Annotated in this window: 105 protein-coding genes, 1 tRNA gene, 5 pseudogenes and 1 riboswitch (2 of these 112 cut by a window edge); of the genes and pseudogenes, 26 read left to right on the top strand and 85 right to left on the bottom strand. The window is 41.2% G+C overall.

Annotated features, from left to right (window positions below):
* From AC1D69_RS07205 to AC1D69_RS07135, 15 genes and pseudogenes are all read right to left on the bottom strand, one after another.
* Positions 1–646, bottom strand: the 5' portion of a protein-coding gene (locus AC1D69_RS07205) for an O-antigen ligase family protein (RefSeq protein ID WP_495455457.1). The gene continues 749 nt to the left of window position 1, outside the view; only the first 646 of its 1,395 coding nucleotides appear in the window; its start codon is at positions 644–646; the stop codon falls past the left edge of the window.
* An 18-nt stretch (positions 647–664) separates the two neighbouring features.
* Positions 665–1,780 carry a glycosyltransferase gene (locus AC1D69_RS07200; protein ID WP_495455456.1) on the bottom strand — a complete coding sequence of 372 codons (1,116 nt, stop codon included), beginning with the start codon at positions 1,778–1,780 and terminating at the stop codon, positions 665–667.
* Positions 1,781–1,801: 21 nt separating this feature from the next.
* Positions 1,802–2,452, bottom strand: coding sequence for a sugar transferase (locus tag AC1D69_RS07195; protein WP_495455681.1), 651 nt, complete (start codon positions 2,450–2,452; stop codon positions 1,802–1,804).
* Between the two features lie 40 nt (positions 2,453–2,492).
* On the bottom strand, positions 2,493–3,395 hold the full coding sequence (gene galU / locus AC1D69_RS07190) for a UTP--glucose-1-phosphate uridylyltransferase GalU (RefSeq protein ID WP_495455455.1): 903 nt from the start codon (positions 3,393–3,395) through the stop codon (positions 2,493–2,495).
* Between the two features lie 284 nt (positions 3,396–3,679).
* Positions 3,680–4,369, bottom strand: coding sequence for a CpsD/CapB family tyrosine-protein kinase (locus AC1D69_RS07185; RefSeq protein ID WP_495455454.1), 690 nt, complete (start codon positions 4,367–4,369; stop codon positions 3,680–3,682).
* A complete protein-coding gene (locus tag AC1D69_RS07180; RefSeq protein WP_495455453.1) occupies positions 4,350–5,105 on the bottom strand; it encodes a YveK family protein in 756 nt (251 codons plus the stop codon). The genes AC1D69_RS07185 and AC1D69_RS07180 overlap by 20 nt, the downstream gene beginning before the upstream one ends.
* Before the next feature lie 264 nt (positions 5,106–5,369).
* Positions 5,370–5,666: a hypothetical protein gene (locus AC1D69_RS07175; protein ID WP_495455452.1), complete on the bottom strand. Its 297-nt coding sequence runs from the start codon at positions 5,664–5,666 to the stop codon at positions 5,370–5,372.
* Positions 5,667–6,388: 722 nt separating this feature from the next.
* Positions 6,389–7,171: a tyrosine-protein phosphatase gene (locus AC1D69_RS07170; RefSeq protein ID WP_495455451.1), complete on the bottom strand. Its 783-nt coding sequence runs from the start codon at positions 7,169–7,171 to the stop codon at positions 6,389–6,391.
* Between the two features lie 167 nt (positions 7,172–7,338).
* On the bottom strand, positions 7,339–9,078 hold the full coding sequence (locus AC1D69_RS07165) for a methyl-accepting chemotaxis protein (RefSeq protein WP_495455450.1): 1,740 nt from the start codon (positions 9,076–9,078) through the stop codon (positions 7,339–7,341).
* Between the two features lie 389 nt (positions 9,079–9,467).
* Positions 9,468–10,997 carry a prenyltransferase gene (locus tag AC1D69_RS07160; RefSeq protein ID WP_495455449.1) on the bottom strand — a complete coding sequence of 510 codons (1,530 nt, stop codon included), beginning with the start codon at positions 10,995–10,997 and terminating at the stop codon, positions 9,468–9,470.
* A gap of 275 nt (positions 10,998–11,272) precedes the next feature.
* A pseudogene (locus tag AC1D69_RS07155) lies at positions 11,273–12,832 on the bottom strand (glycoside hydrolase family 43 protein).
* Between the two features lie 12 nt (positions 12,833–12,844).
* Positions 12,845–12,973, bottom strand: coding sequence for a hypothetical protein (locus tag AC1D69_RS07150; RefSeq protein WP_495455448.1), 129 nt, complete (start codon positions 12,971–12,973; stop codon positions 12,845–12,847).
* Positions 12,974–13,013: 40 nt separating this feature from the next.
* A complete protein-coding gene (locus tag AC1D69_RS07145) occupies positions 13,014–13,910 on the bottom strand; it encodes a dienelactone hydrolase family protein (protein ID WP_495455447.1) in 897 nt (298 codons plus the stop codon).
* Positions 13,911–13,918: 8 nt separating this feature from the next.
* Entirely contained in the window at positions 13,919–15,280 is a 1,362-nt protein-coding gene (locus AC1D69_RS07140) for a glycoside hydrolase family 28 protein (protein ID WP_495455446.1), read from the bottom strand.
* A 26-nt stretch (positions 15,281–15,306) separates the two neighbouring features.
* Positions 15,307–15,765, bottom strand: coding sequence for a glycoside hydrolase family 88 protein (locus AC1D69_RS07135; RefSeq protein WP_495455445.1), 459 nt, complete (start codon positions 15,763–15,765; stop codon positions 15,307–15,309).
* Between AC1D69_RS07135 and AC1D69_RS07130 the strand changes: the two are divergent.
* The 3 genes and pseudogenes from AC1D69_RS07130 to AC1D69_RS07120 form a co-directional block, all read left to right on the top strand.
* Positions 15,725–15,811, top strand: a pseudogene (locus AC1D69_RS07130) (glycoside hydrolase family 88 protein); the annotation flags it as partial. The gene AC1D69_RS07135 and the pseudogene AC1D69_RS07130 overlap by 41 nt on opposite strands.
* Positions 15,812–15,977: 166 nt before the next feature.
* Positions 15,978–16,100 (top strand): hypothetical protein, encoded by a 123-nt coding sequence (locus AC1D69_RS07125; protein ID WP_495455702.1) that lies wholly within the window; start codon positions 15,978–15,980, stop codon positions 16,098–16,100.
* Positions 16,081–16,356, top strand: a pseudogene (locus tag AC1D69_RS07120) (AraC family transcriptional regulator); the annotation flags it as partial. The gene AC1D69_RS07125 and the pseudogene AC1D69_RS07120, both read left to right, overlap by 20 nt.
* Here AC1D69_RS07120 and AC1D69_RS07115 read toward each other — a convergent pair.
* The gene (locus tag AC1D69_RS07115; protein WP_495455701.1) at positions 16,281–16,454 is read right to left on the bottom strand and encodes a hypothetical protein; all 174 of its coding nucleotides are present in this window, start codon (positions 16,452–16,454) and stop codon (positions 16,281–16,283) included. The pseudogene AC1D69_RS07120 and the gene AC1D69_RS07115 sit on opposite strands and share 76 nt — an antisense overlap.
* Before the next feature lie 381 nt (positions 16,455–16,835).
* Between AC1D69_RS07115 and AC1D69_RS07110 the strand changes: the two genes are divergently transcribed.
* Together AC1D69_RS07110 and AC1D69_RS07105 are read left to right on the top strand one after the other, a co-directional pair.
* Entirely contained in the window at positions 16,836–17,522 is a 687-nt protein-coding gene (locus AC1D69_RS07110) for a rhamnogalacturonan acetylesterase (RefSeq protein ID WP_495455444.1), read from the top strand.
* A complete protein-coding gene (locus AC1D69_RS07105; RefSeq protein ID WP_495455443.1) occupies positions 17,519–18,361 on the top strand; it encodes a sugar phosphate isomerase/epimerase family protein in 843 nt (280 codons plus the stop codon). Before AC1D69_RS07110 ends, AC1D69_RS07105 begins: the two co-directional genes overlap by 4 nt.
* Positions 18,362–18,472: 111 nt before the next feature.
* Here the strand turns inward: AC1D69_RS07105 and AC1D69_RS07100 are convergent, their stop codons facing one another.
* From AC1D69_RS07100 to pruA, 12 genes are all read right to left on the bottom strand, one after another.
* Entirely contained in the window at positions 18,473–19,201 is a 729-nt protein-coding gene (locus AC1D69_RS07100) for an ECF transporter S component (RefSeq protein WP_495455442.1), read from the bottom strand.
* Complete coding sequence (locus AC1D69_RS07095; RefSeq protein ID WP_495455441.1) at positions 19,183–20,853, bottom strand: ABC transporter ATP-binding protein; 1,671 nt, start codon at positions 20,851–20,853, stop codon at positions 19,183–19,185. Before AC1D69_RS07095 ends, AC1D69_RS07100 begins: the two co-directional genes overlap by 19 nt.
* A complete protein-coding gene (locus AC1D69_RS07090) occupies positions 20,826–21,722 on the bottom strand; it encodes an energy-coupling factor transporter transmembrane component T (RefSeq protein ID WP_495455440.1) in 897 nt (298 codons plus the stop codon). Before AC1D69_RS07090 ends, AC1D69_RS07095 begins: the two co-directional genes overlap by 28 nt.
* On the bottom strand, positions 21,722–22,777 hold the full coding sequence (locus AC1D69_RS07085) for a DUF4430 domain-containing protein (RefSeq protein ID WP_495455439.1): 1,056 nt from the start codon (positions 22,775–22,777) through the stop codon (positions 21,722–21,724). Before AC1D69_RS07085 ends, AC1D69_RS07090 begins: the two co-directional genes overlap by 1 nt.
* Positions 22,778–22,850: 73 nt before the next feature.
* Positions 22,851–26,774 carry an S-layer homology domain-containing protein gene (locus AC1D69_RS07080; RefSeq protein WP_495455438.1) on the bottom strand — a complete coding sequence of 1,308 codons (3,924 nt, stop codon included), beginning with the start codon at positions 26,772–26,774 and terminating at the stop codon, positions 22,851–22,853.
* A gap of 158 nt (positions 26,775–26,932) precedes the next feature.
* Positions 26,933–27,131, bottom strand: a riboswitch (cobalamin riboswitch).
* A gap of 117 nt (positions 27,132–27,248) precedes the next feature.
* Positions 27,249–28,067 (bottom strand): alpha/beta hydrolase, encoded by an 819-nt coding sequence (locus AC1D69_RS07075; RefSeq protein ID WP_495455437.1) that lies wholly within the window; start codon positions 28,065–28,067, stop codon positions 27,249–27,251.
* The gene (locus AC1D69_RS07070) at positions 28,057–28,815 is read right to left on the bottom strand and encodes an alpha/beta hydrolase (RefSeq protein ID WP_495455436.1); all 759 of its coding nucleotides are present in this window, start codon (positions 28,813–28,815) and stop codon (positions 28,057–28,059) included. Before AC1D69_RS07070 ends, AC1D69_RS07075 begins: the two co-directional genes overlap by 11 nt.
* Positions 28,816–28,869: 54 nt before the next feature.
* Complete coding sequence (locus tag AC1D69_RS07065; RefSeq protein ID WP_495455435.1) at positions 28,870–29,898, bottom strand: FecCD family ABC transporter permease; 1,029 nt, start codon at positions 29,896–29,898, stop codon at positions 28,870–28,872.
* Positions 29,891–30,907, bottom strand: coding sequence for a FecCD family ABC transporter permease (locus AC1D69_RS07060; protein ID WP_495455434.1), 1,017 nt, complete (start codon positions 30,905–30,907; stop codon positions 29,891–29,893). Before AC1D69_RS07060 ends, AC1D69_RS07065 begins: the two co-directional genes overlap by 8 nt.
* Entirely contained in the window at positions 30,904–31,899 is a 996-nt protein-coding gene (locus tag AC1D69_RS07055) for an ABC transporter substrate-binding protein (RefSeq protein WP_495455433.1), read from the bottom strand. Before AC1D69_RS07055 ends, AC1D69_RS07060 begins: the two co-directional genes overlap by 4 nt.
* Before the next feature lie 83 nt (positions 31,900–31,982).
* Entirely contained in the window at positions 31,983–33,686 is a 1,704-nt protein-coding gene (locus tag AC1D69_RS07050) for a helix-turn-helix domain-containing protein (protein ID WP_495455432.1), read from the bottom strand.
* Positions 33,687–33,986: 300 nt separating this feature from the next.
* Positions 33,987–35,534, bottom strand: coding sequence for an L-glutamate gamma-semialdehyde dehydrogenase (gene pruA / locus AC1D69_RS07045; protein WP_495455431.1), 1,548 nt, complete (start codon positions 35,532–35,534; stop codon positions 33,987–33,989).
* Between the two features lie 213 nt (positions 35,535–35,747).
* Here pruA and AC1D69_RS07040 point away from each other — a divergent pair, with 213 nt between their 5' ends.
* Entirely contained in the window at positions 35,748–36,671 is a 924-nt protein-coding gene (locus tag AC1D69_RS07040; RefSeq protein WP_495455430.1) for a proline dehydrogenase family protein, read from the top strand.
* A 742-nt stretch (positions 36,672–37,413) separates the two neighbouring features.
* Here the strand turns inward: AC1D69_RS07040 and AC1D69_RS07035 are convergent.
* Positions 37,414–39,117 (bottom strand): DUF4127 family protein, encoded by a 1,704-nt coding sequence (locus tag AC1D69_RS07035; protein ID WP_495455429.1) that lies wholly within the window; start codon positions 39,115–39,117, stop codon positions 37,414–37,416.
* 135 nt (positions 39,118–39,252) lie between these two features.
* Entirely contained in the window at positions 39,253–39,438 is a 186-nt protein-coding gene (locus tag AC1D69_RS07030; protein WP_495455428.1) for a hypothetical protein, read from the bottom strand.
* Positions 39,439–39,619: 181 nt separating this feature from the next.
* Between AC1D69_RS07030 and AC1D69_RS07025 the strand changes: the two genes are divergently transcribed.
* The 4 genes and pseudogenes from AC1D69_RS07025 (at position 39,620) to AC1D69_RS07010 (ending at position 42,538) form a co-directional block, all read left to right on the top strand.
* Positions 39,620–39,961 (top strand): sigma-70 family RNA polymerase sigma factor, encoded by a 342-nt coding sequence (locus tag AC1D69_RS07025; protein WP_495455427.1) that lies wholly within the window; start codon positions 39,620–39,622, stop codon positions 39,959–39,961.
* On the top strand, positions 39,913–40,131 hold the full coding sequence (locus tag AC1D69_RS07020) for a hypothetical protein (protein WP_495455426.1): 219 nt from the start codon (positions 39,913–39,915) through the stop codon (positions 40,129–40,131). Before AC1D69_RS07025 ends, AC1D69_RS07020 begins: the two co-directional genes overlap by 49 nt.
* A 436-nt stretch (positions 40,132–40,567) precedes the next feature.
* Positions 40,568–41,845, top strand: a pseudogene (locus AC1D69_RS07015) (family 8 glycosyl hydrolase); the annotation flags it as partial.
* On the top strand, positions 41,822–42,538 hold the full coding sequence (locus tag AC1D69_RS07010; protein ID WP_495455680.1) for a galactose-binding domain-containing protein: 717 nt from the start codon (positions 41,822–41,824) through the stop codon (positions 42,536–42,538). The pseudogene AC1D69_RS07015 and the gene AC1D69_RS07010, both read left to right, overlap by 24 nt.
* A gap of 96 nt (positions 42,539–42,634) precedes the next feature.
* Here AC1D69_RS07010 and AC1D69_RS07005 read toward each other — a convergent pair whose 3' ends face one another.
* Positions 42,635–43,372 carry an SDR family oxidoreductase gene (locus tag AC1D69_RS07005; RefSeq protein WP_495455425.1) on the bottom strand — a complete coding sequence of 246 codons (738 nt, stop codon included), beginning with the start codon at positions 43,370–43,372 and terminating at the stop codon, positions 42,635–42,637.
* 56 nt (positions 43,373–43,428) lie between these two features.
* Positions 43,429–43,686 carry an Atu4866 domain-containing protein gene (locus AC1D69_RS07000; RefSeq protein ID WP_495455679.1) on the bottom strand — a complete coding sequence of 86 codons (258 nt, stop codon included), beginning with the start codon at positions 43,684–43,686 and terminating at the stop codon, positions 43,429–43,431.
* A gap of 204 nt (positions 43,687–43,890) precedes the next feature.
* On the opposite strand from AC1D69_RS07000, the gene AC1D69_RS06995 reads away from it, so the two are divergent.
* Entirely contained in the window at positions 43,891–44,820 is a 930-nt protein-coding gene (locus AC1D69_RS06995; RefSeq protein ID WP_495455424.1) for an AraC family transcriptional regulator, read from the top strand.
* Positions 44,821–45,123: 303 nt separating this feature from the next.
* Here the strand turns inward: AC1D69_RS06995 and AC1D69_RS06990 are convergent, their stop codons facing one another.
* From AC1D69_RS06990 to AC1D69_RS06965, 6 genes are all read right to left on the bottom strand, one after another.
* Positions 45,124–45,825, bottom strand: coding sequence for a hypothetical protein (locus AC1D69_RS06990; RefSeq protein WP_495455423.1), 702 nt, complete (start codon positions 45,823–45,825; stop codon positions 45,124–45,126).
* Between the two features lie 297 nt (positions 45,826–46,122).
* Positions 46,123–47,052, bottom strand: a complete 930-nt coding sequence (locus AC1D69_RS06985) for an NAD(P)-dependent alcohol dehydrogenase (protein ID WP_495455422.1) — start codon at positions 47,050–47,052, stop codon at positions 46,123–46,125.
* Between the two features lie 101 nt (positions 47,053–47,153).
* Positions 47,154–49,835: a winged helix-turn-helix domain-containing protein gene (locus tag AC1D69_RS06980; protein WP_495455421.1), complete on the bottom strand. Its 2,682-nt coding sequence runs from the start codon at positions 49,833–49,835 to the stop codon at positions 47,154–47,156.
* Between the two features lie 160 nt (positions 49,836–49,995).
* The gene (locus AC1D69_RS06975) at positions 49,996–50,724 is read right to left on the bottom strand and encodes a hypothetical protein (RefSeq protein ID WP_495455420.1); all 729 of its coding nucleotides are present in this window, start codon (positions 50,722–50,724) and stop codon (positions 49,996–49,998) included.
* Positions 50,725–50,858: 134 nt separating this feature from the next.
* Positions 50,859–52,262, bottom strand: a complete 1,404-nt coding sequence (locus AC1D69_RS06970) for a helix-turn-helix transcriptional regulator (protein ID WP_495455419.1) — start codon at positions 52,260–52,262, stop codon at positions 50,859–50,861.
* Positions 52,223–52,798, bottom strand: a complete 576-nt coding sequence (locus AC1D69_RS06965) for an ATP-binding protein (RefSeq protein ID WP_495455418.1) — start codon at positions 52,796–52,798, stop codon at positions 52,223–52,225. The genes AC1D69_RS06970 and AC1D69_RS06965 overlap by 40 nt, the downstream gene beginning before the upstream one ends.
* Before the next feature lie 129 nt (positions 52,799–52,927).
* On the opposite strand from AC1D69_RS06965, the gene AC1D69_RS06960 reads away from it, so the two are divergent.
* Positions 52,928–56,701 carry an NHL domain-containing protein gene (locus AC1D69_RS06960; protein ID WP_495455417.1) on the top strand — a complete coding sequence of 1,258 codons (3,774 nt, stop codon included), beginning with the start codon at positions 52,928–52,930 and terminating at the stop codon, positions 56,699–56,701.
* A 353-nt stretch (positions 56,702–57,054) separates the two neighbouring features.
* Here the strand turns inward: AC1D69_RS06960 and AC1D69_RS06955 are convergent, their stop codons facing one another.
* From AC1D69_RS06955 to nrdR, 5 genes are all read right to left on the bottom strand, one after another.
* A complete protein-coding gene (locus AC1D69_RS06955) occupies positions 57,055–57,222 on the bottom strand; it encodes a zinc-binding dehydrogenase (RefSeq protein WP_495455416.1) in 168 nt (55 codons plus the stop codon).
* Complete coding sequence (locus tag AC1D69_RS06950) at positions 57,219–57,404, bottom strand: zinc-binding dehydrogenase (RefSeq protein WP_495455415.1); 186 nt, start codon at positions 57,402–57,404, stop codon at positions 57,219–57,221. Before AC1D69_RS06950 ends, AC1D69_RS06955 begins: the two co-directional genes overlap by 4 nt.
* Positions 57,382–57,675, bottom strand: coding sequence for an alcohol dehydrogenase catalytic domain-containing protein (locus tag AC1D69_RS06945; protein WP_495455414.1), 294 nt, complete (start codon positions 57,673–57,675; stop codon positions 57,382–57,384). Before AC1D69_RS06945 ends, AC1D69_RS06950 begins: the two co-directional genes overlap by 23 nt.
* A gap of 218 nt (positions 57,676–57,893) precedes the next feature.
* Positions 57,894–57,966 (bottom strand) — tRNA-Ala (locus tag AC1D69_RS06940).
* 60 nt (positions 57,967–58,026) lie between these two features.
* A complete protein-coding gene (gene nrdR / locus AC1D69_RS06935; protein WP_495455413.1) occupies positions 58,027–58,494 on the bottom strand; it encodes a transcriptional regulator NrdR in 468 nt (155 codons plus the stop codon).
* A gap of 135 nt (positions 58,495–58,629) precedes the next feature.
* On the opposite strand from nrdR, the gene AC1D69_RS06930 reads away from it, so the two are divergent.
* Positions 58,630–58,848 carry an alpha/beta-type small acid-soluble spore protein gene (locus AC1D69_RS06930; protein WP_495455412.1) on the top strand — a complete coding sequence of 73 codons (219 nt, stop codon included), beginning with the start codon at positions 58,630–58,632 and terminating at the stop codon, positions 58,846–58,848.
* A gap of 64 nt (positions 58,849–58,912) precedes the next feature.
* Here AC1D69_RS06930 and AC1D69_RS06925 read toward each other — a convergent pair whose 3' ends face one another.
* From AC1D69_RS06925 to AC1D69_RS06825, 21 genes are all read right to left on the bottom strand, one after another.
* A complete protein-coding gene (locus AC1D69_RS06925) occupies positions 58,913–59,476 on the bottom strand; it encodes a lytic transglycosylase domain-containing protein (protein WP_495455411.1) in 564 nt (187 codons plus the stop codon).
* Entirely contained in the window at positions 59,473–60,069 is a 597-nt protein-coding gene (gene coaE / locus AC1D69_RS06920) for a dephospho-CoA kinase (RefSeq protein ID WP_495455410.1), read from the bottom strand. Before coaE ends, AC1D69_RS06925 begins: the two co-directional genes overlap by 4 nt.
* A 9-nt stretch (positions 60,070–60,078) precedes the next feature.
* On the bottom strand, positions 60,079–60,762 hold the full coding sequence (gene ytaF / locus AC1D69_RS06915; RefSeq protein ID WP_495455409.1) for a sporulation membrane protein YtaF: 684 nt from the start codon (positions 60,760–60,762) through the stop codon (positions 60,079–60,081).
* 115 nt (positions 60,763–60,877) lie between these two features.
* On the bottom strand, positions 60,878–61,720 hold the full coding sequence (mutM, locus tag AC1D69_RS06910) for a DNA-formamidopyrimidine glycosylase (RefSeq protein ID WP_495455408.1): 843 nt from the start codon (positions 61,718–61,720) through the stop codon (positions 60,878–60,880).
* Between the two features lie 50 nt (positions 61,721–61,770).
* Positions 61,771–64,431, bottom strand: coding sequence for a DNA polymerase I (gene polA, locus AC1D69_RS06905; RefSeq protein WP_495455407.1), 2,661 nt, complete (start codon positions 64,429–64,431; stop codon positions 61,771–61,773).
* A 128-nt stretch (positions 64,432–64,559) separates the two neighbouring features.
* The gene (gene phoU / locus AC1D69_RS06900) at positions 64,560–65,219 is read right to left on the bottom strand and encodes a phosphate signaling complex protein PhoU (RefSeq protein WP_495455406.1); all 660 of its coding nucleotides are present in this window, start codon (positions 65,217–65,219) and stop codon (positions 64,560–64,562) included.
* 68 nt (positions 65,220–65,287) lie between these two features.
* Positions 65,288–66,043, bottom strand: coding sequence for a phosphate ABC transporter ATP-binding protein PstB (gene pstB, locus AC1D69_RS06895; RefSeq protein ID WP_495455405.1), 756 nt, complete (start codon positions 66,041–66,043; stop codon positions 65,288–65,290).
* Positions 66,044–66,243: 200 nt separating this feature from the next.
* The gene (locus tag AC1D69_RS06890; protein ID WP_495455404.1) at positions 66,244–66,978 is read right to left on the bottom strand and encodes a response regulator transcription factor; all 735 of its coding nucleotides are present in this window, start codon (positions 66,976–66,978) and stop codon (positions 66,244–66,246) included.
* A gap of 127 nt (positions 66,979–67,105) precedes the next feature.
* Positions 67,106–68,902 (bottom strand): two-component system histidine kinase PnpS, encoded by a 1,797-nt coding sequence (pnpS, locus tag AC1D69_RS06885; RefSeq protein WP_495455403.1) that lies wholly within the window; start codon positions 68,900–68,902, stop codon positions 67,106–67,108.
* 165 nt (positions 68,903–69,067) lie between these two features.
* Positions 69,068–69,934, bottom strand: a complete 867-nt coding sequence (locus AC1D69_RS06880; RefSeq protein ID WP_495455402.1) for an SDR family oxidoreductase — start codon at positions 69,932–69,934, stop codon at positions 69,068–69,070.
* 274 nt (positions 69,935–70,208) lie between these two features.
* On the bottom strand, positions 70,209–70,634 hold the full coding sequence (locus AC1D69_RS06875; protein WP_495455401.1) for a hypothetical protein: 426 nt from the start codon (positions 70,632–70,634) through the stop codon (positions 70,209–70,211).
* Between the two features lie 171 nt (positions 70,635–70,805).
* The gene (gene mdh, locus AC1D69_RS06870) at positions 70,806–71,747 is read right to left on the bottom strand and encodes a malate dehydrogenase (RefSeq protein WP_495455400.1); all 942 of its coding nucleotides are present in this window, start codon (positions 71,745–71,747) and stop codon (positions 70,806–70,808) included.
* Positions 71,748–71,770: 23 nt separating this feature from the next.
* Positions 71,771–73,066: an NADP-dependent isocitrate dehydrogenase gene (icd, locus tag AC1D69_RS06865; RefSeq protein WP_495455399.1), complete on the bottom strand. Its 1,296-nt coding sequence runs from the start codon at positions 73,064–73,066 to the stop codon at positions 71,771–71,773.
* A 275-nt stretch (positions 73,067–73,341) separates the two neighbouring features.
* Complete coding sequence (locus AC1D69_RS06860) at positions 73,342–74,451, bottom strand: citrate/2-methylcitrate synthase (RefSeq protein ID WP_495455398.1); 1,110 nt, start codon at positions 74,449–74,451, stop codon at positions 73,342–73,344.
* A gap of 265 nt (positions 74,452–74,716) precedes the next feature.
* Positions 74,717–75,109 (bottom strand): FxsA family protein, encoded by a 393-nt coding sequence (locus AC1D69_RS06855; protein WP_495455397.1) that lies wholly within the window; start codon positions 75,107–75,109, stop codon positions 74,717–74,719.
* Between the two features lie 175 nt (positions 75,110–75,284).
* Entirely contained in the window at positions 75,285–76,706 is a 1,422-nt protein-coding gene (gene pyk, locus AC1D69_RS06850) for a pyruvate kinase (RefSeq protein WP_495455396.1), read from the bottom strand.
* A gap of 97 nt (positions 76,707–76,803) precedes the next feature.
* Positions 76,804–77,808: an acetyl-CoA carboxylase carboxyltransferase subunit alpha gene (locus tag AC1D69_RS06845; RefSeq protein WP_495455395.1), complete on the bottom strand. Its 1,005-nt coding sequence runs from the start codon at positions 77,806–77,808 to the stop codon at positions 76,804–76,806.
* Positions 77,809–78,699 (bottom strand): acetyl-CoA carboxylase, carboxyltransferase subunit beta, encoded by an 891-nt coding sequence (gene accD, locus AC1D69_RS06840; protein ID WP_495455394.1) that lies wholly within the window; start codon positions 78,697–78,699, stop codon positions 77,809–77,811. It lies immediately after the preceding gene.
* Positions 78,700–78,787: 88 nt separating this feature from the next.
* Positions 78,788–78,976, bottom strand: coding sequence for a glutamate decarboxylase (locus AC1D69_RS06835; protein WP_495455393.1), 189 nt, complete (start codon positions 78,974–78,976; stop codon positions 78,788–78,790).
* A gap of 102 nt (positions 78,977–79,078) precedes the next feature.
* Positions 79,079–79,585, bottom strand: a complete 507-nt coding sequence (locus AC1D69_RS06830; protein WP_495455678.1) for a phosphatidylglycerophosphatase A family protein — start codon at positions 79,583–79,585, stop codon at positions 79,079–79,081.
* A 135-nt stretch (positions 79,586–79,720) separates the two neighbouring features.
* A complete protein-coding gene (locus tag AC1D69_RS06825) occupies positions 79,721–83,308 on the bottom strand; it encodes a DNA polymerase III subunit alpha (protein ID WP_495455392.1) in 3,588 nt (1,195 codons plus the stop codon).
* A 168-nt stretch (positions 83,309–83,476) separates the two neighbouring features.
* Here AC1D69_RS06825 and AC1D69_RS06820 point away from each other — a divergent pair, with 168 nt between their 5' ends.
* The 3 genes from AC1D69_RS06820 to AC1D69_RS06810 are packed head-to-tail and all read left to right on the top strand — an operon-like array spanning position 83,477 to position 84,647.
* Positions 83,477–83,803 carry a YtrH family sporulation protein gene (locus AC1D69_RS06820; RefSeq protein ID WP_495455391.1) on the top strand — a complete coding sequence of 109 codons (327 nt, stop codon included), beginning with the start codon at positions 83,477–83,479 and terminating at the stop codon, positions 83,801–83,803.
* Between the two features lie 2 nt (positions 83,804–83,805).
* Positions 83,806–84,291: a sporulation membrane protein YtrI gene (locus tag AC1D69_RS06815; protein WP_495455390.1), complete on the top strand. Its 486-nt coding sequence runs from the start codon at positions 83,806–83,808 to the stop codon at positions 84,289–84,291.
* Positions 84,292–84,350: 59 nt separating this feature from the next.
* The gene (locus AC1D69_RS06810) at positions 84,351–84,647 is read left to right on the top strand and encodes a YtpI family protein (RefSeq protein WP_495455389.1); all 297 of its coding nucleotides are present in this window, start codon (positions 84,351–84,353) and stop codon (positions 84,645–84,647) included.
* Between the two features lie 39 nt (positions 84,648–84,686).
* On the opposite strand, the gene AC1D69_RS06805 is transcribed toward AC1D69_RS06810, so the two are convergent.
* From AC1D69_RS06805 to AC1D69_RS06795, 3 genes are all read right to left on the bottom strand, one after another.
* Entirely contained in the window at positions 84,687–86,021 is a 1,335-nt protein-coding gene (locus AC1D69_RS06805) for a DRTGG domain-containing protein (RefSeq protein WP_495455388.1), read from the bottom strand.
* 197 nt (positions 86,022–86,218) lie between these two features.
* Positions 86,219–86,503 carry a hypothetical protein gene (locus AC1D69_RS06800; protein WP_495455387.1) on the bottom strand — a complete coding sequence of 95 codons (285 nt, stop codon included), beginning with the start codon at positions 86,501–86,503 and terminating at the stop codon, positions 86,219–86,221.
* A gap of 99 nt (positions 86,504–86,602) precedes the next feature.
* A complete protein-coding gene (locus AC1D69_RS06795; protein WP_495455386.1) occupies positions 86,603–86,950 on the bottom strand; it encodes a YlbF family regulator in 348 nt (115 codons plus the stop codon).
* A gap of 147 nt (positions 86,951–87,097) precedes the next feature.
* Between AC1D69_RS06795 and AC1D69_RS06790 the strand changes: the two genes are divergently transcribed.
* From AC1D69_RS06790 to AC1D69_RS06765, 6 genes are read left to right on the top strand one after another with little or no spacing between them, the layout of a single operon-like run.
* The gene (locus tag AC1D69_RS06790) at positions 87,098–88,465 is read left to right on the top strand and encodes a YheC/YheD family endospore coat-associated protein (RefSeq protein WP_495455385.1); all 1,368 of its coding nucleotides are present in this window, start codon (positions 87,098–87,100) and stop codon (positions 88,463–88,465) included.
* Positions 88,466–88,478: 13 nt separating this feature from the next.
* A complete protein-coding gene (locus tag AC1D69_RS06785; protein ID WP_495455384.1) occupies positions 88,479–89,603 on the top strand; it encodes a YheC/YheD family endospore coat-associated protein in 1,125 nt (374 codons plus the stop codon).
* Positions 89,600–90,976 carry a YheC/YheD family endospore coat-associated protein gene (locus AC1D69_RS06780; protein ID WP_495455383.1) on the top strand — a complete coding sequence of 459 codons (1,377 nt, stop codon included), beginning with the start codon at positions 89,600–89,602 and terminating at the stop codon, positions 90,974–90,976. The genes AC1D69_RS06785 and AC1D69_RS06780 overlap by 4 nt, the downstream gene beginning before the upstream one ends.
* Positions 90,973–92,091 carry a YheC/YheD family endospore coat-associated protein gene (locus AC1D69_RS06775; protein WP_495455382.1) on the top strand — a complete coding sequence of 373 codons (1,119 nt, stop codon included), beginning with the start codon at positions 90,973–90,975 and terminating at the stop codon, positions 92,089–92,091. The genes AC1D69_RS06780 and AC1D69_RS06775 overlap by 4 nt, the downstream gene beginning before the upstream one ends.
* Positions 92,092–92,107: 16 nt before the next feature.
* Positions 92,108–92,632 carry a GNAT family protein gene (locus AC1D69_RS06770; protein ID WP_495455381.1) on the top strand — a complete coding sequence of 175 codons (525 nt, stop codon included), beginning with the start codon at positions 92,108–92,110 and terminating at the stop codon, positions 92,630–92,632.
* A complete protein-coding gene (locus tag AC1D69_RS06765; protein ID WP_495455380.1) occupies positions 92,614–93,747 on the top strand; it encodes a YheC/YheD family endospore coat-associated protein in 1,134 nt (377 codons plus the stop codon). Before AC1D69_RS06770 ends, AC1D69_RS06765 begins: the two co-directional genes overlap by 19 nt.
* A gap of 212 nt (positions 93,748–93,959) precedes the next feature.
* On the opposite strand, the gene AC1D69_RS06760 is transcribed toward AC1D69_RS06765, so the two are convergent.
* Positions 93,960–94,325, bottom strand: a complete 366-nt coding sequence (locus AC1D69_RS06760; protein ID WP_495455379.1) for a MerR family transcriptional regulator — start codon at positions 94,323–94,325, stop codon at positions 93,960–93,962.
* 116 nt (positions 94,326–94,441) lie between these two features.
* Here AC1D69_RS06760 and AC1D69_RS06755 point away from each other — a divergent pair, with 116 nt between their 5' ends.
* On the top strand, positions 94,442–95,092 hold the full coding sequence (locus AC1D69_RS06755) for a nitroreductase family protein (RefSeq protein WP_495455378.1): 651 nt from the start codon (positions 94,442–94,444) through the stop codon (positions 95,090–95,092).
* Between the two features lie 336 nt (positions 95,093–95,428).
* Here AC1D69_RS06755 and AC1D69_RS06750 read toward each other — a convergent pair whose 3' ends face one another.
* Positions 95,429–96,073: a phosphatase PAP2 family protein gene (locus AC1D69_RS06750; protein WP_495455377.1), complete on the bottom strand. Its 645-nt coding sequence runs from the start codon at positions 96,071–96,073 to the stop codon at positions 95,429–95,431.
* Positions 96,074–96,189: 116 nt separating this feature from the next.
* Between AC1D69_RS06750 and AC1D69_RS06745 the strand changes: the two genes are divergently transcribed.
* Positions 96,190–97,581 carry an aldehyde dehydrogenase gene (locus AC1D69_RS06745; RefSeq protein ID WP_495455376.1) on the top strand — a complete coding sequence of 464 codons (1,392 nt, stop codon included), beginning with the start codon at positions 96,190–96,192 and terminating at the stop codon, positions 97,579–97,581.
* A 199-nt stretch (positions 97,582–97,780) separates the two neighbouring features.
* Here AC1D69_RS06745 and AC1D69_RS06740 read toward each other — a convergent pair whose 3' ends face one another.
* The 9 genes from AC1D69_RS06740 to AC1D69_RS06700 all read right to left on the bottom strand — a co-directional run bounded on the left by AC1D69_RS06740 (position 97,781) and on the right by AC1D69_RS06700 (position 106,421).
* A complete protein-coding gene (locus AC1D69_RS06740) occupies positions 97,781–98,350 on the bottom strand; it encodes a manganese catalase family protein (RefSeq protein WP_495455677.1) in 570 nt (189 codons plus the stop codon).
* 25 nt (positions 98,351–98,375) lie between these two features.
* Positions 98,376–98,642 (bottom strand): spore coat protein CotJB, encoded by a 267-nt coding sequence (locus tag AC1D69_RS06735; protein ID WP_495455375.1) that lies wholly within the window; start codon positions 98,640–98,642, stop codon positions 98,376–98,378.
* Entirely contained in the window at positions 98,642–98,863 is a 222-nt protein-coding gene (locus AC1D69_RS06730; RefSeq protein WP_495455374.1) for a spore coat associated protein CotJA, read from the bottom strand. The genes AC1D69_RS06735 and AC1D69_RS06730 overlap by 1 nt, the downstream gene beginning before the upstream one ends.
* 179 nt (positions 98,864–99,042) lie before the next feature.
* Positions 99,043–100,074 carry a sporulation integral membrane protein YtvI gene (gene ytvI, locus AC1D69_RS06725; RefSeq protein ID WP_495455373.1) on the bottom strand — a complete coding sequence of 344 codons (1,032 nt, stop codon included), beginning with the start codon at positions 100,072–100,074 and terminating at the stop codon, positions 99,043–99,045.
* Positions 100,075–100,086: 12 nt separating this feature from the next.
* Entirely contained in the window at positions 100,087–101,445 is a 1,359-nt protein-coding gene (locus tag AC1D69_RS06720; protein WP_495455372.1) for a hemolysin family protein, read from the bottom strand.
* A gap of 17 nt (positions 101,446–101,462) precedes the next feature.
* The gene (gene yfkAB / locus AC1D69_RS06715) at positions 101,463–102,599 is read right to left on the bottom strand and encodes a radical SAM/CxCxxxxC motif protein YfkAB (RefSeq protein WP_495455371.1); all 1,137 of its coding nucleotides are present in this window, start codon (positions 102,597–102,599) and stop codon (positions 101,463–101,465) included.
* A gap of 284 nt (positions 102,600–102,883) precedes the next feature.
* Positions 102,884–104,026, bottom strand: coding sequence for an HD-GYP domain-containing protein (locus AC1D69_RS06710; RefSeq protein ID WP_495455676.1), 1,143 nt, complete (start codon positions 104,024–104,026; stop codon positions 102,884–102,886).
* Between the two features lie 67 nt (positions 104,027–104,093).
* Entirely contained in the window at positions 104,094–104,924 is an 831-nt protein-coding gene (locus tag AC1D69_RS06705) for an undecaprenyl-diphosphate phosphatase (RefSeq protein ID WP_495455370.1), read from the bottom strand.
* A 60-nt stretch (positions 104,925–104,984) separates the two neighbouring features.
* On the bottom strand, positions 104,985–106,421 hold the full coding sequence (locus AC1D69_RS06700) for a bifunctional metallophosphatase/5'-nucleotidase (protein WP_495455369.1): 1,437 nt from the start codon (positions 106,419–106,421) through the stop codon (positions 104,985–104,987).
* A 151-nt stretch (positions 106,422–106,572) separates the two neighbouring features.
* Between AC1D69_RS06700 and AC1D69_RS06695 the strand changes: the two genes are divergently transcribed.
* Entirely contained in the window at positions 106,573–107,295 is a 723-nt protein-coding gene (locus AC1D69_RS06695; protein ID WP_495455368.1) for a molybdenum cofactor biosynthesis protein, read from the top strand.
* 47 nt (positions 107,296–107,342) lie between these two features.
* Positions 107,343–108,210, top strand: a pseudogene (locus AC1D69_RS06690) (HD-GYP domain-containing protein).
* A gap of 183 nt (positions 108,211–108,393) precedes the next feature.
* Here AC1D69_RS06690 and AC1D69_RS06685 read toward each other — a convergent pair.
* The 7 genes from AC1D69_RS06685 to AC1D69_RS06655 all read right to left on the bottom strand — a co-directional run.
* A complete protein-coding gene (locus AC1D69_RS06685) occupies positions 108,394–109,419 on the bottom strand; it encodes an NAD(P)H-dependent flavin oxidoreductase (protein ID WP_495455367.1) in 1,026 nt (341 codons plus the stop codon).
* Between the two features lie 156 nt (positions 109,420–109,575).
* On the bottom strand, positions 109,576–110,973 hold the full coding sequence (gene sufB, locus AC1D69_RS06680; RefSeq protein WP_495455366.1) for a Fe-S cluster assembly protein SufB: 1,398 nt from the start codon (positions 110,971–110,973) through the stop codon (positions 109,576–109,578).
* Between the two features lie 17 nt (positions 110,974–110,990).
* On the bottom strand, positions 110,991–111,425 hold the full coding sequence (gene sufU, locus AC1D69_RS06675; RefSeq protein ID WP_495455365.1) for a Fe-S cluster assembly sulfur transfer protein SufU: 435 nt from the start codon (positions 111,423–111,425) through the stop codon (positions 110,991–110,993).
* Positions 111,415–112,635: a cysteine desulfurase gene (locus AC1D69_RS06670; protein ID WP_495455364.1), complete on the bottom strand. Its 1,221-nt coding sequence runs from the start codon at positions 112,633–112,635 to the stop codon at positions 111,415–111,417. The genes sufU and AC1D69_RS06670 overlap by 11 nt, the downstream gene beginning before the upstream one ends.
* Positions 112,632–113,939, bottom strand: a complete 1,308-nt coding sequence (gene sufD / locus AC1D69_RS06665; protein WP_495455363.1) for a Fe-S cluster assembly protein SufD — start codon at positions 113,937–113,939, stop codon at positions 112,632–112,634. Before sufD ends, AC1D69_RS06670 begins: the two co-directional genes overlap by 4 nt.
* 24 nt (positions 113,940–113,963) lie before the next feature.
* Complete coding sequence (gene sufC, locus AC1D69_RS06660; protein WP_495455362.1) at positions 113,964–114,743, bottom strand: Fe-S cluster assembly ATPase SufC; 780 nt, start codon at positions 114,741–114,743, stop codon at positions 113,964–113,966.
* A gap of 279 nt (positions 114,744–115,022) precedes the next feature.
* On the bottom strand, positions 115,023–115,343 hold the 3' portion of the coding sequence (locus tag AC1D69_RS06655) for a Dps family protein (protein ID WP_495455361.1). 141 nt of this gene lie beyond the right edge of the window; only the last 321 of its 462 coding nucleotides appear in the window; its start codon lies off the right edge, out of view; the stop codon is at positions 115,023–115,025.

Raw genomic sequence — 115,343 nt, 5'->3', positions numbered from 1 at the left:
AGACGAGAATTGCCGAAAACGCAACAACAATTGTTCCCGTAGTACTACTTTCTGACGTAAGAAGCCGCACCCTCCAATAAGAGTGACTTCCTGAATGCATGAAAGTGAGCGCATTAGGCATCGTAACTAATTCCACAATCATAATGACAAGTAAGAAAGTTAGGACAAAAAAGAAACAACCATACAATAGCTTAAAGCTTCTGATTTTTGAGAAAATCAATTGGATATGCCTGAGATACAGTAAGATCAATACGAAATAAATTAATACCTTTATCCCCTTACCGAGCAGGCTCTCCGACCAGAAACTATAACTACCCTGCATGAATTGAATGAGAATATATCCCAAGGTGACAAAACTTAAATACACAATGAATGCGAATAGGTATTTCTGTAACTTTGACACAACCATTAATCTCTTATATTTTGAAAGCATCGCAATCTCGCAAAAAACAAACAGTGGAAGCAACATAATAATAGGCGATCTTCCAATTTCACCGATCATGTTCACAAGAGGGAAGTCCTGATAGACGGTCACTACCAGCAAGAAACTGAGATAAATGGCCAAAAAGAACTGTCTCTTGCCTAGCTGCTTCTCGGCTATTTTTCCACTTTTCGTAAAATGGCTTTGTAAGCTTACGTTCATCATCTATTCAACCCCGTAAATCTAGACATATTTTTTGACAGTTACGGAATATCGTCCACCTTGTTTCTTCAAGGCATCCTCGTATAGTCGCTCGATCTGTTTGTTCATCTTATCTGAATGGAATTTCTCATAAAAGATTTGTTCACCAGTCTCGCCCATCCATTCGAGCTTGTCCTTCGTTAGCGCCTGAATGATGTGAACCAACTCTTCCTTCTTGTCAAAGTCAAAGATATATCCGTTGACTCCATGTTGTATAATCTCCGGAAGTGCTCCACGATTACTTGCGATAACAGGCTTCTTATTCCGTAACGCCTCAATCGCCACGATTCCGAATCCTTCCCAACGTGAAGGAACGATCACAGTGTCGCATGCTTTCATATAACGGTCGATCTCCGTGTTGTCTACCCATCCTATTTTCACTGCATTGTTGGGATATGTGTAATCACAATCCTTCAATACTGTATCGCCGACGAGATAGAGATTCACGTTTGCGAAAGGATTCTCGTTAAACACTTCGAGCAACAAATCAAAACCCTTTTGGCGGTCGAAACGACCTACATAAAGAATATTTATCTTGTTCTTCTCTACCTCGAAAGGTAATGCATTCGAAGGGGGAGCATCCGATACACCGTTATATACGACTACCGATTTCTTAGCTGGTAAACCATAGTTCATCGACATCTGATGTTCATGCTTCGAAATATTTATAATGAAATCAGTTCGTAGCGCTAATAGTTTCTCCACAACCGCAAATATTCTTTTCTTCCAAGACTGTGTGTCCATAAGAAAGGCCCAGCCATGTGCACAATAAATGACTACAGGGCGTTTCTTCTTGAAAAAAAGTAATGTTCGCAAGAAAAACCCTGCGAACGTTCCATGGACATGCACGATATCCGGATTGATCTCACTCATCTTTGTCTGTATCGATTGCATCGCTTTAAGGAAATAGATTGGACTCCTCTTATAAGGATACAGATGCAATCGATCAGGACTAATCTGTAACGTGCTGCTGTTTGAATTCTGTTCGGATGCCATGAGATAAATATCATGGTTATCCATTTGGTACTTCAATACTTCATTCAAATGGGTTTCAATTCCACCCTTAGTAAACTCCGAAATATGAAGGACTCTTGCCATGATCTTCCCTCCATCTCTTAGTTAAAACGCATCCTTGGATCCGACCATCGCCTTCACCGTTCGCAGAATAATTCTGATATCGAACATGATGCGTTTCTGCTCAATATACGTTAAATCGAGTTCAACCATTTGTTTGAAATCTAGATTACTTCTACCGCTTACCTGCCATAACCCTGTGCATCCTGGTGTGACTGACAAGCGTCTCTTATCATAATTCGTATATTCCGCCACTTCTCTAGTAAGAGGTGGTCTAGGACCTACCAAGGACATTTCGCCTTTAAGCACATTGAATAATTGTGGAAGTTCGTCAATACTTGTTTTTCGAATAAACTTTCCAACCTTCGTCACACGTGGATCGTCTTTCATCTTAAACATTGCACCGCTTACTTCGTTTTGATCGAGTAATTCCTTCAGTTTGTCTTCTGCATTCGTGTACATAGAACGAAGCTTGTACATCCGAAACAGCCTTTCGTTCTTCCCTACCCTAGTTTGATTGAAAATAACAGAACCTGATGGATCCTCTAATTTGATAAGGAGAGCTACTAAAGCTAGCAAAGGACTTAATAGAATTAAACCAACTATAGAACCGAAGATATCTAACGTACGCTTAGACACTAAATATAGGGTGAACCCTTCTTCTTTCGTGCGGGTATGTGAGTAATAATCCGTCATACCTACAACAGCTTCTTCCCTATATTGTGAATATCTCATGTTAAACCATCCTTCCTCCAATTAATTCTTTACCCTTCTCTCGCTTCATAATTTCTTCAAGTCCTACCAAAAGATCGTGTCTAAGTTCGTTATTGCGTAGTGCGAAATCGAGAGTTGTCATAATAAACCCTAGTTTCTCTCCCACATCATAACGAGTACCTTGGAAATCATAGGCATATACACCTTGATCCACATTTAACATTTGAATCGCATCGGTAAGTTGAATCTCTCCACCTGCACCAAGCTCGTGTCTGTTCAAATATTCAAATATATCTGGTGTCAGAACATATCTCCCCATAATAGCGAGGTTAGAAGGTGCTTGTCCGATGGGTGGCTTCTCTACGAAACGATTAACTTGGTATAGATTATCTATTCTATCGCCCGGATCAACGATTCCGTAACGATGCGTCTGATCCTCAGCTACGGTCTGAACACCAATAACCGAACGTCCCGTACGTTCATATTGTTCAATGAGTTGCCTTGTACATGGAACCTCAGCTTCGACGATATCATCACCAAGCAACACAGCGAATGGCTCATTCCCGATGAAATTTCGTGCACACCATACAGCGTGTCCAAGCCCTTTCGCCTCTTTTTGCCTAATATAATGAAGGTTCACATTTGAAGATTTCCTTACTTTTTCCAAAATATCGAGTTTGCCTTTTTCCTCTAGAATGTGTTCTAGTTCAAACGCGATATCAAAATGGTCTTCAATTGCACGTTTACCTTTACCGGTCACTACGATGATGTCTTCCACTCCAGATTCAATAGCTTCTTCCACGATATATTGGATAGTTGGCTTATCGACGATGGGAAGCATCTCTTTAGGCATTGCTTTCGTTGCTGGTAGAAAACGAGTGCCTAACCCTGCTGCGGGGATAATGGCTTTTGTCACCTTTTTCATTTGAATTCACCCTATCCTAATTTTATAGTTCGCATTATACCGAGATGCTAAAAATGCGAGCTATGCCATCCTTGTTAGAGAAAGCATAGCTCGGATTTTTAGCTTACAAATCCGAGGTATTCTTACTGCAATACAAGGGCATTTAACCCAACCTCACGACACACCCTTGACGACGAACGTCTAAGGTCGATTGACCGACCCACAGCATGACCGAGTGCCTCCGGTGATAGAGATGCAGGAGGCATTACCTTCCTATTCATCACTTCTTATAGAGAGAGTGAAGACTAATCGTCTGTTTTTTCTCCGTAATAATAGGTGTAGGAATCTGAATCATTTCGATTGATGTTATTAAGAACCACACCGATAAGCTTGGCATTCACATGTTCAAGATAAGCTTTGGCTTTGAGTGCTACTTCTTTTTTCACTTTTCCCGAATCCACGACGAGTACAACTCCATCACTTAAAGTGGCTACAATTTGTGCATCTGTAACGGACAATATCGGTGGTGTATCGATAATGATCACATCGTACAGTCCTCTTGCTTTGGAGAGCAGCGATGCCATTTGCATAGATGACAGCAACTCCGACGGATTCGGTGGAGTAGGACCTGCATGAATAATGGATAAATTGTCCGTGTCCGTACTTTGGATCACTTCTTCCAGTAACTTTTGCTTGAACAGGACGTTAGTTAACCCGACACGATTGGATTTACCAAAAATATGGTGTTGCGAGGGTTTCCTTAGATCCGCATCGATCAGCAGAACACGTTTATTCGACTGTGCGAAGGCGACAGACACATTAGCAGTAGTTGTACTTTTTCCTTCATTAGGCTTAGAAGACGTGACCATGATGACTTGTAATTTATGATCTATGAACGAAAATTCAATATTTGTCCGCAACATCCGATACTTTTCAGAGATTGGGGACTTCGGATTACTTTCGGTAATTAATTTATTAGGCATCAAGCGAGACATTGGTATCCCTCCCAGCTGTTGTTGTTAGCGGAACTTTGTTGCCTCGGTCCGTGATATCACTTTCCTTATATCTAGGAATTGCAGACAATACTGGAACACCTAATATCATCTCAATATCTTCTTCCGTCTTAAGCGTGTCATCTAAGTAATCTAGTAGAAAGGCAAGACCTACACCAAACATCAACGCTAGCATGAAAGAAACAGCGATGTTTAATTTCGGATTCGGCGCTATCGGACCTCGTATCTCCAATGGATCTGCTTTATCCAAGACAGAGACATTATCCACCTTCATGAGATCCGGAATGGTTTTTTGAAAAACAACAGCTACTGCATTTGCAATATTGGCAGCTTTCTTATATGAATTATCTCGAACGGAAATGGACATGACTTGCGTCTCATTTACTGAACTCACGCTAACCTTCCCTATGAGTTCCCCATAAGTCATATTCAAATCAGGGTATTCCTTAACGACCAGCTTCATCATCCGTGGTGTTTTGATAATTTCCTTATATGTTTTGATCAGACCAATCGTTGAATTGATAGAACCAAGATCAATACTCGGTAACATTGAACTACTATCCTTGTACTGATTAACAATCAACTTCGCTGAAGCTTCATATTGTGGTGTAATGAAATAGTAAGAGTAGATTCCGATGGATAGACAACTTATTGAAATAATTAATCCAATCAATAACATCCTTCCTTTTACAATTAACCAATATTGTTTAAGTTCCAAATTGTTACCTCCATTACAATTTAAGTCTTGTACCATTTCATCTTTGATAGAATTATGATTCAAACTGAATCACGAAGTATATTATGTTATTCAAATCGCGACCTTGGAAAGATAATTAACCCATAGTAGCATTAAGCTCTACAGATAATCATTCCTTATGAATTAAAGTTCCCTTAAGTTATTCAAATTGCGAACTTATTGGCATGGTTTAACCCTTCATATTTCCGAATGCAACCCATTTTAATTAGGACAACGTGTCGTTATTTACCGTTTATGTAATGCGTCTGTCTTCATGAACTCGTCTATCGTTCCACCATCCATCACATAATCCATCATATCTTCTGAACTAGACTCATATCCCATCTTTCTCAATAGCTGCGATAACAATATAGCCATATCCACGGGTTCCTTCCATGGCCGATAGCCTAACATAACAAGCATCTCAGATAAGGATCTCCATTCGTTTAGTTCATCTTGATTTAATAGAGAAGCATCTTCGGATAGTATTTTTAAAAATTGCTTTAGCCTTACTTGCTTCTGCTCTTGACCCGAAACAGTCATTTTGACTTCCTCCATTCATCAAGTTATATGTTTCTTTACGTTGAATAATGGAGATTCACTATTCTGTTACGTCTTCCTTGTCGATTTCGATCTCCTATGTATTACAACTTTGTAATAACTTTTATTAGGATGACGCCAATTTGTATAACTCTTGATTAATATTATGCCACAAATATTAATTTTTCTTGAGGGAATAAAGACATGGTTATCCGCTCCTAATTTAAGATGAAATCTAACATCGTTTGCTACTTTTCTTCTTTAAAAAATGCTTTTTATGTAAAATTAAAGCGCTTTATATTTGTCTTCTCCGTTTCCTTTCTTGGTTTCCTTCATATATGACGAAAAACTGCTGACTGCCCTTCTGTTATACGGTTTTTGTCTCCGAATGCGTTATGGTAATGAACCAATCTGCTCTAATAAACCCTTCAATTTCCCCAACAAATTAGGGACTATTGGCCACCGTCCTATAAAAACAGGACTAAAATAACTTTCGACATTATTTGCGTGCGTTTATTTATTAAATAAACGTTTATGTAAACGCTTTAACCACTTTTTAAAAGAAAAAACCCACAGTTTTCCGCTCAATCACGGATATACTTGGGTCATAAACTAACAATTGTAGGCATTATTTTGATCTATTTTCATATTTATGAACAGAACTCGTTACTCTATTCCCACTTTATTGGTATACATAGGTGAACAAGGTCCTATGAATCCAACCGTTATTTCTGAAAATAGGAACGTAACCGATGTAGTACCCCTTCCGACAAAGGTTCTTTGTCAGGTATACTCTCAAAAGGTCTATTCTCTAATATATTTTGTGCATTACTCAGATAATAGTTTTCCCATTCCTCGCCCATACGTTTACGAATCTCACTATAGGCTTCACGCATCCGAAATCCTCTATGCTCTACGTGATGTGCATCCGATGATACAATATGAATAAGTCCGCTTTTGCATAACGTCCATGCCAATTTCTCAACTCGTCTGCCAAACCCACCAAGTAATGAATGAGTTGTAACCTGTGCGAATGCTCCTAGATCGATCAACTCAGCAAGTCGCTCTGGATACTTCATCACTTCAGCATTACGTTCAGGATGCGCAATAATAGACTTAATCTTCAAAATGTTTAATTCATGTATCAATTCATATATTTCCTCTGGTATACGGGTAGAAGGTAACTCTATTAGCACATAACTTGAATCCGCTAATGAAAGCAATTCTTCTCTAAACCAAGCATCTAACCAATCTTTATGCCACCGTATCTCTTGTCCTGAGCGGATAGAAATAGGTATACCCTCTTCTGTTAACTGCTCATTAATATGACGAGTAAGCTCTAATACTTCACCTGCAGTATTCGTATATCTCCCGTTCGCATGATGTGGCGTAGCAATAATCGTTGTAATGCCCTCTGCAACAGCCGCCTTAGCCATATTTAAGGTAGCACTCCAATTCGCAGCACCATCATCTATTCCGGGTAATATATGTGTATGAATATCAATCATCTCGGCTTCACTTCCTAAAACGATAGATTCAACTCACCGCGAGGCAAGCTTGCGCTTATTCTAACATATGGTACATGGATAGTCACAAAAGAAAAACAGTAGACCATGAATATTTCCTTAGCCTACTGTTGTTATTCTAACAAGGAACCTTTAATAAAAGATTCTCATTATTCTAATTTAAAGTTTCCTATCTCTTTCTCAAGATCATGAGCCATCTCCCGAAGGGTTGTAGCAGAACTTGAGATCTCTTGCATCATAGCCAGTTGTTCCTCTGAAGAAGCAGCGACGTTCTGTGAATTCTGGGATGCATATCTACCGATTTCAGCAAGTTCAACAAGTGAAGTAGTTATCTCTTCACTCCCAGCAGACATCTCTTCCGAAGCTACCGATACTTCATGTATTTGTTCATTAACGGTCTTCAATGATCCAACAATTCCTTGGAATGTCTCTCCCGCTATAAATACCGCCTGGATACCATGGATAACTTGAGTCATACTTGTATTCATAGCTACTGAAGCACGATCTACATTCGACGAAATATTATTTAATAGAATTGAAATTTGCTCCGAGGATTCTTTAGACGATTCTGCTAAATTCCGAACTTCATTCGCCACGACAGCAAATCCTTTTCCGTGTTCTCCCACTCTAGCAGCTTCTATTGAAGCATTAAGCGCCAGCAGATTCGTCTGTTTTGCAATGTTCGTTATAATAGCGAGCACCTTCTCGATTTCTTGAGAATGCTCTTGTAATTCATTTAATATGACTACAGTATCTGAAACCGATGAATAAATGGCTTCCATATCATGCACCGATTGATGAATGATTTGATTACCGTGCTCCGCGGTTCCTGTGACCTCACTTGCATGTTCAGACAATCTTGAAGAAGACTCCGCAATTCGTTGTATTCCAATAGCTATTTCTTCCATAGCCATTTGGCTTTCCATAGCCGATTGCATTTGTGTGTCCGATCCGGATGCCACCTCTTGGATTGAACTTGTGATTTCTTCAGATGCTTTTGAAGTCTGATTTGCGCTCATCATCAATGCATTGGAGGAAGTTGTTACATCTACAGAAGTTTTCTGTACATTGTGAACTAACTGACGAATATTAGTGATCATGGCATTAAAGTTGGCCGATAGTATCCCTACTTCGTCATGATTCTTAATAGGTATCTTTACAGAAAGATCTCCTTCAGCTGCCTTCTTACTTAATTCAGACAACCTGATGATAGGAAGCAACGTAAATCGAACGAGTATAACAGCTAGCGCTACAAAAATAATAATTAGAACTCCACCGATAATAATCGTTACATTGATCTGAGAATTCTGCTTAGTTTGTAATATATTGTAATCGTAGTCAACTCCAAATATAGCAATCCTATTCCCGTGATCGTCATTGATTGAGCTTACAACACTTATCCATTTACCATACTCATCACTGTACACATCCGATATTGCATAATCATCTGTTTCTAACTTAGTTAAGGTGTCTGCGAAAGTACCCTTTGTTTCATAGATAGCACCTGGTGGCATACCCGTATCATACAGATTTTGATCTGCAAGTAATAGCTTGATTTCTTTAGTATCTCCATTCGTCTTAACTTCTGGCATATATATATAACTATTTGATATCAATTTGTTACTCTTCAAGCTATTCAACTGCAACTGTAATTGTTGAATCCCCGAATCTATCATGAGCTTATCCGAGCCAATTAATGTTTTTGCATTCTCGATTGTCGGAATGGCTTGTACAATGATACTATGGATTGTTTGTTCCATCGCAACCAGTTCATTAGATTGTTCCACTTGTAACCGTTCATATGAGATATAAGCTAATGTCCCTCCAAGTAACAAAAATAGCAATGATAACACAGTCGTTGATTTAAAAAGGATACCTTTTGTATTCATTACATGCCTCCCCTAATTCCATGATGTATTGGATTGCATCTCCTAAAAAGAAAACAGAACTTATATTTTCATATTTACTTTCTAGCTTTACATCGAGCACATCATAATATTTAAACAATAAGTGATTACGTTCATATATCGGCATTATCTCCCCAAAATTGTATGGGTAATTCAAAAAAAGACCCATTCTACGGTAACCGGCTTCAAACCCATTTGCAATCAAGCATAAACGGCTTCGCCGTCCTTTAGCGGCGATGAAACGTTTAGCGTTGAAATATAATTCTATTTATAAGCAGAAATACTTATAAATTCTTATATTTTAAAAAAATCCAAAGCCTTGATAAACAAGGGCTTTGGATTTTCTTATTGAGAAAACTATGCATCTAAGCTTACTTCCTAAATGCGAATCTAAATTCATTCATCGCTTTTCTATGTCCTTCGATATAATTCCACACCCAGAAAACCAACATTAGAGATGCTATTAAATACAGAATAGGTATGGCTAAAGTGATGACACTGTTTAACAGGTAGGCGAACACGAGAAGTAATCCACTAAATAAGTGATTCATCGCTGTGTGAGCGTTACTCGGGATGAGATCCACCGCATTTTCATTATAATACTGATGTGCGTAACGAATCGCTTGTACTGCAAATGGAACGGACAAGAATGAAAAATATAACGTATACGGCCCGTACCCCAGAACCGGAAGCAACGCAATGATGACATAACCTAGGATAAAACAGAAGATTAGCATATTTTTAACCTTCTTCTTACCTAGTCGAACAACCAATGTTTTCTTGTCAGAAGTAGTATCTGATTCTACATCAGGGAACTGATTAATGATCAAGACGTTATTGATAAACAAAGCCACAGGTAATGATATCAGGAATGCTTGCAACGAATAATGTCCAGTCTGTACATAGTAAGCACCCATCGTCATAAATACACCATACGTCGTAGCAACTAAGAATTCAGCTACACCCGTTGCCATATTAATGAAGGAGAGTTTTCCTTTTCCACCTGTATAAAAAACACCCGCTATAAGTCCATACAAGATCAGTGGAATTAGACCAAGTCCACTAGCGAACAACAGGAATATCCCAATTAGCACGGCACAGACCGATAATGCAATACCGAAAAACCCCATGTCTGCTCTAGAGATTAAACCGAGCTGAATCACCCGCGATCCACCGGTGAATGGACGTATTCCCGTTTGGTTCTCACTGTCACGTTCAGCGTCCTTCCAATCATTGATCATATTCGTCCCTACTTGAATCATAAGTCCACCAAGTAACGTTAATAAAAAGGTAAGCACGTTGAGCTCACCACTCTGCGATAGTGCTAGAGCTGCTCCCAACAGAATGGGAACTAATGAAGCTGTCAACGATAACGCACGAACTGCTTCTTTCCATGCCCGTGCCTTTGCTTTAATATCATCCCAGACGTTGACGCTCTCGCGATTGTGTTCGAAATCGAACACCGTTGGAGGTTCCCCTTGAAGGATCTCCGGCACATAACGATACTTAACTGTAAATGGCTTCACGCGAATGAACTCCAACCGATCAAGAGCACCAATACTATGAAATTGTCCGACAATGGGAGACCGATTTACCAACAGATCAATCGCCTTTTGTCGCTCCTTCTCATCCTTGATGACCTCTGCCCTTCCGATAACCTCGCATTCTTCCATTTCCATAAAGGTAGGGCCTTGATGAATTAACAAAGCTGTCTCGGGAATATTGATCCATTGAATCACCTTGGGATCACCCTTCGTACTCGTTAAGTAGAAGTTAAACTCTTCATCTACTGCAAAATGCATCATTCTTTGCCTAGGCGACCCCATATTAGAAGTACCCACAGCTCCGACCTCAGCCCGTTCTAAATACTCAAACACTTCTTGTTTACTTCGCTGTGCCATACAATATATCTCCTCCGAATCTTATTTATGAAGATTAAAACGCACTATTCATTAAATTTACCGTGCACGTATTTTTTTCACGTTTTTCTATTTTACTATAAAAAAGAGAGCATATATACCTAAATCTTCAAACCCCTCTTCTGGTAGTATACCCCTATTATGAATAAATGAGTGGACATGCAACATTAATAGGATCTACGTTACAAAAAAATGAGTGTCATCCCCTTCTAGGAATGACACTCAGTATCTTATTTATTGATTACCCCGACACTTGTTCAATCTTTTCCTATATATCGGAAATGACTGAAGTCAGCATAACTCCCTTGGAACTGTTGCATATCATGGGCTGCAATCCCTACAAAAATACCCGTGAATCCACCGGATAAGAAACTGATATTCTCCGAACCAAAGAGGGATTTCTATCCTGATTCATGTCCACTTTGATAATAGAATTGTGCTTGTGTTTCCTTTACCTCAACGGCTAAATGAATGGGACGATCCTCTGGAATCCCAATGAAAACAGGTACCAAAGTAAACGTGTCTGCCACACATCTCATCAGACGTAATACCTTTCCTTGACCCTCTTCGTGACTTACATATGCATACAGGTAATTATCCTCGTTGAGATACAACAACAATCCTGCCATTTGTAAATAAGAATCTGGATAATACTCAAGGGCTGTTTCTGCTCGAAAACACTTATCCCTTTGTCTAATAGCTAGAATATGGTGCTGGAACAGACTCTGTATCGATTCCCCAGCTACCAATCGAAGATATCCGGGACGTTTCGTTAGTGAACACCAACGATCTTCCACCATTATTCGTAATGAATTCCATGTTTCCTTAATCTCCGTGCCCTCGAATGAATCTTCAAAGACAGGGTTATATTCATGCTCTTTCATGACAATTCCTTTGGGAGCTGGAACTTCTAATTGAGGTGTATTACCACCCGATGTTAATCGCAACCAGCCTTCCTCATCCCAGAACACTTGTTGCAAGGCCGTTTCTCTTCCTAAAATGGCATATTCACCGTCGATCGGACGTGTACAAAGATGCGCCATATACCATTCACCGGCAGCCGTCTCTACAAGACTACCATGTCCTGCACATTGTAACGGTAACTCTGGATTATTTCTCGAAGAAAGCATCGGGTTCATCGGATCCACTTCATAGGGCCCTAACAACGCTTTAGACCGTGCGACAGTTACTGCATGTCCTGTTCCTGTCCCGCCTTCTGCTGTAATCAGATAGTAATAACCATTACGCTTATATATATGAGGCGCTTCTGTCTTCTTCAATGGTGTACAATCGAATAGTTTAATAGGTTCTCCAACCAAACACTGTTGCTTACTATCGTATTCTTGCATCACAATACCACTAGATTTGTTACCTTCCACAATGCGGTAATCCCATAATGCATTTAGTAACCATTTGCGTCCATCGTCGTCGTGAAATAAAGAGGGATCGAATCCACTACTGTTAAGATAGACAGGGTCCGACCATGGGCCTTCCATGGTTGGCGCAGTAATAAGAAAATTATGATCGTCCTTAAACGGACGTTTCGTACTTTTCACATCCGTATATAAAAGATAAAAAAGATTATCGTGGTAACTCAATTGGGGCGCCCAAATGCTACAGTTTTTCGGATTACCTCTCAAATCTACTTGATTCGTTAATATATCTGTACAATACTCCCAATGCGCCAAGTCCTGTGATTGATACACCCGTACTCCTGGCAGCCATTCAAACGAAGATACCGCTATATAATAAGTGTCCTCAAACCGTAGCATACACGGATCGGGATTAAAGCCTCTTAATATTGGATTCTGTATCATAGTCATTACATTCTACTTCCTTTCCATCTTCCAGAAATTGCACCCGGCAAACACATCCTCTTGGTTCAGATCCATTGCCTCCGTTGCATAACATCCTGCCCATGGAACACGTTGCGCACTTACTATATCAGCATCCTTCACACCGAATTCTCGATATTGAACGGTCTTCTCATTCGCAGCGCTATTCCAAGTGTTGAGCTAGAAATTGTTGCCACCTGATTCGCATATCTAATGTCTCCATATGACCCCCACTGCTAATGACTGATTGCCAATGCTCTGGCTGTTCTGCAGCATGATAAGCTTCGGATAAGCCCTGAGCTAAATACTCTACACCTTCTATGGGACACATTCGGTCATTTCTACCCACTAGACTCATTCGCGGACGAGGGACAATCCGTTTCTGAATATCAAGTGTTGTGTAATGCTTCAATAACCCAGGAACATAGGAGTAGAAGCCATGATGATCTAATCCTCTTTTGGCAATTAAGGTATGAGCGTCTACCTGCCCACAGATATCTACAATCACTCCAACCCGTTCATCTAATGCACCCAGCCACCATGCCATCAGTCCACCCATGGACATGCCAATCGTAGCTATGCGAGATGCATCAATATCTTCACGTTGACACATGTAATCGATCATTCGTTGATTATCGTACAGCATCATGCCCCACATCACTTGACCTTGCCACAACATTTCTTTCACAAGTTCACTCTCAGTTTTCCCACTACGCTCATTGAATCCCCACATGTCGATGCAACAAGCAGCATACCCCATATCTGTCAGGGTCTTAGCGAAGGATGGCTGTTGTAGATAAGGACTGCTATGGACAAATTCATTACGCCCATTCGCATAATTCCCGCCATGGGAATGGTTAAAGATGACCAAAGGAAATGGACCATCCCCTTGTAAAGGTGTCGCAACATAAGCGGGTACCTGTTCGATACCATTTAAATCTAGCAAAAGTGACTCAAGACGATAGCCATCTCGTTCCTCTAGTTTCATCACTGTTACCGATATCGGATTCCATGTTGGAAGATCACCTAATAACTGTTGCAGTTTATCGGATTCCATCATGATCTCCCTCACTTCACCATATTCTGTTCTGAAAGTGCTACTGTTACTTGTTCTACCAATTTCTCTGGCTTGTTCGTGTTCCTCGATTGACAATGGATGATCTCAACCGCTTCACCATTCTCAATATAGAACGCAGGACCCTCATGATTCTCAATGGTCACCTGATGAAAGTGAACATCCCTCACATTACCTAGATAAAAGCCGCGATTGTTCATGTTCTCAATCCCTGTCATCATGTCTGGATGACCCGGTACGGCATTCTTAGCCATAGATATGTCAACGTTAGTAAAGGTAATCTCCGAAGCGTATTGCTCTGCAAGTCCATAAATGAACCCCGCAGCAGCATGAACGTGACGTGCCGTAATATTGGCGAAATGAATACGTCTAAAATGAGGTGTTTCTTCTGTAATCGGGTAAGGATTCTTGTCCCATACATATTTCTCTTTCCCACGAGGTCCACAGAAATAATATAGGTTAAGGGTAAATGGACAAATCACATCTTCCATGACAATATTACTAATCCGAATGTCTTCTATGATGCCTCCACGTCCACGTCTCGATTTCATTCGAATGCCCCGATCCGTTTGTTTAAAGATACAATTGCTAATCGTGACATTACGAATATCTCCACTCATCTCACTCCCGAGAACGACCCCGCCATGTCCATGAACCATCGTACAATTCGTAATCGTAATATTCTCGCAAGGAATCCGTTCTTTCGTGTCTTCCGTTCCTGCTTTTATAGCAATGCAATCATCACCTACATCGATATTACAATTGCTAATTCGGACATTAGAGCAAGACTCGGGATTAATACCATCTGTATTGGGAGAATCTGCGGGGTTTAGAATGGAAATATTGTCAATCGTGACATTGTAACAACAGATAGGATTAACGGTCCAACTAGGAGAATTCAAGAGTGTCAGATCTTTCAGAATGACTCGCTGGCAGCTGTTAAAACCGATTAAATTTGGTCTTGGATACTCTAACTCCTCCCGATGATTCCGATGCTTATCCCACCAAGGTGCACCATTTCCATCTAAGGACCCGCTTCCGGTAATCGATACGTTGACTAAATCCTTACCAAAAACACAAGGAGAATGAACCAGTTGCTTTTCCCCTTCCCATCTAGATTCCACCACAGGATAATCTTCCGGGTTCGTGCTAAATGAAAGGGTAGCGCCTGGGCTTAAATGCAATTCAATGTTGCTTTTCAAATGAATAGCACCGCTCAGGAATGTACCGGCCGGAACATACACCGTTCCTCCACCGGCTTCACTTGCCGCTTCAATTGCACGCGAAATTGCTTCAGTTGCTAACTCTCCACTGTCCTTATTCGCACCATAATCCACGATGTTATACACGTTCATCCACCTCTCAACAGAATGTATCAACTTTATCGTATTGATTGTTCGTATTCACCACAAGCTTGTAAGAATGCCCCTATTCCTTTTTGATCGTTCGTAATAATAGATTCACTTATATAATATGCAAAGGAGCCATCGCGCTTTTCACCTACACCTAAGCCAGCAACTTCACAGTTTTTATTTAGATTAACCCATCCTTCTTTGGTCTCGAGTATAAACTCTGTGATCAGTCCATTAAATGCTACGTCCAACGTCTCATTCCAGCTCATGTCCAATACACCTAATCGAATTCCTTTGGCTGTAGCATAAGTGATCATACTTGAAGCAGATGCTTCCAAATAATTTCCTTTGCGTTCACCCAGATTAACCACTTGATACCAGACTCCTGAGTCCGCATCATTCCACCTGCTCAGACGGTTAAGATGGCGGTTATCGTCGTTGCAACCATCCCCAAATTTCTGGGGGCGTTCTCTAGGGTGGTATGTCATGGCTTTAGTGGATGTATTAGAAATTCTACCAAGCGACCATGGCGATTATTGTGACGGCCTAATCTTAGTTATGGGTTCTAATAAACTAGCTAAGAAATTAGGAGAAGACGGTGTTTACTAAGGAATTCTTACTTTTACTAGGCAGCATCTTATCTAGGTAAAAGTGGAAGATATAGCTGTAGCTTACCAATTATAGAAATGGGGTAGTCAATATGAGACATAAGACTCGAAAATTAGCAGCTTTGATGATTTGTACCGCACTATTAATAACGGCATGTGGAAATGGAGCAGAACAAGGTAGCGCTAGTGACAGTAATGGGAATTATGTTTTATAAAATTTTCATTCCGATTTTAATCTTGGGAGTAGGTCTTGTAATTAGTTTTGGTAGTTATATCTACTTTAGTACGACGAGTTCAGTCATCGAGAGGGTTGCTAGTACAAAACAAAGTTTCATTGCACAAACCAAAAATAATGTGGAACATAAAATCCAAAGTATTGAATATGCCTTCAACACTTACAGCACCACCAGTTCTTTTAGCGAGGTAGTGAAGAAGAAAATCACCTTAAAGGACTTTGAGTTATATAAGTCTTCCCGTTCCATTTCGGTCAAATAAGATAAGGTTCCATTCATAATTCGCCAATTCTGCTCCAGACTGATGAGTGAGTACCCTGTTTCATCCATTCCCATAGTGGCAATATAGTTAAGTTGCGAATTGACATCACGGTAACTGGTGCGTATTCTGAATGATACATTAAGTGCATTGAAGACCTATCAGATCATTGCCTATCCATTTGTACAAAAACACTTTACAAAAGGCGCGTTGTTAGGCGCTGTTAAAGGATCTCCTTTAATTCTTGTCATCAACATTATTATAGCGCTTTCATAACATATACGCATACTATTTAATCATTGACTTTAAAAAAAGTAGTACCTACAATGAAATCGTTAACATTTCCAATTAAAGAAATATATAAATATATTATACCCGAATTGTGGACAGTTTTAGTATTCGATATATTCAGAATTGTTAACGTGTGCAGATTGATTTATTAACAAGGAGGAGATCACATGACACATACTCTATTTATCGCGGGAGATTCCACTGCCGCACTCAAAGGGGCAAGCGAGAAGCCAATGACAGGCTGGGGTGAGTACCTGCAAGGTTATTTTGGAACAGCTATTCGTGTAGATAATCGTGCGATCAATGGGCGAAGTACCAAGTCGTATATAGCTGATGGGCGATTGGATGCTATTAAAAGAGACTTTCAATCCGGTGACTTCCTATTTATTCAATTTGGACACAACGATGAAAAAAAAGAAGACTCTTCTCGGTATACGGATCCCGAAACAGACTATCGCTTAAATCTAATTCAATTTATTGAATCCGCTCGACAGCTCGGTGGAACTCCGGTTCTGTTGACCTCTGTAAGTCGCCGCCGCTTCAACCCAGATGGACAACCCGATCCACTTGCTGTAGGTCCTTATCCTTCCATCATGAGACAAGTAGCTGAAGAAACGCAGACAGCGTTACTTGATATTTTCGCAGCATCTCAACAACTCTACCTGTCATTAGGAGCAGAGAAATCCAAGACATTGTTTATGCATTTGCCTAAACAAGAACATCCTAATTATCCAAATGGTCTCGTGGACGACACACATTTCTCAGAAGAAGGAGCACGGCAAATAGCCAATCTTGTGGCACAAGCCATTACACATGCTACTTCATTACCTATACTAAAAGGAGCACTCCTATGACAATTCCCCTTCATCTAGGAATCCGAGCGCATGACTTTGGACAAATCCCATTGAACGACTTAATTAAAAAGATACAACATTATAATCTCTCACATATTCAATTTGCAGTGAAGAAATCTTTTCCTGAAAGTGTTCCGAGTCTATCTGCTATAAGTCCTGGTACGGCCAGTTACTTTGGTAATGCATTTAGGCAAGCAGGGATCCATATGGCAGTTCTAGGTTGTTACGTCAATATAGTGGACAGAGATCCACAGAAACGAACACAAGCCTTAGCTGCGTTTAGTACCCACCTTCGTTTGGCTAGAGATTTCGGTGCCAGTCTAGTAGGTACGGAGACAGGTAGCGTTGGACAAGGATATACAACGGACAATTTTACAGAAGAAGCTTTTCAACAAGTAATCACTTCGGTAAGCGAAATGGTGGAAGAAGCTGAACGTTTCGGTGTAACCGTTGGGATTGAGGCAGGACTACATCACCCACTTTACACTGCTCCATTAACACGGCGACTATTAGATGCTGTTCCATCTAACAATCTTCAAATTATTTTGGATTGCGCCAATCTGATGTCGCCTACCAATTACTTGCAACAGGAAACTATCATTGCTGAGGCGTTGGAACTCTTAGGAAATCGGATTGCGGTCATTCATTTAAAAGACTTTGTAGTTAAGGATGGAGCTATCCATATCGTCCCTGTTGGACAGGGATGGCTTCAGTTTGAACCTATTCTTCGCTATATGAAATACCAACGCCCTCATATCCATGGGATATTGGAGAGCACAACGGAAGAACATCTGGAGGAAAGTATATTTTTTTTAGAGAGGATTTATCAGGAAGTGTAGATTGTGGCTAATCACTATAACTCATTTTTGACAAATTTATCCTACAAAAAAACAAATGGGTGCCCAAGTCATTTTCATGGCTTTGTGCACCCCAATTTGAGGATCAACAATCTACGGTTCAATCAACCCATACTTGATCTTTATCCGATCCAATTTCTCTATCATCGGCTGGGAAATGAAGAAGAGGAACACAACCGTAGCAATCGCATGCACCATATCGAACCAGAATCCTGAGATATACGTGGCAAGTAGAGCCTTCCATGAGAACTGTGACGTAAACATCAAAAGTGACCCTATATTAATGATACCCCCATAAATTAAAAAAGTGGCAAATCCTCCAAACACACATAGGGAAAGTCTTGTCTTTTTCAGCATCCCTTTTTTAAATAAGATCCCTGCGCCAAAACCTATAATGCCAAAACAGAACATTTGCCACGGTGTCCATGGTCCTTGACCGAAGAAAAAGTTAGATACAAACCCGGTCACGGCACCTACGAGAAACCCTGCCTCTGCACCCAAACACACCCCTGCTATAATCACAATAGCCACCACAGGCTTGAACTGTGGCAACATGAAAAAGGCCCCTCGTCCTGCCACAGCAATAGCTGTTAATACGGCGATTACGATTAATTCTCGTGCCTGCGGCTTTCGATTCTCAAAACCCATGGCAAAGGGAATCATCGTATATAATACAATCAATAAACTTATAAAATAATACTTACGATCATCCAAGGCAAAAACGCCAAGCACAATCGTAGCTGGAATGACCATGAGAATAAGCAACACTGCTAATAGGGTTCTACGACTCAACCGATTGATCTTTAATGGCTTGTCTGACATCGTTCAATCACATCCTCTATAGTTACGGCCTCAGGCCATATATGGCGAACCATACGATTAGCGGCTGTTGTATAAAAGCTATTTCCTGAGAAGAATTCATGGGTTGGTTTCGATGTAATAATCTGGCCATCAAAGAACATTGCACACACATCTGCATACTTGGCACAAAATTCAATATCGTGCGACACCATCACAATCGTAACACCCTTGGCTTGTAAGTTCTTCAGAAATACAGCAAGCTTTTCTTTAAAAAAACCATCCAGTCCTTTCGTTGGTTCATCGAGCAATAAGACCCTCGGCTCTAATAAGAGCACCTTAGCCAATCCCACTCGCTGCTGCTCTCCTCCACTCAAGTCATAAGGATGCATGGCTAGTAAAGGTTCAAGCTCTGCAAACTTAATTATGGTATCTACTTTAGATACCTTTTCTTCCTTCGTTAGAGCCTTATCGGATAACATTTCATATAAGTCCAGTTCAACGGTTTTCTTCACAAATAACGTCTGTGGACTTTGAGGCAATATACCAAGATTCTGAGAGAATAGCTCTTTCGCATTCATCTTGGCAGGATTCTTTCCCCCTAAGAGAACTTTCCCACGATGTGGCTGAAGGATTCCACTAATGAGCGATAGTGTTGATGTTTTACCGGTCCCATTACCACCAACGATACAATAAAATTGACCCTCTTGTACTTCAAAAGATAAATCCTTGATAATATCCGATCCGTTCTTCTCGTATTTAAACCACACATCTTTGAATGTAATGGCGCTTCTATTAGATATCTCCGAAATACCTTTCGTATCATCGATTGTCACCGCTGTTTTATCACGAAGTAAAGCATTTACCCATTGGCGTCCATCCTTCACCGTAATCGGACAGGCCAAGTCATTGTCCACTCCTGCATAAATCTGCATCGGCGAAGGCATCGAACGGAACATCGGGTGATTCAACCCACTTAACATTTCGCCAACCTTATGAGGTGAATCATCAGCAATGATCACTCCTGCATCCATAACAATAAGACGATCTGAGATCGGAAGAATATCTTCCAGACGATGTTCTGTCATAACAATTGTAGTCCCAAGATCTCGATTTATTTTCTTTATCGTATCCAAAAAGTCAGCCGCCGCAATCGGATCTAATTGCGAGGTAGGCTCATCGAGAATTAATACCGAAGGGTGCATCGCCATAATGGAAGCCAAGTTTAGGAGCTGTTTCTGACCTCCAGAAAGCTCTGCCACATGCTTGTGAAACCAAGTCTGGATGCCAAAAAAACTCGCCATTTCAGCTACACGTAAACGAATCGTACTACTGTCATATCCTAAACTTTCTAGCCCAAAGGCAAGCTCGTGCCATACTTTATCCGTCACAATCTGATTGTCAGGATTCTGAAGTACAAATCCGATCTCAGATGCCTGTGTCCGATGATCCATTTCTTCTATCGATTGTCCTTTGAAGTAAATAGATCCATCACGCTTGCCATGTGGTGTAAGTATCGTTTTCAGTTGCCTTAATAATGTGCTCTTTCCGCAACCTGACTTCCCACATATCGTAATAAATTCTCCACTTTCTATAGACAGATTAATATGAGAAAGAGCCTCCTTCTCTTGTTCTGGAAAAGTAAAACTTATATCTTGGATTGTATAGATTTCCATTTCATTCCCTCCAGCACATTGATAATCACGGGTATCATACATAGAACCCCATAAGCGATATACACAACCACACTGAACGGCGAAATGGCTTGTGCTTTAACAGATGGAAAGAATCGGATCGTGTTCTCACCCATAACTGCCCCTATTAGAATAACAACAGTTAATCCCAACATACTCGTCATCGCAAGTTGATCCCGACGATCGAACCGAAAGATCGAGAAGCTCGTGCGATGCGGCAATCCGTATCCTCTAGACTTCATCGAATCAGCCGTTTCTATCGCATTTTCTAATGCCCAAGTCGTCATAATCGATAATATAGTAATTCCATTACGAGCCCTTGTCAGCATATTCCCCTGTGTAACATCTCTTCCTATACACTTCTGAGCATTCGATATCACCTTGATTTGTGTGATATACCTAGGAACAAAACGAAGCACCATAGAGAAGATCAACGATAACGAAGGCAATATTTTGCCAAAAATATAAATGAATTTATCTGATGTCATGACAACGTTATAACAAGAGAACCACACGATCACCGTCACAAACATACACGCTGCTGCCACACCAAATAGAATCGATTCCAGTGTAATCGGATTGCCATTGTCTAGATAAAAAAGAATCGTAACACCCGCATGATTAAACGCAGGATTCATTACAGCCATGAACAATAATAAGGGGAGCATATAGAGTACATTAAATGTAATAGCGCTTTTCCCTTTTAACATAATGGAATACACAATGGCACTGATGAGTGCTATCACTTGAAAGATCGGATGCATGAAGAACATACTAAATAGCAATATCACGACAAAATAAACAAAATTAACCATCGGATGGAAGGTAGCGAAGGAATCCTTCATTGTCATTACTTGCCTTCCCCCGTTACGGCCATATATCCACCAACATCTCGGCCTAAATCACATGTATATACCCAGTCAACGACATCCCCGTCATGAAGTACATATCGACTTGCACCATAGTTCGGAAACCACCCATTAACCTTGTACATCCATCCGCTCAGTTCTCCGCAGTCAAATTCATAAAGATTGTTAATGCCCTCGATATAGTTACTGTTGTAGATCGGGGTCATGGTAAATTCCATATGAATTTTATTCTTCTTCATCTCTCGTAGTAACACATCGAATATAGACTCTCCTTCATAAAAGGTTACCTTTTGCTGCTTATATATGACGCCATCGGCTGGCAACACTTCAAGTTTATCCTTATTTAATTTATCCATATTATTTAAAATCGTTGTTGCTGTAACTGACAGCGTAACCGTTAGTTCTTCCTTCTTGTTTATCGTTACATCCTGCCACTCCACAGGTTCTGGCTTCCCAGCCGGCACAGGATCTGTCAGATATTTGTCCTTCTTACTCTCTTTAGGGGTTTCTGATTTACTAGTTGGGGATTTGTTTGTTGTTGACTTCGTTAGTTCCTTATCATCTAATTTTGTAACTGGAGCCATTACAGGCTGCTTCGATCCAGCCTTCTCTGCTTCTCCCACTTTAACTACGGGTTTCTCTGTCTCTTTTACTGGCTTATCTGTCCCTACCACGGTGTCTGATTTCGTCCCCGCTCCTATTTCTACTGCTTTTTCAACTTCCGTATCTTTTTCCTTTTCATCCGTTTCTTGTTCTATTTGCGCTGTATGATCTTCTGACTTATTCGCATCATCCGATTTCAGATCGGTTGCCTTCTTATCCGATGCTGAGGTTGCCTCCGCTACACGATCAGCATCTTCGTCTTGCGGAGACGCACTATTGTGAGAGGCATCTACGTCACTTATAACCCCCATCTCTGTGTTATCTTCAGCGAGCTTATTCGTACTCTTCTGATAGTCCCCACCCCAAAAGAATGCAATAGCTAGTACACCTATGATCAATATTGCCGCTAACCATCTTTTCTTGTTGTTTAACATATCTATGTCCCACCTTAAAATAACGAAGCAAGGGCACACGCTTCTACCCTTGCTTCGTTATTCAGATTATTTACTATTTAACGTCCGTCATGTCATACAGACGTGTCTGTCCATTCATAAACCGTTCATAAGCTACAAGGGCATACAATGCCTGATCTGTAGCCATAAGATCGACTTCACCTGGATTCGCACCTCCATTACCTTTGTCACCTGAATGAATATGGTAGAACCCACCACTTGGTGCAGCAAAGCTTAGTAACGCGTCAATTGGAGACTTTCCATTCTTTATAAATCTGGAGTCACTGTCAGGATCTATACCAAGACTAGTTAAAGCTACAATGACCTGAGCAATACTCTCAGAGTTCACAGAGCCCCAGCTGGTGTAACCCCCATCCGTCGTCTGAGCTTTGGACAACCAGGCAACGCCGCGATCCACAGCAGCTTTTACATCTGAACGTGTTGCATAATACGGCGTAAGCCCTTGAATGGCCATGGCAGTGATATCCGCATCGGATACATCAGGGCTATCACCTAATGCCCATCCACCTCCATTAATCTCTCTTTTCAATATAAAATCAATGAGCATGTCTCTTGTTGTCTGCATCTTAACACCTGTAACCGTTGGTATTTCATAATGATTACTATCCAGGGCAATAAGCGCAAAGATAGGTCCATTAATCCCCTGTTTAATTAAGGTGTCGAAATCTGCGAGAGGTTTTCTTAAGTTATATCCCGCTACATCGTCAATATCTCTACCGACAGAAGTTAACGCTAGAATTACTCTGTCATACTCCGTATATTTTACATTGTGCAGTTTTCCTGATTTTTCATTTAGTATTTTTACCACATTGGCATAGTATTTCGCGTAATAGGCATCCGGAACTGACACACCCGAACGTGCTAATCCGAATACCGTCCAATCCCCACCAACACTAGCTATAACAGGATCAGTAACTGCCTTTTGCAAAAAAGCTGCTGTGTCTTGAATCGTTTCCTTAACTTTTTGATGTTCTACCTTACCTACGACTACATCCGATCCCTTATTTCCATTCTTATAGTCATAAGCCCTAGTAGCAACTACCGCTGCCATCTCTCTTGTTACGAAATCTTTGGGTCTGAATTGACTATCACTACCCACCATTAATTCTAGTGCATTAATAGTCTCCACATCTGTTCTAGCCCAAGCGGATACACTATTGAAATCTTTGAGTTGCGTTGTTAACTTCGTAGGGTTAATTCCCAGCGCTCTTACAATTGTTGCTGCCATTTGCTCCCGGGTAATCTTATCGGTGGGATTAAATTCATGATTAAAGCCTGTAATGAATCCTGCTTTATAAGCCGCATTAACATAAGGATAGAACCAATCATCTGTAGCAACATCCTTGAAGCTAATACTTTTGTCTACTGTTAGATCAAGTCCGAGAACTGTCGCTATTATTTTGGTAAACTCTGCTCTTGTAATGTTAGATTTCGGATTAAACTTCCCATTATTCCCTTGAATAAACCCGTTCTGCGTTGCCACACCAATAGCTTCATACGCCCATAAGGAGATGACATTGGCATCTGTATATATTTTTTTCAAATCTATTGGGTTTACCACATCAACAGGATTCACCACATTAAATTTGCTAACGGTATACGACACAAAGGTTGTCATCACATTTGTTTTTAAATAGAGATCGTTGCCCTTAATAAAGGAATAAGTTTGCTTCACATTCCCTTTTGTCGCTTGGATCCCGTTCTCTTCCGTGTTATACATCGTAATTGGTGTAAATGTATTGCCTTCTATGAACCCTGGAAGTTGCTCTTTGCCACCTTTGAAGATAAAGGTAACAGGTTTATCAAATAGCGCTTGATTAGAACCATTTCCCATCACGAAGACTTGATTCAATTTTTCTAACTTTTCATTTTCTTTCAGTGTTCCTTTAATAAGATTTGGTATGGTTGTAGTGTTCGTGTCAGCTGATGTCATAAGTTCAATCTTAGGATCTCCCGTTTTCAGTTGAGTTCCTTTCTCGATAACAACCGATGTATCCCCTTTTACTACCGTAATCATTGGAATATCGTCTTTGACATCTGCTACATTAAGCAACACTTTCGATTGAACATTTGGAATGTTAATCGTGATATTCGTGGTATTTTTAAGTTCCTTTAATATGTTCAGCGTATAGTCCATGGAGATATCCTTAGGCACATTGATAACTGGTGTTTTGTCATCAGATTGAATAACGATTCCTTGAACTACCGATAGTTGACCTTCGGAAGTCTGATCCCATTGGCTAAGGTCTTCACCTAAATCTGTACCTAGATCAGTCGTATAACGCCATTGTACATAATCCCCATCATTCAAAATATATTGACTCGCTCCATAGTTGGGATACCAGCCGTTGACATTATACATCCAGCCACTGCCGCTACCATGGTCAAATTCTCCATCACCCGCAATGGATTCCATATAGATACTTCCATATTTTTCAGTCCAAGAAAAATTGTAACCTATATTACGTTTATCAAGCACTCTTTTTAATACGGTCCAAGCCGTGTCACCCGGTTGTAATTCAACTCTTATAGCTGCAACAACATCGCCCTTGTTTATCGTAAGCTTATCTACAGATAGAGTTACATAAGATTTCAGTTCAGGAGTTGGTGTTACCGGTGGTACTTCTGGTGTTACTGGCGGTACCTCTGGTGTTACCGGTGGTACTTCTGGTGTTACTGGCGGTACCTCTGGTGTTACAGGCGGCACTTCTGGTGTCACTGGCGGCACTTCTGGTGTCACTGGTGGCACTTCTGGTGTTGCCGGTGGCACCTCTGGTGTTGCCGGTGGCAATTCCGGTTGTTTCCCTTGTACATCTGTCATATCATAGAGACCTTGTTGACCATTCACAAATCGATCATAGGCCACTAGAGCAAAAGTACCTTGGTCCGTAGCCATACCGTCTACTTTACCCGCTACAGCCCCACCATTACCTGATGCTCCCGGTTTAACGTGCATAAACCCGCCTTCAGGAACAGCAAATGATAGCAAGGCATCTATAGTAGAATAGCCATTTTTAATAAACCTTGAATCCGTATGTGGATCGATACCTAGACCCGTTAAAGCTACAACAACCTGTGCAATACTTTCGCTATTAATACTTCCCCAACTTGCATAGCCACCCTCATCTTTTTGCGCTTGGGATAACCATACAATCGCTCGATCCACTGCCTCTTTTACATCTTGACGCGTCTCATAATATGGCGTAAGTCCTTGTATTGCCATTCCGGTGACATCAGGATCTGGAACTTTACCGCTTAATGCCCATCCTCCACCACTAATCTCTTTTGCCAAAATATAATCGATCAGCATATCTCGCGTAGTCTGTGTTTTTACACCTGCAACGATCGGTATATCATAATGATTACTGTCTAGTGCTATAAGAGCAAAAATGGGTCCATTAATACCTTGTTTAATAACTGTGCTGTAATCAGCTAGCTTTTCAAGTTGATTGTAACCACCCACATCGATAACACCTTTACCAATAGAGGTTAATCCCAATATTACCCTTGAATGCTCTGTATATTTCACTTTATGTAGTACGCCATTCGCATTCTGCAATACTTTAACAACATTGTTGTAGTAGTTCTCGTAATAGTCATCAGGAACGGTATAATTAGCTCTTGCTAAAGAAAGGATAGACCATTCTCCGCCGCCTGTTCCAAGGGTAGGGTTAGTTACAGTTTTAAGAATATAAGCTAGATTGTTATCTAACTGTTCTTTTGCTGATAGAGTAGCGTTTAAAGTGCTTTGTACACTTAACCTATTCATCTTGGGTATGAAATCTGTGTATACATCACTTGTTACAGCTGTTTGATCGCTGAAATAATCTCCATTTGTTAATGAATTACTAGATTCTGCACCCCCCGTATCCGCATAAGACACGGTCATACTGGTTGCAACCGTAGATATAAATATACCTACGATTAGTAACCAAGCTATGAATTTATTATTTCTCATTTGTATCATCTCCCTTTCATTTCACTCAAATTAGCAACCTTCTGTAGAACTAACACAACAAAAAAACCTCTCAACTAGAAAAGTTAAGAGGTTTATATATAGTAAACAGCTAAAAATTAGCATGCACTAATAAACACCTTCTATCCATCGTAGAGTTAATGGTGTAACAAAAACAGGCAGGTATTCTGGCTTAAGTATCAACACCCTTACACCCTTCCCAGTTTCCCAGTGGTTTCTTGTAAGGACTCCTCTATTACAGCGGCGGGACCGCGTGGGATTTACACCCACTTCCCTTTTAACCAATTCATGTTCAGTTCGACGAACTGCATAATTGGCACCTGTTTCTAATATTCAATTCTTGAACATCATATCTAATATAGGCTCTTTTGTCATGTTAATATTTTCATTCTTAAATTAAAACAGAGCTGACTTCTGGTAAGTACAGGAATCAGCTCTCTTCTTAGATGCTATATATTATCGATGATTCCTATTTTCTGCAAAACGTATCGCCCTACCAATCAGAGGAGCCATAATTGAAAGGTGCCCTTCATCTTCGAAGCAGCGATGCTCAACGTGGAAGCCAGGAATGTCTGCCTGACTCAAGCGTTCATACATGAGCCTTGCATCCTGAATCATATGAGGTTTCTCTTGGCTCCCTACACCGATATAGAGTGACGATTTCAAAGGAGTAAGCTGTGCACTCTCGCTCAGATTATCCACATAAGGGACGATATATCCATTCTTCCACCAGATCGACGGACTACCCGCAACATAATTTTGAAAAGCTTCGCCCTTCATAAACAATGTATACAAGACAAAAAATCCACCGAGCGAATGTCCAAACAACGTTTGTTGATCTCGATTAATTGCATATATTTGTTCAATGAAAGGTTTAAGTTCTTGTTCTATGAACAATAAGAAACGTTCTGCACCTCCCGTTACTGGCCAAGGTGAATCGTCCTTACGCGGAGGTAATTCATCATCACTCGCATAGATGGTATAATCATTAAATCTTCGTGGTGTATCGAGTGGTTGATCCGTATCATAACCGATGCCAACCACTATAGATGGCTCTATCCGATAAGGTCCCATACTGAGCAGGCGAACTGTCTCGGTCATCGTACCAAAGGCTGCATTACCATCTAACATATAAATAACGGGAAATCCATTCTCCGGAGCTATCGTTGGTGGTACCCAGATCATCACTCGGTAATGTTCACCTGCATCACTGGTCAGATTCCATTGCTCTGCTCCTGGGATCGTGAAGGTTGAGCGTATAGGATTATCGTTCATCTATGATCTCTCCTTCACTAAATAACCTCATCATTCCTCTAATAAAATAAGGTGTGAAGAAGAAATCGTCATGAGTACCTCTCGGATCGGTTTCAAATGTCAGTTGATCTGGTGGAAAACCCTTATCGAGCAATAGGGCATGTGCTTCCTTCGTATGCATGACCATGCCGCGTTGTATATTCGTCTTGTAGATCCCTTCCAGCTCCCCGACATACATATATATGCGATGATTTGTCGCTGAAATGGTCTCCTTATCCATAAATGACAGAACATTTTCATACCAGAAGGAAGCCGAGATGAGTGCAATTTTTCCAAACACTTGAGGGTATTGGTAGTAAGCATACATGGAGACAAGACCGCCCAAGGAACAACCTGCAATCCCTGTATGCTCAGGTCCTGACATCGTTCGATAATTAGCATCTATATACGGTATAATTTCATGGACAAGAACCTTTAAATATTCCTGTGCTCCCCCACCGAAATCTTGCAAGCCCGGTACAAGTGATGGCGCTTCCCATGGTGTATAATCCATACTGCGATTATGCGGCTTTATCCCTACAAAGATTATTTCGGGTAGTTGCTTGGTCATTACTAAATGGTCAATATAATTGAATCCTCCGAGTACAACTTCCCCCTCATCCTGTACATAGACAACGGGATAATGCTTCTTACCTTTACCATAGGATAGAGGTAGATAAATGATAAGCTCATATCCTGCTGAAAGCTCCGTTCTGTGTCTTCCATTCATGATTGACACCCTCCCTATCTAAAGATCTGTGTGAGATTTGACGTGATCGAAAGGTTATTTTCTTCTTCCCCGATAGAGCTGAAATAGAAAATAAGGAACGCCAATAATAGAAACAACAATACCTACCGGAAGTTGTGCAGGTGCAAATATGGTCTTTCCAATGAAATCTCCGACGATGACCATCAACATTCCAATTACACCACATGCGGGTACGATATATTTGTAATGAATTCCAACCAAGCGCCTAGCAATATGTGGGGCAATTAAACCAACAAAACTAATACTTCCAGAGACAGCAACACACGCACTAATTAATCCAACACAGCACAACAACAGAATTTGTCTTTCCCTTTGCGCGTGAACGCCTAATCCCTTCACACTCATTTCACCTAATTGCATGAGATCAAGAATATGCGCTTTTTTCCATATTACCGGTACCAAAATCAGAATCCAGGGTAGTGTCGTAACAACATGCTTCCAATTCGCACTATAAATACTACCCGATAGCCATACGGTAGCCATTTCGAAATCCTGTGGACTCATTTTTAATGAAATATACATTGTAAGTGAACCAAAACCCGAACCAAGTGCAATGCCGACCAAAATTAATCGCTGTGGATCTAATTCACCGTTATGCTTAGCAAACATATACAACAGGATAACAGCCGCGATTCCCCCGATCCAACCGAACATCGGCATGGTCATTACCGTCAACCAGCTAGGACCCTTAATCGTACCATGGAACAAGAACATGCCCAGTACAACCGAAGTTCCAGCCGCTGCATGAATGCCTAGAATACCTGGATCAGCGAGCGGATTTTTGGTTATTCCCTGAAGCACGGCACCCGATATCCCCAAGCCGAAGCCTACCAACGCACCAATAAGTATACGTGGAAGTCGAAAATCAAAAATGACAAGATCATGTTCCCGCGTTGAATCGATTCGTAGCAGAGTACGAATAACATCTGTAGCAGATAGATCGAAGGCTCCATTCGTGAGACTCACATATATGCCACAGACGATCAAAATACAAGTTACAAGAATAACGCTCCAGAAACGTCTTACCTGTGAGGTTTTATTCACGTTGCTTCCCTCCTCCTTTTGTCTTAATTAAGTAGAGGAAATAGGGCACACCGAATAGTGCTGTTACAACACCCACTGGCGTTTCGAACGGATAATTCACGAAACGACTGATGAGATCACACCATGCAAGAAATAGCGCACCGATTAAAGCACTATATGGGATAATCCGCCGATAATTTTGTCCGATGATAAAACGTGTAATATGCGGAATAATTAACCCGATAAAAGCTATCTTTCCTGCGATCGCTACAGAGATACCCGTCAATAGGATAACACTCACCATCGTTAATGCTTTGATCATAAAAATATTTACACCTAGTCCGGTCGCCATCTCATCACCAAAAGACAACGCTGTGATCCAACGAGCCACTACAAATGCGATCGCAAGACCCACAATTGCAAATGGAATAGCCAGCTTGATGATTGTTGGATCCATCTGATGTAGACGTGCATTGTACCAGAAACTAATATTCTGAGACACTTGAAAATAGGTAGACAACGCTTGTGAGACTGCGCTTAAAAAAGTACCAATAATTGTACCCAACACCGCCAGTGTAATGGGAGACATGCCACCCGGTAACAGTCGGGCCATACCAAACACAAGAAAGGCTCCAAATGCTGAGCCTATCAAGGAATACAGAATCATAGATATAGAGGAACTACCTGGCACGAAGATCATGCATAGCGTAATCACGAATGCAGAACCATCTGATACCCCCATAATTTCAGGGGATGCAAGGTAATTCCTTGTCATCCCTTGCATCAATGCACCGGATACAGCTAAAAATGCACCTATGAGCAATGCTCCAACTACACGTGGAATTCTGGAAGTACGGATAATCAGATGATCGATATTTTCAGCATCATAATGGAAGATCGCATTGGTTACCGTCTCAGTATCAATAGATTTCGTTCCATAAAGTATCGATGCAATCATCGTAAAGATAATGAGAACAATCCCTAATCCTATAAACGTAGCAGATCTGATTCTTGTGTCCGGACGTATCATTCAACAAGCTTATCCAACATTGCATTTAAGAATTGCTTCCGGCTCCAGGCAGGACCACCCTCAGAAAGTGGATCAATCAAGTTTACGTATACATGTTCTTCTTTAACCGCAGTTATCTTTTGGATAATAGGGTTATCAAGAACATCGTCTAGCGTATTCAATGCATCCGGATTCTCATCTGTAGAGAATTGAATCAATACGTAGTCTGGATTCATCATGGCCAGTTGTTCAACAGATACCGCCTCCTGAGACTTAGAAGCTGCTACCATTTCTGGCACACTCAGACCAAGATCTCCATACAAGATCGGATTTACAAATATAGTCGGTGAATACATGAATATTTGACCCGCACGAACACGAAGTGCTACGACTTGCTTATCACTCAACTTGTTCGACAACGTCGATTTAGCCGACTCAACATCCTTTTTATATTTAGCGATTTCTTGTTCAGCCTGCTCACGCTTCCCTGACAAGTCTCCCATTAGGAGTAGATTATCCTCCCAGTCTGTTGCAATGTTCGATACCCGAATCGTAGGTGCAATTTTCTTCAATTGTTCAACAATGTCATCCGGGAATTTCGTCGTTCCTAGAATGACATCCGGTTTAAGCTTCAGAATGGTCTCAAAATTAGGCTCCATCTTCTCACCGATTGATTCTGCTTGATCGGTAATTGCCGCAAACCGTTCAGGAAACTTGCCCGAATATGTTACGGCTCCGACAGGATGCACATCGAGGACAAGTGCATCTTCATGTGCTTCCAACGAACCCGTAATGACGATCCGCTCAACATTAGTTGGAAGTGTATAGGTTTCTCCTAAATATTCAATTGTTCGTTCGCTTGATTCCCCGTTGGTCGAAGTTGCCTGCTCACTACTAACTGCACCCTCAGTCGCTACCGCTGACGACTCGTTCGTTGTGTTATTTCCTCCGCATGCCGTAAGCATAACCATACATACTGCCAACAAACTTATAACGTTAAGTAACTTTTTCATCTCTCTATTAAATCCCTTCTCATTAAATTAGGTTACAATGAACTACTAGACATTCACCAGTAATTGATAATAATTATCACTGTCTAAGTATAGATGGAGGACTTGGACTCATCCATGGACAAAATCCTGAAATGTGATGGATTATCTACTTCTAAAAGTTGAACAATCTGCTCCAGCATCCTTAGTTGCGCATGTGCAGAATATTCACGCCATGGATCAGATGAAATAAGATGAACTCGCTTGCGATGTACAGCCGTAATCACTTGCCAGTGTGGATCATTCTGCAACTGTATCCAATGCTCCAAAGTCTCTCGATCTTGTCGAACCAGCATTAAAATATGGTCCGGATTCAAGCGCTCAATCTCTTCAAGCGTGATCGGCTTGTCGTAGGTCAACGTATCGCAATGGAAAGCCGGAGTTAATCCCAAGTCCTGGTATAGGAGACTAGCCATTCCTTGATTACAATACACACAGAGCTGATGATTGATCATACGAAGACATAAGAATGTATCTTGATGAGTAGACTGTTGCAACCGTATCTTCGCTTCCTGAATTTGATGCTCATACTTTTTAATCCACTTCTCCGCCTGCCAAGATTCACCAAACTCTTCAGCAAGTACGCGCAATTGTTCACGCCAATTCATCGTCGTTGGAATAAGACAAATTTTCGTAGCTATATTCTGAAGTGCATTACGTTCTAACTCCTCAAGATCATCCATAGCAATAATGATATCTGCCGAGAGCGATTGTAGCTGATCTATATTCCAATTCCAGTCCTGATTATAACGATAGGCGCTCAGATGAATCGGGATCTCACCACGATAGTCTCGATAATAGTGTTCCGTCCATTTCGGATGAAGGGGTGCTGCATAAGGCATGATATTAAGTGCAACCATGTAGCCAATAACACCCGATTGGTAGGCGACTAACCTACGACGACGAGCATTCATATAGATGGTTGGTGATACACCAATATCCTTCTTAAATTTACGGCTGAAGTAGAATTCATCTGCATAGCCAACCCTGTGCGCAATTTCACGTAACTTGGCGTTAGGTTGCGCCATTAACCGCTTCGCTTCCTGTAATCGTAGCTCTGATACATATTCCTTCGCACTTTTGCCATACTTCTTTTTGAACAAATCCACAAAATACTTAGGACTTAGCTTACTCACCTGCGCCAATTGCTCAATCAATAACGATTCCGTATAATGAACCTCAATGTACTCCTTTGCCGCTTCTAATGCTGAAGACGAAGTTGTTGCCTCTCGTAACCGATATGTATGGATATAGAATAAGATTTCTTGAAAATCAATTTGACAGCGAAATAGCTCCCGCTTCTCTTTACGGCTCCATTTCCGATAGAGCTCCTCACACATATTCGCAAGCCCATTCAGCGGATTCACCATAATCTTGCCCTTAGGTCCAATCAACTGTGCGTTCTTAATCGGATTTAAAGAGCGGATATCCCCTTCATCATCGTCATCGCAATGCTCGAACACGTCAAAATAAAATATATACATCTCTACCCCCTCACTAGAGACGACAGCCCCATAAGTACTATCAGGCATACTGATATATATAGAATGCCGATCCAACTCCGCATGCTGGTGATCCAGAATCAGTTGCAATACGCCACTCGTAACAACGATAAGTGAATAAGATAATACCAGTTGTTGCTTCAGTTGTTCGCTACTGAAACCTTGCGAATAATCAACTGAACGTAATCTGTACATATAGCCATCCAGCGTGCAAGAATCCAAGTATTTGTTAGTTATGACATCATCCAATCGGATTCACCACCAATTATCAATATAATAAAACATAGATTTCTTCATTATATTGATAATGATAATTATTCGCAATAGAAGCCAAGTCTAGTAATCTTTCAGCTTTAATGTTCTTTGATTCCAACAAGAAGGCAAAGAAAAAAGCATTCATGGCTTCAGGCCATGGAATGCTTCGTATGGATTACGCTATGCTAATCAAGTAGAAACGGCAATGCTGTCCTTTTTTAAAGACGGCACACGTTTCAGTGGAAGCACAAGGAATAGAGTATCAAGTTAACCTCACCTCATGAACGTTCTTATTTAATATCGCTCAGACACCATTTTGGCTTGTGTGAACAATAACAGGTAGTCGCGTCCCCCGGCTTTTGAATCGGTTCCTGACATATTGAACCCGCCAAATGGATGTGTTCCCACCAATGCCCCTGTGCACTTGCGGTTAAAATAAAGATTACCTACGAAAAATTCACGACGTGCCTTCTCTAAATTAGCACGATTATTCGTTATTACAGCACCTGTTAAACCATATTCGGTATTGTTCGCGAAGGCTAAAGCTTCTTCAAATGATGTAGCCTTAGTAAATGCTACAACGGGTCCAAAGATCTCTTCCTGTGACACACGAGCCGTCGAATCGACGTCAGCAAAAATGGTGGGCTCAATAAAGTAGCCTTTGGAGTCTCCTGTGTTGCCGCCTATAACTAGGCGGCCTTCTTGTTTACCGATTTCGATATATGCCTGAATTTTGCGATATGCCTTCTCGTCAACAACCGGACCAATGTTAGTCGCAAGATCTGCTGGGTTGCCCATGAATAGCTTCTCTGTACGCTCAATGACTTTATTTAATACCGCATCATAAACATCCTCATGAATAATGGCTCGGGAACACGCGGAACATTTCTGTCCCGAGAAGCCAAATGCCGACGCCGTAATAGCGTCCGCTGCTAATTCTAAATCGGCATCATCATCTACAACGATGGTATCCTTCCCTCCCATCTCCGCGATGACGCGTTTAATCCACTTTTGACCTGGATTAGTTCGAGCAGCACGTTCGTTAATACGTAAGCCTACGTCTCGTGATCCGGTGAAGCTTATGAAACGCGTTAAGTGGTGATCCACAAGATAGTCACCCACTTCTTCACCAGGACTTGGGAGGAAGTTCACGACACCAGCTGGCAATCCTGCTTCTTCTAGCAATGCAATGAATTTCGCTGCGATAACAGGGGTCGTACTAGCTGGTTTCAACACAACTGTATTACCAGCCACAATCGAGGCTGTTGTCATACCAACCATAATCGCAAGCGGAAAGTTCCATGGCGGAATGACGATACCTACACCAAGCGGAACATAATACAGCTCATTTTCTTCTTCTTCCATGATCGTTAACGGTTGCGGTTGGTTAAGGCGCTGCATCTCACGGGCGTAGAATTCCATGAAGTCGATCGCCTCTGCTGTGTCTGCATCTGCTTCTGCACGCGTTTTGCCCGCTTCAAACGTCATCCATGCAGAGAATTCATGCTTGCGACGTCGCAACATCGCAGCCGCTCTATACAAATAACGGGCTCTTTCATTCGGATCGACCTGTTTCCATGTTTCGAATGTGCTTGCCGCTGTTTGAATCGCTTGTTCAGCCAAATCACGATCACCTTGTGAGACGGTACCGATGACCTGCGAGTGTAATGCTGGATTCACTGAAGCAACTTCACGCTCCGTCTTGATCTTTTGTCCACCGATGACTAGAGGATAGGATTTCCCGAGTTCCTTCTCCACCTTTTTAAGTGCTGCATCGTATTCTTTATTGTTCTGCTCATCCTTGAAGTTTGTAAATATCTCATTCTTGAATTCTACTCTCATCTGTTATGCCTCCCTCTTATTATTCGAATATCCACGAGTTCATGCCTGGACCAAATGATAGCTAAGCACCATTCGCCCCCTAAAGGTCAATTGTACGAAACAGTCCTATCCACTATTCCCCTATCATAAAGATGATAAAGCGCTCACCATCAATGGGTATTATTCATGCTCAAATAATAGAACAACCATAAGAACTTGGAAGGGGCACTAGTCATGGATATCGGCTCAGAGCTTTATCGAAAAGTTGTACTAACCATTGCCGGCAATTCAGTCTTTGAGAAACTATCTATTAAGTATGGTAAAAAATTAGCGATGAAATTTATTGCAAGTGATCACTTGCAAGGAGCTTTGAAGGAGATCCAAGCGTTGAATGATAAAGGAATTATGGCTACATTGGATGCGCTCGGCGAAGGAATCAAACATCTGAGCGAAGCTGAGGGATATAGAGATGAGTACCTAAGACTTATTGAAGGAATTAATCACGCGGGTGTGAATTCTAATATTTCATTAAAACCTACGCAAATGGGGCTCTCTCTTAACCCTGAAACATGCTATGAGAATATACGTGCAGTCGTTAGTAAAGCACATGAGAATAACAATTTTGTTCGGATCGATATGGAAGACTCTTCTTTTACACAAGCGACGATTGATATTGTGCTGCGTCTTCATAAGGAAGGTTTGACGAATGTAGGCACTGTCATACAAGCATACTTATTCCGAACTGAGCAGGACGTCAAGGATTTAATCACTCAGAATGTTCGCCTGCGCCTAGTTAAAGGTGCTTACAAGGAACCTAGTACGATCGCTATCCAAAACAAAAATGAGGTCATTGACAATCTCAAGAAAATGATCCGCATGCACCTCGCCCAGGGTATTTATACAGCGATAGCTTCTCACGACGATACAGTCATAGATTGGGTAAAGGAATATGTGAAGAAACATACTATTTCAAAAGACAACTTCGAGTTCCAAATGTTATATGGCTTACGCACACAATACCAAGAACAATTGGCGAGTGAAGGCTACCGCGTTCGTTGTTATGTACCTTATGGCACGATGTGGTACCCCTACTATACACGCCGTTTGGCTGAGAAACCTGCGAACTTGATGATGGTTTTGAAGAACATGAACAGCTGAAGGAGAGCGGCTGTTTAGGAGCAGATGATCAAAGAGTAACCGGACAGGATCAAATGATTAAGAGCAACGGCAATGGCGTCCCTTTTAGGTGGAGCCTTTTTATGTGGAAATATAAGGGGATTGGGCATCAAGAATCGATTTAGATGCATCGACGATTATGAAATGGATTCAAATGAAACTTATACTATGCAAAAAGGGACAATGAGGCGGTTATGACCGCTCATTGCCACTTCTTTATATGATTCTTTCCGATAGTTAGTTGATTTAACAGGAAAATTTCCTGCGATTATCGGGAGAGTAACTTATGGCAGTTGAGTTCATTTAACGGGAGAACCTCCCGTTAAATAGTTGGTAGAGCACCTTGTATCGCTATATAACCATTAGACACTGGTTACTATTCACCTGCCATCAATAGTTACTGATCTCTTATCATCAATTCTCTCGACAGAGTTACCGGCCCCAAGTAACGATTCCCGCCATGGATCATCAGTTCTCTATCACCGATTCCCTCCATGGAGTTACAAAAGCCCAAGTATCGATCCCCCATCGAGCACCGATCACCTATCGTCGGCAACTACCTATCATCGCTCACCTTCCATCGCTTATCACTCATTGCTCACCGCCCCCCTAACTACTCCTTCGCGATTAACCTCAATCTACAATTTCCGTTCACACAATGTTCTATCGTTACGAACATTCAGTAGTTACAGCTGGTTTATGTTCTAGTGCCGAACCATGAGCCTCATTTCATCGTAACGCTGGGACTTAAGGTAATTTCAAATACGCGTCCCCAAAGGTAATTAGGATTTATGTTCGGAAGTGATACGTTATGATACATCGCATATATCCATGTTGAGCCGCTAATTTGACGTACATTGGTTGCTGCCGTTGAAGAGCCAATTCGGAAGGCATTCTTCCCAGCAAGCGTGTTGGTGTGTGTCTGCATTCGATCTCGCAAGAGAGTCGTCATAACGTTGTAGTCACTCGCCGAGTTGAAGAGAATCATGTTCTGATCGGGATACAGAACATTCGTATATAATGTGTGTGCTCTCGCATACGTCCGAATTTCGGCAATCGCAATAGCTTTATAATAGTAGTCTTTCAAGAAACGTTTGAACAATAGTGATCCGTGTGCGTTCACTGCATTCTGAAGGGATTTAGCATGTTTTTCCGTAACTAAATATGTGTGTCGTGCTTGCCCCATTCCGAGCGCAATCCCAATTTTATTCCCCGCCGTATTCCAAGCACTGTACCCTAGAATGCCTCCAGTATAAGGACTCTCTAGTAAAGCCTCAGTTACCGTTCCATTCGCAGCACCATTTGCTACAAAATCTATAACAACTGTAGGGATACGATCGTTACTATTTGACTGAATACGTGATACGGCACTTGAGACTTGATTAGCATCCGTAATCGCAATGATTTCTAAGTCATAGGGACCACTTGTGACAAATTGCCCCCCAATAATATCAATGTGACGCTGAATATTCTCATGTACCGTCATGTACTCGTATGAGTTAATGATCGTTGATCCATGGGGACCATAATATTGCACCATATACTTTGGTTTGACTTCACTAGGATAGAAATGCTTCGCCATACGAGCTATAAGCGAATGACCCAACCCATCTGCATCAGGAAGAATTATAGCACGATCAGGGTTCTGACCCTCCGTACCGCCAAGCCATTCATTAATACGTCCTTCAATAAAGCTAATCTCGTTGGCCTGCACACCTTGGGTAGAGGAATCATCGACACCAATTGCAAGGAAGTCAATATAACCTAACCGGGCAAGTTGATCCAGAATATAATAGTTCGTTTTAAATTTGTGTCTTCGTGCGTTATAATATTGCTCCTTATCGAAATAGACCGCATCTTCAACATTGGTGTCATCTGGTTTTACATTGTAACCGTTCAAGATATCGTTAAAATCGGAATAACTTTTTCGCGCTTGTTGGTTGAAAGCACGTGACTCTGTATAAGCATCATAATTTTGCCCCTCAACATAAGCTGACGTTGCTAATCGCATAATGGTATCCATCACATAAATAGGCTTACTAGGATAACATTGTTTGATTTCACGAATCACGTCTAATAACTTTGTCGTAACATCATCATAATGTGGAAAAGCCCTTCCACCACTTGCCCGAAGCCTTCTGCTTCCAATGAGCCCCCCGTAAGCAAGCATATCCGTTGAGATAATAAATCCATCTACATTCGATGCGTTATTAAGAATAAATTTTCGAATGTTCAAAGTTTGACCAAATCTAGGAGAACTTGTGCCTAGAAGCGTGGATTCCGAGATTGTCTTTTGCGTGTCCAAGCGGTTCTGAATATCGTGAATATTGGGTGTAATGACTTCAATGCCAGCTGATCTTCCCTGTACAATAACATCATCCAGATTTACCGGGCGATCATCTAGTGGTACATATAGAATCTTTTTCATATTAACATCTCCATATATTCATGATAGACACAGGGTTCACTTGTTAAATCACTTTCTTCGTATCTGTGTCTTCAATTATAAAGGTAATTTATGATTCAATAAAACAACCACATGGGTTGTTCCTTTAAGAGTGACTTATTCATCATCCCTTCTCTCATTATGTTCAACAGATTGAATTGTCTCCGTAAGTTGGTTTAATGAAATGTCTAACTTATCCAATTTCTCACCTATGGTCTGCAAAATATAGCGAATCAGAATAAAACATAATGTCACCGGAAATCCAACATTCGTTACTAATGAAATCATGTCCGTGATCTCCATAATCCTCAACTCCCTTCTTATCTTTATACTTGATAGGCAATCTTAATTTTAAAATCACAACCAAATCTCTTAAAAAGGTGCTATAATAAATAAGAACACACGTTCTTGTTTTGGTTGTGAAACTACGTCTCTATTTTCCCTATAGATAAATAGAAAACACAAATAGAAGGGAGATGTTATTTTGGATACACAACAGAGCATTTTTGAAAGGTACAAGACAGAAGTCTATCGGATTGGATGGAGATTGCAATATCGTGCCAAAATCATTAGAAAACAAGAATGTTCCTTCTATGGAATAGAAGCTGCTACACCCAACAACTTTACAACATCCTCTGATAACAAAGTGTTAGTTCAGCAACTAATCGAACCTTTGCCTCCCTTTGGAAAGATCATACTCTATAAACTGTACATACAAGATCAGACAGAATCGGAAGTCGCTCGTCAACTACAAATGAGTCAACAGGCGGTGAACAAATGGAAACGAAAAATGATACAGAAATTATCCCAGACAGTGAATTCCTAGACTTACTTCAGTTGGCCAAACAAAATGATCCCGATTCTATCCTGCAGCTCATTGAACTGTTTAAAGGGGATATTCTCCGTCTAAGCAAATTCATTCATATGCCGCAAGAAGATGCGGTATCTCAAATCATTGTTGAGTTTATTGAATTCATTAAGAACAGTGATCATTAATCTATTTCTGTAGGAGAAACGAAGACTTTTTATCCCAATGTGGTTGTAAGATACATCTTCGTTTCTCCCTATATATGTAATCCAATAAACTATCCATCTTCATGATACATAAAATTTAAATATGTTGTAGACAATTACAAATTTTATGTGTTAAATTCTTTATCGAAGAGAACTCATATTCATCTTCATCACTAAGAAATAAGAAATAAGAAATAAGAAATAAGGGCTATATGTAATTTAGATGTACTGGTGACAATTCATAAACCTCTAGTATCTTCTAGGTTACCTTTTACATAACCCTAACATTAAAGTGCTCATACTTCGCTGCTTCATTCTCAAAAGTTAAAGCGCTTTAACTTATTGTCACTACGCAGGAAGGAGGCCGTTATACAGTCGAGAACAAGTTGTAGCAATATAAATTTAAAGGAGGCAATTTATGTACACACTGAAATCAAACAAAAGGCTATTGAGATGTATTGGACTCGCTTCACTATGTCTAACTATGGTTGTGACCATACTCGGTACACCTGCTCCATTACAAACCAAAGCCTATGCTGCCGGAGAATTGAAACCGTTCCCTCAGCAAGTTAGCTATCCAGGCATCATTAAGCCTAACCATGTAACCCAAGCAGCTATGAATAGCGCAGTATCAAGTTATTATGACTATTGGAAGTCAAAGTACTTGAAGAATAATTTATCTTCATTACCTGGCGGTTATTATGTAAGAGGCGATATTACCGGTGACGCTGAAGGTTACACACCACTCGGCACTTCAGAAGGCCAAGGTTATGGAATGGTTATTACTGCTCTAATGGCAGGTCACGATTCCAACGCAAGAACCATTTATGATGGTCTGTTCAAAACTGCTAGAGCCTTCAAAAGCTCGGGAAATGCTAATCTAATGGGCTGGGTTGTAGCAGATAGTAGCAGTGCCCAAGGGCATTTCGGCTCAGCGACGGACGGAGATTTGGACATCGCTTACTCTTTGATTCTTGCTGACCGTCAATGGGGATCAACGGGTACTATTAATTATTTAGCAGAAGCCAAAAAAATGATCACTAATGGGATCAAGGCTAGCAACGTGACCACCAACAATAGATTGAATCTTGGAGATTGGGATGAGAAAAGTGCACTGAACACTCGCCCTTCTGATTGGATGCTCTCGCATTTAAGAGCTTTCCATGAAGTTACAGGAGATCAAACATGGTTGGATGTCATCAATAATTTATATTCTGTGTATAGTCAATTCTCAACAACTTACTCAGCTACTACAGGTCTCATCTCTGACTTTGTTGTTAACAATCCTCCTAAACCGGCTCCAACAAATTATTTGGATGAGTTCCCAGAAACTAATGAATACAATTACAATGCAAGTCGCGTTCCATTAAGAATGGTAATGGACTATGCCTTTTACGGTGATACCAGAGGTCGTGATATTGCTGACAAGATGGCGGTATGGATTAAAGGTAAAACAAATGGAAATCCAAGTAGTATCAAAGATGGATATAAATTAAATGGTACAGTAAGTGGAAATGCCTCCTATGCTACAGCCGTATTCGTATCACCGTTCATATCCGCAGCTACGACTAATAGTGCCCACCAAGCATGGGTAAATTCAGGTTGGGATTGGATGAAGAACAAGAAAGAATCCTACTTCAGCGATTCTTACAACATGCTTAACATGCTTTACATTTCAGGTAACTGGTGGAAACCATCGTTCAGCGGTGCGACAGACACACAATCACCTACAGCTCCTACTAACCTAAGTACCACCGTTGTATCCAGCAATCAGATCAACCTAAGCTGGTCAGCTTCAACAGATAATGTTGGAGTCGTTGGATACCAAGTGTTCCGAGGAGGTACTCAAGTCGGTACATCGACGGCTACCAATTTTAATGACACTGGTCTTACTGCTTCTACGGCTTATAGTTACACGGTTAAAGCCATTGATGCTGCGGGTAACCTCTCGGCAAACAGTAACACAGTGACAGCTACAACAAGTGCAAATTCTTCATCAACCAACCTTGCACTGAACAAGACGACTACAGCGAGTTCAATAGAAGCCTCAGGATTTGAAGCTTCCAAAGCAACGGACGGTAATCCATCGACAAGATGGGCAAGTATAGAAGGAAATAATAATGAGTGGATTTATGTGGATCTGGGTACAACCACAAGCGTCAACCGCGTGAAACTAAATTGGGAAGATGCTTACGCTAAAGGTTACAAAATCCAAGTATCCACTGATAGCACCACATGGACAGATGCCTACACAACAACAACCGGCAATGGTGCAATCGATGACATCACATTTACAGCTAAGACCGGAAGATATGTAAGAGTACTTGGCATAACAAGAGGCACTACTTACGGATATTCACTTTATGATTTCGAGGTGTATGGTTCTTAATCAGTAAAGTTAACAAAACCTGACGGATCAATTCCGTCAGGTTTTGTTTTATTGAAATCCAGTCATTTGATTCACTCATATTCGGCATACCCTGTATTAAGCTAAACTTGCAGTTGGACGTACAATCATCTCACTTACATCCACATCAGATGGCTGATCGATGGCATATAATATTACGCGGGCGATAGCCGTCGCTGGAATAGAAATTCGTCGATACTCCTTCATAACCTCTCTTGCTTCGTCATCCGAGATACTTTCAGCAAGTTCCGATTCCGTAACACCTGGAGATACCATCGTTACGCGAATGTCACCTCCAACTTCTTGGCGCAGACCTTCTGTGATTGCTCGAACCGCATACTTCGTAGCACAATATACGGCTGCTGTTGGTGTGACGGAGTAAGAACCGATAGAGTCTATGTTAATAAACTGACCGAATCCTTGTTTCTTCATCATTGGAAGTCCAGCAGCGATCCCATGGAGAACACCACGAATATTTACATCGATCATGTGATTCCATTCGTCCATTTTAAGTGCATCTAATTGTGAAAGAGGCATAACACCTGCGTTATTCAGAAGAACATCTACTCGACCAAATCGTTCTTGCGCAAAGTTGACGAACTCCTCCATTTGTTCATGTTTAGTCACATCCAATGTACGATATTCAACAGAACCTCCTTCTAAACGAATGGAGGACGCAATAGCTTCCAATTTTTCTATCCGTCTTGAACCAATGACAACATGTGCTCCATGTTGAGCTAATAAACGTGCTGTCGCTTCACCAATCCCACTACTTCCACCCGTAATGACTACAACTTTCCCTTTAACGTTAGACATTATCATTTGCTCCTTTGAATATCATATTTTCTTCCATTATCGATAGCCAGCCTCTTTTATTGTTCACGATATAGAATCATTCCTGCGTGATAAAGAATTCCCTCACGAAAGTCACCATCAGCCGTGAATCCGGTGTCATCCAAATACGCAATATGATCCCCTTCAACCGTATAACTCCCTTGATAGGCACTTTCCTTGTTCCCACGCGCTTCATCGTAACGCCCATTTGACAGAAGTTCATGACGAATGTATCCATCTTGCGTAACCCACATGCCGACATAAGCATGTATTGCTACATTGTGACTATTCTTCACGTGCTCATCTCCCTCGCCATTAATTTTTTTACTTATTTCGCCGATGCTACTATCTCTTTTCTTCTTGCCTCCTATGGTTGAGCTCATATTCATTATGAAATAATTTGAACTTTAGGAGGTAGCCTGTTAACAGATGATTATTGCCTAATCCTCCAAAAAGAAATAATATGTAGCTATTAAAAGGTGGAAAATGGAGATGCTCTTATGACTAGTGAAGTTATACTCGAAGATCATATGGTCCTGAAGCAAGAGGAATTAGCACAGCACATAGAACATTTCACTCACACAGATGGCACTCATGCTACAGCCATCCCTTCTCTACATTTCATTCGATCTTCCAGATCAGAGACCGTACATTTAATCCATCAACCAGCATTGTGTATAGTCGTAAAAGGAACCAAGCTGGTTATGCTTGCACAGGAGTGCTATCATTATGACCCAGCTCATTATTTAGTTGTCTCCGTACACTTACCCCTTTCTGGGCAAGTCATTGAAGCCACCTCAGATTCTCCTTACTTGTGCCTCAGGTTGGACTTTGATCCGAATCAAATTTTAGACATCATTAAAGATTTCAATCAAATACCGAGTAAACAAGGTGACTCTGGTCGCGGCTTGTTTGTAAGTAAAACGAGCTCCTCTCTTCTGGATGCCGTTTTGCGGTTGGTTCGCCTTTTAGATACGCCGCAGGATATTCCCATCTTTGCACCTCTAGTGATTCGGGAAATATATTATCGGATATTACAAGATGAACAAGGCGATTCCCTTAAACAGTTCGCTATAATGGGTAGCCACGCTCAACGTATCGCAAAAGTCATTGATCTTATCAAGAATGATTTTGCCAAACCACTGCGTATTGATCAATTAGCAATGACAGCCAACATGAGTCCTTCCTCCTTACATCAACATTTCAAAGACATCACCGCAATGAGCCCTTTGCAATATCAGAAACAGATCAGATTACAGGAAGCGCGCCGTCTACTACTTTCAGAGACATCAGAAGCTGCCGATGCTGGATTCCAGGTTGGTTATGAAAGTCCAACTCAATTTAATCGTGAATATGCTCGTATGTTCGGTCTTCCTCCTATAAGTGATATCAAACGTCTTCGCGACTCATTAAGTACAATTCCCGTTTAATTATTTTGTTCGAGATTCTATTCTTACACCTAGGCGGTTTCAATCAAAATCTCTGCACAATAAAAAAACCGCTTACCTATGGGCAAGCGGTTAATTTCTCTGATTATGCGATTAGATTGGTTTAGCATTAGTTATATGAAACACCAGCACCCCCATGTTCAAGGTATTAGAACGAACATATAAAGAGGTATAATCCATTACCGATGTATTAACAGCATAAAAAAGCCGCGGAACACATTAGAATCCTAGTGTTACGCGGCTTGTTACGTTATGAAGATCGGGAGAGCAATCCTAGCGATAGCTTCAAAAAATAAACATGAGCCAAACAAACAGCAGACTTGGCCACCAATGCTTACCCGCCTTCACAAACAACCAACCGAACACCAAAGCAAAAGCAGTTATATATAAACCATCTGCCAGACCATGCATCAAGTGACTAAGTCCCCAAGTCACCATCAAACCCACACCTCCGTAAGGAAGATTAGGCTTTTTAAACCACATTTCTCCGGCACGTTGCATCAAGGCAACTAAGAGCACAACCAGAACGGATTCTACGATATAATATATATTTTGAGTCAAACCAACGAATAATCCCATTGAGCCATAATTACGTGCGAAACTTTGGTATTCATTGTATATCTGTGGTAAGTTCCCATCCATCAACACTGACTCAATCACTGCGAATAAAAAGCTCATTACAACAGCCATGATCAGTAAAGGGACCCCTTTAGAGCTCCATCGTACAGATATCACGCTTTTTAGTTCCCCTTTCTTCCTTAACCATGCAAAAAAAAGTCCGGCTCCAACAGCCCATAATAAGATAACAATACTCCAATGTGTAATAATTACATACCATGGGCTGGCAAAAAAGTCGTCTATCTTCAATAAATTTCCCCACAACCACTGATCCAAAACCATGACTAACATATCCATACCCAATACTAAAAATACAAGTAAACCTAACAAAAAAAATTGTAAAGCAGATATGTCCTCTTGTTCACGCATGGATCACTTTCACCCCTTCTTTTTTACAATCCATATATGACTATAATTCCCAGGTGTCTGATTTCATAATTATGGCACTATTCTATTTCTATTGTCTGTATCAAATTACATAATACATTGCGATTCCCTGTGGCTTTCTCTCTAAGGATTACCACACTTAAAATATGTTCTTCACATGGAGTTACGGTTTCTATCTATATATTGGCATATTAAAAACCATTTACTCATAATGAGTAAGCAGTCTGAATCCACGAAGTTCGCCCTTTATCAAGAGGAGCCAATCAATGCAGTACTATATTAGATTGGTTTAGCATGTTCGATCACCCTGATCACTACGCTTCCCTTTTTCCTACCTTTTTCTACATATTGATTAGCCTCAGGGATTTGTTCCAGCGGATAGTATCTATCAATAACCGATTTCAACTTCCCCGTCTCCATCATCTCTTTGAGGAACTGGATATCTTCAATGCGTATTTTAGCCATCCCCTGCCCGTCAACGGTCACGTACGACCCGTTCGGAGTAAGTGCTCTCTTATAATTTGTTTTCGAGATTTTCCCCACGGCATCAAAAATGATATCATAACGTTCACTTCTATTGGTGAAATCCTCTTTCGTATAATCCAAGACCTTATCTGCTCCCAGAGATTTTACCAACTCAAGGTTTGTGGAGCTACATACTGCGGTTACTTCCGCCCCAAAATACTTGGCAAGCTGTATCGCAGAAGTGCCTACAGTTCCAGAAGCACCGTAGATAAGAATTTTGTGTCCGTTCTGGATATTCGCTTTCCTCAAAAAATACAACGCGGAAGTCCCTCCATACAGAACCGAAGCTGCATCCTCATAGGTTACATTTGTCGGTATGAGTGCCATCAATCCGTCTTCAGGTAAACAGGTATACTCGGCATGAGCCCCGAAATTCATCCCAGTTAATGCAAAGACCTGGTCACCTTTCTTAAATCGTTTAACGTCTTTGCCTATGGCTTCTATCTCTCCAGCTAACTCCACACCAAGGATAGACTTCCTTGGTCTTGTAAGACCTAGAACTAATCGCATAGGAATCCAGAGCGAGAGCGGACTTCTGAAAGTTCGAACTCTAATGTCTCCTGCTTGCACGGTTGTCGCATGAACCTTTACGAGTACCTCATTGCCCTTTGGCGTACATTTTTCTACTTCTTTAAGCTCAAGAACATCGGGTGATCCGTATTTTGTGCATACCATTGCTTTCATGGGCTTCCTCCTAGATCTCAATATGCAAATAGTATAGCTTCCACAACGTATTTCCATATAGATACTAAAGTATGGTTTTTGATATGTTTATGAAGGAAGACTTACAATAAACCTAACGTTCGTGCAAGTGCAACAGCTTCGGTGCGCCTTGCGACTTGTAGTTTGTCAAAAATATTCCGGTTATGTCCTTTAACTGTAGTCAACGTAATGAATAGTTGCTCGCTAATCTCTCGATTCGATAGTCCTTGGGCAATGAGACGCAGAACTTCTAACTCCCGCCCGCTTAGTGGCTCGATCAGGGACTTGTTAGATCGGACTAGTCGATGAACTTTATTGAGTTCACTTTTCATTTCCAGTTCTTCAGCTTCAAATGCAGCCAGCAACTTACCTAGATAGATCTTTGGCATTTTTTCATGATTAACGACTTCGGATAACAATCTATACATCAAAATACCTTCATCGACAAAGATCCGAATAAACCCGCCAGGTTCGGCCATCGTCAGAGCGTCTACTATTGTTTGCGAAGCCTTTAGCTTCTCGCCCTGTGCATGCAGAGCAATAGCCTGTATAACCATTATCTTAAGCCGTTCATCCTTTAATTCCTTTGCTTCCGCCTGTCTTCGTAATGGCTCGAGGACCGACAGGGCTGAGGACGTGTTATCCTGTGCTAGATATACCCGTGCCTGGCTGATCTGCAGATCATACTTCTGCACTAGATGAGCGGCATCCTCTAGATTTCCCAAATGAAGTAATGCAAGTACATGTGCGGCAGCAATATGGGGCATCTGATTCACGAAACTCTCCTGTCGAGCGGATTGATCAGCCTTAGCTAATATCGCGATTGCGCCGCTTATCTCTCCGCGCGCAAGCTGTAGTCTGGCGAGAATCACCTCACCCGCAACGACTCGATCTGTATGTTCAAAATGCTTCGCCAATTGTACGGTCTGTTGACCGTGCTGCATAGCTGCATCCAACTCGTTCCATTCATACAATATACGAGCTAAGCCTAGGTGCGCTTCACAAGCAATCGGCAGCGATGGATTACCAGCCAGATGTAGAACACGACGATAAGATTCTGCCGCCACATCAAGCTGGTTATCAGCTTCCTGTATGTTTCCTAGGCCGAGTGTAGCCATCATGGTGATTGTCATATGCCCCATCATCTGACTGATCGATAATGCTTCGGTATATGCCTTACTGGCCAAGGTGCGATTCCCCTGGAGCTGATAGGCATATCCCAGCGTCCATGTTGTAGCTGTCCGGACAGGTAGGTTGTCTGGATGTAAATTTTCCAGCGCACGACGCGACTCTGTCATAATGGTTTCCGTATCGTGCTTACTGACAGCGAGTGTAGCGCGTATCGAAGCAATATGCCCGATTAGATCTTGTGTCTTATCGTCTTGCTTGGTCCTTTGCAGGGCTTTTTCAGCGGCATGCAACTTGTGTTCAACGCCTGTCATTTGACCCACCATTAGTAAGGCAGAGGCATACATTATCCACAATGATGGCATTGCATCTAGTTCCCCATCAGGCAATGAATTCAACCAATTCATGACAGGGGCGATCACTCCACGAAATAACAACGGCATCCCCCCTCCCTCCATCAGTCGTGCAGCACGCTCAGTATCATTAGCGTTAGCAGCATGATGAAAAGCCTCAATCTCCAATCCATTCTCTTCATACCATTTACTCGCAAGTATATGAAATTCAGCCATTCCCCTCTCATCATCTCCTAAATTTGAGGTGATGCTCTGGATCAGACGTTTCCGTAACAAGTCAGCAAAGAGATGATGATATCGGTACCATTTTCTCTCGTTGTCCATAGGAACGATGAACAAGTTAACGTGGTCAAGATATTCCAAGATTTCTTGCCCTGAAGTGGGGGGGAAGTGTTCCCCAACTCCATTGCTAAGAACTGCATCACATAAAGGACCGCATAATCGATTGAGAATGGATGTACGCAATAAAAAATTCTGTATGTATGCGGGTTGCTGTTGCAGCACTTCTTCAACTAAATAGTCTAGAACAAAATGATGGCTTCCGCTGAAAGATTGGATGATGCTTGCAGGGTCTTCATGCCCCTGCAGGGAAAGGGCCGCTAGTTGCAGGCCAGCAATCCAGCCTTCTGTACGAGATTCAAGCAAGTCAATTTCCTCCAGTGCAAGGTTTAATCCCATGACCTGGCCCAGAAATTCTGCTGCTTCAGAAGCGGTAAACCGTAACTCTGTGGCGCGTATCTCCGTCAATTGGTCCCGGACTCGTAACCGGGCTATAGGTAGATTTGGATCTTCACGAGTAATGATGACTAGATGCATCTGTGGCGGCATCCGCTCAATTAGTAAGGCAATAGCTTGGTCAATTAGGCTGGTCTTAATCACGTGGTAATCATCAAGAACTAGTATAAATGGGTATGGAATAGCGTCAATCTCATTGAGTAGGGTTGTTAGAATCGATTCGATGGGTAGTTGCTGAGAGGATTGGAGCAAACTCAATACACCCTCACCCATATCTGTAGCAATTCTCTGCAAAGATGCGAAGAGGTATGTTAGAAAACTTGTAGGGTCGTTATCACCTTCATCGATCGATAGCCAGGCGACAGGTCGATCACAACTAGCAAGCCATTCGCTCACTAATGTCGTTTTACCAAAACCAGCGGAAGCAGAGATGACGGTCAGTCTGCGGTGTAGCCCATCGTTCAGACGCTCGAATAGTCTTCGGCGGATAACAATCTTTGGCCGAGGCGGGGGGATATATAACTTAGTGGATATAATTGGAATATTCATATATGAATTATAATGATCACAGTCCTTTATCGTCAACAAATAGAAGTCGAGATCATAACGATCAACCCTTTTTAGGCTAAAAATGAACAGCGCGTGCCGATAGATTATCAGCACGCGCAGACTTCGTAGCCATAGCTTTTTTCAACTATTGATACATCTTTTATTCCATACCATGTTCTTTACGAATTTTGTATAAACCTTGGACTAGCAACTCTGATGGGTCCCTGTTCAATTGTAAATGTGTAAACAATAGATGTAATGGGAAAGCGCACACGTTATTTCCTTCAACTATTGAAGGGAATCCAACTTCGAAGACCGGACCAATCTCCTCGTTCCAGGCAAGACCTGCATGTACTTCCTCCGGAGCGAATTCCTCACGTACTTCTTCTATACATTTGGGAACTAATACATTGTCTATGATAGCTTTGGCTTCCTCTTCGCTTGATGCCGGTGTTGGAAGAGTTTTACCTCCCTTTGTCTTCATCAATTCATAGAAGAAAGAAGCCATCCAAATAGCCGGATCATCACCTGACTGGAACTTTGCAACCAATTCACGTAGGAAGAACCCACAGGAATACACATCATTCGATTGATCTTGCACATGATACACAAACACCGGACCATAAGCATCTAGATTTAACACTTGCCCTTGGACTTCCTGAAAATGCTTTTTCAAAGATAAGGTGCCGTCAGTGTGAACAGCCTTTAGAAGCTCAATCCTTTTCTCATCCAATACAGGTTCTTGATTATTGTTTACTTCCTCATTTGTTGTCTCATTACTCATATTCATATTCACCTCACTTTCTATCATACCATTCAGTAGCTTGAACGGAAATGATAGAAATAGACAATATTCTATAAATTTGCTATCACCTGCATAGTTAATCATGAGATTCACTCATTTCACTAAAAAATAACACTCTATAAGGGAATAAGAAATCCCATATAGGACTCCTCTTCAGTTATCTCTCACAACTGATTAATCAATAGAGGAGATAAAAACAAACTAAAGAAGCGTATCAGTTAGAGCTCCATCAGCTTCTTTAGTAATTGCGTTTTCCTCGCGACACCGGCTTTCTTATAGATTCTGCCGAGGTGCTTCTTGACTGCGGCTTGGGTGACGTTCAACTTACTCGCAATTTCCCCAATAGAATCAGTAGACAATACAAGCTGAGCAACCTCCCGCTCTTTAGCTGTGAAGTTGATTAGATTGTTGGGTAGCTCTGGAGTCAGAGATATGCCAGCGCTCTGGACCCAACGGTCGAAGTATGCTCTTTGTCTCTCTCCTTGAATGTCCAGCATGAAAGTGGGTGAAGGGATATTCTCGCCGAAATCATAATGAGTAGCGCCCTCAACCTGATTGAAGCCCATCCGTTTGGTGATTTCTTGGTGATAAGGTAGCGGGCTGGAGAACATCAATGTGCCTTGTTTCAAAAGTAGAGAAATGAGAAGGCGCATTAACGCGGCGCGTGCAGCTATACTATCGTCCTTTCTCAGGTCAATGTGGTAAATGAACCTTCCTGAAGGTTGATCTGGGGGACTCTCGTACTCTTCCAACTGCCCAGGGTCTAGTGTGTTAAAATAATGTCGGGAAACGGGTTGATTCCGTAAATACGGTAAAGAATCACGATGAATAGGAATGAAGATCGCTAGTCCGATCGTTGCTCCTTGGCGGTTCTTGATCATTCTAACCGTATCCGGACCGAACGTAATCAACTTGGCAGGCTCAAGGTTACCAAATGCGATTCGATCGTGCTGTGCTGGAATGTCCATTTGATGCAATTGACCCGTTTGAGGATTGAAATAGCTTCGTTCGTAGTCAGCTTCGGCCTGCATCACGTCTTGAATATGCTGCTCAGCTTGATATAGGTTATCTTCATCAACTGTCTCATATTCGTATTCCCCGTAAGGTGTATCCTCTAAGAAGGTCGAGAGAAGGACCGAATCCTCAAGTCCAAAGATTAAATTCGCTATCGTATCCGTCATATTCAATTTTGAGGACGGAGTGATGATTTCCCTGTAATAGTAGGCAATACTACGATGTCGAAGTTGTTTGAATCGTCTGGGTGTTCGGACGCGGATTTCTTTAGATAGAGTTGTTCTTAGCAAAGCATGAATGCGATAACCACCCTTGCCCGGACGGACGAAAGAAAGCTCGATTAGCCTACGGAAATTTGCACCGGAAACCGACTCGCCAATCATCCACTCCAACAACTCTTGATTGAAGTTACTAACGAGTGAGGCCGCTTCTACCAGATCTCGAAGCGATTCGTCCGGAACCTCGCGCAGCCAACGATAAGTTAATTCTCGAAATAAGTCATCCCTCTGATCTTCATTATTCTCTGCGAATAGCTCCTTTAGCGCTAGATCGACCGTAAGCGACAAGGTTAGCGGATGTCCCATTGTGAATGCATATAGTCTACGCAATATCGCTTCGTCAACAATACCGAACCTCTCCGCATAGGTTGTACGGGCGAAGCGATCCAGCTACCTCTCAGCGCATGGCGTCCAGAAATAATAAACAGAACATTGTCGTTGGTTCGGGTGATAAAGCTTTCCCTTAGCCACCAATCTAGCTCGCTGAGTTCTTCGTAAGTATCGATCACTACAACGAGATGAATATTTCCCGCCATCTTATTTAACCCGTCCAGACATTCCTCGATCGGACGTTGCCTGTTCTTGCCTGCAGGTATCTGAAGCAACGCGATAATCTTTTCACATATTCCTTGAGGCGTATGGGTGAAGTCATTGCTATCGAGCAGTAGGAACGGAACGTGATGGAATTCGGCTAATCTACGATATTCGTCCAATAGAAAGCTTTTTCCGATGCCACCCGTTCCGTATACATTAAGGATCTTGTCATGAGGATACTCCTGTGTCAGAAAGTTGATGAACAGGTCCTTCTCTCGTTCACGGCCGACAAAAAGGCGACTTTCCATCCGCTTGATCCGATTCTCGTTCATCTCTCAACCTACCTTTCGTTTGGGGAAATGTATACCTAAGTATACTATAAATTCCATTTAGACATTGATAGTATTGGAAATATAACGAATGCTGTGACTTACAAAATCGATAATGGGAGAAGTGTGAGAATGAAAGAGTTAAAAAGAGGTATGGTGGTGTTCCTTTCAATATTATTACTCGTAAGCAGTTTGGCTCCGATAGGAAATAGAGTTCATGCCGCAACGACGAAGGGATTCATTGATACGGTGGTCGGAGTAGGTACAAAAGGATATTCAGGAGATGGCGGGCAGGCTTTAAATGCAAAGTTAAATCAACCCATGGGGATAGCGATCGATAACCTAGGAAACCTCTATCTCGCAGACTCAGCTAATAGCGTTATCAGGAGGGTTGACTTAGCGGGGAATATTAGCACCGTTGCGGGGATAGGTTCTTCTTTTGCATACTCCGGGGACGGAGGGTTAGCTACGTATGCAAAACTTAGCAGTCCTAGAGGAATAACGTTCGACAATAACGGCAATTTGTATATTGCAGATAGAGATAACCATCGGATCCGAAAGGTTGATCTAAACGGAATTATCACTACCGTAGCAGGTACGGGTACAGCCAGATATTCAGGAGATGGTGGGTTAGCCACATCTGCTTCATTAAATACCCCCGTGGCAGTCACATTCGACGGTAAGGGGAACTTATTAATCGCAGATAGAGGCAATCATTGTATCCGGGTGGTTGATCCAGTGACGGGAATAATCACTACCATAGCAGGTACGGGTAAAGCTGGATTATCGGGAGACGGAGGACTAGCTACTTCCGCACGACTACATAGTCCAATAGGAATTACCGTAGATAGCGCCGGATTTTTGTATATAGCGGACAATGGGAATGGACGTATCCGGACAATTGACCCATTGACGGGAAACATTATTACCATGATATCAAAATTAAAATCACCTAGTGAAATAGCTGTAGATAGTGCAGGGAATTTGTATTTCGAAGATTTGGATGACCATACAATCCGTAAAGTAGAGAAGGAGACAGGGAACCTCAGCATCATAGCGGGAATGGAAACCAACGGATATTCGGGGGATGGTGGCTTAGCTACGTCTGCGCTATTGGATGACCCCATGGGGTTATCCATCGACAACGTCGGTAATCTATATTTTCCGGAACGCAGGAATCATCTAATTCGGAAGGTGACATTCGCAGCAGCACCTTCAGCACCCACCCATCTAACCGCAACGGCAGGAACCGCCAAAGTGACGCTGAACTGGGACCCTGTAAACGGAGTCGATGAATATAAAATATTCAGAAGCACTGACGGAACTACCCGTTCGGAAATGGCTTCCGTAACCGGATCTGTAAATAGCTATGAGGCGGCCGGATTATCACATGGAACGACGTACTACTTTACAGTTAAGGCGTCGGCTCCCGGTGGCGATAGCGGAGTCTCCAACGAAGCGAGCGCAACGACAATTGCGCAAGCGGCAACACCTTTGCCCATTCCGTTCGGAGGTTCCGTAGCCTATGGGACCCTAGTGACGCTTAACGCAACCGATCCAGGAACGAGTATCTATTACACGATAGATGGCAGTGTGCCAAGCGTTAGCAGTACACCCTATCGTTCGCCGATTGACGTGACTAGCGATATGACGATTAAAGCCATTGCGGTGAAATCCGGTGTGGTTGATAGCGAAATCATGAGTGAAAGCTATACGATCCTAGTTCCGCAACTTAGCCCGGCTGCCGTTAATTTTGATAAGAAAACTTCCTCCCAAGGGGACGTTGCTACGAACTTAACTTGGAACGGCTATACGCTCGATAGTATATCTCTTAAAGGAACGGAACTCGTTGAAGACACCGATTACAGTGTGAATGGTAACGAGGTAACGATTAGGAAATCGTTCTTAGCCGGTCAAACGATTGGAACGAAGCCCCTCCTCTTCACATTCGTCGGAGGAAAGACGCTAACACTTATGATCGACGTCAGCGACACGACGCCTGTGCCGGGAGCCCCATTCTTGATGCCTGCCATTCCCGGGGACACGCAGGCAAGCTTAGAATGGAGCCCCGTGGACGGTTCGTCGGAGTATATTATCTATCAATCTGAAAATTCCACAACGATTGGAGCTGAAATCGCTTCAGTCAGCGGGTCGGTCTATGGCTATATGGCGAACGGATTAACAAACGGAATGACTTATTACTTTACGGTTAAGGGAACGAATTACAAAGGAGACAGTCCTCTCTCCAATACCGTGAGCGCTACACCGTTTACGGTGCCAGATTCACCAATAATCGTTACGGCAACAGCGGGCAACGGAGAGGCATCCGTCCATTTCACACCTCCTTCGTATGACGGGGGTCGTCCGATTACGAACTATGAGGCGACTGCTTGGCCTGGCGGTAAAACTGTAGCAGGGAGCTCCAGCCCGCTCAAAGTCACGGGGTTAACGAACGGTACGTCCTATTCGTTCACCGTAAAGGCGGTTAATCTCGCAGGGAGTGGCGCGGCTTCAGAGGCTTCGAGTTACGTGACACCAAGTGCACCACCAATTACACTGCCGACTGGGCCTCCGACAGTGTCACCAAGTATATCCCCAAGCGTTACGTCATCGGTTCAGACCGAATCGGCGATGCCGACGACTGGTGTGGTAGTATTCATCAACAACATCGAGGCGAAAGCTGGAACAGCAACCGTGAATAAGACGAACAGAAATGACCAGGACAATACATCTATCGTGCTGGTTCAATCCAAGCTGGAAGAGCAAATTACGGGAGCTAAACGTGGGTCGGTTATCACTATTAAAGTTGATTCCCCTTCCGATGTTACTACCGTAGAACTAAGTGGGCCAACACTTCAATACCTGGCACAACATCATGTTATTGTGGATATTCGGACCAAGGATGCTACCTATCGATTGCCTGTCGAACAGCTCGACATTCAGTCGCTGATTGGATCATCTGGAGAATCATCCAGTTTACAAGGGCTTAGAGTTCAGCTTGAAATCGCCAAACCAACAGTGGACACGATGAGGATCGTCAATAACGCTGCGGATCAAGGCGGGTTTGCCCTTATCGTTCCTCCGGTAAACTTTGCCGTGAGGGCGATCTACGACAGTACCGAGAAGGAAGTAACCAAGTTCGGCACGTATATGGAGCGAACGATCGCGCTTCCGGATGGCACAGATTCAAACCAAGTTACGACTGCAATCGTCGTAGAACCTGATGGAACGATCCGTCATGTGCCCACCACGTTTATAACGCTTGATGGCAAGGTCTACGCAAATATATACAGCCTAACGAACAGCACCTATGCCGTCGTTCGGCATTCGATCACCTTCAACGACGTAACCGCTCACTGGGCTAAGGATGCCGTGAACGACCTAGGCTCACGCATGGTTGTTAGCGGTGATGCTAATGGTCTGTTCCACCCTGAACGAAACATTACCCGTGCGGAGTTCGCCGCAATACTTGTTCGAGCCTTGGGAATGAACGAGGATAACGGCGTTACATCGCCTTTCTCGGATATGAATTCGGGGGCATGGTTCAGTGGAGCCGTTCATTCAGCACACACCTATCATCTGATCAACGGCTTTGAGGATGGGACCTTCCACCCTAAGGACAACATTACGCGGGAGCAAGCGATGATGATCATCGCGAACGCGATGAAACTGACCGGCCTGAATGAACAGCATCCTTCTTCTCAAGCGGAGAATGAACTACTCGAGTCTTTCGCGGATGAGGATAGCATAGGCGTCTGGGCAAGAAGTGGCATCGCAACTGGCATACAAGCCGGAATCATCTCTGGTCGCGCTGATAAGAAACTCGCACCGAAATCTTTCATAACGAGAGCGGAAGCCGCCGTGATTGTACAGAAGCTACTTCAGAGATCTGAGCTAATTGAATAATTATCTGGAGTAGTATTCCAAACGTATGCTACTGGATCGGCCTTGGGCACTTGGTCTTATACCCAGGGGGAATGGAAGCTAACCTCTCTCATTGGAACTATCTTTCCGCTTTTAGCTTTGGTTTATTTCTTCACCGAGAAAAGAACAATTAAGGCAGATACGAATTTAAGAACGCTAGGACAATAAGTTCATTCCCTGAGATTAGGCTAAACAACACAAAACCACGTCCTATGGGCGTGGTTGATTTTTATGAATGAATATAGCTTTTAGGGCAGTATAACCAACCACTCCGTGCTCCCTGCCGAGCTAAGCTAAGCCCAGTAATAAATCTTAATTCACTTTGTAGCAAGGTTTCACCTAGATTGTAAAGTCTTGTTCGTATGTTCCCAGGTTATAATGACTTTTCCTTGAGTATATCCTTCTTCTAAGTATTGGATAGCTTCCTTTACTTCACTCGATTTGTAATATCTGTCCATGACCGGTGTTACTTCTCCAGCTTCTAGAAACTTTTGCATCGTCATAAGATCCCCCTTGCTCTGCAATCCGACAATAACGAGGGCCCCCTGGGGCTCAGTACACGTCTGCAGTTTAAGGGCGACCGGTTTCCTACCGTATCGATGATTAGATCATAATGACTTTCACTTTGAGTAAATTCCTCTTGAGTATAATCGATGACATGATCAGCGGCGTATGATTGAACCATCTTTAACATTCCTCGTGCTACACACGCCGGTCACGTTCGCTCCTAAGGATTTGGCTATCTGCACGGCGAAGGTGCACACACCGAATACGTCATCTCCCGGTTGAAACTCCTTCACATTCTTGCCCACCGCTTCAATCCGACCCGCTACATCTGTTCCTATAGCACTGCTCTTTGGTCTGCGCAGCCCTAACTGCGTACGTATGATATAGGGCTTGCCTCTCATGAAATGCCAGTCTAATGGGTTTACGGATACCGCATGAACTTTGACCAATACTTCATTGTCCTTGGGAATAGGTTTTGCTACTTACTCAATATGCAAGTAGTATATCTACTGCACGGTTTTGAATTACAACTACTAAAGTATTGTTTTTGCACAGTGTTATCGTATTAGGGCGGACATCCATTCATCATTTTGAGAATAGGAGGACATATTGATTAAGTTGACATAACAAAAAAACGGCACATCTGCCGTTTCTGATTTAAAATATATGGAGCCTAGGGGGATCGAACCCCTGACCTCATCGCTGCCAGCGATGCGCTCTCCCAGCTGAGCTAAGGCCCCGTATGACTAACAACATTCACTAATTTATCAAATAATGAATGTCGTGTCAATGGTTATTTCCTATTCCCTAGATGTACTCTTGGAGAGGAGATTCTTCAATTCCTTCATAAACATATTAATGTCCTTGAACTGGCGATATACCGAAGCAAACCTTACGTACGCTACTTCGTCAACCCGATATAATTCTTCCATCACTATCTCACCAATCTGCTGACTGTCTACTTCTGTTATAGCCGTATCCCTTAGAGCTTTTTCAACCTCTGAGACGATCATATCGAATTGTTCCACAGACACAGGACGTTTCTCGCATGCTCTAATCAATCCACGCATGACCTTATCACGACTGAATTCTTCACGATTACCATTCTTCTTAATCACAATCAAAGGTGCTTCCTCTACCATTTCAAACGTTGTGAATCTCCGGCTACATTGTTCACATTCACGCCTGCGGCGTATCGATTTATTCTCATTAGCTGGGCGTGAATCCAGTACCTTAGTTCCCGCATAGCTACAATATGGGCATTTCATTATGTTAGCACTTCCCTTTTCACATGAGATTTCTTGAGTAAAATTATCTCCATAAAAATTTCCATATAAATTTAGTTATGAAGATTGCTATTATGACACATAATACTTTTACCAACAGACAGGAGGTGAACGACAATGGCAAACAACAACAGTTCAAATAACTTAGTTGTAACTAAAGCAATAGGTGCCCTAGAACAAATGAAATATGAAATCGCTCAGGAACTTGGAATCAGCATTCCTCAAGATGGATACCAAGGTAACATGACTTCTTACGAGAACGGTTCAATCGGGGGATATATCACTAAACGATTGGTTACTCTTGCAGAACAGCAATTAGCTGGTCAGTTCAGCTAAATTGATTGAATAATGGAGTGTTGGACCGGCGAGAGCTGGACCAGCACTCTTTTTATTCATGACCTTAGAATTCATCGTAAATATCTGTGTACTGATTGTAATAATACACAACGCGCTGAACATAATGTCTAGTTTCGCCGAAAGGAATACTTTTTACCGTGTCATATTGCCCGTCCCAGACCTCTTTGTCGATCCAACTCTTCACTTTGCCAGGTCCAGCATTATAAGCAGCTATCGCAGCGATGTTATTCCCATCGAACTGTTCTAATAACCAAGATACATACCACGTTCCAATACCAATATTCTCATTTGTCTCATGCTTGATATGATACATCGTCACTTCAGGTATTTTCGCCTTCTCCATTGCCCATTTAGCGGTATCCGGCATTAATTGCATAATCCCCAGCGCACCTTTTTTCGATTCCTTACCCGGCTTGAAATTAGTCTCTACTCGGATAATTGAGGCAATAAGAAAAGGATCGACATCGTATTCCTCTGCTTGTGATTGAATCTCTTCTTTGTAATGAATAGGATAAAACCATGACATCCAATTACTATTGAAAAATAACACCACTACGAATGTTAAAAACAGAAGTAAGAGCACTCTTTTCTTACGAAAAAATGTCATAACGACCTCAACTGCAGCCAATATTTATCCAACTGTTGTTCGGTTACAGCCAATGTCTGACTGTTATCAATAACTTGATCTGCTAAAGATCTCTTTACCTCGATATCCATCTGTGACTGAAGCCTCGCCTCTGCTTGTCCATCCGATAATAAATCTCTACTCATCAGACGTTCCTTCTGTATATGACGTGGTGCATAGACTACCCATACTTGTTCGAATATGGATTCAAGTCCTGACTCATACAATAGTGGAATATCTGCCACCACAAGACGTTCAGGATAAGTTGTCTCAAGCTCCAACATTTGTTTTCTAATCTCTTTGCGAATTTCTGGGTGACTGATACTATTTAAAGTTTCAAGGGCTTTTTTATCGCCAAAAACAATACTGCCAAGCTTCTTACGGTCTAACGTACCGTCCTCATGCAATATACCTTGTCCAAAAGACGTAGTAACGGCAGCAAGAACAGGGTTGCCTGGGAGCATAACATCCCGAGCAATAGCATCCGCATCAACAAGCAAAGCTCCCTTCTTGACTAGAAGGGAGGATACTGTACTCTTACCTGTTGCGATACCCCCGGTTAATCCTATATTCATGATTTCACCTCATAACAGCTTCATTATTCCCATTATTATTAACATTAACGCGGGTAGTGCCGTCATATGTCGCGTCCATGATTTTGTAGCAAAACGAAATCCTGCATTCATACCCATAACCAGAAAACTTCCGCTAAATAAAGCGATTACTAATGAAGTTGATAATGGTGAGAACCCCAACAGAGCGGCCCCTAGACCAGCACCAAATGCATCTAAAGATAATGCAATACCTAACCACATAGCCTCATACCCAGAGATGCTTCCCGATTTATCCACATCAGCCGACGAAGGGGTACGCAATATTTGAATAACAAGACCAAACTTACGAATCTCTAAAGAGAATACTTGTCGTTCCATCGGAGGATGGGGTGACTTTTCTATTTTTTTTGCTTTAACAGGTTCCAGTACTTGATCCTTTTCTTTCTGAACAAGCATTTGAATCAATGACCACATTCCCATAACGATCAGAATAATAGCACCAACTACTGAAGCAATAACAGGAGATACAAAATGCGCAAGCAGCACCCCCACCTGCATTGAAATCCCAATGACAACACCCGAAAGTGCTGAAATAATCGCAATGGATAGTAAAGGGATTTTCACTTGCCTTAACCCATATGTAATCCCTACTCCAAAACTATCCAAACTCACAGCAAAAGCCAGCAACGTCAGTGCAAGAATGTGACTGAGCACCCTGTTCCCTCCTATCTGACAGCGGAAATGATCAAGAGTCTAATCAGAAACGATCCGCTTACAGTCGATACGTTCTCCTTATTATATGGAGGGAAAATCAAGGGGTGCACATTCTTTATTCGTTTACGTTATTCATGGGTTGGCATCTTGGACAGTAATGAGTTCCTCTTCCGCCCACAACTGTTTTCTCAACCATCGTACCGCAGTTTAAACAAGGCTTGTTCTGACGGCCATACACAAGAAGCTGTTGTTGGAACATTCCCATTTCACCTTGTCCATTTACATAAGACTTGATAGATGACCCACCTGCTTCAATGGATTCTAACAAAATACTCACAATGGACTTGTGTAACCGTTCAAGTTGTTCATCTTGCAATGAATCTACTGGGGTCTCGGGGTGAATTCCTGCTTTAAATAATGATTCATCCACATAAATATTCCCGATTCCCACGACATATGCCTGATTTAGTAAGACAGGCTTAATCTTTGTTTTCTTACCCATTAGAGTCTTCTTGAATTGTTCGAGCGTAAAAGCCTCATCTAATGGTTCTAAACCTAGCTTGGACAACGGTAGTGACACCATTTCCTCACCTGTAGCAAAAAGATGCATCGTACCAAATTGACGCACATCCTTATAGCGTAATTCCGTACCATCCGTGAAATGAAACACGACATGCGTGTGTTTCTCCATCGGTTCTTCACTCGAATAAAGCCCATATCTGCCTTCCATACGCAAATGAGATACGATGACAAGCCCATCTAATAGAATACGTAGAAATTTACCTCTACGTTCTACACCTAGAATGGTATGCCCTTTAAGCAAAAATGCAAATTCCTCTATATCATCAGGGCGCTGTATAATTCGCGCCAAATGGACACTTACATGATCAATGGTTTTATCTTTTACCAATACGTTTAAGGTTCTTCTTATGGTTTCTACTTCCGGTAGTTCCGGCATGATGTACTCACCTCTATCCCATTATAACGGAATTCCATGACCTTGGGGTACTATTTCGCTTCGTACCAATTGCTACCATAACTAACTTCGGCTTTCAATGGGACAATAAGTGGTAGCGCTTTTCCCATAATTTCCGGTACTAGTACCTTCATAATCTCAAGTTCATCTTCTGGGACCTCAAATACCAATTCATCATGAACCTGAAGCAACATTCTACTCTTCAACTTCTTATCTGAAAGTGCTTGATCCATATGGATCATCGCCAACTTAATGATATCTGCAGCCGTACCTTGAATCGGAGTATTCATAGCAGTCCGTTCAGCGAATGATCGAAGATTGAAGTTACTAGCGTTAATCTCAGGAAGGTATCGTCTTCTCTCCAAAAGAGTCGTGACATATCCGTTCTCTTTCGCTTCTTTGACGATATCCACCATATATTGTTGTACACCTTTGAACACGTCGAAGTATTGCTCTATAAATTTCGCAGCTTCTTTCCGTGTAATGTTGAGGTTCTGAGATAGTCCATAATCGCTGATTCCATACACAATACCGAAGTTTACAGCTTTAGCTGCACGACGCATATTCGAATCAACATCATCAGCACTTACACCGAATACATCCATGGCTGTCTTCGTATGAATATCCATATCGTGTGTGAACGCATCTATCAATCCCTGATCTTTGGAGATGTGCGCCAGAACACGTAACTCGACTTGAGAATAATCGGCTGCTAAGATCGTCCAACCCGGCTCTGAAGGAACGAATACTTTACGGATCTTGCGTCCCTCTTCAAGTCGAATAGGGATATTCTGAAGATTCGGGAATTGACTACTCAAGCGACCTGTCGCAGCAATCGTCTGACGATAATACGTATGAACCTTGCCCGTCTTCGGTGATATTTCCTTCAGTAGACCTTCAACATACGTCGATTGAATTTTCGCAATTGTACGATATTGCAGAATAAGCTGGACAATATCATGATATGGAGCCAATTTCTCAAGAACTTCAGCATCTGTAGAAAATCCTGTTTTTGTCTTTTTAACTACAGGTAGTCCTAGCTTCACAAATAGAATTTCCCCTAACTGTTTAGGAGAATTCAGATTGAATTTCGTATCTGCAATACGGTAAATTTCTTCTTCAAGACGATGAATTTGTTCTTCGAATTCCTTACCAAGCTCTTGTAAGTCGCTCGTGTGCACTTCAATCCCCTGCTTCTCCATATCCGCCAATATCCGGGAAAGAGGCATCTCAAGGTCATGGAACAGCGATTTCATTTTCTTCTCTTCTAATTCCGCTTCTTGTATCGGAATAATGCTAAGAACGGTAGCTGCTTTCCTTGCCAAGTGGTTACTGAGTATATCTACTTCAGGCACCTTGTATTTCGCACCTTTGCCAAAGACATCTTCTTCTATCACGATTGAATCTAAACCATATTTAGAAGCTAAGGCACTTACCGTTTGACTAGATTCTGTTGGATCGAGCAGGTATGCTGCAAGCTGCACATCAAAAGAAACTCCAGCAAAAGGAACCCCATGCCAATGCAATGCGAGATCCATCCGGTGTAAGTCGTATCCACGCTTCGGAATAGTAGGATCTTGTAACCAACTCCGAATGGGTGCTGCTTGTTCTGTGTTCAGCAGTTCAAAAGGGATATAGTCATGCCGTTCTTCCGATGAGAACACTACCCCAATAATCTCTGCTCGATGTGGGTTCTCGCCATAAGTCTCTACATGTAAGACTTTGACATCCGTCAAATGTCCAATAAACTCGTCCATATTGTCCTTATCAATCACCGTCACATCGACATTTAGCTCAGGTTTAGCTTCTTGGCCAGCCACTAATCCCCCTTCACCTGAGAAAGATAACCGTTCAAGAAGTGATTTGAACTCGAGTTTAGCTAGCGCGGGTCCTGCTGTTTCCTGAACTAGACCATGGAATATCATTTCATCCAATGATTTATCTAATTGAACTTCACGATAGATCGTCGCTAATTTCTTACTCATGATCGCATCGTCTGCATGCGTCTCAATCTTTTCTTTCATCTTGCCTTTTAACTCATGCGTATTCGCTAATACCTCTTCTACAGAGCCATATTGATGCAAAAGTTTAAGAGCTGTCTTCTCACCTACTCCTGGAATGCCAGGAATATTATCAGAAGTATCGCCCATTAGTCCTTTTAGATCAATAATCTGGTGAGGTTCTAAGCCGTATCTTTCTTGAATCTGCTCAGGTGCATACACTTCGATCTCGGTTACACCTTTACGTGTCAATCCAATCTGAACATGCTCGGAAGCCAATTGGAACATATCCTTATCTCCTGATACGACCAACACTTGACGCCCTGCTTGATCTGCTTCTTTAGCAATCGTTCCAATAATATCATCAGCTTCATATCCACTTAGCTCATATTGGGCAATTCCCAATCCTTGTAATAACTCCTTTAGCAAAGGAAATTGTTCAGATAGCTCACGAGGTGTCTTTTCTCGCCCGCCCTTATATTCCTGATAACCTTCATGTCTGAATGTGATCTTACCCGCATCAAAAGCAACCATCATATGCGTTGGTTTATGATCCTCAATCAATCTCAGAAGCATTGTCGTAAATCCATAAACTGCATTTGTGTGAAGACCTTTTGTATTAGTAAGTGGTGGCATTGCAAAAAACGCTCGGTAAATAATACTATTGCCATCAATTAGAATTAACTTATCCATAAAACACCTTCCTTTTTACAGCATTCTCTTTTCATGATAACATATGACCCCTTCAAATGAGAAAAATGTACTCGAATATACAAAAAAAGCACCAACCATGGTCGGTGCTTAAATATAAACCATTCCAATTATTGATTCAGATCGGGACGTTTGCCTGTAACAAGGTAGACAACACTTTCTCCAATATTTGTCGCATGGTCTGCAATACGCTCAATATAACGTCCAACTAATGTAAGTAACATGACTTGCGAGGATGACTCAGGATTTGATGATAGATAGGAATATAGCTCAGTAATCATTTGTCCGTATAAATGATCGACTTCATCGTCATCCTGTGCCATTTTGTAGGCAAGATCCGTATTCTCATCAAGATATGCTGTGATAGCCTCCGTGATCATGACCTTAACGATTGCTGCCATATTAGGAATGTCAACAAGTGGCTTAATCAACTGTTGTCCTTGAAGACGCATGGTGACTTTGGCCACATCAAGAGCGAGATCGCCCATTCTCTCCAAATCACTAGAGATTTTGAATGCAACAATGATCCGTCTTAAATCCTTGGCAACAGGCTGTTGTGTCACAATGAGCCGTGATCCTATATCCATAATCTGATCTTCCATTGCATTGAGCAGTATATCATCTTTCACGATCTGTTGAGCTTTAACCGTATCCAACGTATGCAGTGCCGTTATCGCACCTTCTAATGCTTCGATAACATGCTCTCCCATACGTAGCAATAGTGACCGCAACTCATCCAAGTCTTGATCTAACCCGATTCTTCGAATCATATGTTCTGTCATCCTCCTATCAATGGTCTTATTTTAGTATCAATCCAATATATCGGTGTTTATCCGATTTATCCGAATCTGCCTGATATATAATCTTCTGTACGTGAATCCTGTGGGTTGGTAAATAATTGATCTGTTTCATCAGCTTCAACGACTTCTCCATTAAGGAAGAATACAGTTCTTCCCGATACACGTGCAGCTTGGTGCATATTATGTGTAACCATTACAATCGTGTAGGTATCTTTTAATTCCTGTACCAACTCTTCAATTTTGAGCGTAGAGATTGGATCCAGTGCAGAAGTTGCTTCATCCATTAACAGAATATCAGGTTGTACTGCTAGTGCGCGTGCAATACACAAACGTTGTTGTTGTCCACCTGATAGACTAAGTGCAGACCGTTTCAAGTAATCCTTTACTTCTTCCCAGAGCGAAGCCTGACGCAGACTCTGTTCTACAAGTTTATCTAATTCTGCTTTATGATTTATTCCATGTAAGCGAGGACCATAAGCAACGTTATCATATATTGATTTGGGAAAAGGGTTCGGTTGCTGAAACACCATACCAACCTGTTTACGAAGTACTTCAACATGCACATCTTCTTCATATATTTCTTTGCCATTAATTTGGATTGAACCAACAATCTTTGTTCCAGGGATCATATCATTCATTCGATTCAATGTACGTAATAGTGTAGATTTACCACAGCCTGACGGACCTATAAAAGATGTAATTGTTTTTTCAGGTATCGTGAGGTCTACATCCTTGAGCGCATGGTAATTTCCATAAAATAGATTCAGTTTCTTAATATGGATAATATCTTCCATTTAATGATCAGGTCTCCTTATCTTTACGTGGTGTTCTTACTAATATTACTATCGTTATGTAAATGCAGTATCCTAAGATTGTAAACGCTATGTAAAATCTATATACGAATCACTCCTGTAAATATGTGACGATTTGTCAAACCAAGACCTGTCGCTTAGCTTGACGAATCGTCAAATAGCTAAAGGAAATACTCATCTAATTACATGGATTGATGAGCATTTCTTTTTTTATTAACCACTAATTTATATCCCACACCTCGAATAGAATCGATATGTACAGAATCGGGATCAAGCTCGAGCTTTTTGCGGAGTGAGCTGACATGTACGTCCACTGTTCTCTGTCCCCCGATATAGTCAAATCCCCATACCTCATTCATTAAGTCATCCCTTGTAAGAACTACCCCAGGTTTACGGGCTAGGTACAGTAAGACTTCGAATTCTTTAGGACGTAAGTTAATGCTCTGGCCACCTAATGTGACTTCATATTTATCAGGGAATATTTCCAATTGACCTAATGAGAGCATAGACGCTGAAGTCTGTGTTGTAATCCTCACTTCTTCTGATTTGCCAGACACACGTCTCATGACAGCACTCACTCTTGCAAGGAGTTCTGAGACACCAAAAGGCTTCGTAATATAGTCATCCGCTCCTGATTTAAGCCCTTGAACGACTTCTTCTTCCCCTGTTCTTGCTGTCAAAATAATAATAGGTGTCACAATACCTTGTGTACGTAATTTATTCAAAATATCAATTCCATTCATACCTGGTAACATCAGATCTAATAGAATTAAATCAAAGGATTCCCGAACAGCTCTTTCATAACCTGAAGTCCCGTGATCCTCCATCGTTACATCATAGCCTTCTTGCGACAAATTATAAGATAATAGTCTGGCCAATGTCGGCTCATCTTCAATAACCAACAATCGTTGCGACATATGGAACCTCCATTCTTTTATCATCTCGAAATAGAGATGCTAGTTCAACATGATTCATCATACCACCATAATGTTAAGGGAGTGTAAACTCGAAACAATCTAATCCATTTATTTCGTAAGAAGAGAGCTATCGATCATCATCTTGTAAAAAAGGTAATTCCACGATAAAGGAACTCCCAATATTAAGCTCACTCTCCACGGATAAACGCCCCTTATGCATATCAACTAAATGCTTAACAATGGATAGTCCCAGACCTGTTCCACCTGAACCCCGTGAACGAGCCTTGTCCACGCGATAGAAACGTTCAAATATTCGTGGCAAATCTTTTTTGGGAATACCTAACCCAGTGTCCATTACTGTAAATTGAACACGATCTTCATCGTTATCCTGCTCTATGTGACAAACAGTCAGCTTGACTCGCCCTCCTTCCTGCGTGTAATTAATTGCATTGGAGAGAAGATTAATAAAAATCTGCCGTAGTTTATCTTCATCTGCTTCAATAAATAATTCGTCAGGAATATCTCTTTCCAAGCTAATTCCCTTTTTATCTGCCATCGTATTCATCGTTTCTATTACCGACGCAAAGAACGAGGATAAATGAACAGGAGAATAATCCATTGGGATACGTTTAGATTCAATCTTAGACAAATCCAGAATGTCACTAATGAGTCTATTCAAGCGTTCGCTCTCATCATATATGATTTGTAGAAATGACCGCACAGTCTTCTTATCAGTCACACCCCCGCCAAGTAGTGTTTCTGCAAATCCTTTAACTGCAGCAATGGGTGTCTTTAACTCATGAGATACATTTGCAACAAATTCACTTCTCATATTCTCCAACCTACGAATCGCTGATATATCCTGAAGTAAGAACAATATTCCCTTGTAGGAACCCTCTTCATCTAACATGGGAACACCATCAATCCGCATCATTCTTTCCTCAGGATAATATAAACTGCGTTCCTCGTGGATTGGAATCCGGAGAGATATCCCTTCTTTAAAGACCTTCGACAATTCGTAATGTTGCTTCATTTCTGTAAATGATCTACCTAAGACATGATCACTCTTCATTTTTAGCATCTCTTCAGCAGCTGGATTAATGACGGCTATATTATCATTCACATCAATCATCAGTATGCCACTGGTCATATTGTCCAATACACTCTGTATTAAATCCTCATTATCCCGAATTCTCTTCACTTGATTCTGCAAACTATCTGCCATTGCATTAATGGCATATCCCAACTGCCCGACTTCATCATGACGCTCTAATTGTACTCGAGCGTCATAATCAATTTGCGAAATTCTCCTAGCTACCTTTATTATCTTCTCTAAGGGTAAAGTTAAACTCGTAGCCATTCGGATACTGATCAGTGCTGCAACAACAAATAGAATGAGTAGCCACACTGCCATAAGTGTCCAAGCATGCTGAAGCCCTTTATCAATAGATTCAAGACTAACGGATAACCGGATATATCCATCAAATGTATTGCCCACTTTGACCGGTGTAGCAACATATAGCATATTTCGTCCAAGGGAACTACTGTATCTTATAACATGTCCAACGCCCTCTTTTGCCGCCGCTGCAATCTCTTCTCGATTGATGTGGTTATCCATCAGCAGTGGATCTCTCTCTGAATCTCCAATGACAGTCCCGTCGCGCTCAATAAAAGTGACACGAGAGTCAATTAACTTTCCGATTTCTTGGGCTTCTTTTGTATAATACTGATTAACTTCCTTATTCTCCGTTAAGGGAAAATCAAGAGTTTTACTTAATAGTTTTATTTCCCGGGTCATATTCTCCTCAAGCACAATAATGTGAGAATTCTTAAATACTTTAGCCATAGTCAGTCCAGCGCCGACCATCGTCAATCCAATCATGATCATTAAAATAAGGGTTAATCTAGTACGATATGACTTCATATTTCTAATTCTCCCATGAGTTTAATATATTATGTATTTAGCTAGTCGAATAACCACCACGAGTATAACAGAAGTAATCCATCTAATCTATCTATGTAGAATTACAAAAGAATAAAAGACCCATACCTCAATTTAAATATCAGGTACGGGTCTTACTGTTCGTTATTAACCGTTCACAATTTCTCCGCCATTAACATGGATAACTTGTCCACTAACATATGATGAATCATCCGATGCAAGGTAGACATAGGCTGGGGACAGTTCTTCCGGCTGACCGGGACGCTTCATTGGTTGTGTCCCCCCGAACTCACTTACTTTCTTTGCATCAAAAGTGGATGGTATAAGTGGCGTCCAGATTGGCCCTGGCGCTACTGCATTCACTCGGATTCCCTTTTCGATGACATTCATTGACAGTGAACGTGTAAAGCTTACAATGGCTCCTTTTGTCGAAGAGTAATCAATGAGGGTAGCATTACCTTTGTATGCCGTAATGGAAGCCGTATTAATGATTTTACTACCACTCTTCAGATGCGGCATAACTGCTTTGGTCATATAAAACATACTGAATATATTCGTTCGAAACGTACGCTCCAATTGTTCACTCGTAATATCTTCAATTTTCTGTTGGGGATGCTGTTCAGCCGCGTTATTCACAAGAATGTCCACTTTCCCGAACTGATCAATCGTTTGCTTCACCGACGTTTTGCAGAATTCTTCATCTCCAATATCTCCGGGAACTAATAGGCATTTACGCCCTTCTTGTTCTATTTGTCGTTGGGTTTCCTTTGCATCATCATGTTCATTCAAATAGAAAATAGCCAAATCTGCTCCTTCTTTAGCAAAAGCAACAGCTGTCGCTCTTCCAATCCCACTATCTCCGCCGGTGATGATCGCAACTTTGTCTTGTAATTTCCCTGCAGCCTTGTACGTTGGTGACTCAAATACAGGTAGCGGATTCATCTTACTTTCGACACCTGGCTGTTGATCCTGATGTTGTGGTGGTAAGGTTTTGTTAGGTTGTTGGTTTGACATATGATTCATTCTCCCTTCTAAACTATCTTATTAGGATGGCATAAATCGTTATTAACTATTCTTTTTTGCCAATTTATTACCACAATATCTAACGTAATAATCAGTAAATATATATTAACTTCATTTTCGTATTCAATGCTAGATAAAGAACGAAAAAGACAGCAGCACAAGGAATCCTCGTAACTGCTGTCTTTTATAATCATTTCGTTATGACCAAGTAAATCTCCAATGTACATCCATTGAATCTACTTCAGTCTTACTCTCTTATAAAGCACTAAATGATGTCCGTATATACCATGAAGAATACCATTACTAGCAAACAAACCGCCAATAGTGCACTCATTGTACGTAACTTTCCAAGATGTGCTGAAATATCTTTCTTTTCCTTGATGTTGGCAATTGCAAGCTTCAAAGGTTTGCTCATCATTCCACTAATTGCGAATAAAGCGACTAATAGTACAACAACTACTGTCATCCATACTGCTGAATAGTCACCCTTAGTCATAAGATATCCGCCTGTTAGAAACTGAACTAACAAACCGATTTGAGCAAACACATTGAAACTACGAATAGATGCAGCGCTTCCTTCTTGTGCAGGCAAGGATAACGATGACATTTTACTAACGATAAACGGCAATAACAGGTAGAACCCCACGGATAATGCTCCTAAAATATGTACAAAACTCATAATCATCCACATTGAAAATATCCTCCTAAAAACTATTTTTTTGTGATAAATATCACACTAATTATACCTCAGCTATAAATGAAAAGAAAGAAGCCCCTTTGCTTTTGACAGACAAAGAGGCTTCTCTCTTCATAATTTTGACACTTTTACAATTCCTTATACATCAGTATGAAATATTCTATCCTAGACACTTACCACGGATGTGACATTTCGAACGGAAACAGCTGACTTATCTAGCGCTGATTTCTCATCAGCAGTCAACTCTAGTTCAAATATCTTCTCTATCCCATCGCCACCAAGAATCGTAGGAACGCCCAAAAATAGGTTATCGTATCCATACTCACCTTCAAGTAGAGCAATAACTGGAATAATTCGCTTCTTATCTTTTAGAATTGCTTCGGTCATTTGTACTAAAGATGCTGCTGGAGCGTAATAAGCGCTACCGTTACCCAGTAGGTTTACAATTTCACCGCCACCAACCCGTGTGCGTTGGACAATCTCTTGAATGCGTTCAGCACTGATCAAGGTATCAATAGGTATTCCCCCAACGCTTGAATAACGAACTAGAGGAACCATATCATCACCATGTCCACCTAATACAAACCCACGAACATCTTCAACGGATACATTTAACTCTTGTGCAATAAAAGTACAGTAGCGAGCTGTATCCAGGACGCCCGATTGTCCAATGACACGGTTCTTTGGAAATCCAAGCGTGTTATACGCCACATATGTCATAGCATCCACAGGATTACTTAGAATAATGACGATAGAGTTTGGAGCATACTTCTTAACGTTCTCACATACCGACTTCACAATCCCTGCATTTGTATTCACAAGGTCATCACGGCTCATTCCAGGCTTGCGGGCAATACCTGCTGTAATAATTACAACATCGGAGTCAGCAGCATCTTCATAGTTAGACGTACCGATAATTTGGCTATCAAATCCTTGGACAGGACTAGCTTCCATCATATCAAGTGCCTTACCTTTAGTTGGATTCTCTAACTGAGGAATATCAATCAATACGACATCCCCAAGCTCCTTTTGTGCTAACATAAATGCAGTTGTGGCACCAGTAAAACCGGCTCCAACAACCGATATTTTATTTCGCTTTAAGCCCATAATCGAATGATCCTCCTTACTGATTACATATTTTTAATGACTTGATCTGCGAACTCTGAACATTTAACTTCTGTAGCTCCATCCATTTGACGAGCGAAATCGTAAGTTACAATTTTTTCGTTAATCGATGTTTCCATACCTTTATAAATAAGGTCCGCTGCTTCTTTCCATCCCAAATGCTCTAGTAACATAACACCAGATAGAATAACAGAACCTGGATTCACAAGATCTTTATCTGCATATTTCGGAGCTGTACCATGTGTAGCTTCAAAAATAGCGTGTCCTGTCACATAGTTAATATTAGCTCCTGGAGCTATACCAATCCCACCAATCTGTGCTGCTAGAGCATCAGATAAATAGTCTCCGTTAAGGTTAAGTGTAGCAATAACGTCGAAGTCTGTTGGACGAGTTAGAACCTGTTGCAACGCGATATCCGCTATAGCATCTTTAATAATAATCTTGCCAGCTGCTTCGGCTTCCTTCTGTGCTGCGTTCGCTGCGTCTTCTCCCTCTTTTTCTTTAATAACATCGTATTGAGCCCATGTGAATACTTTATCTCCGAACTCTTGTTCAGCGACTTCATATCCCCAGTTCTTAAATGCACCTTCTGTAAATTTCATGATGTTACCTTTGTGTACTAAAGTTACACTCTTACGACCATGCTCGATTGCATATTCCACCGCAGCGCGAACAAGTCGCTTAGATCCTTCTTCGGATACGGGTTTGATACCGATTCCTGAAGTTTCTGGGAAGCGAATCTTGTTAACGCCCATTTCCTCTTTAAGGAATGTGATCAATTTCTTAACTGCCTCAGAACCCTCTTGATACTCAATTCCTGCGTAGATATCTTCTGTGTTCTCACGGAAAATGACCATATCTACTAATTCAGGACGTTTCACTGGAGAAGGTACACCTTTGAAATAACGAACGGGACGTAAACATACATATAGATCTAATTCTTGACGTAATGCCACGTTCAAAGAACGAATTCCTCCACCAATTGGTGTAGTCAAAGGCCCTTTAATAGCTACGATATATTCACGGATCGCTTCTAGCGTATCGTTCGGTAACCACTCACCATATTCATTAAAAGCTTTTTCCCCTGCAAATACTTCATACCAAGCAATTTTCTTAGATCCACCGTAAGCTTTATCTACCGCTGCATCAAGTACGCGTTTGGAAGCCTTCCAGATATCTCGTCCAGTTCCATCCCCTTCAATGAACGGAATGATTGGGAAATTGGGAACGTTTAGTACGCCATCTTGAATCTCGATCTTGTCACCTTCGGTTGGTAATTCGTACTTTTCTAATTTGAACATGTATTTTAGTCCTCCTAAAAGTTTTTTTGTAGCATCGCATCTGAGAGTAATCATCGTAAAAAAACTTGCTTCGTAAGCATAATGTTTTTTTTAGCGGTACATTCTTGAGTTTACTTCGTAAAAAAATCACTCCGAAAGCATACACTTAGTTTTTTTTGTAGCATCGCTTCGTAAGCATAATCCTTTTTTAGTGTTACACTCTTGAGTATACCGTAAAAAATCACTTTGGAAGTAGAACTCTCAATTTCTCAATGGACTACTTCCAAAAATGAAGTTTAGCGCATTGCAATAGATGTATATTTCTGATCATGCAATCCGACGTATTCTGCACGTGGACGAATGATTCGATTGTCTACCAATTGTTCAAGAATATGTGCTGTCCATCCGGATACACGACTAATAGCAAAGATCGGTGTAAACAATTCACGTTCTATACCAAGCTGTGTATATACAGAAGCGGAATAGAAATCAACGTTAGGTTTTAGACCCTTTTGCCCAGTAACCATTTCTTCTATCTTAACAGACATTTCATAGAGCTCAGACTTACTGTTTTCACTAAGTTCACGTGACATCGTCTGTAGATATTTCGCCCGTGGATCTCCATTCTTGTAAACCCGGTGACCGAATCCCATAATAATTTCACGTTTATTCAACTTATCTTGGATATAACCCTCAACTTGATCTATCGAGCCAATTTCCTCTAACATTTTCATTACAGCTTCATTTGCTCCACCATGTAAAGGTCCTTTTAGAGCTCCAATCGCAGAAGTAACTCCCGAATATATATCAGAAAGCGTCGCTACCGTTACTCGACCTGCAAACGTGGATGCGTTTAACTCGTGATCAGCATGAAGTACAAGAGCTTGATCTAGAGCTTTTATAGAAGTCTCATCCGGTTGTTCGCCTCTTAGCATAAATAGAAAGTTTTCTGCAATCGATAGTCCTTTTTGTGGAGGGATCGGTTCTTGCCCATTACGAATACGCGAAAGTGCAGCTACGATCGTAGGTAATTGTGCCTGTAATTTAACTGCTTTCTTCTCATTCGCGGTGCGACTCATATCATCCGCGGCTTCATCATACAAAGCAAGGCCAGATATGGCAGTACGAAGCGCAGCCATCGTATTCGTATCTTTAGGATACAACTTCATCTGTTCAACCAATTCATTGGGGATCGGTGCATAAGTATCGAAATCTTGCTTCAGGTCATGTAATTCTTGAGCTGTAGGTAACTTACCGAACCACAACAAATAGGCAACTTCTTCAAAATTAGCATGTTGTGCCAATTCATTGATATCATATCCGCGATATGTAAGTACACCATCCACGATTGAACTAATGGATGAAGTCGCAGCTACGACACCTTCTAATCCTTTGGTTGCTGTCATCGTACATCTCTCCTTTTTTTTGATAACGTATTTTTAAGAGGGCTATCAGCAAGAATGAAAACATTTACATTTTTAAATATTCAAAATATAACATCCAGATTAAACCTTCTAATATCATAATGGATTTTGTCTGATATGTGAACAATTTGAACGCCATTTAACGCATCAAATTGTTTTATCGGTTCCATAAAGAAATTTTTGGAAGCCTTTTCAATTCATCAAATATAAAAGGCGAACCTCACAGAATTCGCCTCATCGGTGTCAATCATCGTCTATACACGGTCATATTGCCGTTTTTCATTTTTTTCTTCAACCATTTCAGAATAAACAGACGATAAATAGGTCGGCTCAATGGAAAGATCATCGTGAATCCAATGGCATCTGTAAAAAATCCTGGCAAGACTAGTAATAATCCCCCGACAAAAATACTGATACCATCTACTAGGGTTCTACCAGGAATCTGCCCCGTCTTCATTTGTGAACGCGCGTCTTCGAGCACTTTTCGACCTTCAAATCGCATCATAACGAGACCGATTGCCGAAGTGAATAGCGTTAGTAGAAACGTATTCATTCCTCCGAATTTTCCGATTACAAAATCAAATACGTATATCTCAATCATTGCGATAATGATGATTAATCCCATAATCCACTTCCACATATCTAATCTCCTCCCCTAAAGATGTTTACATGTCTAAATCATAATCTACTCACGTGCAATTATCCAGTTTCGTTATAAGGGCGCTCTGCATTAACAATTAGAGTAGAAAAAATAACGACCTATTTAAAATAGGCCGTTATGATATCTTATATTCAATTTGATCGTTTCAGATCAATTATTTATTAATTACGCTCACTTTTATAAGGTTAGTAGAACCTGAACGTCCCAAAGGTACACCTGCTGTAATCACAACAAGATCTCCTTCACTAACAAGTCCTGAATCAACTCCACCTTGGATAGCATAATCAAACATTTCATCTGTTGTAGAAGCTTGTTTGCCCTTCACAGGAGTTACTCCCCATGTAAGAGTTAGACGACGCATTGTACGATCTTCAGTCGTTACAGCGACAATAGGAGCTTCTGGACGGTATTTAGAAACAACACGAGCCGTGTGACCTGATTCAGTTGAAGAAATGATTGCTTTTGCATTCAAATCTAATGCTGAAATCGTAACTGCTTGGCTGATAGCTTCAGTAACGCTTGTTTCTTGAATAGTGCTTTGTTTCAAGAAAAGTTCACGATAATTAAGAGCAGATTCTGCCTTCTCAGCGATACGGGACATCGTTAATACAGACTCAACAGGATATTTCCCTGCTGCTGTTTCACCAGATAACATGATAGCATCTGTACCATCAAAAATGGCATTTGCTACGTCACTTGCTTCAGCGCGAGTTGGACGTGGGTTACGTTGCATAGAATCAAGCATTTGTGTAGCTGTGATTACCGGTTTACCTGCACAGTTTGCTTTTTCAATCATCATTTTTTGTACCAATGGTACGTCTTCTGCTGGAATTTCTGTACCTAGATCTCCACGTGCAACCATTAATCCATCAGAAACCTCAAGAATTTCATCAAGGTTATCGACGCCTTCTTGGTTTTCAATTTTGGAGATGATGTTGATGTGTCCTGCATTATGACGTTCTAACAATTCACGAATTTCAAGCACATCACTCGCTTTACGAACGAATGAAGCAGCAATAAAGTCGATGTCTTGTCCGATACCAAAAATGATATCGTTTGCGTCTTTTTCAGTGATCCCTGGTAGAGAAATGCGAACGCCTGGTACGTTAACACCTTTTTTACTCTTAATCGTACCACCATTAACAATAAGACACTTAATTTCTGTTCCTTGAACTTCTACAACTGTCAAACCAATCAAACCATCATCGATAAGTATAGTTGAACCTACTTGTACATCTTTTGGAAGATCAGAATAAGTAATGGAAATACGGTTCTTATCTCCAAGAATTTCTTCCGTAGTCAATGTAAGGTATTCGTCTTGAACAAGTTCAATTGGTTCAACTGCAAGCTTACCTGTACGAATTTCAGGACCTTTAGTATCTAAAAGGATGGCAACTGTCTTTCCTAATTCCTTACAAGCTTGACGAATGACATTAATACGGTTGCCATGTTCATCAAAGTCACCGTGGGAAAAGTTTAGACGTGCTACATTCATGCCAGCCATGATCAATTTTTTAGTATTTTCAAGTGATTCACTTGCTGGACCGATCGTACATACAATTTTAGTTTTGCGCATTATAGTGTTCCTCCGTTTTTTAAAGATCTCTCTTTATCATCTTTTCAACAATTAAATCTACTACATGTGGAACGATTTGTATAGGACCTTTATCATATTAATTATTACCCATAAATTGGGTGTCACCTGTGTCCGTAGCCAAAGAACGTTCAAATGTAAATTGACCTAACTTTCTAAACTTCAAATATCGATCTTCTTTTAATGCATTACTATCCATCGCAGACAGCTCTTTTAATTGACTGCATAGACTGTCTTTAATATGGCTTGCCGTTAGCTCATAATCACGCTGTGCTCCACCCCGTGGTTCGGGAATAATCTCCTCAATCACTTCAAATTGAAGTAGATCTTGAGCCGTAATTTTCATAGCTTCTGCCGCTTGATCAGCCTTTGTTGCATCTTTCCACAGAATCGATGCTGCACCATTCGGAGAAATAACAGAATAAATGGCATGTTCTAACATTAGGACACGATTACCCAATGCTAAACCGAGTGCTCCGCCACTTCCTCCTTCACCGATAATGACACAAACAACAGGAACACCCAGAACAGACATATCCCGTAGATTTCGGGCAATCGCTTCTGATTGTCCTCTTTCTTCTGCAGTATTACCAGGATATGCTCCTTTAGTGTCAATAAACGTAATAATCGGGCGATTAAATTTCTCTGCCTGTTTCATAAGTCTGAGTGCTTTTCTAAAGCCCTCTGGGTGTGGACTCCCAAAAAAACGTGCAATATTATCTTTCGTATCCTTGCCCCTTTGCTGCCCAATGACAGTCACGGGTACGCCATTTAACTTAGCAATTCCACCAACTACAGCAAGATCATCACCAAATAAACGGTCACCATGAAGTTCAATAAAATCATTGAATATAAGTTGAATTAAGTCTAATGATGTTGGCCGTTGTTGATGTCTTGCAAGATGCATTTTTTGAGGTGCAGAAATATTAGAATAGATATCCTCTTCCAATTTACTATAGCGTTCCTCAAGTTTAGAAATTTCATCAGTGAAATCGATGCCTTTTTCCTGACCAAACACCTTCAGTTCATCAATCTTTTTACGCATCTCAACAAGAGGTAATTCAAAAGGCAATTCCGCCGCCATTTAAAATTCCCCCTTCATCGTATGAATTCCTATGAGCTTAGCAAGCATTCCGCGCATTTCTTTGCGATGTGTCACTAGGTCCAATTGTCCATGTGCCATATTATATTCAGCCGTTTGAAAATCATCCGGAAGTTTCTGACGAATAGTCTGTTCGATAACAATTCGGCCGGCAAACCCAAATACGGCTCCAGGTTCGGCAATATTAATATCACCTAGTGTTGCAAAGCTTGCGGAAACGCCACCCATTGTAGGATCAGTAATGACAGAGATATAAAGTCCGCCCTGTTCATTAAAACGTGCAAGAGCCGCGCTTGTCTTGGCCATCTGCATGAGACTAAGAATACCTTCCTGCATTCTAGCACCACCTGAAGTCGAGAAGATGATCAGAGGCAATTGCCGTTCCATGGCAGTCTCAATAGCTCTGGTTATTTTCTCCCCAACAACAGATCCCATACTTCCACTGAAGAAATTAAAGCTCATGACAGCTACGACAACGGGTTGTCCACAAAGAGTACCTTGTCCAGTAACAACCGCTTCACGTAATTCAGATTTCATTGTCTGCTCTTCTAGCTTGGTAGCGTATCCGGGAAATTGAAGAGGATCTACTGATATCATATCCCCATCGAATTCTTCAAATCCTTCTTCATCCAAAGTCATTTGGATGCGCTCTAAAGCATTCAAACGCATATGATATCCACAAGAAACACATACCTTTAAGTTCTTTTCCAGTTCCTTACTATACAGAATGTTGCCACATTTGGCACATTTACTCATAAGTCCTTCTGGAACTTCCCGTCTTGGGCGCTCACCTTCTGGATTGTTGTCCCGTCCCAAACGATCTGAAGGAATGGTCGCGTATTTTCTTTTTTTCTGAAATAAGTCTTTAAACACAACTACACCTCTCCAGCCGTTAATTTGTTGGCCGATCTAACCACAAACTTCTATTATACACTATATACTATTTTATTTTAATAAAAAATTATGGATGTAAAATAGTATTCAATACTTCTTGGACTTCTTCTAATTCCCCTGAAGGAACCTGAATTTCAAACTGTTGCTTGGACAAATTGACAGGACGGCTTCGAACCAAAAAACCTTCTTCTGTTAATTTGGTCTGAATCATGTCCGCGACCTTGGCGGTAGGTGCGATATAAATGACCGTCCACACTTTCGAAAAAGCCCCCTACTCTCAAGTTCTGAGCTCATATAATGAACCCATGATACCATAATTATCTTTTTGATCGCAACAAATACTATTGGATATAATTAGCTATGGCAGTTCTGGGTCTATCGCAATGGAGTAGTTTTTTGCGCCTTCATACCGATGGGCAATTCTCGCCGATGCAGCCGCAGCTAGGCCAGCAACTAGATCATCTAGAAACACATGAATAGCATTTTTATTGTTATTTAATGTTGCGATAATACCTGTTTTTTCTTTATCTAAATATCCAAAACTAGTTAAACCAATCATCCCATAGACGCTAGTTATTCCAAGTGCCATCGTTTCATCTACACCATAAAGTGGTTCATCGGCTTCCATGATCGATTGTAATGGTTGTGGAAGTAATTTTTGTTCAGCTAACTCATCAAGAGCAATACCTGTATACAAAGAATATTGAACTTCTCTCTTACTTAGCACAGCTTTTACACTATTCACACACTCATCCATCTTTAGTTGAGGATGATAAGGTAATTGTAACCCATACACAATTTCCGCAATATCAGCGATATAAACGCCACGACGTTCAAGTATAGATTTAACAATTTCAAATGACATCATAATTCCTCCCGCATACCTTTTACCTATCTACGATAAGGAAAGAGTAATCCTAATTCCTAACCGTTAAGGTCACTTTTATGGTGCTTCTATGTGTATGCAGGAGGCGTATGAAACGTTCTTCATTTACGCTACTTATTTAATTTTAACTGTTCCCGTACCTAACATTTGTTCCATTTCCTCAAACAGTTCTGGTGAAGGCTTAATTCGATATTGATCACTTAATGCAAGCAGTTTTTGACTTTGTTCATAGAATAATACAGTAGCTACAGACCCCTGATGCCGCTGGAGCAATTCCTTTAAACGAATTAATAGCTCAGCCTTTTCCGCCTGAGGGCTAATTTTAACAAATACACGCTGTTCAACTACACTTTTGGCATGATTCTTGCGAACTTCCGTTGAATTCGTTGATGGAATTGCTTTCGTTGTTTTTCCTAATGTTTGCTCATATCTTGTTTGAGCCGTGTTGTTTCGTTTCACAAGCTGTTCTAGCCCAACGTTATCTAACGGGATAACTTCCTCTGCAAGGAGCTTAAAACCCTCATCCTGTTGTTGCACCTTGGCCCTTAGTGCAAGTAACGCACCTTTCTCAATATGCTTGGAACTACGTTTCCACACCTCAGGGAATAGAACAACTTCACAGCGCTCTATTTGGTCTTCACAATCCATGAAAGCCATTGCTTTACCTTGCTTCGTCATAATCGTTTTGATGGAAACAACCATACCTACAACAACGGAGCGTGTATCATCAGGTAGCTCACTAAGATCCATTAACCGATCAACGCCTGTCGTCTGATTCAGCAATTCCTCATAGCCGTCAAGAGGATGTCCGGATAAATATAATCCAAGTAATTCTCGCTCTAATTCTAGTTGTTGCCCCACGGTATATGGCACGATATCCGGATAAGCAATATCCCAATTCGCACTTTCTACGAAATCAAACATCTGGATCTGTAGATCATCGCGCTCCTTGCGCCATTTCAACGCAGCATCCACCGTTTCGTCTAACATAGCTAGCAATTGAGCACGATGTCCAGGTAATGAATCGAAGGCTCCCGCTTGAATAAGGGATTCAATGACTCTTTTATTACACAGTCTCAAATCTATACGTCTACAGAAATCAAGAAGACTCTCAAAGGGCTTTTCTTGTCTAATAAGTAACATATTCTCTACAGCTTGCGTCCCCACATTCTTCACTGCGCCTAATCCGAACCGGATATGACCAGCATGTGGTTGTCCTTCAGCAATCTCATCCTCTGTCGAGTTAGGTACAGGTGTAAACAGCACGCCGCTCACGTTCACATCAGGTGATAATACCCCAATATTCATTCGACGACATTCTAATACATATTCTGCGACCTTTCGATGATTCCCCATAACAGCAGTCAACATCGAAGCCATAAACTGAACGGGAAAATGTGCCTTTAAATATGCCGTTTGGAATGCAAGTACACCATATGCTGTAGCATGCGCTCGTGGGAACCCATAGTCAGCGAATCGCACGATCATATCATAGACACGATTAGCTTCTTCCTCTGTATATCCTTGCTTAAAGCTTCCATCCACGAAATGACTTCTTTCGCGGTCTAATACTTCTCGCTTCTTCTTCGAAACTGCACGACGTAGTAAGTCCGCTTCACCTAGTGAGAATCCAGCCATCACGGAAGCAATTTTCATAATTTGCTCTTGATAGACAATGATGCCATACGTATCTTTCAAGATTGGTTGCAGATCTTCATGGGGATATTCAACCTGTAATAATCCGTGCTTAGCTTGAATGTACTTAGGGATAAACTCCATCGGACCTGGGCGATACAGTGCAAGTACTGAGATAATGTCTTCGAACTCTGAAGGCTTCAAATCCTTCAACACACGTCTCACGCCTGCTGATTCCATTTGAAACACACCCGTTGTATCGCCATGTCCTAGCATGTCATACGTCTGTTTATCATCATCGTGTATTTGATCAAAATCAGGCATATGCCCGGTCATTTCTTCAATCCATTTCATGGAACGCTCTATAATTGAGAGAGTTCTGAGCCCAAGAAAGTCCATCTTCAGCAAACCGATGCTCTCCAGATGTTCCATTGAATACTGTGTGAGTGCCGTCTTCTCGCTACCTTCCTGCAAAGGTACAGCATCTGTCAAAGCATCACGTGAGATCACAACACCTGCCGCATGTGTCGATGAATGCCGCGGCATTCCCTCAACCTTCATCGCCATATCCAACATTTCTCGGATCTTCCCACCAGCATCATACAACTTCTTCAGTTCTTCACTTATTTCCATAGCTCGGTCAATATGAATACCTAGTTGGTTAGGAATAAGCTTTGCGGCTTTATCCACATCACCAAAGGGAATATTCAGTGCTCGTCCTACATCCCTCACTGCAGCTCGAGCTGCCATCGTACCAAATGTAATGATCTGGGCAACATGCTCTCGCCCATATTTATCTACCACATATTCAATCACTTCATCTCGTCGCTCATCGCTGAAGTCGATATCAATATCTGGCATGGTGACCCGCTCCGGATTCAAGAATCGCTCAAAGAGCAAATGGTACTTCATTGGGTCCACATTCGTTATTTGCAATACGTAGGCAACGATACTTCCTGCTGAAGATCCACGACCGGGCCCTGTTGCAATTCCTTGTCTATGAGAGAATGCAATAAAGTCCCACACGATTAGGAAATAATCTGCAAACCCCATACTTCCAATAACTCCAAGTTCATAAGAAAGCCGTTCTTCTAGCTCTCTTCTCGCATCTTCATCATGCCAACGATCTGTCTTCTCATACCTCTTTATCAACCCTTCCGAACATAACGCATGTAAATATTGCTCAGAGGTCATCCCTTCAGGCAAAGGACTATACTGCGGCAGTATAGAGCGATCAAACTCAAGCTCTAACTGACACTTGTCAGCAATGATAACCGTGTTGAGGAGCGCCTCTCGAACATGAGGAAATAAGCGAGCCATTTCCTCCTCACTTTTGAAGTATAACTGGTCTGTCGGGATACGAAGTCTTTGCTCGTCATCTACAGTCTTTCCTGTTCCAATGCAGATGAGCACATCCTGTACCTCGGCATCCTCTTGTTGAAGATAGTGGACATCGTTTGTTGCCACCAAAGGAATGCCCGTCTCTTCGCTTAGTTGAATCAACTGAGGATTAACCCTCTTTTGCTCCGATATTCCATGGTCCTGTAACTCTAAATAGAAATCCTCACCAAATATATCTTGAAACCGTAGAGCGGCCTTTCGAGCTTCTTCATATCGTCCATGCAATAAGTGTTGTGGAACTTCTCCACCCAGACACGCACTTAGACAAATGATGCCTTCATGGTGTGTTCGAAGTGATTCTAAATCTATTCTTGGTTTATAGTGAAAGCCTTCTAAGTGTCCAATGGAACACAGCTTCATTAGATTTCGGTACCCTACTTCATTCTTAGCAAGCAGAATTAAATGATAGATTGGCTGATCCTTTCGGCTGCCTCTCTCTTTACGTGACCCTGACGTGAAGTACGCTTCACAGCCAATGATCGGCTTAATGCCTTTACTTTTACATGCCTTATAGAACGGAACTGCACCGTACATAACCCCATGGTCTGTTAAAGCTAACGAATTCATTCCTAAATCCGATGCCTGTTGCACGAGATCCGTTATACGTGCAGCGCCGTCTAGGAGGCTAAATTCACTATGAACATGTAGATGCACAAATGAAGCCATGTCCGCCCTCCCCTTCACTGCAAGTTCTTTTTTATAAGTTCTTTCTCTTATTTTATCATAATACCTTAGGGAACGCCCATAGAATGGATTATAACAAGGAATAACACGCTGATAGGTACAGAAGAATAGGACAAGTTCATTTCATTGGTTATGAAAGGGGAAAAATTCATGAGTACTTTTTTATCAAAAGCCATTCTAGATTTCTTTATTGCCTTCGGCATTGTACTCGGAGGAGCGATGGTGGGTGGCATAGGAGCCGTCATTTCTTTGCAACCACCCACACAAACCATGCTTGATATAGCAGACCGCATTAAAATATGGGCACTTGCTGCAGCTGTAGGGGGAACCATTGATCCCATGCGGGTCATAGAAAGTAACTTCTTTATAGGTAATCTATCTCCGGCAATCAAACAAATTCTCTTTCTCGTGTTTGCTTTCATGGGTGCCCATGCCGGTAGTGAATTAGTCAAATGGGTCTGCAATGGTAGGAGATAACGATGAGAATCCCCTCCAGCGCGCATATCCTCGCCTTCTCAAAAGCGACCTCTCTCATTGTCCTTGGCATGGTTCTTGGTAGTATTGTATACAACGCTATATTTCATGCTAGTTACGAACAACTGTGGCAAGAAAATAAAGATCTACAAATTCAGAAAAAGCAATTTGAACATGATATCAAAACACTTAAGAAATATAGCAATCAACAAACGGTAATCAAAGAAATTAAAATACGTGCTGAACAACTAGATCCACCACTTGACTCCATTATCATAAAAGAGATTCTCGTTCAGGTAGGTGAAGATTTAGATGTTCTGCGGGGTCGCAGTGTCTATGAAATTGATACAGATAGCAAGATCGCTAGGACATTACTAGACCGCAAAACTTATACGGTTCGTGATAAAAATTACGCCATTCATATCAAGACCATGCTTGTGGCCGAAAGCGTCCTACAAGTATGGGTTTCTATTACAAATCCTGTCCTTTAACAACTCATTCATGGTACAATATTAGCAAATTTGTCATTTATTCAGGAGGAACCATAATTATGATTACTGTTATTAAATATATTCTATTCATACTACTAGTCATAACCTGTATAGCTTCCGCTTATTACAGCATTCGATCACATCGTTCTTCCAATTCAACAGAACGAGGACGATACGGTGCAACTACGAATATATTAATGGGCATTATGCTTATCCTCATATCCATTGTCTTTATGTTTATATTCCGCGGATCAACACCTTCTGTCATTGTGGAAGCGTTATTCCTTGTTCTGGGAGCCTTCAACATATTCGCCGGATTACGTAATCGTAAATATTATGCAAGCCAGAAAGCCTAATGATAGATGATCTCAAATATAACCAATGACCAGTAGAAGTTACCCATGTTCGATAGATTGTAATGTCATGACAGCTTTGACAACTAACGTCTCTTCATGTGTCATTTCAATCTCTATTTTACAAGTTCTACGACTCATCTCTAATAGTTTCGGTATAATGACAATCTGGTCCTCAATCTGGAGAGGACGTAAGAAGTAGGTAGACATGTTGTCTAACACATAATCATTTCCTGAAATATCCTTCGTAGATTTGAATGCAGCCTGAGTCATAACCGTAGTTAACACCCCTTCAGAAATTGTACCCAAATCAGTCGCCATTTGAGGGGTGATAAAACCATGGAAGAACAACTTGCCATCTTGGTCGCGCTCCTCTGCGATGCCATTCCACAAGAGATGGTCAAAGGTTTCACCCAGTTGAGGTTGCGCTTGCGCGTCTCTCATGGCTTTCAGTACTTCTTTACGGCTAACCGTTGCGATGAGCTTACGATTACGATCCACGATAGGTAGGAAATCTACGCCCTCCCACATCATCTGTTGTGCTGCGGATGCAAGTGAGGTCTGCAAGCTTGTCGTAATCGGATTACGTATCAGCACTTTCTCAATACTTTGCTCATCCGATAGGCTCAAGGTATCTTTCAAATTAATGATACCTATAACACGATTCCATTCATCTGTGACCGCGTATCTCGGTTCATCAGAATTCTTTGCAAGTTCCCTACATTCCTGAGCGGTACTCGTTATTTTGAGAGAGATCAGCTTCGGCTTCGTCGCTACTATATCTTCAACAATCATGATTTTCTTTTTAATTAATCGATCAAAAATGGCCCGATTGATCATCGAAGCTACCGTAAATGTATCATGGCGTGAAGAAAAGATAGGCAGATTATGCTGATCGGCTAGATTCTTAACCTCACGGCTAATTCCGAATCCACCCGTAATGAGGACACCTGCACCCTGTTCTAAAGCTAACGAGTGAGCATCATCACGATTACCTACAATGAGAAGGCTACCTGCATCAATATATCGAACCATCGCATCAATCTTCATCGCACCAATGACATATTTGTGGAGATTCTTATGAAGACCATCAGCTCCACCTAATACATGACCCTCCACAATATCTACTACGTCAGAGAACGTTAACTGCTCAGAAATATTACGTGGTTTCTTCTCAACTCGAACTGTACCAATTCGTTCTTTCGTAATGACTATTCCTAGATTCTCAGCTTCCTTTACTGCACGATATGCAGTCCCCTCACTGACCCCCATTTCCTTAGCCAACTTACGCACAGATATTTTCGTACCTACTTTTAATCCCTCTATATATTGAAGCAAATGCTCGTGTTTGGTGACCGTGTCATCTCGATTCTCCAACTGTTACACCCCCACACTCAAATCTGTACTATACTGTACCTATTATATCACGCATTTTTGTTAATATACTACTTTTTAAGTAATTCCATTCCTACGTAATGAGAGAGTTTTATCAATATTTATCCATTAAAAGAAGTTCTAAGATTCGTTATAGAATCTTAGAACTTTGTGATGATTCATCATATTTACGAGAATGATTATACACCCTCACTTCTTTCTGTCTCTTCTGAAAATTTCGATTGCCACTCTTGGAGCTTAGCTTGTCTGACGCGCTCAAGTGCCTTCTTCTTCTCTTCATCCACACCCAGAATCATATGCCAATTGGCGGCGATCACTAGAAATGCGAATAACATCCAGACTACACTGAACAACGAAACCCAACCATTCCCACTACTTAAAGAGATGCTAGGTATTGCATACAGTAACATGGCTAAAGCAACCAACATGTAAATCGAATGTTTCAATTTTGTTCTCTTTCTCATCACTTCTTCAACTCCTTCAATTCGAATCTATATCTCTATTCTATGAAGATAGTTAATGAAATATGAGAAGAAAATACGAGATTTAGAAAGAATCATATATTACATATTTGAACCACCATATAGATGCTGAAGACTATCTGAGATTATTTTATTTACATCCTCAATGATAACGGATAGTCTGCGCTCTGCTTCGAACAAACGACGAATGTTCAGATTTAAGCTGAGTTCTTCAAACGTCTTTTCCATTTTTTCCATTTCCTCAGGTGAAGGCATATCTCCAGTCATCATTTGTTGCTGAAGTTGCATTTGACGCTCACGGAAACCCTCGAGCATTTGTTTCCCTACAGGATCCATGTCGATTAAGGCCATAGCTGCGTTAATCTCTTGAACTTCTTCGCTTTCTTTAAGAGCTTTCGCTAATTCGTGTGTTTTGTCATAAATGTTCATTGTTTATTCCTCCTTCAAAATTACTCTCCAATTCTGAAAAATGGTCAATCACCAAGGGATATATGTCCTCATATGATGAATTACATGCAGTATGCACAGTCCAAATATGACTCAAGACATCAAGTTGTTGTTGGAAGGAGATCCACGATGTCCACAAAAAAGATATCGGTCCAACTATTCAAACCGGGCATTGTGCAGGCGAACGCAATCATGTTGGGTGAGAAGCTCATTAAACTGTGGAAAATACCCACAGATCGTCCTCTACAATTGACGTTCGGTTCCTTTAAACAGGAAATCATTGTCGTCCCGGTTCCCAAGTATAGCGGCCTGCGAATCAGTGCAACGTTATCTAGACAAATGGGACTGTCATCCCACCCAGTATTAAGAATTCACTATCACGCTGGAAGCCGAACACTTCGATTAGGTCCTCTAATCGCCATCATGATTAGCCGTGATTATCCTGACAAAGCTGACAACCCGTTTGGCTCCATCTCAATGTTCTGTCGTGAGCTTGTCAATGCCTGCCAAAAGCAAGGAGCATATGTTTACTTCTTCACCCCAGAGCATATCAAATCTAGCACCAGTTCGATGCAAGGTTGGATATATGATGGAGGTTGGCGTATGACCCAAATGCCAATCGCGAATGTCGTTAACAATCGTCTGACTTCGCGAAAAATGGAGAATAACCCAAGCGTACAGCATTTTATGAAGGAAGTAAAATCCGTACATGGCAGTCATGTCTTCAATGAAAAGTTTCTCGACAAAACCGAAGTGTTCGATGCATTAAAGAAAGAAGCCAATCTTCAGCGTTACATGCCTGAGTCTCACTTATTAAATGGCTATAACATTTTAAAAAAGATGTGTACCACGCATCCTGTTGTATTCCTGAAGCCTACTAGAGGCAGTCTTGGTAAGGGAATAATTCGGATCTCTAAACAACCAGATGGTACTTACCAAACGTTATCCACAACCCTGGGTGGAACACAAAAGAAAATATATGCCACTCTTCCCAAGTTATTCTCAAGTATCTCAGGAAAAATGAAAAGTACTCGTTATCAAATTCAACAAGGACTCATTCTGATTGATCATGGTAAACGGCCTGTAGACTTCCGTGCCTTAGTTCAAAAAAATAGCACGGGTATCTGGAATGTAACCTCCATTGTAGCCCGTATAGCTGGTGGTAATCATTTCGTGTCTAATCTAGCTCGCGGGGGCAGCCTCAGTAATGTGAAGGAGGCCGTCAACAAAAGTAATATGCCGATCGCAGCTAAGAATACAGCACATGTCAATCTGAAATCAGCTGCATTACAAATCGCAAAAGGTCTGGATAATGCCATTCCTGCACATTTCGGTGAGCTCGGTATCGACTTAGCCATGGATAATACCGGACGAATCTGGATGTTAGAAGTCAATTCAAAACCATCTAAGAACGACAATACACCGCTTAGTGAACAAAAAATACGACCATCTGTCAGACAACTTATTCAATACTGTAGTTTTTTGTCTGGCTTTTAAGGGGCGGTTCATCATGTCTCGTCATCCCATTGGCTCGATGGGTATTCTGTGCAGTAGTAGAACGGGAAATCCTCCCTTCTCAGAACAGCATTTCTGCCGCACCTTAAGTCAAGCGAGTACTAAATATGGAATTTCTGTCATTGTCTTAAGTCCACAAACGATTCATATCAAGCCTAATAAAGTAACTGGTTATATTTATGAACAAGATGCTTGGAAAGAAGTAACCGTTCCGATGCCTGATATTATCTACGATCGCTGCTTCTATTTGCAGGGGAAAGAACGACGTGCTGCTTCTATGTTACTTAACTCATCTAAGGAACAGACGCCATGGATGATATGGGCTAGAGGATTACCCGGAAAGTGGAAAGTACACAACAAACTCAAAGATGAACCCACACTGAAACCCTATATTCCAGCCACTTCTCCCTATACGGGTCCCGAATCACTTATGAAGAGCTTACTCACTTATCACAAACAAATATTCCTTAAACCCCAAGTCGGGTCTCAAGGAAAATCGACTCTTCATATAGAGATGTCTAATACCTCTAACCAACTAACCATTAAAGGTCGGGATCATCACAATAACACATTTATCGAAAATTTCACGAGTAGGTCTGAAGGTTTAGCGTGGATTCATCAATTTATTCATCATCGACCTTTCATTATTCAGCCCTATTTACATTTATACAGCAAGAAAGGTTATCCCTATGATATACGTGCACTCGTTCAAAAAAATGGTGAAGGTCGCTGGACACTCACCGGAATGGCAGTGCGACAAGGATATATTGGAGGAATGACCTCCAATATACATGGTGGAGGTACGGCTACTTCAGTCCTTCCATTCTTAACACAGGAAGTAGAAGCTACTGCAGCTGGACATATAATGACCGTACTTCATAACCTGTCGAAGGATATTCCGCCGATATTGGAGAGCCATTTCGGTAGACTGGGTGAGCTTGGTATCGATTTTGGGATCGACACAGAAGGAACTGTCTGGCTACTTGAAGTAAATTCCAAGCCGGGCCGCAGCTCCTTTAACCATATCGGGGATCAGACTAGCGCAGTTCTCGCTACAGAGAATCCGCTTCGCTACGCTCGTTATTTATTGCTTCGACAACCTAGGAGGGTAAATTCATGAGTTTGACTTTTTGCAATGTTCATTTTTCGCAACAACCTGAGAAAGTCGCCTATATTTCAAATACGTTAATGAAGAGCCTCAACTTATCCGGCAAAAAAAACATACACCTTCGCTTAGGAAATGACGTTGTACCTGCAAGCATCAAAACGATTAAGAAAAGTGGTAGCCATCTTTATTTAAGCTCAGGAGTTCGAAATGCCATCCATGTACCCAAAGCGGGAGGCGTTTATCTTCGAAATCTTCAGGAAAATGAATTTCAACTTGGCCCGTTAATTGGCATTCTGTCTGATGGACCAACCAGCTCTACTACGCAACCTTTCAGTTCTAGAACAGGTTTTATTAAACAACTGCTCCGAGAAGGAAGTAAAAAGGCATATATTTTCGCTTTTACTCCTAAGGATATCAATTGGCAGCAAGAAACCGTTCTAGGGCATTTCCTTACAGAAGGCGGGTCCTTTATTCGTAAAACAGTTCCTCTTCCAGATGTCGTATACAACAGACTTCCGAGTCGTAAAGCTGAAACTTCCACTTCCATCAACCAACTTAGAGAACGATTCGGTCGTAAGAAGATACCTTTCTTTAACTGGAGCTTTTTTAACAAATCCGATATTTATAAACTTCTCGAGAATGATAATAGTGTGAATCGTTACGTACCTGAATCGCATATGAACCCTAGCACAGAGACGCTAAAGGATATGCTCGAGCGACATCAATTTGTTTACTATAAGCCTTCAAGTGGTAGCCTTGGAAAAGGAATTTATCGTATGACTTATTTACCTAAACGTGGCTATTTCGCGCGTTATCGCAAGAACAGTGAGAATGTACTTCTTCGCTTCAACAATTTCAAAAGTCTTATGAGTATGTTAAACACCAAACACGGCCGAACACTGCATGGTTATGTCATTCAGCAAGGAATTCGATTGATTGAGATCGATAATTGCCCCATTGATTTCCGGTTCCATATGCATAAAAATGGCAATAATCAGTGGGTCGTTGTAGGCATCGGGGCTAAGAAGGCGGGACGCGGTAGTGTAACAACTCACTTGAAAAATGGGGGATCCCTCATGACTCCAGAGCAAGCACTGGTTCGTAGCTTTGGTTCCCGTTCGGACGAAGTGCTCAAACAAGCCAAACAAGTGGCGATTGCACTTGCTGAGGCCATTGAATTCCATCATCAGCATTTGCTCGGTGAAATTGGGTTCGATCTGGGTATAGATCAAGATGAGAAAATCTGGATGTTTGAAGCTAACGCCAAACCTGGAAGAACTATATTTAACCACCCTTCTCTCAAGAATGAAGGAAAAGCCTCGGTGGAACATATTCTTGAACATTGTCTGTACCTCAGTAAGTTCCGTAGGAGGATTAACCAGTGAACGGCCGGGGTTCTGAGGAAATCAAACCGGTTGTTGCCATATTAACAATGGGCTCCACAAGCGGCTTCCGAGGCAACCGTGCGAACTTTGTGGATATTGTCCGAACAGGGAAGGAAATGGGCTTCCCTGTTTATGTGGTGACACTACGTGATTTGAAATTCACTTCTCCAACAATCAAAGGGTATACATTAAATAACAATAATGATGACTGGGAAACACATCAATTCCCACTACCTCAAGTCATTTATAATCGAATTCCCCTACGTGAAGACGAGGAGAAGCCTTGGGTACATCGTAAAATAATGACTTGCATGGAACACCCGAATATTCATTTCTATAATCCTTATTTTTTTAATAAATGGCATCTTTTCGAATGGCTTAAAGTTTCTAAATCAACCGATTATTTAGTACCTCTGACTAAACGTTTAGATAATCCTATGTCACTTTCTAGGTTTCTAGATAAACATCCTTATCTCTATTTGAAACCTGAAAGTGGTAAAGCGGGTAAAGGCATCATGATGCTGAAATACAAAAAGGAAAGAGCATTACCCTATAGACTAAAAATCCAGAATGACAGATCCAGCATAACGTATAAATCGACCAGCTTAAGAAGACTATGGATTCGCCTCAAAAAAGAAACGGGTAACGCCCCTTATATTATTCAACAGGGAATTCAACTTGCTAACATCGATCATCGTCCATTTGATCTCCGAATTCTGGTCCAGAAAAATGCGAAAGGAACTTGGGGAGTTACAGGTCTAGGAGCTAGGATGGCTGGCTTAAAAAGTATCACGACACATGTGCCACGTGGAGGAACAATTGAGAGTCCTATAAAGCTACTCTCAACACTTTTTGGAGCGGATATGTCTACAAGTATGATTAGTCGTATTAAGACCACCGCCCTCATCATTGCTCGTCAGATTGAGAAGGGTTCTGGGTTCACATTAGGTGAAATGTCTATGGACCTTGGGATTGATCATTTAGGAAAATTGTGGTTCTTTGAAGCTAACTCCCGTCCAATGAAATTTGATGAGCCGCCCATTCGAAAGAAATCTTTAGAACGAATATTTGAATATAGCCAATATTTATCACATCGAAACAAGCAACACTCTTAAGGAGGTGAGCATAAGGATGCAAATTACATCCTTAGATACAGTTACCCAACCCGAATGGAACAAATACCACGAACAAAGCATTCATTTTATAAAGAAACATAGCCGTAAACGAATTACAACCGAAGCCTTTCGTCACTTTGCTGAATTGACTTATCCAGAATTGTTACTTCCAGGTACTTCAATTCTAATTGCTACCGTCCGTGGAGATCGCGGACCGACACTAGCTGGAGTATGTTTCGTTTCTGGGTATGGTGAACACACCTGTTTAATCGTTGTGCATCCTTTCTATCGTGGACGACATCTGGGAACTTCCCTCTTGTCGTCTCAACTCACCAAATTAGGCAGATTATGCTGCAATGTTGCGTTAGATAATGTACAATGTCTTCAAATGTGCTTTCATGCTGGACTTACCGCTGATTCACTCCACCTAGGACCTACTGGGAAGCCTAGCCTTAAGCTACACGGAGAAATTCGAACCGACAGTACATCAACTACCTCCATTCAAGAAGAAGGTGAAGCGATATGCCACGTCCCGTCTTAGGAATACTGACACTATACCTCAACGAACAAAAGCAACTCGAAGAACGAATTGTTTACCAGAACATGATTATTGAAGGCAAAAAGCTCGGACTTGATATCTATGTCTTTACTCCTATGGATGTAAACAATGCAACAAAGAAAATCAGCGCTATGGAATATGATCCAGTAAATCACAAATGGAGTCGTAAAATTCGTGATTTCCCTAATATGATTTTTGATCGTTGCCGTATACAAAAAGGTTACCGGTTTAAACAGCTTCAGGCATTTCGCAAAAACTACGGACACCATCTTTTCCTTAATCGCCCACTTCGTAATAAATGGATCATACATGAGCTTCTCTCTAAAAAAGAAAACTTCCGTCCCCATTTACCTGAGACGAAGTTAGTTACTCGTATATCGGATGTTGAGCATATGCTGAAAAAGAAGCCCGTCATATATCTCAAGCCCATTAATGGGACTGGAGGACGTGGAATTCTTCGCATTGAAAAGCTGAAGCATCAGAATTTATATTATATTCAAGGACGTAACCAGAATCGTAAAATCATCACTCCACAAAAAATACATGCTGCCCGACTTGGAGCTATTCTACAAAATTGGGGTATGAAAGATAATTACATCGCACAAGAAGGAATTCCGGTTGAATTACCCAACGGACGCGTGCATGACTATCGCATGTTAGTCCAGAAAAATCGGGAGGGTGTGTGGGCATTAACTGGAATGGTGGGCAGAGTAGGCGCATCTAGAAGCGTCACATCTAATCTCCATGGTGGCGGTCAAGCCATTTCGATGGATACACTGTTATCCCAGTGGATTAAGGACCGAAATCTACAAGAACAAGTGAAGAAGAAATCGGAAACTCTTGGGTTAGAAACCGCTAAGCATCTCGAACAAACCTATGGTGCCTTATGTGAACTCGCCCTTGATCTAGCCATCAACAAGAAAGGTGAAGTATACCTTCTGGAGGTTAATCCGAAACCAGCTAGAGAAGTCTTCTCCCGAAGTGGGCAACAGGATACCTATCGTCAATCCATTATCAGACCTTTAGAATATGCCATTTGGTTATATGAACAAAAGAATCACCCTCCAAAAGCAGAAACAAAAGAGGAATTGTCTTAACCAATTCCGATAGTACACAGCGTGTAACTCCTAGCACGCGGTGTGGTGTAACATGATGGCGGTCAACCACACATCATACAAAGAATCATCATCCCTAAATAAGGATGATGATTCTTTTATTGCATCTTTATATAATCCACCTGGAATATCAAAAATTATATTTTCATCAAAAGTGCCGTATTGCACTTGATCTGTCTTATGACATATTTGAATTAATATTTTCCGAACCCATCTTCGCATGTAATATCCAATTCAAGTACGTCGTAAAGGTTTCTTTTTGAATCATCTAACTTTTTTTGAGCCTTCTCGATTTCAGATATTTTCTCCTTAATGATATGTGTTTGATCATCTTTGGACATTTCATTTCTCGAGATCATGGCTTTTATATCGTTAATTGAAAATCCCATGGATAAACATTTTTTTACGACTTCTAGATAAGCAGTAATTTCTGAAGCATAATCCCGGTAATTATTCTGTTCTCTCCTAATGTAATCATTAGTGATAATTCCTATTTTCTCATAGTAACGAATAGTTGATATAGGAAGGTTAACCATTTTTGCAACTTCACTAATCTTCATATTAATCACCCCAATGCCTTCTCTTGCTATAAAGTATACTTCATAGTTTACAATTCTAATAGTGAGGTTAAGCGACCGGAATCTCACAACTAATATAGATGAGGGAGAGACACTACATGAATACAATCACTAGCAAATTCCATAAAACTAACAATTTCAATGAAATTGTCATGGAGCGCCGTTCCGTGAAAGTCTACGATTCAGAAGTGAAAATTAGCCGGGAGGAAATAACCGAAATATTAACGGAAGCTACCCGCGCCCCTTCTGCGATCAATATGCAGCCCTGGCGTTTCCTTGTCATAGACAGCGCTGAAGGCAAAGAAAAACTTGCCCCACTAGCATCCTTCAACCAGACACAAGCTCTGACTTCCTCGGCTGTCATCGCGGTATTTTACGATGCTAATAACATTGAATATATTGACGAGATTTTTGGCAAAGCTGTAGAACATGGATACATGCCACAGGACATTATGGACATGCAGGTGCCACAAGCCAAATCCTACTATGCAAACCTATCCGAATCCGACCTGCGAGACGTGAACTTGATTGATTCGGGTATTGTATCTATGCAACTCATGCTTGTTGCACGCGCCCATGGATATGACACTAACCCCATGGCAGGATATGATAAGGAACGGATTGCTGAAGTTTTTGGTCTTAATAAAGACAGGTTCAAACCGGTCATGTTGATCTCAATCGGAAAAGCAGCCAAAGAAGGTTATCCTTCTTACCGCCTTCCAGTTGAAACCACTACTACTTGGGCATAATCGAACATAAGCTAAGTCTAAAATCAAAACTCATGCTATCCGAAATCTTTCGTTTTCAGCTTTTTAAAAGCATGCCGGAGTTTAATCTTCTCGTTACTTGAGCGGATGACGGCAGCCATTCGTAGGGGTGGCTACCTATAAGTCTTGATGAGCTATCGTCTCCCGTTAGAATTAAGTATCTTCGGTCTAAAACTTTATTTCCCTCTGACACCAACTGTTAATTTTATGACATCCTTAGACAAAGAATCTACTATGGTGGCGATTTAGTTGTATTATCCCAGGTTCAATTTTCTTTTAATTTGATAGATTCTTTTCATGACTTTGGGACACCCTATTTCAGCGTTCCACACGTTCTAAGTATCGCCGGTATAACCCTATAGATAGTGTTAGCCAGCAAGCACTCATTAAATATCCACCAAGCACATCGCTTGGATAATGGACACCTAAGTAAATCCGACTAATGCCTATAATAACAATAAATAACGAACTAACAATAATAATCAATATTCGTCCGTTTGCCTTGTGAACATGTTTCCAGATCAAGAAGGTAAGAGCGCCGTATAACGCGAATGCAGCGACAGAATGCCCACTAGGGAAGCTGTAACCGTTAGCCTCCACAATCCGGTGTAGGGTAGGTCGGGTTCGCTGAAATACTAATTTAAGTAACTTATTCATTAGAGCAGACCCAATCATTACCCAAATGAGAAATAGTAGTTCTCTCCGGTGACCCAAAAAATGATATAAAATAGCCATGATCACGATTGATATGATAACGATAGGCAGCCCACTCCCAATCGTTGTGAAGAACTTCATTACTACCGTTAAATTCGGTGCTTCAAGACCCTGTACCCATGAGATGATCGTGCTATCAAAATGATACGTCATATGATTACTCACGAGCACGGAAATTAGACTGAAACCTAATGCACATATGACAAAAATGACTACAGCCAATGAAAATGAATACTTCCTATTCTTCATAAGTTATGTATATCCTCCATCGTTATTGTTTGATCTTAGCATAGCTTGGTTATGGACTTCAAACAGAGGAAATAGTACTATTCAAACATATAGGTTAATACAGGAGGTACATGGCAATGGATCACTTAACAACCCAGCGTATGGATGAAATTATTCAGCAACACCATCACTTTCATAACAGTGGTAGAACACTAGACATCCAGTTTCGAATAGAACAACTTAGAAAACTTAAGGAAGCCATTCAACGCAATGAGCAACCTATTATGGAGGCTCTTTACCAGGATCTGAGAAAAAGTGAATTTGAAGCTTATGCGACGGAAATAGGCTTAACACTAGACAGCATCGGCTATACGATAAAACATTTGAAACAATGGATGAAACCCCAAAAGGTAAAAACCCCTTTTCACCAATTTCCATCCAAAAGCTTTATTCTAAAGGAACCCTATGGAACCATCTTGATTGTGGGTCCTTTTAACTATCCTTTCCATTTGGTCATTGAACCACTCGTCGGCGCGATCGCCGCTGGGAACTGTGCTGTACTTAAGCCTTCAGAAAATACACCTACCGTATCTGCCATCATCGCTAATATCATCAAGGAAACCTTCGACGAATCTTATATTAGAGTAATCGAGGGTGAGCGCGAAACAACGTCGATATTGATCCATGCACCCTTTGACTATATCTTTTTTACAGGAAGTGTTCCCGTTGGGAAGATTGTCATGGAAGCTGCGGCGAAAAACCTCGTCCCCGTTACCCTTGAACTAGGTGGGAAGAGTCCTGTTATTGTGGACCGATCAGCCAATATTGAATTGGCTGCTAAGCGTATTATCTGGGGAAAATTGGTTAATACTGGACAGACTTGTATTGCACCTGATTATATTTTTGCTCATACGGAGATTAGACAAGAGCTGATTGAGGCCATGAAAACTGTCATTATCGATTTCTATGGCAACAATGCCAAAGACAGTAGTGATTACGGTCGGATTGTTAATGAGCGACAGTTTGATCGCTTGCATGCTATTTTAGAAAAAGATAGCGCGAATGTTCTATATGGAGGTCACTCGGATAAAGAAGATCTATACATAGAACCTACTCTGTTAGATTCTAATTCTTCCTCCGATGCAGCCATGCAAGAAGAGATATTCGGACCCATCCTCCCGATTCTGGAGTACCGGCAACTTGAAGAGGTCATTCAAAGCATTCATAATCATCCTAAACCATTAGCATTGTATTTATTTACTGCGAGTAAAGAAGTTGAGAATGAAGTGTTGAGACGGGTTTCTTTCGGAGGCGGATGTATTAATGACACCCTTTCACATTTTGCTAGTTCACATCTCCCTTTCGGTGGCGTAGGGAATTCAGGAATCGGTGCATATCATGGTAGAAGTAGCTTCGAACTGTTCTCCCACAATAAAAGTATCATGAAGAAAAGCACAACCATAAAAATCAACGTTGTCTTCCCTCCTTACAAGGATAAAGTAAAAATCATCAAAAAATTATTGAAGTAATTACACATCATGATCCAAACAAGCATAAACGGCTTCGCCGTCCTTTAGCGGCGATGAAACGGTTAGCGTTGAAATATAATCCTATGTATAAGCAGAAATACTTATAAATTCTTATATTTTAAAAAACCTCTTAGAATTAACATGGATATAACCAAAAGGTTATACCCATCTCTTTTCTAAGAGGTTTTCTCCTATCTTCTTAAAAAATCTTCTGCTGCTCCCGATCACCCTTGACTATCTCTACGGCTTCCTTAAAACGCAGAGAATGCACAATCTCCCGCTCACGTAGGTACTTCAAACTATCCTGCAAATCTACATCATCCGTCATATCGATCAGCCACTGGTATGTAGCCCGTGCTTTCTCCTCAGCAGCAATATCCTCATACAAATCTGCTATCGGATCCCCTTTTGCCTGGATATAAGCCGCCGTGAAGGGAACCCCGCTTGCATTCTCATAGAATAGTGCACTGTCATGGGCTGCATAATGAGGACCGAGTCCTGCTGCTTTTAGTTGTTCAACCGTAGCATCTTTGGTTAGTTTAAAGATCATCGTTGCAATCATCTCGAGGTGAGCGAATTCTTCTGTACCAATGTCTGTTAGAAGACCTATGACTTTATCAGGTATCGTATACCGCTGATTCAAGTAACGTAATGCAGCAGCTAATTCTCCATCCGCTCCACCATATTGTTCAGATAGAAATTTCGCCATTTGAGGATCGCATTTACTAACTCTTACAGGATATTGTAATTTCTTCTCATACACCCACATGAACAAACCTCACCTCCGATAAATTTTAGACTTGCCAAGGCCATGGAGTTTGTGACCATTGCCATGGAAACCTTGAAAAGGCATGGCCGAAATTCATTAGAGGACCATATACATCCTGGAACTGCTTGGTAAGCCGTATTCTTTCTTGACTAAGTTGGTTGTATTGTTGGATACTTCTCAAATCCTCAGGATGTGTATCGAGAAATAAATTTAGTTCCACAAGAGCAAAATCTACAGTCTGAAGTTCTTCAAGCCATTCATAATACTGTTGATCACACGCTGTAAACTCCATCAACAATCTCCCCCTTGTGATTGTCTTGCAGTATAAGGGCTATAGAGTGCCGGCCAGAGTGTTCCCCTTCTTAGTGCTTCCGAGAGACTAAATTGCGGCCAATCCAAAGGCTGGAAGGTAATGAATTGATTTGGTGGTACTACATACGACTTACAGAAGATGGGTGGACATGGATCAAATGGACCAACAAAGGGTCTATAACTTTGCACTACTTGGTTCAACGAAAGTCTCCTCCTTATGATTCATATGGTTACTACGACAATGTCTTTGTATTATCATATGACGTTAGCCCAGAAAATGAACTTAAATAAGACAAAAAACTCCTTGGCTTGGCCAAAAGCTTGAGCTTCGACCACAAGGAGTTCTAATACACCATTCGTCATGATTGTACACAATTGCACTAAAATTTAATATTAATCTGGAATAATCCAGCCTTACGCATGGCTAAGTAGATAATAATGACTAACGGACCGATAAAGAAACCTATAACACCTACCAACTTGAAGCCGATATACATGCTGACAAGAGCAGGAAGAGCACCAATCCCAACTGCATCGCCAATAATTTTGGGTTCAAGAACTCGACGCCATACCGTTATTACAATGAAAAGAATAACCAATCCAATCGCCATATAGGTATTGCCTACAATCATCTGGTATATTGCCCATGGAACCAGCACTGAACCTACGCCCAGGATCGGTAAGAGGTCAACAATAGTAACTAATAAGGCAACAGCTAATGGAAAGGATACACCTAAGATTAGGAGGCCTAGCAGAGTAACTATATATGTCGAAACACTTAGAATAAGTTGGGCACTTAGAAATCCAAATATGGATCTCTTGAGACTATGAATCACTTCATTTACCTGACTCTGTGACTTTTCTTCAAAGAATGAAAGGATACTAGTGCGCATCGTATCGAGGCTGAAGCTGAATAAGTAGACCGCTACGCAAAACACGATGAAAAAGATAAACATATCTGGTATCCCTTTAGCAAACGACAGAAAAGAAGAAGATACCGTATTCACAATCGATTCAACGTACGAAGTTAGATTATTCAGAAATTGTTGCAGACTATTTGCCATGTCAGGCTGAAGCCGATCAAATGCCCCCTCAGCTTGTATCATGGTCTGTTTAATGAAATCATTCGCGCTGGAGAAATAGCTAGGTGCATTTTTCCAATACTCCACAAGTTGAGTGTAGACTTGCAAGCCCACAATGTACACCATTAGCAAGATAAGAAGCAGAAATATTGTGCATGTCATCGTCGATGCTGTGATTCGATTTAACTTCAACCGTCGCATTAGAAACACATTAGCCGGTTCAATGGAAATGGCTATTAATGCTGCAAGAAGAAATGGTGAACCTATGGTAAAGAGACCATAAATAAAGAGAAGACTTAAACCAATAAATAATACCTGCTTCCCAGACATCCTTCACATCCTTTAGAGATCATCATTCTCTAACTGTTCCATGGTTGTGTCCTTCTTTTTCTCTGCTCGTAGAATCATGACTCGTGTTATACGCAATCGAGAAGATTCCTCCACCTGAAATATGAAATTACCCACTTCAACTTTCTTGCCTTTGGCAGGATTACCTTCGAGTTCTTTGAACAACCATCCTCCGATGGAATCCACTTCATTATCCTCAATCACAATACCCGTTAGATCGTTCACATCCTCAATAAGCATCCTCCCTTCCACAGAAATCACGTCTCCGTTAACCTCTACATCCTCACGCTCATCATCTTCGAATTCATCATATAATTCTCCAACGATTTCTTCTAGGATTTCTTCTGCAGTTAACATCCCAGCTGTTCCACCATACTCATCAACAACCAGTGTAAGCTGTGCATGCTTCTTCTGCATAAGTCGAAGAACATGGCTAATCTCCATCGATTCAGGAACATTTAATATCGGACGAAGCATAGATGTAAGATCTTCTTGGTGTTCCTTGTCCGCAAGTAGAAGATCTGTAATATGAATAAAACCAAGAATCTGATCCTTATCTTCTAATGCGACCGGATAACGTGAATGCTTAGTCTCACTAATTATCTTTATGTTCTCCTCTAGCGGTAAATTCACATATAAGCAAACCATATCCGTTCTAGGTAACATTACCTCACGAGCCAACAGATCTGAGAATTCGAAAATGTTGTCCATCAGCTTCATTTCTTCTTTATCAATCACGCCACTTCTGGCACTCTGATTCATTAATATCCGTATTTCTTCCTCAGAATGAGCCCCCTCTGCCTCGCTAGCAGTATGAATCCCAATCATCCGAAGTAGCGCATTAGCCGAAACATTTAACACCCAAATAAACGGAAAGAATATTCTATAGAAAAACATTAATGGAGCAGAAAGGGCCAAAGCTGTCCCTTCCGTTCTTTGAATGGCAATAGATTTAGGAGCTAATTCTCCTAATACAATATGTAGAAACGTAATCACACCGAATCCAAGCGCAACCCCAACGGTTGTGATGAGCGTCTGATCTGTGACACCTAGCTTATACATAATCGGTTCAACCAGTAAATCTGATATTGCCGGTTCCCCTAACCAACCTAGACCTAGAGAAGTTAAAGTAATCCCAAACTGCGTTGCTGATAAATAAGAATCCAACTTGTTGTTCACTTTCAGAGCGAAATCAGCTAATTTATTCCCTTCACTCACCAATTGTGTTAGACGTGTTTGACGCATTTTGACAAGTGAAAATTCCGCTGCGACAAATACCCCATTTAACAGTACAAGCAGCAATACTAGAGTTAAATTCAATGTAAGTTTCCCGATTGCAAACTCTGTATGCAATATGAACGACCTCTTTTCTATAGACTGTGTGCAGTTCTTAATTTAAAATCCATATCTATGTAATACATATCTGCTACAAGTAAGTTAGGACCACAACAACCCGCAGCATCGCAATGACAGTTCACTTTCTGGTTCAACGGATGCCCATTCATCCATTGATTAAATATATCTTCAATTGATTCGCTCTTAATATTCCCAAACGGCGGGATATCTGCGAAATCTGTCACATACACATCTCCGGAGAATAAGTTCACATTTACTCGATTACGACCATCTGGATCATTACGTACTGTGATATTCTTGGAATCCTTTAACCGCCGAAGCAATTTCAAATCTTCGTCATGATCACTACAAGCATAAAATGGAAGTGTACCGAATAACATCCACACGGATTCATCTCGTGTATCTAATAAGTTATATATGGCATTACGCATATCATCCAGAGATAAGACTGGCAGACTTGATGCAAAATTAGAAGCATACATGGGATGGACTTCATGACGTTGACAGCCCATGTCGACAATTAATTGATGAATCTGATCTAACTTCTTATGTGTTCGATAATTAATCATGGATTCAGCGGATATGTACATGCCAGCATCGGTCAGTTGACGCGTATTCTCGACCATAGTGTCATATAGGCGGTACGCAGCTTCTTTACTAACAGGACGAGCACTGTTTGCGAATCCTACCTCATGGAAATCATCCCCGTTCAGATAATTAAACGACATATGCATAACATCTAGATAAGGAAGAAGCTTCTCGTAACGATCTATTCCCATCGTTAAGTTAGAGTTAATCTGGGACTTGATCCCACGATCCTTCGCATATTTCAACAAAGGAACAATAATTTCATCAACGGTTTGCTTCCGAAACAGAGGTTCCCCCCCAGTCATACTAATCGTTTCCAAGTGCTCCACTTGGTCCAATCTTCTGAGCATCAGATCCAGTGAAAGAGAATCTGATTCTTTCATAACTAGCATATCTCCAACCGCACAATGTTCACATCGCATATTACACAGATGAGTAACCGTCATCTCGACACTAGTTAGTACATGCTGTCCGTACTTTCGAAGTGAATTCATAGGATCCCATGGATCATAACTTGGGGATATTTCCTGTGTGTTCATGGAACTTATATTTCTTGTAATCATATTCGCCACCCTGTTCCCTTTATTAACCAACAATGAAATGAGATCAAACCTTTTACTATATATCATATCACGAAGGGGGGTGTTTCGCATTTTCTCGATTCCTTATATCTTGTGTTCTATTCGAATATATTATTATCACAATCCAAATATTAATTACACCTATCCAACTTCAGGCGAATCAATACATAGCAAAAGGAACCATGAAACAACGACGAAAGGCATAACGAAGGATCGTTATGCCTTACATGTTCATCAACAAGTCGTTGTTCCTTGGAAATATTTAATCACTGTGCTTTCTCAGCTATGTCTACCGATTCTAGTCCCTCAACATGTGTAACTACGACGGATAGAATTTCAGCCAAATCTTTATCATAAGGTACCTTTAGCGGTTCTCCCGCTTCGTTTGTCAATACACGCACCACAGGCCGTTGAGGTATGCTAGGGTGAATCTTGCTTACCACACCCGTCTCTCCAGTACTTAACTTCACACTCATACCTGGTGGGTAAATGGCAACATTATCTCGAAATATTTGTAACTTTCTCTGTTCAAATAGAATATCAGAACCTCCATATAAGAACTCCATCGCTTGATGTGGAAGCATAGCAGGTTTATACACACGATGGGAAGTCATCGCATCGAACGTATCTGCGATACCTAACCATTGTGCATACTCGTGTATTTCATACCCTTTAAGTCCCCTAGGATACCCCGTACCATTCAATCGTTCATGATGCTGGAATGCACAATGAGCAGCCACTAACGGAATATCTGGTTCATCTTTTAGCATTTTAAAACCTAGTTCTGTATGAGACTTAATCTGATTAAATTCATCGTCATCCAGTTTCCCAGGTTTCAATAATATGTTAGCTGGAATTTGTGTCTTACCAATATCATGGAGAAGTGAGCCAACTCCAAGTACCTTAAGTTGTTCAGTCGATAAGCCACTTGCGGCACCAAGAATTAATGTAAACACACACACATTTAAGGAATGCCTGTACAAATAATGATCTAGCCTATTCATATCCATGAGCATAATCATCGTTACTTCTTGACTATTAAGATCATCAAGTATAGATTGCATGACAGCCGTGAAATCTCTCCCTAAATGCCGATAACCACCCATACTGCGGGAGGTGATCGGGAATTGAGATATTTTTTGAAAACTTGATTGAATGGTATGTAAGGCTTTGCGGCGCGTTTCCTCGTGCAGAACCTCAGGGATGATAATATCCTCTGTTAATGAATCTTGAATATAAACATACCCGATGCCAATTTCCTTTAATCTACTAATCAGATTATTTGTTAATTCCACACCTTCAGACAATAAAGTAACTCCATCAGCACTATATATCTTTTTGCCGATCTTCATGCCTTCGTGAAGCATCTGCACAGGGACTAGTCGCAAAGTAAATCCTCCTACAATGATGAATGTCATGATACATCTAAGCAGTTCATTTGATCTCATTCTAAGAGAGAAATACGCTTGAATGACATTAGTTCAATATAAATATCCAAAATACCGCTGCAAGCACAAATCTGTATATAGCAAAGTGAGTTAGTCTAACTCGTTGTATTAACTTCATAAACGCTAACACTACCAAGTAAGCCACTGCAAAAGCTACGATAAACCCTAATATGAACATGCCTATATTATCACTATTAAAATATCGGTAAGAATCGAGTAATTCATAACCCGAAGCTGCACACATAATTGGAATTGCAATTAAAAAAGAGAAGTCAGCGGATGCTTTATAACTAACACCACTTAACATTCCTCCAGAAATCGTAGAACCAGAACGTGAAAAACCTGGCCATAATACAGATATAATCTGGTATATTCCGATTAAGAAAGCCTGCTTATAAGTTAAATCATCCAGATCATGGGCAGTTACATTTGATTTGTTCTTATTATACCATTCCGCGAAGATCATAAAAATACCACCTACGACTAAAGCCCAGACAACGGTATTCGCACTAAACAGACTCTTTATGAAATCTCTTGCAAAAAAGGCCACAATCAGTGCTGGAGCAATCCCTAGGATCACATGAATTAAATCAAGCCTCTTTTTTGGTTTGCCTCCAATAGCAGTAGTATTCTCTGCACTTTTGAGTCCTAACAGGCCCAGAATCCGGCGCCAATATACAATAGCGATAGCAAGAATAGCCCCTAACTGTATAACGATTTCGAAAGTCTTCATAATATCTGTTTGATCATCAAATCCCATCGCTTTGGATGTTAGGATCATATGTCCCGTTGAAGATACCGGAATAAATTCCGTAATCCCCTCCACAATCCCAAGAATAATTGCTGTAATAGTATCCATTATATCCTCCTTATCATATCTCTCATCTAAATTGACTAATCTATGCTAAATCCTAGTAACCTACACAGAATGCCATCTCATTTCATGACAATCTTCGAGGCTACCCGGACGTTGAAGTTCTGTACTTAATAAGTCCCTCAGGAATTCTGGCAGAATAAATGTTCTATCCCAACCCGTAGCAATTCTCTCGTAACCAATGCCAAATGTAAACATGTCAATAGTCCCTACTCTATACTCTTGATCATCAGATATAGGCACACCCTGGATAGTAATGCTAACGATTTTATCATAAGGGATTCGGGTACTGTCATACAAGACCTCTGCTCCATCCAGTGCTATACTTCCTAATACTTTCCCTCTGAATCCGTAACCAAAGATCTTCTTCTCCTTAAATTCAGATAGCAAGCTTTGTTCCAATGTAAATCGTATGTCACTACCTTTTAACGTAAGAATACACGGATTGATGGGAGATGGACATAATTGGTGTAACATTCCCACTGTAATATTCCCTTCAGGTAGAGAACTTAGAAGTTGCCCTGTATTAACCATTGAAATTTCAGTTTTCGTAAATTCACGTAACGATTGTGCCAGCAAATTCCCGAACGGGGACTCTTGACCTGTTTCATTTAGTAGTAAAGCATGGTCTGTAACCATGATTGTTCGTTCTAAAGTCTTCTCTGCTTGCTTACGATGGATTTCTAAGGCCATAGTGATCTTATCGTCCCTAAGTATCGGATCAACGGGTATAACCCCACCCCAGACGACGCCGAATCCCCCATTAGAGTTCCGTTCCATAACTATTTTACCAACAAATTGTCCAAACTTACCAGCGCCACAAATACTAGTATTTCCGATTCGAATTGGCTCTTCAAGTAAGTGATGTGTGTGTCCACCCAGAATTAGATCTATCCCCTCTAGGTTCGTAGCAAGGTTACGATCTGTAGGGAGTCCTAAATGGGACAAGAGAATAAGTACATCGACTTGTGGTCTTAAGATTCCAATTTGTTCCTGTATTACGGCTTCAGGAGCAAGGGCCTCCCACCCAATAAGTCTATAGAACTCATCGAATGGGGCTGTTACACCAATAATTCCAATTCTAATGTGACCTTTGGTTATGATAACGTGCTTCTTCATCCAGTTTGGACAGAGTCCACTCGAGCTTTCACGAATATTACAGCACACAACAGGACACAACAGCCCGTTATAGGCTCTCTCTAACATATCTGGGGTAAACGTAAGCCCTTCATTATTACCAATTGTAATGGCATCATAATTCGTTAAATTAATAATGTCTGTATTGACTTGCCCAACACTACCTTCTGTTTCTACAGCCATACGATCCATATGATCACCTATATCTAACAGAAGAAGGGAACTGTCTGAGGCAAGACTTCTCTCCCCATTAATCACTCCCGCAATGGAACTCACCATTTCAAAATGACTATGAATGTCATTGGTATGTAGAATGGTTAGTCTTTCTTTCTGATTCAGTGACATCCTGACTCTCCCCCTTCTCTCTTTATGTCAAAATACAATTCATGCAATTAACCAACCAATCAGTTATTGGTATCTAGTGCTTAATCATAACATTTCCTTATTGATTGTGGTATATTGAAGGAAATAACCAACAATTCTGAGGTGCATAATTATGAACATAAAGATTAGACTTTTTGCTGGACTAGCTGAATTAATGAACCGTTCTGTACTCGACTTCGCAATAGATGAGTTACCTATTTCTGTCGATCAATTAAAAAAACTAATATCTACCACCTACCCAGAGGCAGCATCTCAAGTATCCGTCTCTTTCTTCGCTGTCAATGAAGAATATGCTACAGGCGAAATGATGATTACGCTTGATGATGAAGTTGCTCTAATTCCCCCAGTATCTGGAGGAGATGGCCAGAAATCAGTACGAGAAACTAGTTCCAATGGATTATATGTCATTACAGAAGAACCACTCTCTTTAGATGAAGTATATTCTAAAGTGCTCCATAACAATCATGGTGCTACTCTTGCATTCGTTGGTACGACGCGAGAAATGACCGGTGACACTCGAACCGTTCATTTAGAATATGAAGCCTATATCCCTATGGCATTATCGTATCTGGAGAAGATAGGAACGGAATTGAATAACCGTTGGCCCGGCACACTCTGCGCTATTTCGCATAGAATCGGAAAAGTTGATATAAAAGAAGTCAGCGTAATTATAGCGGTTTCTTCCGCACACCGAGATATCTGTTATGAGGCTAGTCGTTATGCTATTGAGAACTTGAAGCAATCCGTTCCAATATGGAAGAAAGAACTATGGGAAGACGGGCAGAAATGGAAAGGATACGATAAACAAGAGTCCTGGGACCCGTATTTGAGTTAAAATCGTTGTAAATCCATATTTTTCTTGTTATGATAGATGAAACATTTATGAGAGTGCCTGTAACAGATTTAAAGCCCGGTGATATTTTGCAAGCAGATACGTATAGTGATAAAGGCCTACATGTGATGAAAAAATTCACCGAATTAAGATCAGCTGAAATTAGAATACTTGTTCAGCATGGATTTGATTATGTAGATATTCATTCGCCCGCTAAAACGAACCGTATCATAGATAGCCCAAAGTCAGAGGAGTTTCTCGCTAAATCTAAACCACATTTAGCAAACGCCATTGATGGGTTCGAGAATATATTCTTGGAAGCTATAAGTAGCGGTAAAGTAAATAATAGTTTGGTTGACGACATCATGCATCCTCTGGTCGATCAATTGACTGCCCAGACGGATGTTGTCTCTTTACTAATAGCTCATGATTTTAAAGATGATTATACCTATCAACACTCTATGCAAGTAGGTATGTTATCTTATTACATTGCAAATTGGTTAGGTTACACTAAGGACGAGGCTTATGTAGCTGGTAAAGCAGGTTATTTACACGATATCGGTAAATGTAGAATCTCTACTGAACTCCTTAATAACAGGTAAAAACAGGTAAATTAACGTACGAAGAATTTGAGGAAATAAAGTTACATACTACGTATGGTTACGAAATTATTCGCAATTCATCATTAGATGAGGTATCTGCCTTAGTTGCTCTCCAACATCACGAACGTGATGATGGCAGTGGCTATCCTCAGAAATTAAATGAGCACAATATTCACCCCTTCTCACGGATGGTCAGATTGGAACAATTATCATGACGAATCCTGCGGATTCATTCCGTCTCCTGATTCAGATTGATAACGAGTTCTTAGACCTTTCCATCGAACGAACTCTATCGATTGGAAAAGTATTTATGTGAGTGCATACAAAAAGGGCTGTCCAAGCCATGAAAATGGCTTGGACAGCCCTTTTGTTTTTATAGGATAAAGTTAGATGTTCGTGAGAGATCACTCCACGAACGGACCATTGGTCCAATCGCTGTGGTCTGCCATATCGAAATTGTAAAAAATGTAGGACACTCTATGGCTTGGGACTCCCATATTCATTGAAAATCAGCCATTAATTCATCAACAATTCCTTTAACTGTTTTCTTTTCTTTAATTACATCAATCGCTGTATTTACAGATATGATACCTTCTGAAATTTGCCCATCCAGCATTCCTGTACGAAGACCGCCACGCTTATTAATTTCTTGTTCAACCTCGTCACTAGATTTCCCACTGTTATACATTTTTGCCAATTCCACCGCTGATTTCGTAGGAGTAGATCGTTGTACTCCTGAAACAAGTAGTAAGTCTTCAGATTTAGAATTGATAATGTCTTGTTTAGCTTCTTCAGAAGCAGGATTCTCTTCAGATACAATAAAACGAGTTCCTACATAGACTCCTTCAGCTCCAAGTGCGAAAGCAGCTCGTACACCACGAATATCATTAATTCCCCCTGCAGCAATAACTGGGATGTTAACCACATCTACAATAGTTGGTACGATAGAGAACGTTCCAATTTGGCGTTGTGGGATATGTCCTCCCTCGTCATATCCTGTAGCAACAATTAAATCAACGCCGCACTCTTCTGCCTTTTTTGCGGAAGCAACGGATGGTGTTAACTCTCTAAAGATGATAATACCACCACGATCTTTTATTTCTTTGAAAATATTTCTATTCACTTCTCCGATTGCTACAAAGACTTTTACGTCTTCTTCAAAAGCAACATCAAGTACTCGTCTTACATAAATGTTATCTTTCTCCATACCATCTGGCGGAGAAAACATATTAAGACCGAATGGTTTACCCGTTAACTTTTTAATTTCTCTAATCTCACTTCGAAGTCCATCTTCTACAGATACTGTTTCATCTTTCGCATGTGGACCCGCATTAAATCCTAAGACACCTAATCCACCCGCTTCAGAAACCGCAGCTACAAATTTAGCATTGGTTAGCCAATTTAGTGGCGCTTGAATAATGGGATATTTTATTCCTAAGATGTCCTCAACTCTTTTGTTTGTTGCTATATTCATTTCTTTCACCTCACGTTTTATTTTGTGTAACATGACATTACCCAGTTGCACCAACCACTGTCACCTTCTTAGATACAAAAAGACGAACTTAAAAAGTTCGCCTCCTTGTTAAGAGAAAAATCTGAATCGGCACGAAATCGGCACGAAGAATTTCCCTCGCTATTCAAACGGGTCATAACGTTGTTACACCAACGCTTTTTTAGAGACTTAACCGATAGACCCTTCCATCTCGAACTTGATGAGACGGTTCATTTCTACGGCGTACTCCATTGGAAGTTCTTTTGTGAACGGTTCGATGAAGCCCATAACGATCATTTGTGTAGCTTCTTCTTCTGTTAGACCACGACTCATCAGATAGAAGAGTTGTTCTTCTGACACTTTCGATACTGTAGCTTCATGCTCCAATGTAATGTTATCATTCATGATCTCATTATATGGAATCGTATCGGATGTAGATTGGTTATCTAGGATCAATGTATCACACTTGATATTGGATTTAGCACCTTCTGCTTGACGTCCGAAGGAAGCTAGACCACGATAAGTTACCTTACCACCATGTTTACTGATTGATTTAGATACAATCGTAGAGGTTGTGTCTGGCGCTAAGTGGATCATTTTAGCTCCTGCGTCCTGATGTTGGCCTTTACCTGCAATCGCGATGGAAAGAACCATTCCCTTAGCCCCACGACCCTTAAGAACAACAGAAGGATATTTCATCGTCAATTTGGAACCAATATTACCATCTACCCATTCCATTGTTGCATTCTCTTCTGCTACAGCACGTTTCGTAACTAGGTTGTAGATATTTGGCGCCCAGTTCTGAATCGTTGTATAACGTACACGTGCGTTCTTCTTACAGATGATTTCTACAACGGCACTGTGTAGAGAATTCGTGCTGTATATTGGAGCTGTACAGCCTTCTACATAATGAACATGGCTATCTTCATCCGCAATAATCAATGTACGTTCGAATTGTCCCATATTCTCGGAGTTAATACGGAAGTATGCCTGTAGAGGCATTTCACATTTCACACCTTTTGGAACATAGATGAAACTTCCTCCGGACCATACAGCACTGTTCAAAGCAGAGAATTTATTATCTGTCGTTGGAATAACAGTACTAATATATTCTTTAACGATTTCCGGATGTTCTCTAAGAGCTGTGTCCATATCCATGAAGATAACACCTTGAGCTTCAAGGTCAGACTGCATGCTGTGGTAAACAACTTCAGATTCATACTGTGCCGATACTCCAGCTAGGAACTTCTGTTCTGCCTCAGGGATTCCAAGCTTATCAAAAGTTTCTTTGATTTCAGACGGAACTTCCTCCCATGTCTTTCCTTGCTTATCAGAAGCTCTAACGAAATATTGGATATCGTTGAAATCTAGATCATCCATATTGCCACCGAAATTAGGCATTGGCATTTTCTCGAATTGTTCTAATGCTTTCAGACGGAAATCAAGCATCCATTCTGGCTCATCTTTGATCCGGGAAATTTCCATTACAATCTCACGTGTTAGACCTTTTCCTGTTTTGAAAATGGACTCATGTTCGTCACGAAACCCATATTTATATTCTTCAATTTCTGGGGACTTCTTAGCCATGTTATTTCAACTCCCTATCATTTTTTGTTGAACTGTTCCTCATCAATCACTTTCCGTAATGCATTCCAAGAGAGCGTTGCGCATTTAATGCGTGCAGGGAACTTATTTACACCCGATAAGGCTTCGATATCTTCATATTCATCAAATTGAACATCTTCACCCAACATAAGCTGTGAGAAACGTGCAATCATTTCTTGTGCATCTTCCAACGTCTTACCCTTCACTGCTGCAGTCATCATCGAAGCTGAAGACATACTGATGGAACATCCATCACCGGTATATCTGGCATCTTCAACAACGCCATTATTGACCTTAAGCTGCAATGTGATCTTGTCGCCGCATGTAGGATTATTTAAGTCCACTGTTATAGCGCCATCTTCGAACTTACCTTTGTTACGTGGATTTTTATAATGATCCATAATTACCTGTCGATATAAATCATCAAGTTGCATCGCCAAAATACTCCTTTGTCTGGATTAAGGCACTGATAAGACGATCAACATCATCTTGTGTATTGTATAAATAGAAGCTGGCACGAACCGTTGAATTCACATTCAGCCAGCGCATAAGTGGCTGGCAACAATGATGTCCCGCGCGAACGGCTATACCACTTGCATCAAGAACGGTAGCTACATCATGAGGATGAACATCACCAAGATTAAAGGTTACAAGTCCAACTTCACGCGTACTAGGACCATATAAAGTAATTCCCTTAATTTCTGATAATCGATTCATGGCATAAGCCGCCAATTCTTTCTCATGGCGTTCAATATTATCCATGCCGACCTCATTTAGGAAATCAATAGCTGCACCTAGTCCAACAGCTCCCCCTATAATAGGGGTTCCGCCTTCGAACTTCCAAGGTAGTTCTTTCCATGTTGAATCATAGAGACCTACTTCATCAATCATTTCTCCTCCGAATTCAACCGGCTCCATGAACTCCAGCAGTGCCTTCTTACCGTAAAGTACACCGATTCCGGTTGGACCACACATTTTATGAGAAGAGAATGCATAGAAATCACAATCTAAGTCTTGAACATCTACTTTCATATGCGGCGTACTTTGTGCACCATCCACCACGATAATAGCACCATGACGATGGGCAATTTCTGCTATTTCTTTCACGGGATTCACGACTCCCATGACATTGGATACATATGCAATCGATACAATTTTAGTCTGCGCTGTTACTGATTTCTCAACTTCAGCCAGATCCACTGATCCATCCGGTTGCAAAGTAATATATTTGAGCGTAGCACCCGTAGCTTTAGCTACTTGCTGCCACGGAATAAGATTACTATGATGTTCCATAGGCGTGATCACAATCTCGTCGCCTTCATGACATACAGCACGAGCATACGATGCTGCAACCATATTCAACGCTGACGTCGTTCCCCGAGTAAAGATAATCTCTTGCGTACTTCGGGCATGAATGAAACGAGCCACTTTCTCGCGAGCACCTTCATATGCATCTGTAGCACGGCTACCGAGAGTATGCACTCCACGATGCACGTTCGCATTGTCCCATTCATAATAATGCTGCAGAGCGTCAATAACTACACGAGGCTTCTGTGAAGTAGCTGCGCTATCCAAATACACTAATGGATGACCATTGATCTCCTGCTGCAAAATTGGGAACTGCTCCCGCACGTTTAAATTCATCGTCCTAACTTCCTTTCAACAAGCGATTGAAGTTGAGTCCGTAACGCTTCAAGAGGAATCTGAGATACTACTGGAGCTAAGAAACCGTAAATAATTAGAGCTTCTGCTTCCGTACGAGAAATACCACGAGACATGAGGTAGTAGACTTGCTCTGGATTCACTTGTCCAACGGATGCAGCGTGTCCCGCAGTTACATCATCCTCATCAATCAGAAGAATTGGATTCGCATCTCCACGTGCTTTTGGACTAAGCATTAGTACTTTCTCTGTCTGTTGTCCGTCAGCTTTGGAAGCACCTTTCTCAATCTTCGTAATACCGTTAATGATCGCTGTAGCTTGTTCACGCATAACAGCACGTGTAATCATCTGACTAGGAGTGCTCTTACCGAAATGTTGCGCTCTAGTCGTATAATTAAGTTTCTGTGATCCTGAACCAACCGCGATAATCTTCGAATCTGAAGATGATCCATTACCTTTGAGGATTGAATTCGTATCACTCATGGTATTCCCGTCATTCATCTCACCGACGATCCATTCAATGACACCATCGTTTTCAACAATAGCACGACGATAGCTTAATTCAGTCACATTACTGCTCATTTCATGAACGGTTGCATAACGAACCTTAGCTCCAGCTTTAACAAATACTTCAACAGAACTATTATGGACTAAGTCCCCAGTAAGTTCTCCTGATACATAATTGTCTACATAAGTTACAGAACTATTTGTATCCGCAATAACCAATATATGCGGCGCAAACGTTGCTTGTACTTCATCCGCCAAGAAAATAGCTTGTAGAGGTACAGTTACTTCCACATTCTTCGGTACATATAGGAAAATCCCACCGTTCCAAAGTGCAGCATGTAGAGCAGTAATCGCATTCTCGTTCTTCTCAATGGCCTTATGCAAGTAACTCTTCACTAAATCTCCGTGTTCAATAGCGGCTGTATGAAGATTCATAAAAACAACGCCTTGTTTAGCTAATTCAGCTGAAAGCTTGGTATAGACCACACCGGAATTATGCTGAACAATTAGATTTCCTTCTGCATCTTCGTCTTTAATCAATCCTTGTACAGAAGCCGGAAGGCTCTTTAAGGAATCGATTGTAGTCGTTTCTTGATAAGTACCATAAGATTGTGTGTTCCAACGATCCACTCTTGTCTTCTCAAGACGAGGAAGTTCCAATTGACTTGCTAATTCCAAGGCTTCAAGACGAAGTTCTGTTAACCAATTGGGTTCATTATTTCGTAACGATGTCGCTTTTAAACTTTCGGTATTCACCGGAAGAATGGTTTGTGTTGTCATATCTTTGTCCTCCTCCCGTTATATTTACGCTTGACCTACTGTTTCGTCTTCAATGCCCAATTCTTCTTTAACCCAGTCGTAACCTTCAGCTTCTAGACGTTCAGACAACTCAGGACCACCAGATTTCACAATAACACCTTGCATCATAACGTGAACAAAATCAGGTTTGATGTAGTTCAATAGACGTTGGTAATGGGTAATCACTAAGAAACCACGGTCTTCGCTTCTCATAGCGTTAACGCCATTGGCTACAATTTTAAGTGCATCTATATCAAGACCTGAGTCAATTTCATCCAAAATAACAAGTTTAGGATCTAACATCATCATTTGTAGAATTTCATTACGTTTCTTTTCCCCACCAGAGAAACCTTCATTCAAATAACGGTGTAGGAATTCAGGGTTCATATCAAGTTCTTTCATCTTCGCTTCCATTTGACGGATGAATTTGATAAGTGAAATTTCGCTTCCTTCTTCACGACGTGCATTGATGGCACTACGAAGGAAATCGGAGTTCGTTACACCGCTGATTTCACTTGGATATTGCATACCAAGAAATAGTCCAGCACGTGCACGTTCATCAACTGCCATCTCAAGAACATCTTCACCGTTCAACAATACTTTTCCAGCCGTTACTTCATACTTAGGATGTCCCATTAGAGCAGAAGCCAATGTACTCTTACCTGTACCATTTGGACCCATGATTGCGTGGATTTCTCCACCTTTCATTTCCAGGTTGATCCCTTTCAATATTTCTTTTCCTTCGATTGATGCTTTAAGTCCTTCAATGACGAAATTTGTAGTCATTTTTATTATTCCCTCCGGTATTCTGATATTTGTTCTGTAACTATATTTGAAATGGAGTGACTCTCCAATTTCAAGCATGAGTAATGTTGTTTATACTTATTCTAAACTAAATCCATTTGATTCTCAATGATTCTCATTAATTTTATACGAAAGAACATTTTTATCAACCCTATTCGTCAATAACCGTTTAGCAAAAAAAGGCATCTTATAAGTAAAATGGGCTTGGCTGAGATTTCAGCCAAGCCCATCTTCTATAAATATGCGCTATATTTAGCGAAATTAACCTAATAAAGAACGCAACATCCACATATGTTTCTCCAAGTCACCTTTGATCGTAATCAACAGATCTCCTGTCACATGGTCATGAGAATTCTCCGCAAGATCAATTCCTTCTTCAAGTTCTTCTGCAACGGTTGCAAAGTCTTCAATCAGATTCTGCACCATTTTACTTGCATCTTCTTTACCGTCAGCTTCTTGAATTGTTGTAATGTCTAGGAATTCTTTCATTGTTGCAACTGGACTTCCTTTGATGGTCAATAGTCGTTCAGCAACCTCGTCCATTTTCAACGTAATATCGTTATACAATTCTTCAAATTTCAC

The sequence above is a fragment of the Paenibacillus sp. Y301 genome, assembly GCF_059445505.1.
The sequence above is the reverse complement of the archived record's forward strand: the minus strand, read 5'-3'. Positions and strand labels throughout refer to the sequence as shown.

What these genes read in the sequence shown, in the direction of transcription:
- mdh (WP_495455400.1), bottom strand. Translation starts at nt 71,747, where the DNA reads ATGGGCTTAAAGCGAAATAAAATATCGGTTGTTGGAGCCGGTTTTACT.
- AC1D69_RS07070 (WP_495455436.1), bottom strand. Translation starts at nt 28,815, where the DNA reads ATGAATGGAAGACACAGAACGGAGCTTTCAGCAGGATATGAGCTTATC.
- AC1D69_RS07145 (WP_495455447.1), bottom strand. Translation starts at nt 13,910, where the DNA reads ATGATGGAATCCGATAAACTGCAACAGTTATTAGGTGATCTTCCAACA.
- pyk (WP_495455396.1), bottom strand. Translation starts at nt 76,706, where the DNA reads ATGCGCAAAACTAAAATTGTATGTACGATCGGTCCAGCAAGTGAATCA.
- AC1D69_RS07030 (WP_495455428.1), bottom strand. Translation starts at nt 39,438, where the DNA reads ATGGAGATCACGGACATGATTTCATTAGTAACGAATGTTGGATTTCCG.
- galU (WP_495455455.1), bottom strand. Translation starts at nt 3,395, where the DNA reads ATGAAAAAGGTGACAAAAGCCATTATCCCCGCAGCAGGGTTAGGCACT.
- AC1D69_RS06820 (WP_495455391.1), top strand. Translation starts at nt 83,477, where the DNA reads ATGAGTACTTTTTTATCAAAAGCCATTCTAGATTTCTTTATTGCCTTC.
- icd (WP_495455399.1), bottom strand. Translation starts at nt 73,066, where the DNA reads ATGTTCAAATTAGAAAAGTACGAATTACCAACCGAAGGTGACAAGATC.
- AC1D69_RS06735 (WP_495455375.1), bottom strand. Translation starts at nt 98,642, where the DNA reads ATGGAGTTTACAGCGTGTGATCAACAGTATTATGAATGGCTTGAAGAA.
- nrdR (WP_495455413.1), bottom strand. Translation starts at nt 58,494, where the DNA reads ATGAAATGCCCATATTGTAGCTATGCGGGAACTAAGGTACTGGATTCA.
- AC1D69_RS06780 (WP_495455383.1), top strand. Translation starts at nt 89,600, where the DNA reads ATGAGTTTGACTTTTTGCAATGTTCATTTTTCGCAACAACCTGAGAAA.
- AC1D69_RS06925 (WP_495455411.1), bottom strand. Translation starts at nt 59,476, where the DNA reads ATGACATTTTTTCGTAAGAAAAGAGTGCTCTTACTTCTGTTTTTAACA.
- AC1D69_RS07005 (WP_495455425.1), bottom strand. Translation starts at nt 43,372, where the DNA reads ATGTCTAACGTTAAAGGGAAAGTTGTAGTCATTACGGGTGGAAGTAGT.
- AC1D69_RS06950 (WP_495455415.1), bottom strand. Translation starts at nt 57,404, where the DNA reads ATGGTTCAATCATACGCCGCTGATCATGTCATCGATTATACTCAAGAG.
- AC1D69_RS07090 (WP_495455440.1), bottom strand. Translation starts at nt 21,722, where the DNA reads ATGACAATGAAGGATTCCTTCGCTACCTTCCATCCGATGGTTAATTTT.
- AC1D69_RS06830 (WP_495455678.1), bottom strand. Translation starts at nt 79,585, where the DNA reads ATGTCATTTGAAATTGTTAAATCTATACTTGAACGTCGTGGCGTTTAT.
- AC1D69_RS06760 (WP_495455379.1), bottom strand. Translation starts at nt 94,325, where the DNA reads ATGAAGATTAGTGAAGTTGCAAAAATGGTTAACCTTCCTATATCAACT.
- AC1D69_RS07020 (WP_495455426.1), top strand. Translation starts at nt 39,913, where the DNA reads ATGGAAACGAAAAATGATACAGAAATTATCCCAGACAGTGAATTCCTA.
- AC1D69_RS06750 (WP_495455377.1), bottom strand. Translation starts at nt 96,073, where the DNA reads ATGAAGAATAGGAAGTATTCATTTTCATTGGCTGTAGTCATTTTTGTC.
- AC1D69_RS07085 (WP_495455439.1), bottom strand. Translation starts at nt 22,777, where the DNA reads ATGTTAAACAACAAGAAAAGATGGTTAGCGGCAATATTGATCATAGGT.
- AC1D69_RS07195 (WP_495455681.1), bottom strand. Translation starts at nt 2,452, where the DNA reads ATGACGGATTATTACTCACATACCCGCACGAAAGAAGAAGGGTTCACC.
- AC1D69_RS07170 (WP_495455451.1), bottom strand. Translation starts at nt 7,171, where the DNA reads ATGATTGATATTCATACACATATATTACCCGGAATAGATGATGGTGCT.
- AC1D69_RS07125 (WP_495455702.1), top strand. Translation starts at nt 15,978, where the DNA reads ATGAGACATAAGACTCGAAAATTAGCAGCTTTGATGATTTGTACCGCA.
- sufB (WP_495455366.1), bottom strand. Translation starts at nt 110,973, where the DNA reads ATGGCTAAGAAGTCCCCAGAAATTGAAGAATATAAATATGGGTTTCGT.
- AC1D69_RS06770 (WP_495455381.1), top strand. Translation starts at nt 92,108, where the DNA reads ATGCAAATTACATCCTTAGATACAGTTACCCAACCCGAATGGAACAAA.
- mutM (WP_495455408.1), bottom strand. Translation starts at nt 61,720, where the DNA reads ATGCCGGAACTACCGGAAGTAGAAACCATAAGAAGAACCTTAAACGTA.
- AC1D69_RS07105 (WP_495455443.1), top strand. Translation starts at nt 17,519, where the DNA reads ATGACAATTCCCCTTCATCTAGGAATCCGAGCGCATGACTTTGGACAA.
- AC1D69_RS06825 (WP_495455392.1), bottom strand. Translation starts at nt 83,308, where the DNA reads ATGGCTTCATTTGTGCATCTACATGTTCATAGTGAATTTAGCCTCCTA.
- AC1D69_RS06670 (WP_495455364.1), bottom strand. Translation starts at nt 112,635, where the DNA reads ATGAATTTAAACGTGCGGGAGCAGTTCCCAATTTTGCAGCAGGAGATC.
- AC1D69_RS06955 (WP_495455416.1), bottom strand. Translation starts at nt 57,222, where the DNA reads ATGACGATGCAAAAGTTTCTAGAAGCTGGAGAAGTAACACCGGTCATG.
- AC1D69_RS07095 (WP_495455441.1), bottom strand. Translation starts at nt 20,853, where the DNA reads ATGGAAATCTATACAATCCAAGATATAAGTTTTACTTTTCCAGAACAA.
- AC1D69_RS06795 (WP_495455386.1), bottom strand. Translation starts at nt 86,950, where the DNA reads ATGAACATTTATGACAAAACACACGAATTAGCGAAAGCTCTTAAAGAA.
- sufU (WP_495455365.1), bottom strand. Translation starts at nt 111,425, where the DNA reads ATGCAACTTGATGATTTATATCGACAGGTAATTATGGATCATTATAAA.
- AC1D69_RS06695 (WP_495455368.1), top strand. Translation starts at nt 106,573, where the DNA reads ATGAACATAAAGATTAGACTTTTTGCTGGACTAGCTGAATTAATGAAC.
- AC1D69_RS06745 (WP_495455376.1), top strand. Translation starts at nt 96,190, where the DNA reads ATGGATCACTTAACAACCCAGCGTATGGATGAAATTATTCAGCAACAC.
- AC1D69_RS06975 (WP_495455420.1), bottom strand. Translation starts at nt 50,724, where the DNA reads ATGATTAACTATGCAGGTGATAGCAAATTTATAGAATATTGTCTATTT.
- AC1D69_RS07110 (WP_495455444.1), top strand. Translation starts at nt 16,836, where the DNA reads ATGACACATACTCTATTTATCGCGGGAGATTCCACTGCCGCACTCAAA.
- AC1D69_RS07075 (WP_495455437.1), bottom strand. Translation starts at nt 28,067, where the DNA reads ATGAACGATAATCCTATACGCTCAACCTTCACGATCCCAGGAGCAGAG.
- AC1D69_RS06855 (WP_495455397.1), bottom strand. Translation starts at nt 75,109, where the DNA reads ATGTGGAAGTGGATTATGGGATTAATCATCATTATCGCAATGATTGAG.
- AC1D69_RS06985 (WP_495455422.1), bottom strand. Translation starts at nt 47,052, where the DNA reads ATGAAAGCAATGGTATGCACAAAATACGGATCACCCGATGTTCTTGAG.
- AC1D69_RS06860 (WP_495455398.1), bottom strand. Translation starts at nt 74,451, where the DNA reads ATGACAGCAACCAAAGGATTAGAAGGTGTCGTAGCTGCGACTTCATCC.
- AC1D69_RS06990 (WP_495455423.1), bottom strand. Translation starts at nt 45,825, where the DNA reads ATGCGTGAACAAGAGGACATATCTGCTTTACAATTTTTTTTGTTAGGT.
- AC1D69_RS06890 (WP_495455404.1), bottom strand. Translation starts at nt 66,978, where the DNA reads ATGTCGCAACGATTGTTGGTTATTGAAGATGAGCCGACATTGGCCAGA.
- ytvI (WP_495455373.1), bottom strand. Translation starts at nt 100,074, where the DNA reads ATGTCTGGGAAGCAGGTATTATTTATTGGTTTAAGTCTTCTCTTTATT.
- AC1D69_RS07040 (WP_495455430.1), top strand. Translation starts at nt 35,748, where the DNA reads ATGGATATCGGCTCAGAGCTTTATCGAAAAGTTGTACTAACCATTGCC.
- AC1D69_RS06980 (WP_495455421.1), bottom strand. Translation starts at nt 49,835, where the DNA reads ATGAATATTCCAATTATATCCACTAAGTTATATATCCCCCCGCCTCGG.
- AC1D69_RS06960 (WP_495455417.1), top strand. Translation starts at nt 52,928, where the DNA reads ATGAAAGAGTTAAAAAGAGGTATGGTGGTGTTCCTTTCAATATTATTA.
- AC1D69_RS07175 (WP_495455452.1), bottom strand. Translation starts at nt 5,666, where the DNA reads ATGACTGTTTCGGGTCAAGAGCAGAAGCAAGTAAGGCTAAAGCAATTT.
- AC1D69_RS06875 (WP_495455401.1), bottom strand. Translation starts at nt 70,634, where the DNA reads ATGTGGATGATTATGAGTTTTGTACATATTTTAGGAGCATTATCCGTG.
- AC1D69_RS06815 (WP_495455390.1), top strand. Translation starts at nt 83,806, where the DNA reads ATGAGAATCCCCTCCAGCGCGCATATCCTCGCCTTCTCAAAAGCGACC.
- AC1D69_RS07100 (WP_495455442.1), bottom strand. Translation starts at nt 19,201, where the DNA reads ATGTCAGACAAGCCATTAAAGATCAATCGGTTGAGTCGTAGAACCCTA.
- sufC (WP_495455362.1), bottom strand. Translation starts at nt 114,743, where the DNA reads ATGACTACAAATTTCGTCATTGAAGGACTTAAAGCATCAATCGAAGGA.
- AC1D69_RS07200 (WP_495455456.1), bottom strand. Translation starts at nt 1,780, where the DNA reads ATGGCAAGAGTCCTTCATATTTCGGAGTTTACTAAGGGTGGAATTGAA.
- AC1D69_RS07140 (WP_495455446.1), bottom strand. Translation starts at nt 15,280, where the DNA reads ATGAACGTGTATAACATCGTGGATTATGGTGCGAATAAGGACAGTGGA.
- AC1D69_RS06740 (WP_495455677.1), bottom strand. Translation starts at nt 98,350, where the DNA reads ATGTGGGTGTATGAGAAGAAATTACAATATCCTGTAAGAGTTAGTAAA.
- AC1D69_RS06765 (WP_495455380.1), top strand. Translation starts at nt 92,614, where the DNA reads ATGCCACGTCCCGTCTTAGGAATACTGACACTATACCTCAACGAACAA.
- phoU (WP_495455406.1), bottom strand. Translation starts at nt 65,219, where the DNA reads ATGATTCGAAGAATCGGGTTAGATCAAGACTTGGATGAGTTGCGGTCA.
- AC1D69_RS06790 (WP_495455385.1), top strand. Translation starts at nt 87,098, where the DNA reads ATGTCCACAAAAAAGATATCGGTCCAACTATTCAAACCGGGCATTGTG.
- AC1D69_RS06995 (WP_495455424.1), top strand. Translation starts at nt 43,891, where the DNA reads ATGACTAGTGAAGTTATACTCGAAGATCATATGGTCCTGAAGCAAGAG.
- AC1D69_RS06700 (WP_495455369.1), bottom strand. Translation starts at nt 106,421, where the DNA reads ATGTCACTGAATCAGAAAGAAAGACTAACCATTCTACATACCAATGAC.
- sufD (WP_495455363.1), bottom strand. Translation starts at nt 113,939, where the DNA reads ATGACAACACAAACCATTCTTCCGGTGAATACCGAAAGTTTAAAAGCG.
- AC1D69_RS06755 (WP_495455378.1), top strand. Translation starts at nt 94,442, where the DNA reads ATGAATACAATCACTAGCAAATTCCATAAAACTAACAATTTCAATGAA.
- AC1D69_RS06880 (WP_495455402.1), bottom strand. Translation starts at nt 69,934, where the DNA reads ATGTCAAACCAACAACCTAACAAAACCTTACCACCACAACATCAGGAT.
- AC1D69_RS06705 (WP_495455370.1), bottom strand. Translation starts at nt 104,924, where the DNA reads ATGGATACTATTACAGCAATTATTCTTGGGATTGTGGAGGGGATTACG.
- yfkAB (WP_495455371.1), bottom strand. Translation starts at nt 102,599, where the DNA reads ATGATTACAAGAAATATAAGTTCCATGAACACACAGGAAATATCCCCA.
- AC1D69_RS06930 (WP_495455412.1), top strand. Translation starts at nt 58,630, where the DNA reads ATGGCAAACAACAACAGTTCAAATAACTTAGTTGTAACTAAAGCAATA.
- pnpS (WP_495455403.1), bottom strand. Translation starts at nt 68,902, where the DNA reads ATGAAGTCATATCGTACTAGATTAACCCTTATTTTAATGATCATGATT.
- pruA (WP_495455431.1), bottom strand. Translation starts at nt 35,534, where the DNA reads ATGAGAGTAGAATTCAAGAATGAGATATTTACAAACTTCAAGGATGAG.
- AC1D69_RS07165 (WP_495455450.1), bottom strand. Translation starts at nt 9,078, where the DNA reads ATGAATACAAAAGGTATCCTTTTTAAATCAACGACTGTGTTATCATTG.
- pstB (WP_495455405.1), bottom strand. Translation starts at nt 66,043, where the DNA reads ATGGAAGATATTATCCATATTAAGAAACTGAATCTATTTTATGGAAAT.
- AC1D69_RS07080 (WP_495455438.1), bottom strand. Translation starts at nt 26,774, where the DNA reads ATGAGAAATAATAAATTCATAGCTTGGTTACTAATCGTAGGTATATTT.
- AC1D69_RS06810 (WP_495455389.1), top strand. Translation starts at nt 84,351, where the DNA reads ATGATTACTGTTATTAAATATATTCTATTCATACTACTAGTCATAACC.
- AC1D69_RS06965 (WP_495455418.1), bottom strand. Translation starts at nt 52,798, where the DNA reads ATGAACGAGAATCGGATCAAGCGGATGGAAAGTCGCCTTTTTGTCGGC.
- polA (WP_495455407.1), bottom strand. Translation starts at nt 64,431, where the DNA reads ATGGATAAGTTAATTCTAATTGATGGCAATAGTATTATTTACCGAGCG.
- AC1D69_RS07185 (WP_495455454.1), bottom strand. Translation starts at nt 4,369, where the DNA reads ATGTCTCGCTTGATGCCTAATAAATTAATTACCGAAAGTAATCCGAAG.
- AC1D69_RS06800 (WP_495455387.1), bottom strand. Translation starts at nt 86,503, where the DNA reads ATGAGAAAGAGAACAAAATTGAAACATTCGATTTACATGTTGGTTGCT.
- AC1D69_RS06845 (WP_495455395.1), bottom strand. Translation starts at nt 77,808, where the DNA reads ATGGCGGCGGAATTGCCTTTTGAATTACCTCTTGTTGAGATGCGTAAA.
- AC1D69_RS07035 (WP_495455429.1), bottom strand. Translation starts at nt 39,117, where the DNA reads ATGAAAAAGATTCTATATGTACCACTAGATGATCGCCCGGTAAATCTG.
- AC1D69_RS07160 (WP_495455449.1), bottom strand. Translation starts at nt 10,997, where the DNA reads ATGGCACAGCGAAGTAAACAAGAAGTGTTTGAGTATTTAGAACGGGCT.
- AC1D69_RS07060 (WP_495455434.1), bottom strand. Translation starts at nt 30,907, where the DNA reads ATGATACGTCCGGACACAAGAATCAGATCTGCTACGTTTATAGGATTA.
- AC1D69_RS07115 (WP_495455701.1), bottom strand. Translation starts at nt 16,454, where the DNA reads ATGGGAATGGATGAAACAGGGTACTCACTCATCAGTCTGGAGCAGAAT.
- AC1D69_RS07055 (WP_495455433.1), bottom strand. Translation starts at nt 31,899, where the DNA reads ATGAAAAAGTTACTTAACGTTATAAGTTTGTTGGCAGTATGTATGGTT.
- AC1D69_RS07135 (WP_495455445.1), bottom strand. Translation starts at nt 15,765, where the DNA reads ATGACATACCACCCTAGAGAACGCCCCCAGAAATTTGGGGATGGTTGC.
- coaE (WP_495455410.1), bottom strand. Translation starts at nt 60,069, where the DNA reads ATGAATATAGGATTAACCGGGGGTATCGCAACAGGTAAGAGTACAGTA.
- AC1D69_RS06785 (WP_495455384.1), top strand. Translation starts at nt 88,479, where the DNA reads ATGTCTCGTCATCCCATTGGCTCGATGGGTATTCTGTGCAGTAGTAGA.